At 61.6% G+C, this 115,343-nt stretch carries 81 protein-coding genes and 19 pseudogenes (1 of these 100 only partly in view); 57 read left to right on the forward strand and 43 right to left on the reverse strand.

Features of this window, described 5'->3' with window-relative positions; translation table 11 throughout:
• The 7 genes from ACZZZP_RS03875 to ACZZZP_RS03905 all read right to left on the reverse strand — a co-directional run.
• A protein-coding gene (locus ACZZZP_RS03875) for a multidrug efflux RND transporter permease subunit (RefSeq protein ID WP_463381862.1) crosses the window boundary here: on the reverse strand, positions 1 to 212 show its beginning. Its footprint begins 2,860 nt before the window's first position; 212 of the gene's 3,072 nt are visible here — the first part of the coding sequence; the start codon lies at positions 210 to 212; its stop codon lies beyond the left edge, outside the window.
• Positions 213 to 239: 27 nt separating this feature from the next.
• Positions 240 to 1,379: an efflux RND transporter periplasmic adaptor subunit gene (locus ACZZZP_RS03880; RefSeq protein WP_463381863.1), complete on the reverse strand. Its 1,140-nt coding sequence runs from the start codon at positions 1,377 to 1,379 to the stop codon at positions 240 to 242.
• A gap of 230 nt (positions 1,380 to 1,609) precedes the next feature.
• Complete coding sequence (locus ACZZZP_RS03885; RefSeq protein ID WP_463384645.1) at positions 1,610 to 2,698, reverse strand: methyl-accepting chemotaxis protein; 1,089 nt, start codon at positions 2,696 to 2,698, stop codon at positions 1,610 to 1,612.
• 852 nt (positions 2,699 to 3,550) lie between these two features.
• Positions 3,551 to 4,651 (reverse strand): DUF1513 domain-containing protein, encoded by a 1,101-nt coding sequence (locus tag ACZZZP_RS03890; RefSeq protein ID WP_463381864.1) that lies wholly within the window; start codon positions 4,649 to 4,651, stop codon positions 3,551 to 3,553.
• Position 4,652: 1 nt separating this feature from the next.
• Positions 4,653 to 5,732, reverse strand: a complete 1,080-nt coding sequence (locus tag ACZZZP_RS03895; RefSeq protein ID WP_463536285.1) for an imelysin family protein — start codon at positions 5,730 to 5,732, stop codon at positions 4,653 to 4,655.
• 15 nt (positions 5,733 to 5,747) lie between these two features.
• Positions 5,748 to 7,178: a di-heme oxidoreductase family protein gene (locus ACZZZP_RS03900; protein ID WP_463381865.1), complete on the reverse strand. Its 1,431-nt coding sequence runs from the start codon at positions 7,176 to 7,178 to the stop codon at positions 5,748 to 5,750.
• 281 nt (positions 7,179 to 7,459) lie between these two features.
• Positions 7,460 to 8,800: an imelysin family protein gene (locus tag ACZZZP_RS03905; RefSeq protein WP_463381866.1), complete on the reverse strand. Its 1,341-nt coding sequence runs from the start codon at positions 8,798 to 8,800 to the stop codon at positions 7,460 to 7,462.
• A gap of 206 nt (positions 8,801 to 9,006) precedes the next feature.
• Between ACZZZP_RS03905 and ACZZZP_RS03910 the strand changes: the two genes are divergently transcribed.
• Both ACZZZP_RS03910 and ACZZZP_RS03915 read left to right on the forward strand, forming a co-directional pair.
• On the forward strand, positions 9,007 to 9,579 hold the full coding sequence (locus tag ACZZZP_RS03910; RefSeq protein ID WP_122492794.1) for a LemA family protein: 573 nt from the start codon (positions 9,007 to 9,009) through the stop codon (positions 9,577 to 9,579).
• Positions 9,580 to 9,616: 37 nt separating this feature from the next.
• Positions 9,617 to 10,489: a GIDE domain-containing protein gene (locus tag ACZZZP_RS03915; protein WP_463384646.1), complete on the forward strand. Its 873-nt coding sequence runs from the start codon at positions 9,617 to 9,619 to the stop codon at positions 10,487 to 10,489.
• Between the two features lie 205 nt (positions 10,490 to 10,694).
• Here the strand turns inward: ACZZZP_RS03915 and ACZZZP_RS03920 are convergent, their stop codons facing one another.
• From ACZZZP_RS03920 to ACZZZP_RS03930, 3 genes are all read right to left on the reverse strand, one after another.
• A complete protein-coding gene (locus tag ACZZZP_RS03920; RefSeq protein WP_122492793.1) occupies positions 10,695 to 12,752 on the reverse strand; it encodes a GGDEF domain-containing phosphodiesterase in 2,058 nt (685 codons plus the stop codon).
• 335 nt (positions 12,753 to 13,087) lie between these two features.
• Positions 13,088 to 13,669: a Fe-Mn family superoxide dismutase gene (locus ACZZZP_RS03925; protein WP_122492792.1), complete on the reverse strand. Its 582-nt coding sequence runs from the start codon at positions 13,667 to 13,669 to the stop codon at positions 13,088 to 13,090.
• A gap of 221 nt (positions 13,670 to 13,890) precedes the next feature.
• The gene (locus tag ACZZZP_RS03930; RefSeq protein ID WP_463381867.1) at positions 13,891 to 14,493 is read right to left on the reverse strand and encodes a LysE/ArgO family amino acid transporter; all 603 of its coding nucleotides are present in this window, start codon (positions 14,491 to 14,493) and stop codon (positions 13,891 to 13,893) included.
• 97 nt (positions 14,494 to 14,590) lie between these two features.
• Here ACZZZP_RS03930 and ACZZZP_RS03935 point away from each other — a divergent pair, with 97 nt between their 5' ends.
• On the forward strand, positions 14,591 to 15,481 hold the full coding sequence (locus tag ACZZZP_RS03935) for a LysR family transcriptional regulator ArgP (RefSeq protein ID WP_463381868.1): 891 nt from the start codon (positions 14,591 to 14,593) through the stop codon (positions 15,479 to 15,481).
• Positions 15,482 to 15,569: 88 nt separating this feature from the next.
• Here ACZZZP_RS03935 and ACZZZP_RS03940 read toward each other — a convergent pair whose 3' ends face one another.
• Complete coding sequence (locus ACZZZP_RS03940; RefSeq protein ID WP_122492789.1) at positions 15,570 to 15,887, reverse strand: hypothetical protein; 318 nt, start codon at positions 15,885 to 15,887, stop codon at positions 15,570 to 15,572.
• A gap of 289 nt (positions 15,888 to 16,176) precedes the next feature.
• On the opposite strand from ACZZZP_RS03940, the gene ACZZZP_RS03945 reads away from it, so the two are divergent.
• Positions 16,177 to 17,175 carry an NAD-dependent epimerase/dehydratase family protein gene (locus tag ACZZZP_RS03945; protein WP_122492788.1) on the forward strand — a complete coding sequence of 333 codons (999 nt, stop codon included), beginning with the start codon at positions 16,177 to 16,179 and terminating at the stop codon, positions 17,173 to 17,175.
• Between the two features lie 10 nt (positions 17,176 to 17,185).
• On the opposite strand, the gene ACZZZP_RS03950 is transcribed toward ACZZZP_RS03945, so the two are convergent.
• The gene (locus ACZZZP_RS03950; RefSeq protein WP_122492787.1) at positions 17,186 to 17,449 is read right to left on the reverse strand and encodes a hypothetical protein; all 264 of its coding nucleotides are present in this window, start codon (positions 17,447 to 17,449) and stop codon (positions 17,186 to 17,188) included.
• 342 nt (positions 17,450 to 17,791) lie between these two features.
• On the opposite strand from ACZZZP_RS03950, the gene ACZZZP_RS03955 reads away from it, so the two are divergent.
• A complete protein-coding gene (locus ACZZZP_RS03955) occupies positions 17,792 to 18,628 on the forward strand; it encodes an ATPase (RefSeq protein ID WP_463381870.1) in 837 nt (278 codons plus the stop codon).
• A gap of 476 nt (positions 18,629 to 19,104) precedes the next feature.
• On the opposite strand, the gene leuA is transcribed toward ACZZZP_RS03955, so the two are convergent.
• From leuA to xseA, 4 genes are all read right to left on the reverse strand, one after another.
• Positions 19,105 to 20,781 carry a 2-isopropylmalate synthase gene (leuA, locus tag ACZZZP_RS03960; RefSeq protein ID WP_463381871.1) on the reverse strand — a complete coding sequence of 559 codons (1,677 nt, stop codon included), beginning with the start codon at positions 20,779 to 20,781 and terminating at the stop codon, positions 19,105 to 19,107.
• Positions 20,782 to 21,126: 345 nt separating this feature from the next.
• Positions 21,127 to 22,386, reverse strand: coding sequence for a mechanosensitive ion channel family protein (locus tag ACZZZP_RS03965; RefSeq protein WP_463381872.1), 1,260 nt, complete (start codon positions 22,384 to 22,386; stop codon positions 21,127 to 21,129).
• 32 nt (positions 22,387 to 22,418) lie between these two features.
• Positions 22,419 to 23,249 carry a peptidoglycan DD-metalloendopeptidase family protein gene (locus tag ACZZZP_RS03970; RefSeq protein ID WP_463381873.1) on the reverse strand — a complete coding sequence of 277 codons (831 nt, stop codon included), beginning with the start codon at positions 23,247 to 23,249 and terminating at the stop codon, positions 22,419 to 22,421.
• 27 nt (positions 23,250 to 23,276) lie between these two features.
• Positions 23,277 to 24,656 carry an exodeoxyribonuclease VII large subunit gene (xseA, locus tag ACZZZP_RS03975; RefSeq protein ID WP_122493128.1) on the reverse strand — a complete coding sequence of 460 codons (1,380 nt, stop codon included), beginning with the start codon at positions 24,654 to 24,656 and terminating at the stop codon, positions 23,277 to 23,279.
• An 81-nt stretch (positions 24,657 to 24,737) separates the two neighbouring features.
• Here xseA and ACZZZP_RS03980 point away from each other — a divergent pair, with 81 nt between their 5' ends.
• The 6 genes and pseudogenes from ACZZZP_RS03980 to tadA all read left to right on the forward strand — a co-directional run bounded on the left by ACZZZP_RS03980 (position 24,738) and on the right by tadA (position 33,185).
• The gene (locus ACZZZP_RS03980; protein WP_463381874.1) at positions 24,738 to 25,292 is read left to right on the forward strand and encodes a sugar ABC transporter ATPase; all 555 of its coding nucleotides are present in this window, start codon (positions 24,738 to 24,740) and stop codon (positions 25,290 to 25,292) included.
• A gap of 240 nt (positions 25,293 to 25,532) precedes the next feature.
• The gene (guaB, locus tag ACZZZP_RS03985) at positions 25,533 to 27,002 is read left to right on the forward strand and encodes an IMP dehydrogenase (protein WP_463381875.1); all 1,470 of its coding nucleotides are present in this window, start codon (positions 25,533 to 25,535) and stop codon (positions 27,000 to 27,002) included.
• A 98-nt stretch (positions 27,003 to 27,100) separates the two neighbouring features.
• Positions 27,101 to 28,679 (forward strand): annotated as a pseudogene (gene guaA, locus ACZZZP_RS03990) (glutamine-hydrolyzing GMP synthase).
• A 313-nt stretch (positions 28,680 to 28,992) separates the two neighbouring features.
• A pseudogene (locus ACZZZP_RS03995) lies at positions 28,993 to 31,075 on the forward strand (TonB-dependent siderophore receptor).
• A gap of 243 nt (positions 31,076 to 31,318) precedes the next feature.
• A pseudogene (locus ACZZZP_RS04000) lies at positions 31,319 to 32,685 on the forward strand (multicopper oxidase family protein).
• 16 nt (positions 32,686 to 32,701) lie between these two features.
• Positions 32,702 to 33,185 (forward strand): annotated as a pseudogene (tadA, locus tag ACZZZP_RS04005) (tRNA adenosine(34) deaminase TadA).
• Between the two features lie 108 nt (positions 33,186 to 33,293).
• On the opposite strand, the pseudogene mltF reads toward tadA, so the two are convergent.
• A pseudogene (gene mltF, locus ACZZZP_RS04010) lies at positions 33,294 to 34,726 on the reverse strand (membrane-bound lytic murein transglycosylase MltF); the annotation flags it as partial.
• A gap of 166 nt (positions 34,727 to 34,892) precedes the next feature.
• Here mltF and purL point away from each other — a divergent pair.
• From purL to ACZZZP_RS04025, 3 genes and pseudogenes are all read left to right on the forward strand, one after another.
• Positions 34,893 to 38,784, forward strand: a pseudogene (gene purL, locus ACZZZP_RS04015) (phosphoribosylformylglycinamidine synthase).
• A 234-nt stretch (positions 38,785 to 39,018) separates the two neighbouring features.
• Positions 39,019 to 39,129 (forward strand): CDGSH iron-sulfur domain-containing protein, encoded by a 111-nt coding sequence (locus ACZZZP_RS04020; protein ID WP_463536933.1) that lies wholly within the window; start codon positions 39,019 to 39,021, stop codon positions 39,127 to 39,129.
• Positions 39,130 to 39,298: 169 nt separating this feature from the next.
• Positions 39,299 to 39,617 (forward strand): annotated as a pseudogene (locus ACZZZP_RS04025) (NGG1p interacting factor NIF3).
• 137 nt (positions 39,618 to 39,754) lie between these two features.
• On the opposite strand, the pseudogene ACZZZP_RS04030 reads toward ACZZZP_RS04025, so the two are convergent.
• Together ACZZZP_RS04030 and ACZZZP_RS04035 are read right to left on the reverse strand one after the other, a co-directional pair.
• Positions 39,755 to 40,259: pseudogene (locus tag ACZZZP_RS04030) on the reverse strand (L,D-transpeptidase family protein).
• A gap of 52 nt (positions 40,260 to 40,311) precedes the next feature.
• A complete protein-coding gene (locus ACZZZP_RS04035) occupies positions 40,312 to 40,881 on the reverse strand; it encodes an NUDIX hydrolase (RefSeq protein ID WP_463381881.1) in 570 nt (189 codons plus the stop codon).
• A gap of 164 nt (positions 40,882 to 41,045) precedes the next feature.
• Between ACZZZP_RS04035 and ACZZZP_RS04040 the strand changes: the two are divergent.
• The 4 genes and pseudogenes from ACZZZP_RS04040 to purT all read left to right on the forward strand — a co-directional run bounded on the left by ACZZZP_RS04040 (position 41,046) and on the right by purT (position 43,636).
• Positions 41,046 to 41,647, forward strand: a pseudogene (locus ACZZZP_RS04040) (CoA pyrophosphatase).
• A 36-nt stretch (positions 41,648 to 41,683) separates the two neighbouring features.
• Positions 41,684 to 42,209 (forward strand): annotated as a pseudogene (locus tag ACZZZP_RS04045) (gamma carbonic anhydrase family protein).
• Between the two features lie 31 nt (positions 42,210 to 42,240).
• Positions 42,241 to 42,414, forward strand: coding sequence for a DUF1289 domain-containing protein (locus ACZZZP_RS04050; RefSeq protein WP_463536286.1), 174 nt, complete (start codon positions 42,241 to 42,243; stop codon positions 42,412 to 42,414).
• 40 nt (positions 42,415 to 42,454) lie between these two features.
• Positions 42,455 to 43,636: a formate-dependent phosphoribosylglycinamide formyltransferase gene (purT, locus tag ACZZZP_RS04055; protein ID WP_463381884.1), complete on the forward strand. Its 1,182-nt coding sequence runs from the start codon at positions 42,455 to 42,457 to the stop codon at positions 43,634 to 43,636.
• A gap of 155 nt (positions 43,637 to 43,791) precedes the next feature.
• Here purT and ACZZZP_RS04060 read toward each other — a convergent pair.
• The 3 genes and pseudogenes from ACZZZP_RS04060 to ACZZZP_RS04070 form a co-directional block, all read right to left on the reverse strand.
• A pseudogene (locus tag ACZZZP_RS04060) lies at positions 43,792 to 45,107 on the reverse strand (MFS transporter).
• Positions 45,108 to 45,338: 231 nt separating this feature from the next.
• Positions 45,339 to 46,622 carry an HlyC/CorC family transporter gene (locus tag ACZZZP_RS04065; protein ID WP_463536934.1) on the reverse strand — a complete coding sequence of 428 codons (1,284 nt, stop codon included), beginning with the start codon at positions 46,620 to 46,622 and terminating at the stop codon, positions 45,339 to 45,341.
• A gap of 12 nt (positions 46,623 to 46,634) precedes the next feature.
• A complete protein-coding gene (locus ACZZZP_RS04070; RefSeq protein ID WP_122492765.1) occupies positions 46,635 to 47,435 on the reverse strand; it encodes a cytochrome c biogenesis protein CcsA in 801 nt (266 codons plus the stop codon).
• Between the two features lie 157 nt (positions 47,436 to 47,592).
• Between ACZZZP_RS04070 and ffh the strand changes: the two are divergent.
• The 6 genes and pseudogenes from ffh to ACZZZP_RS04100 all read left to right on the forward strand — a co-directional run.
• Positions 47,593 to 48,952: pseudogene (gene ffh, locus ACZZZP_RS04075) on the forward strand (signal recognition particle protein); the annotation flags it as partial.
• 237 nt (positions 48,953 to 49,189) lie between these two features.
• Positions 49,190 to 49,444, forward strand: a pseudogene (gene rpsP, locus ACZZZP_RS04080) (30S ribosomal protein S16).
• Positions 49,445 to 49,449: 5 nt separating this feature from the next.
• Positions 49,450 to 49,988, forward strand: a pseudogene (gene rimM, locus ACZZZP_RS04085) (ribosome maturation factor RimM).
• An 18-nt stretch (positions 49,989 to 50,006) separates the two neighbouring features.
• A pseudogene (gene trmD / locus ACZZZP_RS04090) lies at positions 50,007 to 50,760 on the forward strand (tRNA (guanosine(37)-N1)-methyltransferase TrmD).
• 41 nt (positions 50,761 to 50,801) lie between these two features.
• Entirely contained in the window at positions 50,802 to 51,152 is a 351-nt protein-coding gene (gene rplS / locus ACZZZP_RS04095; protein ID WP_108095773.1) for a 50S ribosomal protein L19, read from the forward strand.
• Between the two features lie 88 nt (positions 51,153 to 51,240).
• Positions 51,241 to 51,648 (forward strand): acyl-CoA thioesterase, encoded by a 408-nt coding sequence (locus tag ACZZZP_RS04100; protein WP_122492761.1) that lies wholly within the window; start codon positions 51,241 to 51,243, stop codon positions 51,646 to 51,648.
• A gap of 81 nt (positions 51,649 to 51,729) precedes the next feature.
• Here the strand turns inward: ACZZZP_RS04100 and ACZZZP_RS04105 are convergent.
• Together ACZZZP_RS04105 and ACZZZP_RS04110 are read right to left on the reverse strand one after the other, a co-directional pair.
• Positions 51,730 to 52,391 (reverse strand): annotated as a pseudogene (locus ACZZZP_RS04105) (hypothetical protein).
• A 110-nt stretch (positions 52,392 to 52,501) separates the two neighbouring features.
• A complete protein-coding gene (locus tag ACZZZP_RS04110; RefSeq protein WP_463381887.1) occupies positions 52,502 to 54,301 on the reverse strand; it encodes a cation:proton antiporter in 1,800 nt (599 codons plus the stop codon).
• Between the two features lie 84 nt (positions 54,302 to 54,385).
• On the opposite strand from ACZZZP_RS04110, the gene xerD reads away from it, so the two are divergent.
• From xerD to thrC, 4 genes are all read left to right on the forward strand, one after another.
• Positions 54,386 to 55,282 carry a site-specific tyrosine recombinase XerD gene (xerD, locus tag ACZZZP_RS04115; protein ID WP_463381888.1) on the forward strand — a complete coding sequence of 299 codons (897 nt, stop codon included), beginning with the start codon at positions 54,386 to 54,388 and terminating at the stop codon, positions 55,280 to 55,282.
• 110 nt (positions 55,283 to 55,392) lie between these two features.
• The gene (gene dsbC, locus ACZZZP_RS04120; protein ID WP_122492757.1) at positions 55,393 to 56,121 is read left to right on the forward strand and encodes a bifunctional protein-disulfide isomerase/oxidoreductase DsbC; all 729 of its coding nucleotides are present in this window, start codon (positions 55,393 to 55,395) and stop codon (positions 56,119 to 56,121) included.
• Positions 56,122 to 56,260: 139 nt separating this feature from the next.
• Positions 56,261 to 57,565 (forward strand): homoserine dehydrogenase, encoded by a 1,305-nt coding sequence (locus ACZZZP_RS04125; protein WP_122492756.1) that lies wholly within the window; start codon positions 56,261 to 56,263, stop codon positions 57,563 to 57,565.
• Between the two features lie 10 nt (positions 57,566 to 57,575).
• Entirely contained in the window at positions 57,576 to 58,985 is a 1,410-nt protein-coding gene (thrC, locus tag ACZZZP_RS04130; RefSeq protein ID WP_463536287.1) for a threonine synthase, read from the forward strand.
• A 209-nt stretch (positions 58,986 to 59,194) separates the two neighbouring features.
• Here the strand turns inward: thrC and ACZZZP_RS04135 are convergent, their stop codons facing one another.
• The 3 genes from ACZZZP_RS04135 to ACZZZP_RS04145 all read right to left on the reverse strand — a co-directional run bounded on the left by ACZZZP_RS04135 (position 59,195) and on the right by ACZZZP_RS04145 (position 61,457).
• Positions 59,195 to 59,470: a hypothetical protein gene (locus ACZZZP_RS04135; protein ID WP_463536288.1), complete on the reverse strand. Its 276-nt coding sequence runs from the start codon at positions 59,468 to 59,470 to the stop codon at positions 59,195 to 59,197.
• Entirely contained in the window at positions 59,433 to 60,065 is a 633-nt protein-coding gene (locus ACZZZP_RS04140) for a hypothetical protein (protein WP_463536289.1), read from the reverse strand. Before ACZZZP_RS04140 ends, ACZZZP_RS04135 begins: the two co-directional genes overlap by 38 nt.
• A 192-nt stretch (positions 60,066 to 60,257) precedes the next feature.
• Positions 60,258 to 61,457 (reverse strand): CaiB/BaiF CoA transferase family protein, encoded by a 1,200-nt coding sequence (locus ACZZZP_RS04145; RefSeq protein WP_463381889.1) that lies wholly within the window; start codon positions 61,455 to 61,457, stop codon positions 60,258 to 60,260.
• Positions 61,458 to 61,552: 95 nt separating this feature from the next.
• On the opposite strand from ACZZZP_RS04145, the gene ACZZZP_RS04150 reads away from it, so the two are divergent.
• The 3 genes and pseudogenes from ACZZZP_RS04150 (at position 61,553) to recJ (ending at position 65,031) form a co-directional block, all read left to right on the forward strand.
• Entirely contained in the window at positions 61,553 to 62,098 is a 546-nt protein-coding gene (locus ACZZZP_RS04150; RefSeq protein ID WP_122452001.1) for a YaeQ family protein, read from the forward strand.
• Between the two features lie 33 nt (positions 62,099 to 62,131).
• Positions 62,132 to 63,232, forward strand: a complete 1,101-nt coding sequence (locus ACZZZP_RS04155) for an FUSC family protein (protein WP_463381890.1) — start codon at positions 62,132 to 62,134, stop codon at positions 63,230 to 63,232.
• Between the two features lie 82 nt (positions 63,233 to 63,314).
• A pseudogene (recJ, locus tag ACZZZP_RS04160) lies at positions 63,315 to 65,031 on the forward strand (single-stranded-DNA-specific exonuclease RecJ).
• 208 nt (positions 65,032 to 65,239) lie between these two features.
• Here recJ and ACZZZP_RS04165 read toward each other — a convergent pair.
• From ACZZZP_RS04165 to ACZZZP_RS04215, 11 genes are all read right to left on the reverse strand, one after another.
• On the reverse strand, positions 65,240 to 65,656 hold the full coding sequence (locus ACZZZP_RS04165) for a phosphotransferase system, HPr-related protein (RefSeq protein ID WP_463381892.1): 417 nt from the start codon (positions 65,654 to 65,656) through the stop codon (positions 65,240 to 65,242).
• Between the two features lie 83 nt (positions 65,657 to 65,739).
• On the reverse strand, positions 65,740 to 67,392 hold the full coding sequence (locus tag ACZZZP_RS04170; protein WP_463381893.1) for an ABC transporter substrate-binding protein: 1,653 nt from the start codon (positions 67,390 to 67,392) through the stop codon (positions 65,740 to 65,742).
• 162 nt (positions 67,393 to 67,554) lie between these two features.
• The gene (locus ACZZZP_RS04175; RefSeq protein WP_463381894.1) at positions 67,555 to 69,021 is read right to left on the reverse strand and encodes an APC family permease; all 1,467 of its coding nucleotides are present in this window, start codon (positions 69,019 to 69,021) and stop codon (positions 67,555 to 67,557) included.
• Between the two features lie 248 nt (positions 69,022 to 69,269).
• The gene (locus ACZZZP_RS04180) at positions 69,270 to 70,694 is read right to left on the reverse strand and encodes a gamma-aminobutyraldehyde dehydrogenase (RefSeq protein WP_122451995.1); all 1,425 of its coding nucleotides are present in this window, start codon (positions 70,692 to 70,694) and stop codon (positions 69,270 to 69,272) included.
• A 55-nt stretch (positions 70,695 to 70,749) separates the two neighbouring features.
• The gene (locus ACZZZP_RS04185; RefSeq protein WP_463536290.1) at positions 70,750 to 71,526 is read right to left on the reverse strand and encodes an ABC transporter permease; all 777 of its coding nucleotides are present in this window, start codon (positions 71,524 to 71,526) and stop codon (positions 70,750 to 70,752) included.
• 2 nt (positions 71,527 to 71,528) lie between these two features.
• Entirely contained in the window at positions 71,529 to 72,503 is a 975-nt protein-coding gene (locus ACZZZP_RS04190; protein WP_463536291.1) for an ABC transporter permease, read from the reverse strand.
• A 1-nt stretch (position 72,504) separates the two neighbouring features.
• A complete protein-coding gene (locus ACZZZP_RS04195) occupies positions 72,505 to 73,545 on the reverse strand; it encodes an ABC transporter ATP-binding protein (protein ID WP_122492744.1) in 1,041 nt (346 codons plus the stop codon).
• A 306-nt stretch (positions 73,546 to 73,851) separates the two neighbouring features.
• Positions 73,852 to 75,012, reverse strand: a complete 1,161-nt coding sequence (gene ydcS, locus ACZZZP_RS04200) for a putative ABC transporter substrate-binding protein YdcS (protein ID WP_122492743.1) — start codon at positions 75,010 to 75,012, stop codon at positions 73,852 to 73,854.
• Positions 75,013 to 75,122: 110 nt separating this feature from the next.
• Entirely contained in the window at positions 75,123 to 76,589 is a 1,467-nt protein-coding gene (locus ACZZZP_RS04205) for a gamma-aminobutyraldehyde dehydrogenase (protein WP_463381896.1), read from the reverse strand.
• 137 nt (positions 76,590 to 76,726) lie between these two features.
• Positions 76,727 to 77,638 (reverse strand): LysR family transcriptional regulator, encoded by a 912-nt coding sequence (locus ACZZZP_RS04210; protein ID WP_122492741.1) that lies wholly within the window; start codon positions 77,636 to 77,638, stop codon positions 76,727 to 76,729.
• Positions 77,639 to 77,728: 90 nt separating this feature from the next.
• Positions 77,729 to 79,666, reverse strand: a complete 1,938-nt coding sequence (locus ACZZZP_RS04215; protein ID WP_463536292.1) for an autotransporter domain-containing protein — start codon at positions 79,664 to 79,666, stop codon at positions 77,729 to 77,731.
• A 452-nt stretch (positions 79,667 to 80,118) separates the two neighbouring features.
• On the opposite strand from ACZZZP_RS04215, the gene ACZZZP_RS04220 reads away from it, so the two are divergent.
• The 15 genes and pseudogenes from ACZZZP_RS04220 to ACZZZP_RS04290 all read left to right on the forward strand — a co-directional run bounded on the left by ACZZZP_RS04220 (position 80,119) and on the right by ACZZZP_RS04290 (position 96,518).
• Positions 80,119 to 81,741, forward strand: a complete 1,623-nt coding sequence (locus ACZZZP_RS04220; RefSeq protein ID WP_122492739.1) for a HAMP domain-containing methyl-accepting chemotaxis protein — start codon at positions 80,119 to 80,121, stop codon at positions 81,739 to 81,741.
• A gap of 7 nt (positions 81,742 to 81,748) precedes the next feature.
• Positions 81,749 to 82,267 carry a chemotaxis protein CheW gene (locus tag ACZZZP_RS04225; protein ID WP_122492738.1) on the forward strand — a complete coding sequence of 173 codons (519 nt, stop codon included), beginning with the start codon at positions 81,749 to 81,751 and terminating at the stop codon, positions 82,265 to 82,267.
• Positions 82,264 to 83,499 (forward strand): CheR family methyltransferase, encoded by a 1,236-nt coding sequence (locus tag ACZZZP_RS04230; protein WP_463381899.1) that lies wholly within the window; start codon positions 82,264 to 82,266, stop codon positions 83,497 to 83,499. The genes ACZZZP_RS04225 and ACZZZP_RS04230 overlap by 4 nt, the downstream gene beginning before the upstream one ends.
• Positions 83,500 to 83,504: 5 nt before the next feature.
• Complete coding sequence (locus tag ACZZZP_RS04235) at positions 83,505 to 84,185, forward strand: chemotaxis protein CheW (RefSeq protein ID WP_122492736.1); 681 nt, start codon at positions 83,505 to 83,507, stop codon at positions 84,183 to 84,185.
• Positions 84,182 to 86,452: a response regulator gene (locus ACZZZP_RS04240; protein ID WP_463381900.1), complete on the forward strand. Its 2,271-nt coding sequence runs from the start codon at positions 84,182 to 84,184 to the stop codon at positions 86,450 to 86,452. Before ACZZZP_RS04235 ends, ACZZZP_RS04240 begins: the two co-directional genes overlap by 4 nt.
• Positions 86,453 to 87,459, forward strand: a pseudogene (cheB, locus tag ACZZZP_RS04245) (chemotaxis-specific protein-glutamate methyltransferase CheB).
• 79 nt (positions 87,460 to 87,538) lie between these two features.
• Positions 87,539 to 88,492 carry a diguanylate cyclase domain-containing protein gene (locus tag ACZZZP_RS04250; protein ID WP_463384649.1) on the forward strand — a complete coding sequence of 318 codons (954 nt, stop codon included), beginning with the start codon at positions 87,539 to 87,541 and terminating at the stop codon, positions 88,490 to 88,492.
• 191 nt (positions 88,493 to 88,683) lie between these two features.
• Entirely contained in the window at positions 88,684 to 89,391 is a 708-nt protein-coding gene (locus ACZZZP_RS04255) for a tellurite resistance TerB family protein (protein WP_122492733.1), read from the forward strand.
• Positions 89,392 to 89,621: 230 nt separating this feature from the next.
• Positions 89,622 to 90,717 (forward strand): peptide chain release factor 2 gene (prfB, locus tag ACZZZP_RS04260; protein ID WP_122451979.1). Its coding sequence is split into 2 segments (ribosomal slippage): positions 89,622 to 89,693 and positions 89,695 to 90,717, totalling 1,095 coding nucleotides; the frame shifts between segments, so codons are not numbered across the junction.
• Positions 90,718 to 90,841: 124 nt separating this feature from the next.
• Positions 90,842 to 92,356: a lysine--tRNA ligase gene (lysS, locus tag ACZZZP_RS04265; RefSeq protein ID WP_463536293.1), complete on the forward strand. Its 1,515-nt coding sequence runs from the start codon at positions 90,842 to 90,844 to the stop codon at positions 92,354 to 92,356.
• Between the two features lie 133 nt (positions 92,357 to 92,489).
• The gene (locus tag ACZZZP_RS04270) at positions 92,490 to 93,221 is read left to right on the forward strand and encodes a TetR/AcrR family transcriptional regulator (protein ID WP_463381903.1); all 732 of its coding nucleotides are present in this window, start codon (positions 92,490 to 92,492) and stop codon (positions 93,219 to 93,221) included.
• Positions 93,222 to 93,347: 126 nt separating this feature from the next.
• The gene (locus tag ACZZZP_RS04275; protein WP_463384650.1) at positions 93,348 to 93,899 is read left to right on the forward strand and encodes a hypothetical protein; all 552 of its coding nucleotides are present in this window, start codon (positions 93,348 to 93,350) and stop codon (positions 93,897 to 93,899) included.
• Between the two features lie 63 nt (positions 93,900 to 93,962).
• Positions 93,963 to 95,258: a flavohemoglobin expression-modulating QEGLA motif protein gene (locus tag ACZZZP_RS04280; RefSeq protein ID WP_122493123.1), complete on the forward strand. Its 1,296-nt coding sequence runs from the start codon at positions 93,963 to 93,965 to the stop codon at positions 95,256 to 95,258.
• A gap of 31 nt (positions 95,259 to 95,289) precedes the next feature.
• Positions 95,290 to 96,195, forward strand: coding sequence for an alpha/beta hydrolase (locus ACZZZP_RS04285; RefSeq protein ID WP_463381904.1), 906 nt, complete (start codon positions 95,290 to 95,292; stop codon positions 96,193 to 96,195).
• The gene (locus tag ACZZZP_RS04290; RefSeq protein WP_122492730.1) at positions 96,192 to 96,518 is read left to right on the forward strand and encodes a hypothetical protein; all 327 of its coding nucleotides are present in this window, start codon (positions 96,192 to 96,194) and stop codon (positions 96,516 to 96,518) included. The genes ACZZZP_RS04285 and ACZZZP_RS04290 overlap by 4 nt, the downstream gene beginning before the upstream one ends.
• Before the next feature lie 771 nt (positions 96,519 to 97,289).
• Here the strand turns inward: ACZZZP_RS04290 and ACZZZP_RS04295 are convergent.
• Positions 97,290 to 99,467 (reverse strand): heavy metal translocating P-type ATPase, encoded by a 2,178-nt coding sequence (locus tag ACZZZP_RS04295; protein WP_463381905.1) that lies wholly within the window; start codon positions 99,465 to 99,467, stop codon positions 97,290 to 97,292.
• Between the two features lie 92 nt (positions 99,468 to 99,559).
• Here ACZZZP_RS04295 and cadR point away from each other — a divergent pair, with 92 nt between their 5' ends.
• On the forward strand, positions 99,560 to 100,027 hold the full coding sequence (gene cadR, locus ACZZZP_RS04300; RefSeq protein ID WP_463381906.1) for a Cd(II)/Pb(II)-responsive transcriptional regulator: 468 nt from the start codon (positions 99,560 to 99,562) through the stop codon (positions 100,025 to 100,027).
• A gap of 152 nt (positions 100,028 to 100,179) precedes the next feature.
• On the opposite strand, the gene ACZZZP_RS04305 is transcribed toward cadR, so the two are convergent.
• The 3 genes from ACZZZP_RS04305 to ACZZZP_RS04315 all read right to left on the reverse strand — a co-directional run bounded on the left by ACZZZP_RS04305 (position 100,180) and on the right by ACZZZP_RS04315 (position 102,059).
• Positions 100,180 to 100,956 (reverse strand): OmpA family protein, encoded by a 777-nt coding sequence (locus ACZZZP_RS04305; RefSeq protein ID WP_463381907.1) that lies wholly within the window; start codon positions 100,954 to 100,956, stop codon positions 100,180 to 100,182.
• Positions 100,957 to 101,010: 54 nt separating this feature from the next.
• Positions 101,011 to 101,421, reverse strand: a complete 411-nt coding sequence (locus ACZZZP_RS04310) for a DUF4398 domain-containing protein (RefSeq protein ID WP_463381908.1) — start codon at positions 101,419 to 101,421, stop codon at positions 101,011 to 101,013.
• A gap of 293 nt (positions 101,422 to 101,714) precedes the next feature.
• Entirely contained in the window at positions 101,715 to 102,059 is a 345-nt protein-coding gene (locus tag ACZZZP_RS04315) for a pilin assembly protein (protein WP_463381909.1), read from the reverse strand.
• Between the two features lie 223 nt (positions 102,060 to 102,282).
• Here ACZZZP_RS04315 and ppc point away from each other — a divergent pair, with 223 nt between their 5' ends.
• The 8 genes from ppc to ACZZZP_RS04355 all read left to right on the forward strand — a co-directional run bounded on the left by ppc (position 102,283) and on the right by ACZZZP_RS04355 (position 110,335).
• Complete coding sequence (gene ppc, locus ACZZZP_RS04320; protein ID WP_463381910.1) at positions 102,283 to 104,919, forward strand: phosphoenolpyruvate carboxylase; 2,637 nt, start codon at positions 102,283 to 102,285, stop codon at positions 104,917 to 104,919.
• A gap of 201 nt (positions 104,920 to 105,120) precedes the next feature.
• A complete protein-coding gene (gene adk / locus ACZZZP_RS04325; RefSeq protein WP_463381911.1) occupies positions 105,121 to 105,768 on the forward strand; it encodes an adenylate kinase in 648 nt (215 codons plus the stop codon).
• A 95-nt stretch (positions 105,769 to 105,863) separates the two neighbouring features.
• Entirely contained in the window at positions 105,864 to 106,544 is a 681-nt protein-coding gene (gene tsaB / locus ACZZZP_RS04330) for a tRNA (adenosine(37)-N6)-threonylcarbamoyltransferase complex dimerization subunit type 1 TsaB (protein ID WP_463381912.1), read from the forward strand.
• Between the two features lie 175 nt (positions 106,545 to 106,719).
• Positions 106,720 to 107,064: a hypothetical protein gene (locus tag ACZZZP_RS04335; RefSeq protein WP_463381913.1), complete on the forward strand. Its 345-nt coding sequence runs from the start codon at positions 106,720 to 106,722 to the stop codon at positions 107,062 to 107,064.
• Between the two features lie 7 nt (positions 107,065 to 107,071).
• A complete protein-coding gene (locus ACZZZP_RS04340; RefSeq protein ID WP_463381914.1) occupies positions 107,072 to 107,929 on the forward strand; it encodes a DUF72 domain-containing protein in 858 nt (285 codons plus the stop codon).
• A 56-nt stretch (positions 107,930 to 107,985) separates the two neighbouring features.
• Positions 107,986 to 108,816, forward strand: a complete 831-nt coding sequence (locus ACZZZP_RS04345) for an isocitrate lyase/PEP mutase family protein (RefSeq protein WP_463381915.1) — start codon at positions 107,986 to 107,988, stop codon at positions 108,814 to 108,816.
• Positions 108,817 to 108,818: 2 nt separating this feature from the next.
• On the forward strand, positions 108,819 to 109,511 hold the full coding sequence (locus ACZZZP_RS04350; RefSeq protein ID WP_463381916.1) for an extensin-like domain-containing protein: 693 nt from the start codon (positions 108,819 to 108,821) through the stop codon (positions 109,509 to 109,511).
• Between the two features lie 44 nt (positions 109,512 to 109,555).
• The gene (locus tag ACZZZP_RS04355; RefSeq protein WP_463381917.1) at positions 109,556 to 110,335 is read left to right on the forward strand and encodes a class I SAM-dependent methyltransferase; all 780 of its coding nucleotides are present in this window, start codon (positions 109,556 to 109,558) and stop codon (positions 110,333 to 110,335) included.
• 62 nt (positions 110,336 to 110,397) lie between these two features.
• Here the strand turns inward: ACZZZP_RS04355 and ACZZZP_RS04360 are convergent.
• A pseudogene (locus ACZZZP_RS04360) lies at positions 110,398 to 111,037 on the reverse strand (TetR/AcrR family transcriptional regulator).
• Positions 111,038 to 111,131: 94 nt separating this feature from the next.
• On the opposite strand from ACZZZP_RS04360, the gene ACZZZP_RS04365 reads away from it, so the two are divergent.
• Both ACZZZP_RS04365 and ACZZZP_RS04370 read left to right on the forward strand, forming a co-directional pair.
• Positions 111,132 to 112,235, forward strand: a complete 1,104-nt coding sequence (locus ACZZZP_RS04365; RefSeq protein WP_122492714.1) for an efflux RND transporter periplasmic adaptor subunit — start codon at positions 111,132 to 111,134, stop codon at positions 112,233 to 112,235.
• A 6-nt stretch (positions 112,236 to 112,241) separates the two neighbouring features.
• A complete protein-coding gene (locus ACZZZP_RS04370; RefSeq protein WP_463381919.1) occupies positions 112,242 to 115,322 on the forward strand; it encodes an efflux RND transporter permease subunit in 3,081 nt (1,026 codons plus the stop codon).
• The last annotated feature ends 21 nt before the right edge of the window (positions 115,323 to 115,343 follow it).

A 115,343-nucleotide genomic window follows, 5' to 3' on the forward strand; every position in this document is an offset into this window, starting at 1 on the left:
AGGGCTTGCTGCAACGGCTGGGTGATATAGCCCTGAATCGTCTCGGCGTTGGCGCCGGGGTAGGCGGTGGTCACCTGGATCAGGGCGTTTTCCATCTTCGGGTATTGGCGGATGGTCAGTTTGCTGAATGCCTGGAAGCCAAGCAGGATGATCAGCAGACTCACCACGGTGGCCAGCACCGGGCGACGGATAAAGGGATCGGTAAAAGCCATGAAGTGCTTCCTTTAACCAGCGGCGCTTTAGCGGCTGGCTGAGCTGTTCAGGAGTGCCTGGTCGTCGACGATGGTCACGTGGGCGCCGTTATCCAGCTTGAGCTGGCCGGCGGTCACCACTTGTTCGTCCTTTTGCAGGCCCTTGAGAATCACCACCTGGCCATCGCGGCGCTCGCCGGTTTCCACGAAGCGGCGCTCGACTTGCAGGAACGGCTGGCCTTTGTCGTCTTTCACGTCCTGGCCTTGCTCATCCTTCTTCACATTCACCACGTACACCGAGTTGCCGTACAGCGTGTAGGTGATGGCCGTCTCCGGCACCACCACGCGCAAGGCCTGGTCGGGCAGCAGCACTTCAAGGTTGGCGAACATGCCGGGCAGCAGCTTGCTGTCCGGGTTGCTCAGTACCGCGCGGATTTGCACGTTACGGGTGCGATTATCCACCTTGGGGTTGATGGCGTTGATCTCGCCTTCGAAGCTTTCCTTCGGGTAAGCCGCCACCACGAAACGCACGCGCTGGCCGAGCTTGAGTTGCGGTATCGACTGTTCCGGCAGGAAGAAGTCGACGTACAGGCTGCTGACGTCTTGCAGGGTGGCGATGATGGTGCCGCTGGACACAAAGTCGCCCACGTCGACCTGGCGGATACCGATGGTGCCGGCGAACGGCGCGACGATGCGTTTCTTCGCCAGAATGGCTTTGAGCTGCGCGACGCGGGTGTTGGATTTTTGCAGTTCGGCCGCCAGGCGGTCGTACTCGCTTTTGGACAGCGCCTGCCGGCTGACGAGGCTGCGGGCCCGTTCGAATTCAACCTGAGCCAGACCGCGTTCGGCTTCGGATGTGGCCAGGGTGGCGGTTTCCACCTCACTGTCGAGTTGCACGATGGGCTGGTGCAGCTCGACCTTCTGCCCGGACTTGAACAGCACGTCGCGCACGGTGCCGCTGGACTCGACCGTCAGGTCGACGCCTTGCAGGGCAGTGAGGGTGCCGATGGCCGGCAGACGGCTTTGCCATTGCAGCTCACCGCTGCGAGCGGCGGAGATGCTGATGGCGGGTTTGGGCGCGGTGAATTGGGCGATTTGGGTTTGCAGGTGAGTCCACCAGCCATAGCCGAGCGCGGCAATAACCAGTGCCATCACCACGAAGGTGATGATAAAGCGGCGGAGCAACATATTCCGGTTCCTTGGCAGGGAAAATGGGCCTGTGGAATAGGCAAGGCGCGTACCTTAGACCCACTGTTGCTGGCAAGTCAAAACCCGGCATTTGCAAATGATTGCGGTGGATAGGGCGACATAGATTCTGTAGGAGCGGCTTTAGCCGCGATGCTCTTTACGGTTAAAAAGCATCGCGGCTAAAGCCGCTCCCACAACCATCAAAAGCGAGCGGCGTTAGCCTCGAACGATCAGGCGCTCAACCGCTGCGTCACATCGCTCAACTGCCCCGACAACCCTCTCAAGTTCACGCTCGCCGCTTCCGTGCGCACGACGTTTTCCTGGTTGGTGGTGGCAATCGCGGTGATTTCGGTGAGGTTGCGTGAAATGTCTTCGGCCACCGACGTCTGTTCTTCCGCCGCTGTGGCGATCTGGCGGTTCATGTCGCGAATGGCTTCGACGGCCTGGGTGATGCGGTCGAGCATTTGCCCGGCCTCGGTCACTTGCTGCACGCCGGCTTCACTGCGGCTCTGGCCGTTTTCGATGGCCTTCACCGCGTTCAGCGCGCCGGTTTGCACGGTGTCGATGATCTGGTGAATTTCGGCGGTGGACTGCGCGGTGCGTTGCGCCAGGGTGCGCACTTCGTCTGCTACCACGGCGAAACCACGGCCCGCCTCACCGGCGCGTGCCGCTTCGATAGCGGCGTTAAGCGCGAGCAGGTTGGTTTGATCAGCGATGCCGCGAATCACTTCCAGCACTTTGCCGATGCGGCCGCTGTCGGTTTCCAGGCGGCGAATAACCTCGGCGGTGTTGGCGATTTCGCCGCTCATGGCGGTGATGGTCTGAATGGTCGATTGCATCACCGTGCTGCCTTGCTGCGCCGAGTGGTCGGCATCATCGGCCGCACCTGCGGCTTCGGCGGCGTGACGCGCCACTTCCTGAGCGGTGGCCGACATCTCGTGCATGGCCGTGGCCACCTGGTCGGTACGCGAGAACTGTTCGGCGGTGCCTTGAGCCATCAGCGTGGCGATGGCGTTCAACTCGCCGCTGGCGCTGTCCAGTTCGCTGGTGCTGCGTTGCAGGCGGGTGAAGGTGTCGGCGAGAAAGTCGCGCAGGGTGTTGGCGGCCACGGCCAGGTTGCCCAGTTCATCGCGGCGGCTGGTGTCTACACGCTGGCCGAAGTTGCCTTGGCTGAGGCGGCCGATGTGTTCGATCAGGCTTTTGATCGGCGTGATCAGGTTGCGGTTGACCAGCCACAGGCTGAGCAGGGCGATCAGCACGCTGGCGCCCAGCAATACGGTTGTGCCAAGCCACACGGTGCGTTCCGCACTGGCGCTGATGGCAGCGGCCTGCTCTTCGCTGCGCTGATGCAACTGAGTGACCAGCGCGCCCATTTGATCGCTGGTGGCGCGGTCGATGCCCTGTACGGCTTTGTCGCCTGCAGTCGGGTCAGCGTCGGCTGCAACAAACGCGGCTTTGCCTTTGCGGTACGACGCGCCGAGCGCCTGATGCTCAGTGCGCAGGTTTTCTACCTGGGTTTTGAGCCCGACGTCATCGCCGGTTTCGGCAATCAGGTCGCCGAGAATCTTCTGAACCTTGCGCTCCTGCTCTTCGAACTGGCCCCAATACTTGTCTTGAGCTGCGGGGTCTTTGCCGCGCAGCAGCACGTTTTTCCACTCTTGAACCTGGGATTTGAATTCGAGGTTGGCCTGATCGACCAGCTGCGACTCTTGCAGCGGACCGTCGAGCAGCCCGCGGTAGTTCTGAATGCCGCCGGACAGAAAGCTGAAGCAGGCCAGGGCAATGATCACGGTGAGCAGCAGGCTGCCGCCCAACAGGGCAAGAATCTGCGCGCGCAGGGAGTTTTGTAAAAACATAGGGAAACGCCTCTCGGGAAAGTGGTGGCTAAACACCGGTTCGCTCAAGATGCGAGGCGTCTTACTTCCCTGTAGCTCATGACGACAGACACGCCAAAACTGTCCGCCGAGCTAAATGGCCCGGAGCGCACAGGTGTTGTTTGAATATAGTCGGCTGTAGAGTTTGGACTTAAGTCTGTAGGAAAATTCTGGCAGATGGCCATGACGGGCGGTCGCGGCTGCCAGTTAAAAGCTCGAGGCTAAAGCCTCTCCTACGGAGACCGCGTTTTAACTGTAGGAGAGGCTTTAGCCTCGATTCTTGGAAACGAAAGAGGATCAGGCCGTCTTCAGATGTAGATGGTTGTCCCAAAGCCCTGCCGGTAGATCCAGTGCTTGCGGGCTGATGCTGGCGCTGCGGCAGTCGTAGAAGCGGCAGCGGCCCTGGCCGGAGGTGACGACGAAGCCGTCTTGCACCGCGCCCACGCCGGCGCAGTCTGGCAGCGGTGCATCCAGGCGCACGGCGCCGCTGTCCAGGTCCCATATAAAGAAGCGATTGCCGCGCGGTGCGGTGAGCGCCACCAGGCGCAGGTCGCTGTGCACGGCCACGCTGGCGGTGTACTGGGCCATGGCGTCGCGTTGTTCGGCTTCGATGGGAAAGGCCTGGAACGGTTGGCCCGGGCGCTTGATGGCCAGAAGCTCGGCCGGCTCATGGGAATCGCCCATAAATTGCTGGCCGGCCAAGATGGTGCCGTCGCTGGCAATGGCCAGGTGACGCACGCTGTTCATTTGCTGGCTCAGGGTTTCCTTGGAGATCAGCGTGCCGTCGCGCTGGAGCAGCACCAGGCTGGGTTCCATGGCGTGCAGGTTCATTTCCTTGCGGCTTTCGGCTTCGGTGCGGATGCCACCGTTGGCAATCACGAAGGTTTCGCCGTCGGGCATCCACGACACTTGATGCGGACCCAGGCCGTGGGTGCTCAGCTCGCCGCTGTGGTGGAGCTGGCCGTTGTCGTAGCGGTAAACGGTGAGCAGGCCGCGACCCGGATCGGTGGTGTCGTTGTCGGTGGTGTACAGCCACTCGCCACTTTTATGGAACACGCCGTGGCCGTAGAAGTGGCGGTTCGGTTGCGAGCGCACGGTTTGCAGCAGGCGGCCATCGCGCAGGTCGATCAGGTAGCTTTCGGTGCCCGGCCGACGCGCCACGAACAGGGCGACCGGCTGGCTTGGGTGCTCGACCACATCGTGACAGCGCTGCGCCACTTCGGTGGCGAACACCTGGGTGCCGTCGAGGCGATAGCCGACGGCGTAGTGTTTGCCATGGCTGTCGTCGCGCGCCGACAGCACCAGCGGGTTTTGGCCTTTGCGGCTGACGGTCCAGCCGCCCAGTGTCAGTGCACCGAGCAGCAGGCTGCCGAGGCCCAGGACATGACGGCGGAGCATGTTAGTCACCATCGTTGGCGTTGAAGCCGAGTTGAACGTTGAGGGCTTTCGCCAGCTCGCTTTCGTGCAGGCGGTGAACCACGTTGAGGCTGTCGTAGAAGTCGTTGAGGGCTTTGCGCCCGGCTTCGTCGGCGAGCAGTTCGGTGAGCGGGCGGTCCATAGCGTCGAGTTGGCGACGGGATTCCACATAGGCGGCGTCAATTTTCTCCGCCAAGGCTTTTTGCTCATCCGGCAGCAGGCCACGAATGCCGTGGTTGTCGACGCCTTTCCAGAGGTTCTCGGCGCTGGCCAGGCTGGCAGCGATACTTTTCAGCGAGGTGTTGCTGCGCCAGCCTTCAGCCTGGAACGGTTGCGGCAAATTTTTGGTCTGCCGGCCCAGCGGCGCGCCGAGTTTTTTCTTCAGCATGTCGAGGCCGGTGACCTGCACCCGCAGCAATTCGGCGATGGCTTCGTGGGAGTCGGCGTAGCGCTGGTTGGGGAATTTGCTCAGCTGGTCGACCATGCCGTCCTTGCTGTCCCAGCGGCCGAGGATTTCTTCGGCGAGGGTTTGCTGACGTTGACCGATGGCTTCGAGCAGCGGGCAATAACGGGCTTTGGTTTCGGCGTCGGCGAGGTCCAGCTTGCTGTCGTAAAGAATGTATTCGTAGGCCGACAGGCCTTGCACCACGACGCTGGACTTGGCCAGGGCGGCGGCGTCGATATTCGGCGTCGCTTTGATCAACTGCTCGACCTGACGGCCGACCAGGTCTTTCTTGTCGGGCCAGAACTGCACCTGCCAGGCGCGGTTGCCTTCGGCCAGCGGGCCGATCATCAGCGGCTGCAATTCAGCCCAGGCTTTTTGCGCCGCGAGGAAGTCGGCACGGGCTTTTTCCACGTCGGCCTTACCGGAGCAGAACGCCAGGGCGCTGGCGGCCAACGCGCGGTCGGCTTCAACCCAGCGGCTGTAGGTGGGCAGAATCACTTGCTTGGCCAGCGCGGTGGAAATCTGCGCTTGCTGGTCGGTAGGCGAGCAGGCGCCCAGGGCGAGGGCGGCAATGCTGCTGAAGAGCAATTTGGTGCGGAACGTCTTCTTCCCAAACATGAGGCTAAAAGCTCCTTACAGAGAATTCAGGAACGCCAGCAGCGCAGCGCGCTGTTCGGCATCGTAAGCGAGAACTTGCTGTTGCGCGGCCTGCGCTTCGCCGCCGTGCCAGACAATGGCTTCCAGCAGGTTGCGCGCGCGACCGTCGTGCAGAAATTGGGTGTGGCCGTTGACCGTTTGCGTGAGGCCGATGCCCCACAGCGGCGGCGTGCGCCATTGGCTGCCGCTGGCGTTGAATTCCGGGCGATTGTCGGCGAGGCCGGGGCCCATGTCATGCAGCAACAGGTCGGTGTAGGGGCGAATCACCTGATTGGCCAGCTCCGGTTCGGCCGCGTCGCTGCGCGTGGTGAATTGCGGCGTGTGGCACTGCTGGCAACCGGCTTGGTGGAACAGGCTTTTGCCGGCCAGCACCTGCGGGTCGTTTACCTGGCGCCGCGCCGGCACGCCGAGGTTGCGCGTGTAGAACAGCACCTGACTGAGCAAATGATCGCTGACTTCCGGCATTCCGCCATCAGGCGCGGCTTTGCAGGCGGTTTGCGCCGGCGTGCATTCGTCGAAAGGGCGCAGCGTGGTGGTCAGGCCCATGTCGGCGGAGAACGCATGCACGTTCTGTTGGTTGAGCGAGGGCTGCCCGGCTTTCCAGCCGAAACGGCCGAGCACGGTTTTCTGCTGCACGTCGTCCCATACTTGGTTGGGCTGGCCGGCGATGCCGTTGTCGGCGGCTTTTTGCGCGGCGGCGCCGGCGAGAATGGCGTCGTCGGGAATCGCTTCAAGCAAGCCCAGACCAATCATCGGCGGGGCAATGCGCGCGGAAAACTGCGCGTTGGCGCTGATCGGGCCGTAGCCCCAGTTGCTGATTTGCAGCTGCGGTTGGCGCAGCTCGATTTGCGTGCCGTCTTTGAACGCGACCGGGTGGGTCTGGTAGTCGACGCGAATGCGCGCTTCCGGCTCCACGCCGGGAATCGACATGTCTTGCAGCTGCGTGCCGTAGACCGGCTCCGGCACCACGCCGACTTTTTCAATCAGCGCCGCTTGCTCGGCGCTCGCTGGCAGCGACACGCGCACCAGCATCGACACAGCGTTGACGTCGTCGCCCACCGGCGGATGGCCGCGCCCGTCTTTGATGTGGCAATTCTGGCAGGCGTTGGTGTTCATCAGCGGGCCGAGGCCATCGCGGGCGATGGTGGTGGACGGCGCGATGACCCACGGGTTGCGGAAGAAACTGTTGCCTACGGCGAAGTCCAGACGCCGAGTGGGCGTGAGGTTGCCGGAGGGTTGGGAGAAGGCGTCGCGGTTGTGCTTGCCCACCGTGGCCTGACCGCCAGACAGCGCTTCGCCAGGCTCGGCCTCGGTAAAGCGCGGCGACTTATCGCAGGCGCTCAGGCCAGCCACACAAAAGGTGACCACGCTCAGGGCAAGCAGCAGGGAAGGGCGCGCGCGAGGCATCAAGGGGTGTTCCAGACCACGAAAACAAGCGCGCAAGCTTAGCAGCTAGGGCGCTTTCAAATAAGAGGGATTTGCGTTTGCCGAGGAGGTTAATTGTCACAGCGTCAAAAAGATGTGAAGGGCGGGTGGTTTTGGTGGCAGGCGTTCAACCATGATTTCGCGGGGTCGGTTAAAAGCATCGCGGCTGAAGCCGCTCCTACAGGGGCAAGCGTGAGGTATAAAAAAACGGATGCGCTTTTTGGGCGCATCCGTTTGACGTTCAGGTGCCAGATCGGTGGCGGTTAGAACGTGTGATCAGCGGTGTCAGGCTTGAGGTCGTTGATGCCCAGCTTGGCAGCGGCTTGCTCGATGGCGCCGGTTTGTTTCACCAGGGCCGCGATCGCGTCACGCACGATCTGGTTGCCCGCCGCGTTGTCGGCAGCGATCAGTTGGTCGAAGTGCACGCCTTTGTTGGCGCTGTCGACCATCACTTGCAGCTTGGCTTCGGTGGCGGCCAGGTCGTCTTTGGCGGTGGTGTCGGTGGCCGGGTCGATTTTCGCCACGAGCGAGGACAGGCTTGGGCCGGTCAGCGTGGTGCCGTCGACTTTCTTGTACTCGCCCAGGTAGACGTTGCGAATGCCTTTGCCGTTGTAGAAGTGCGAGTTGTGGGTGTTGTCGCTGAAGCAGTCGTGTTCGTCTTCGGTGGAGTTGGCTTCCAGCGCCACTTTCATACGCTCGCCAGCCAGTTCGCCGAGCGACAGGCTGCCCATGCCGAAGAGCATTTTGCGCAGGCCATTTTCCGGGGCTTCAGCCACCAGCGTGGCGCGGTAGTTGTCGGCAACGCCGGCTTTCCACTGCTCAACCATGCTGTCGAGGTCTTTAACCAGCAGCGCGGTAGCGGCTTTCAGGTATTCGGCGCGACGGTCGCAGTTGCCGTGGGTGCAGTCTTTGCCAGTGGCGTAATCGGTAGCCGGACGCTCGCCAGCACCTGGGCCGGTGCCGTGCAGGTCTTGGCCCCACAGCAGGAATTCGATGGCGTGGTAGCCGGTAGCCACGTTGGCTTCAGAACCGCCCAGCTCGTTCAGGCTGGCCAGTTTTTCGCCGGTGATTTCGGTGACGTCGATCTTGTCGTCGCCAACCTGAATGCTTTTGTTGGCGATGATGTTGGCGGTGGCGGCCGGGTTGCCTTGAGCGGCCGGAGTGTCGGCGGCGACGTAGTCGATCAGACCTTCGTCCAGCGGCCAGGCGTTCAGTTGACCTTCCCAGTCATCGACCACGGCGTTGCCGAAACGGAACACTTCGCTCTGCATGTACGGAACGCGAGCGGCCAGCCAGGCGTCTTGAGCGGCTTTCTGAGTGGCGGCGGACGGCGCGGCGATAAACGCGTCTACGGCTTTTTGCAGGGCGTGGCCGGTGGTGGCCGCGTCGCTGAATACAGCGAACGCCAAGTCAGCGTAATGGTTGACGACGGCTTTGGCCGCAGCCTCATCGACTTTGCCAGTAGCGGCGGCAGCAGGAGCGGTGGCGGTGCTGGCAGCAGGAGCGGCTGCTTGAGTGGCTTGCTCTTTCTTGTCATCGCCGCAGCCGGCGAGAGAAATAGCGATGGCCAGCAGACTGGCGGTAGCCAGAGGCATACGAATCATGGCGAGGTCCTTTTGCATCGTGAGGTGGGTGACTGCGCAGCGCGTCTGGGCTGCAAAACGCGCACATAATGCGAAAGATTTTCATTTTGTGCAAAGCCTTGTGCCGCGATTTATTGTTTTTACGCGTGCGCCAGTTCTGCTTTGTTGGTGGCTTCGTGGCTGAGAATGCCAGCATCGTGAATGCTGCTTGGATGGGAGATCCTGCTATGAGCGTGACGGCCGTTGTGACCTTGGTGGTGCTGTTTTTTATCGCGGTGTACGCGGTGTCGATTTACAACGCGCTGGTGCGGGTCAAGCACGGGGTGACCAAGGCGTGGTCCAACATTGACGTGTTGCTCAAACAGCGCCACGACGAACTGCCCAAGCTGGTGGAAACCTGTAAGCAATACATGCAGCACGAACGCACCACGCTTGAGCAGGTGATTGCCGCGCGCAACGCCGTGGGCACGGCCCGTGAGCGTGGTGATGTGAGCGCCGTTGGCCAAGCCGAAAGTGGTCTGCGCGCCGGCCTCGGCCAGTTGTTCGCCCTGGCGGAAAACTACCCGCAGCTCAAAGCCAACGAGAGCTTCCAGTTCTTGCAGCAGCGCATCAGCGGCCTGGAAAACGGCATTGCCGATCGCCGTGAGCTGTACAACGAGGCGGCGAATATCAACAACGTGCGCATCGAGCAATTTCCCGATGTGATCGTCGCCCGCGCCTTCAACTTCAAGCCCGCCGACTTGCTGGTGTTCAGCGATGCGGAAAAGGCCGACGTCAACGTCAAAGCACTGTTCGGTTAAGCGCTGAATCGTGGACATTCAGCAGTTCAGCTTTCTGATGTGCTTCGCCGTGGCCATGTGCGGCGGTGGCGCCTGGTGGTGCATGAGCCGCTTCAGCGCCGCGCGGCACATGCTCGACACACCGACCTCGAAAATCCGCTCCGCCGCGCAAGGCTATGTCGAATTTTATGGCCTGTTGCAGGAGGTGCCGGGCATGGCGCAAACCATAGCGCCGCTTTCCGGCACGCCGTGTTTGTGGTGGCGCATCAAGGTGGAAGAGTCGCGCAGCAATGGCAAAACCCGCTCGTGGAGCGTGGTCGACAGCCGCACCAGTGAAGGCTGGCTGCAACTCTCCGACAGCACCGGCGAATGCCTGATCGACCCCAACGGCGCGCAGGTTCGGCCTTCAACCCGCAAGGTCTGGTATGGCAGCACTCGCCATCCGATGGGGCCGGCGAAGGCCGGTTTCTTCGCCTTCTTCAGCCATAGCGACCAGTACCGTTACACCGAAGAACGCCTGCATGTGGGCCAGCTGCTGTACGCCATCGGCGACTTCAAAACCACCGGCGGCGGACGCCAGGGCCTGGACCTTAACGCTGCGCAGGGCGAGGTGATTCGCGAGTGGAAGGGGGATTTCAGCGGCTTGTTGCAACGCTTTGACAGCAACGCCGACGGCCAGCTCGACGACCAGGAATGGAACCGCGTGCGCCTGGCTGCGCAGCTGGAAGCCGAAGACCGGCACCGGCAAACCAGCTCACGGCCCGCGACCAATTTCATGGGCCAGCCCGAGACGTCGCAGCCGTTCATTCTTTCCAATGCCGGGGAAGATGAACTGGCCCGCACGTTTTATTGGCAGGCCGGATTGGGCGTGGTGGTGTGTTTGGCGGGGGCGTTGGCGATTAACTGGTTGTTGCAGAATTATCAGGGCTGACGGCCAATCCCCGTCATCCCCGTCATCCCCGTCATCCGTATTCCCGTCATCCCCGCGAAGGCGGGGATCCAGAATTTGGCAGGTAACTGCGTCCGCCGGACATTCTGGATTCCGAATTGTCGGACCACCGCCTACGCGGGAATGACGGAGTGAAGACTGCGAGATTCATTCATCCGCCGATGAGCCCAACAAAAAACGCCACGCATCAAAGCGTAATGCTGGCGTCACTAATTCTGCGCGATTGCTTGAGGAACAGCGTCAGCTCACGCGCTGGCAGCGGTTTGCTGTAGAGGTAGCCCTGACCTTCGTGGCAGCCCTGGGCAATGATGTAGGCCTCTTGTTCCAGCGTCTCCACGCCCTCGGCGATCACCTGCATGCCGAGACTTTTCCCCAGCTGAATAATGGCCCGCACGATGGTGGCGTCGTCTTCGTCGTCGAGCAGGTCTTGCACGAAGCTCTTGTCGATTTTGATCTTGTCCAGCGGCAGACTTTTTAGGTAGCTCAGCGAGGAATAGCCGGTGCCGAAGTCGTCAATGGCGATCAGCGCGCCGGAGCGGCGCAGGCTGAGCAGGTGCTGGGCGGCGGTGGTGATGTCTTCCATCAGACCGGTTTCCGTCACTTCCAATTCCAGGCTGCGCGGTGGCAGGCGGTACATCTGCATCAGGTTGTTGACTACGCGTGGCAACTCGGCGTGGTGCAGCTGCACGGTCGACAGGTTGATGGCCATGCGCAAGTCGGTGAAGCCTTGGTCGTGCCATTCGCGCAGTTGGCGGCAGGTCTGGTCGAGAATCCATTCGCCAATTGGAATGATGCTGCCGTTCTGTTCGGCCAGCGGAATAAAGGTGTCTGGCGGCACCAAGCCATGCTGCGGGTGCTGCCAGCGCAGCAGCGCCTCGACTCCGACGATGCGGTGGTCGCGGTAGTCCACCTGCGGCTGATAAACCAGGTGCAGTTGGCCTTGGGTCAGCGCTTCGCGCAGGTCCTTTTCCAGTTCGCGGCGGCGGCGCATTTCGCTGTCGACGCTGGCGATATAGAACTGGTAGCGGTTGCGCGAGCGGCTCTTGGCCAGGGTCATGGTCTGTTCGGCTTTTTGCAGCAGCTTCTCGGTGCTGTCGCCGTCTTCCGGGAACAGGGTGATGCCAATGGTGGCCCGCAGCATCACTTCCTGTTGGTCGAGCAGGAACGGCGCTTCCAGATCATCCAGCACGCTTTGCGCCAGTTCGGCGGCTTCGTAGGGTTGTTCGATGTCTGCCTGAACCAGGGCGAACTGGTCGCCGCCTAAGCGGGCAAGGGCGCCGAGGCGGCCGCTGTGGCTGCGCAGGCGATCAGACAAAGCGAGCAGCAATTGGTCGCCGGTCTGGTAGCTGAATTGTTCGTTGATGCCTTTGAAATCATCCAGGCCCACGCACAACACCGCGACCCGACGCTGAAGGCGCCCGGCATCGCCAAGAATCTGGTCAAGCTGGGTTTGCAATTGCTGGCGGTTGGGCAGGCCGGTGAGGAAGTCGTACTGCGCCATGCGCAGCAAACTGTCTTCGGCTTCGCGGCGTAAATGGGTGTTGCGTTCGATGGAGGAGAGCAACTGATTGGCCGTGTTGATCCACAGCCCCAGCTCGTTTTTCTCATTGCCCTTGAGCATGGGCAACTTGTGCTCGCTGGGGCGGTCCGGGTTGATGTTGGTGAGGTGCTCGATAATTTTCGACAGCGGCTTGGTCAGCAGCCAGTGGTAGACCAGATATAAAACCAACCCCATGGCCAGTGCGCGCAGCACGCCGGAGACAAAAATGATCACCGAGCTGGTGATGAAGTCCTGGCCGTAGCGGGCGGTGTCGAGGGTGATGGCGAGGTCGCCGTAGTATTCGCTGTAAGGGCCGCGGCCAACCAACTGGGTGGTGAAGGTGGCTTCGTCGCCAAGAATAGGGTCGGTCAGCCAGCGGGTGGAGCGCACCATTGGCTCGCGCGATTTTTCCGCGAGCATCGGCTCGTTGGGATGGCCGATGGAGGCCACGCGTACGGATTCGTTTTGAAACAGGCCCTCGATGACCTGCATGCCCATCTCGCGGTCTAGGCTGTAGACAGCTTGCGTGGAAGGGTCGCGAAACATATCCAGGATGCGGTGCGCGTCATCGGCAATCGCCTGCCGCGTCTTGTAGACGTCGAACATGATTTGCGCGCAGCTCAACAGCACCCCGACCACTAGCGCCGATAACAGCACCACGCGGAGCAGTTTCAGCGACAGGCTGTGTTTGAGTTCCAGCTTCAAATGACCATTCCTTGTTCGAGACCACAGGCGTCATACCGATGGAGTATTAGCAATCGTGAGGAAGCAGTCAAAGGGCCATCACAGTGAAAAAATTATCAAGAAGGCGCGTCGCGCCGCCAGCGCTTTTTCAAACCAGGCGCTGAGCTGCCACGGTTGCGCTCGAACTGTGTCGGTCGGGGCTCTTCACAACTTTAGACCGCTGAGCATTTTTCTCGCCGTCAGGGGTGGAGATTGCGATAAATGGCCCGCGCTCGTAAACCGCTACCAAAGCAGGCTGTGAAGCACGAATAAAAAAACCCGGCGAATGCCGGGTTTTTTCAGAACGGGTGCTGGGCTTAAGAGGCGAAGTTTTTCGCAACGAAATCCCAGTTAACCAGGTTCCAGAACGCTTCTACGTATTTTGGACGCAGGTTGCGGTAGTCGATGTAGTAAGCGTGTTCCCACACATCGCAGGTCAGCAGCGGGGTGTCGCCGCTGGTGATCGGGCAGCCGGCGCCGATGGTGCTGGCCAGAGCCAGGGAACCGTCAGGTTTCTTCACCAGCCAGCCCCAGCCGGAACCGAAAGTGCCGATCGAGGTTTTGCTGAATTCTTCTTTGAATTTGTCGAACGAGCCGAAGGCTGCGTTGATGGCATCGGCCAGAGCGCCAGTCGGTTGGCCGCCAGCGTTAGGCGCCAGGCAGTTCCAGTAGAAGGTGTGGTTCCAGACCTGGGCTGCGTTGTTGAAGATGCCGCCCGACGAGGTCTTGACGATTTCTTCCAGGGTTTTGCCTTCGAACTCGGTGCCTGGCACCAAGTTGTTCAGGTTCACGACGTAGGTGTTGTGGTGTTTGTCGTGGTGGTATTCCAAGGTTTCCTTGGAGATGTGCGGCTGCAATGCGTCGTGGGCATACGGCAGCGGAGGCAATTCGAAAGCCATGGGTGATTCTCCTAATCAGGGTCAGTTGCGGTATAGGCGCAAGGCCGATCACGGGCGGCCAAACATGCGACGGGGAGTTTGTACTCTTTGCGCCGCAGGGGTCGGATCATAGCACCGGGCCTGTGGCATAACCACGCAGCAACTGTGTGGTTAAGCCCGGCCCAGAGCTGTGTTGCAGACGGCTGCGTCAGTCGCGCAAGCGGGTGTCGCTGTAGGTGGACTCACGCACCGGCTATTAGTTGCCCTGCAACGACGAACATCATGATTGCCACCAACACATCCAGCACCCGCCAGGTCGTCGGCCGCGCTAACCACGGCGCCATCCATGCCGCTCCCAACGCCAAGGTAAAGAACCACAACAACGACGCACTCGCCGCCCCGGCTGCGTAAGCGCCAGGCGCTGCCTGCTGGGCGCCGAGCGAGCCGATCAGCAAGACGGTGTCCAGGTACACATGCGGATTGAGCAGCGTCACCGCCAGCGCCGTCATCAACACCGCCTTGCGTGAACGCGGGCCGGCATTGGCCGCCTCATTCAAGGCTTGCGGTTGGCACGCGCGGCGCAGCGCTTTCACCCCGTACCACAACAGAAACGCCGCACCACCCCAGCGCGCCACGGCCAGTAGCACCGGGCTTTGGGCCAGCAGGGTGGCCAAGCCGAAAACGCCGGCCACCACCAGCACCGCATCACACAACACGCACAGCGCGGCGACCGGCAAGTGGTGTTCGCGGCGCAGGCTTTGGGCCAGAACGAAAGCGTTCTGCGCGCCTAGCGCCACGATCAAACCGGCGGCCACGAGAAGGCCGTTGAGATAGCTCTGCCACATAGTGAGAAGTCCTGATGCTGATTCGTGTGGCGAGTCTGCGCGGCAGCGTTGTATAAGGAAAACGAATCCTGCTGATCGCCTATTAGGAAATTCGATAATGTTCGATTACAAGCTTCTTGCCGCGTTGGCCGCCGTGGTTGAACAGGCCGGCTTTGAACGCGCCGCGCAGGTGCTGGGGCTGTCGCAGTCGGCGGTGTCGCAGCGCATCAAACTGCTGGAAGCGCGGGTCGGGCAGCCGGTGCTGGTGCGCGGCACGCCGCCAGCGCCGACCGACATCGGCCGCCGTTTGCTCAACCATGTGCAGCAGGTGCGCTTGCTGGAGCGCGACCTGTCCGGCCAGGTGCCGGCGCTTGACGAAGGCGCGGCGCCTGAACGGCTGCGTATTGCGCTCAATGCCGACAGTCTGGCGACCTGGTGGGCGCAGGCGGTGACTGCGTTCTGCGCCGAGCATCAGGTGTTGCTGGAACTGGTGGTGGAAGATCAGGAAGTTGGCCTGAAACGCATGCGCGGTGGCGACGTGGCGGCCTGCGTGTGCGCCACCGACAAACCGGTAGCCGGCGCCCGCAGCCTGGCGCTCGGGGCTATGCGTTATCGCGCCTTGGCCAGCCCTGCTTTTATCGCCCGGCATTTCGGCGGCGGTATTACCGCGCCAGGCTTGGCCAAGGCGCCGGCTATTGTCTTCGGCCCGGACGATTTTCTTCAGCATCGCTACCTCGCCAGCCAGGGCGTGGACGGCGCGTTTGCTTACCACCTATGCCCCTCGTCCGAAGGGTTTATACGCATGGCCGAAGCGGGGTTGGGCTGGGGCCTGGTGCCGGAACTGCAAGTGACCGAACTGCTGGAGCGCGGCGCCTTGCAGGTGCTGCAACCTGATCGGCTGATCGACGTGCCGCTGTACTGGCACCACTGGCGCAATGGCGGGGAGTTGCTGGGCGAGATGACCCGCCACTTGCAGAAGGCCACCTCCCAGATACTGGTCCAGATTTAGGGCGCGCCGTGCGTACGCCCGCGTGTGTGGACGTACGTAGCGGCGCGCCCATTTCCGCCTAAATAGGCGTGTTTGGCGATGGTTCTGATCAGCGACCGGAAACTACGGCAATCTTTTTGGCGTACGCGATGTCGGTGTCGGTCATCACGTGGTCGTGGTCACTAGGGTTGAACCAGGTGGTGTTAAAGCCCTGTTCTGGTTCCTTCATGTATCCGTAGTTGTCCCGGTCAATGTTGATGGCCATATATTCGTGCTCGGCCTGGCTGTTGTCGTACGGTTTGCCATCGAACGTAAGCACCGACGGGGCGCTGATAAATTGCATGAGTTCACCAAAAATGTGCTTTCCCAGGACCCCCCGGGTCAACACGGGTTGGTCGTCGTCAGCTGCAGTGGTTTTCTGATGCATGGTTACGTCCTTTCTCGATTGTGGGGTTTTGAAGCAGTGGAAACAGTGGGCGAGGAAGGCTTTGGTCTAAAGCGCCTGCTTCGGCTTTGAGCGTCTGAGCTTTCCGCCCGAGGACTCGGAGCACTGCAGCTTGAGCGCGGAAATCCGGAGCAGACGCTCAGCGCGATGCCTCAGTTGATCTGGTGCGCCAGGGTAGGTGGTAAGCCAGAATCTTGGCTCTACAGGTCACAGCGCCGGTACGCTGTGCTTGCTACAGTCACCGCCATTACAAAAACCATGGCGGTGGGCGATGAAGATTCTGGTGACCGGGGCGAGCGGCTTTATCGGCGGACGCTTCGCCCGCTTTGCGTTGGAGCAAGGGTTGGCGGTGCGTATCAACGGCCGCCGCCCGGAAGCGGTAGAGCACCTAATCAAGCGCGGCGCCGAATATGTGCAGGGCGACCTCAGCGACCCGAGCCTGGTGCGCAGCCTTTGCCACGACGTGGACATGGTCGTGCACTGTGCCGGCGCCGTCGGCACCTGGGGCCGGCGGGAGCATTTCTACAACGGCAACGTAGTGCTGACGCAAAACGTGATCGAAGCCTGCCTCGGCCAAAAGGTGCGGCGACTGGTGCACCTGTCTTCGCCCTCGGTGTATTTCGACGGCAAATCCCACATCGGCCTCACCGAAGAACAGGTGCCGAAGAAGTTCGTCGACTACTACGGCGAAACCAAATTCATCGCCGAACAGGAGGTGATGGCGGCGCAGGAATTCGGTTTGGAAGTGATCGCCCTGCGTCCACGCTTCGTCACCGGCGCAGGCGACACCAGCATCTTTCCGCGCTTGATCGAGATGCAGCGCAAGGGCCGCCTGGCGATCATCGGCAACGGCCTCAATCGTGTCGACTTCACCAGCATGCACAACCTCAACGAGGCGCTGTTCAGCAGCCTGCTGGCGGGCGGGCCGGCGTTGGGCAAGGTGTACAACATCAGCAATGGCGAACCGGTGCCGCTGTGGGATGTGGTCAATTACGTGTTACGCCAGCTCGACCTGCCGCCCGTGACCAAACACGTGCCCGTGGGCCTGGCCTATGCGGCCGCCACGGTGAACGAAACCGTATGCAAGTTACTGCCGGGGCGGCCGCAGCCCAACCTGTTTCGCCTGGGCGTGGCGGTCATGTCGAAAGACTTTTCCCTCGACATCAGCCGCGCCCGACGCGAACTCGACTACGCGCCCCAGACCCCGATCTGGACCGCGCTCGACGAGTTTTGCACCTGGTGGAAAGTGGTCGGCGAAGGCGCTCGCTAAGCGCGTTCCGTCAGCCTCTTAGCGGGCCGGCGTAGCGCGTGTACTTGGCGATCAGTTCGGCTTCGCTGAGTGCCGGCGGGGCGAGCCGGATGTCGGTCAGCTCACTGAGCGTGTGGCCCATTTCGCGGGTTTGTTCGTTATCGGACGCCGCGCAGGCCACCAACATGCACATGATGGCGTCGGGCTGGCTGAGGCGCACGTCCACCTGTTGTTCCTGACGCAGTCGGCGCCGCAGTGTTTGCATGCAATCGAGTACAGATTTAGTCAGTTCCATTCGATTTTCCCCCGTTAACCCAAGGCCGAAGCGGAGCCTGGGTGTGAAAACGTGTGCTGGTCGGGCAGTGTTTTCCGGACTGAATAACCCGCGCGTTTGCCGGCTTGGGCCGATCTGGCGCGGGGTTATCCGCCGCTCGTTGGCGAGCATCAGGGTCATAGCAAATGCTGTACCAGTTCACAAATCCAGGAACTGCGCGCTCCGCAGGCGGTCGATGGGTGTCTCGGCGGCTTTACATGCGCGGCGGCGGTGCGTTATGCCCCATTGGGCACCACCGCTGCGCTCGGTATACTGCGCGCCCTGTCGCTCCAATTATTCACTGCGTGCCCAAAAGGTTGACCCATGCGTAACGACGCTCTCGATGAACTGGACAACGTTCCCAGCCTGACCACTGACGCACGCGACCACGACTTTCCCGCCGACCACCACGACCACGCCCGCCATGCGCCGCTGGACCGTGGCTATGTAAGCCCGCCCGCCAAAATCAAAGGCCCTAGCACGGCGCCGCTGTGGACATTGGTCGCCGCCCTGATGATCGCGTTTGGCGGCTTGGGCTGGTGGAGTCATCAGCAAATCGAGCTGATGAGCCAGCAACTGGTTGCCACGCAAGAAAGCTTCGCCCGCATCAGCGAAGACGCCGCCGGGCGTATTCAGGATATTTCCGGCAAGGTGGTGGCCACGGAGTCCAACGTCACCAGCGGCAGCGAAGCCTTGCGCTTGCAGGTCAAAGGGCTGGAAAGCAAAGTCGCCGACTTGACCAAGCAACTGCAAACCTTGAACAGCAAGCAGGGCGACCAGAGCAAGCGCGTAGAGCAAGTCGCCGCCGACCTGAAAACCCAGCAAGACGCCACCGCGCAGTTCGACAGCAAACTGAAAACCGTGGCCAGCGACCAGGCCGCGCTGAAAGCGGCGCAGGGTGACACCAGCAAGATCGACGCCCAGCTCAAAAGCCTTGGCGCTGACATCGACGCGTTGAAAAAACAGGGCAACCCGAATGTCGCGATTGGCCGGCTTGAGCAGGATTTGCTGGTGCTAAAAAGCGAACAGGAAAACCGGCCGGCTGCGGCGAGTGCCAACACCAGCGAGTTCGACGCCTTCCGTGCGCAGATGACCCGCAACATCAGCACGCTGCAGGCGCAGGTGCAGAATCTTCAGCAGCAGTTGAATGCGCGGCAGTAAGCGTATTTGAGGTAACAAAAAAAGCCCCGCGGAATGCGGGGCTTTTTGTTGGTTTGCGGTAGACCTGGCCCAAACCACCGTCATCCTCGCGCACGCGGCGGTCCGACGATTCGGGATCCAGTGTCTCGGATGGATCGCCGGTTTCCTGACCGATACTGGACCCCGCGTGCGCGAGGGTGACGGTGGCGGGGGAGGGGGCCTCGTCAGTCTAGGGACGTACCTTTCAGCTCAATTCCCCGTCATCCTCGCGAAGGCGGGGATCCAGGCTTTCGGATGGATCGCCGCTCTCCTGAACGATACTGGACCCCGAATCGTCGGACCGCCGCCTTCGCGAGGGTGACGGTGGTGGGGGCGAGGACCTCGTTAAGTCCAGCGTCGCATCTCCCGGCTGCACCCACCGTCCTTCGTTTCGCAGTTTCCAAAGGCCATAAAAAGGGCGCCCACCAGGCGCCCCGTTCCCAACTACCGCAACCCACTCACGCCGCCTGCGAGCTTTCCTCGGCCTGTTTCAACGCTCGGTTCAGCGCGCTGAACAAGGCGCGGAAGCTGGCGGTGGTGATGTTTTCGTCAATGCCTACCCCAAATACCGGACGCCCGCCGTTCAGGCGCACTTCGATATACGCCGCCGCTTTGGCATTGGCGCCCGCGCCGATGGCGTGTTCGTGGTAGTCGATGATCTCCAGGTTCTGCGGCAAGGCGGCAACCAGTGCTTCCAGCGGCCCTTTGCCGGTGCCGTGTTTGCGGCGCAATTCACCGCTGACACTGACGTCGACATCGACGTTGCAGATGCCGTTCTCTTCCTGCAAACGATGGCTTTTCAGGGCGTACGGGCTGGCGGCTTGCAGGTATTCGTTCTGCAACAGGCTGTAAATCTGCTCGGCCGTCATTTCCAGGCCCAGGCGGTCGGTTTCTTTCTGCACAACCTGGCTGAATTCGATCTGCATACGGCGCGGCAAGCTGATGCCGTATTCCTGTTCGAGCAGGAAGGTAATGCCGCCTTTGCCCGACTGGCTGTTGACGCGAATCACCGCCTCGTAGCTGCGGCCGATGTCGGCCGGGTCGATTGGCAAGTACGGCACTTCCCACACGCCGTCTTCTTTCTGCTGGGCGAAACCTTTACGAATGGCGTCCTGGTGCGAGCCGGAGAACGCGGTGTGCACCAGGTCGCCCACGTACGGGTGACGCGGGTGCACGGGCAGTTGGTTGCAGTCTTCAACCACCTTGCGCACGGTGTCGATGTCGGAGAAGTCCAGCTGCGGGTCGATGCCCTGGGTGTACAGGTTCAGGGCGACAGTCACCAGGCACACGTTGCCAGTGCGCTCGCCGTTGCCGAACAGGCAGCCTTCCACGCGGTCGGCGCCGGCCATCAAGCCCAGCTCGGTGGCGGCCACGCCGGTGCCACGGTCGTTGTGGGTGTGCAGGCTGATCAACACGCTGTCACGGCGATCCACATGACGGCAGAACCATTCGATTTGGTCGGCGTAGTTGTTTGGCGTGGCGTTTTCGATGGTTGCCGGCAGGTTGAGAATCAGCGGCTTGGCCGGGGTTGGCTGGAACACGGCGATCACCGCGTTGCACACCTCAACCGAGAAATCGATTTCAGTGGAGCTGAACACTTCCGGCGAGTACTCAAAACCCCACTGGGTCTCAGGCGCTGCGTCGGCCAGGCGCTTGATGATCTGGCCGGCGTTCACGGCAATTTCTTTTACGCCGTTCTTGTCCTGGTTGAAGACGATGCGGCGAAAGCTCGGCGCGCAGGCGTTGTAGTAGTGAACGATGGCTTTTTTGGCGCCTTTGAGCGATTCGAAGGTGCGCTCGATCAGGTCTTCGCGGGCCTGGGTGAGCACCTGAATGGTCACGTCGTCCGGAATATGGCCGCCTTCGATCAGTTCACGCACGAAGTCGAAGTCGGTTTGCGAGGCGGACGGAAAGCCCACTTCAATCTCCTTCAAACCCACGGCCAGCAGGGTTTTGAAGAAGCGCATTTTTTTGTCGGCATCCATCGGCTCGATAAGCGACTGGTTGCCATCGCGCAGGTCGGTGCTCAGCCAGATCGGCGCCTTGTCGATCACTTTGCTCGGCCAGGTACGGTCGGGAATGTTGATCGGGGTGAAGGCGCGGTATTTATGCGACGGGTTTTTGAGCATGCTCATGGCGAATTCCTTTACGAAGCGTGGCCAGATGAGGGTGGCCGACCGGGATATTTGATTTCTATAACAGCGTAGCGCGGCGAGGTGAGCAGTCAGCTTTGCAGTCGCGGACTGACCAGGCACAGGCAGGCGTGTTGGCGCAGCAGAATGAGGGTATGGGGCGTTTTCATGCCGTTAACCCTATTCACTTGGGTTGAATATGGCAACCGGTGCGAAAAATTTGGTGATTTGTAGCGCGGCGGGCCAATTGGCGAAATAAAGTTGTGCGACACGAACCCTTGTTTGGCAAATATTGCGCGAGTACATCGCCGCGTTCGCCTGGGGCTTAATGGTCGCGGGCCAAGGTCGCTACAACGACGCCGGCCCCTCGCTAATGGCGGCCTGGTAGGCGCGCATATCCGCACCGCTCGGGTGCTGGAACACGCGCAAGCCAAACTCCGGAAGAATCGCCAGCATGTGGTCAAAGATGTCTGACTGAATCGCCTCGTACGCCACCCAGGCGGTGGTGTTGGTGAAGCAATACAGCTCCAGGGGCAGTCCGTCGGCGAGTGGCGCCATCTGACGCACCAGCAGGGTCATGTCCTGGCGGATGCCTTGGTGCTGGCGCAGGTAATTTTCGACGTAGGCGCGGAAGGTGCCGATGTTGGTCACGCGCCGGGTGTTCACCGCCACGCGCAGCGGTTCCTCCAACTGACTGTTCCAGCTCATCAGCTCGCTTTCTTTGCTTTTCAGGTACGGCGCCAGCAGTTTGAACTGACGCAGATGCTCGATTTCCTCGGGGTTGAGGAAGTGCACGCTGTTCTGGTCCAGATGCAGGCTGCGCTTGATCCGCCGCCCGCCGGCTTCCTGCATGCCGCGCCAGTTTTTGAACGAGTCAGTGATAAAGCGTTTGGTGGGAATCGTGGTGATGGTTTTATCCCAGTTCTGCACCTTGATGGTGTGCAGGGCGATGTCGATCACATCGCCGTCGGCGTTCAGTTGCGGCATTTCAATCCAGTCGCCGACGCGCACGATGTCGTTCGAGGAAATCTGCACGCTGGCCACCAGCGAGAGCAGGGTGTCCTGGAATATCAGAATCAGCACGGCGGCCATGGCGCCCAGGCCGGAGAGCAGAATCAGCGGCGAGCGGTCGACCAATGTGGCGATCATCAGCACCGTGGCGATCACGTAGATGGCGATTTTGACGATCTGGAAGTAACCCTTGATCGGCCGCAAATGCGCGTCCGGGCGGCGCTCATAAAACGAGTTGGCCAGGGTCAGTGCGCCGCTCACGGCCAGCGCGAGGGTCAGCACAATAAACGCGCCGCACACGTTGCGCGTGACGGTGATGACGCCTTTGGGTAAGTCGGGAATCAGCTCGATGCCGCTGGCCAGAATCAGCGCCGGCACCACGTTGGCCAGGCGCGAAATGATGTGCGAGCGCGCCAGGGCTTTGTCCTGCCCCAAATGGGTGGCGCGCAACATTCGATAAAAGCCGCGCACCAGCACGCGCTTGATCAACCAGTTCGCCAGCCACGCGGCAAACAGCAGCAGCACCAGGGCCAGCAGGTTGTACAGATAAGGAAAGCGTTCCAGCCACTGCACGGCGTTTTCGTAGTGCTGTTGCATGTGCATCGTCCTGTGCAGGCGTTGGGTTGGGCTTACGGCTCGAACTTGCCGATGAAAATGGCGGGGTCTACGCGTACATCATTCAAGCTGACATTCCAGTGCATGTGCGGCCCGGTTGCCCGGCCAGTGGCGCCGACCTTGCCTACCACGCCGCCGCGCGCCAGCACCTGGCCGAGCTTCGCGTCGATTTTCGACATATGGCAGAACATGCTGATAAAGCCCTGGCCGTGGTCGACAAATACCGTATTGCCGTTAAAGAAATAGTTGCCGATGAGAATGACCTTGCCCGCCGCCGGGGTTTTGATCGGCGTGCCGGCGCCTACCGCGAAGTCGAGGCCGGAGTGCGGGTTGCGTTCTTCGCCGTTGAAAAAGCGGCGCACGCCGAAGCGGCTGGAGAGTGGGCCGTTCACCGGTTTGTCGAGCAGCAGGTTGCTGGGCGTGCCGGGACTGAAAGTTTGGTAGGCGCGGGTTTGCTCGGCCAGTTCGCGCTCGATGCGCGTGAGGTCCGCCGGGTTCGGGTTGACCTGGCGCTGGTTTTTCAAGGTGATGCGTTGCTCGGCGTAACGCTTGGCTCCGACGGTAAAGGTCAGCGTGCGGCTGCCGCTGGCATCCTTGGCGAGCACATTCTGCGCGCCGGCTTTGCTGGTCAGCGGCACGCCGACAATCCCCAGCCAGCGCTGCCCTTGTTCATTCACTACCAGCACCGGCTTGCCTTGGTAGGTAGCGGATGGCGTGCCGTTGCCAGCGCCCAGGTCGACAACCGCCACGCCGCCGGGCACCGGCTTATTCAGCAGGCGCGTGATGTAGCTGTCGGCGTGGGCGGGGAGGGCAAGGCAAAACAAGCAGAACAGCACAGCGCGCATGGGCAAGCCTGAATAAAGAGTGGGAAGTCAGTCCAGCAGTGACAAGGTCACCGGGGTCAGGTGGTTATCTTCTACGCGCACGTCGAGCTCGCCTTCGCCCAGGCGCGCTTTAAGGCGTTGGCCGGGCTTGGTTTGCGCGGCGTTGCGAATGGCGTGGCCTTTGTCGTCGAGCAAAATGCTGTAGCCACGGCCGAGCGTTGCCAGCGGGCTGATGGCGTTGAGTGTTTGCGCTTGGCTGTGCAACTGCTGGCGCCGGTCTTTCAGAGCTTCGCGCATGGCGCGTGGCAACCGTTCGTTGAGGCCGTCGAGGCGTTGGCGCAATAAGGCCAGGGCGCGGCCGGGGTGTTGCGCGGCCAGGCGCATGTCGAGGCGGATCAGCCGGTCCTGGCAATTTTGCCGATGGGTGACGAAGGCGCGGCGCAGGCGCATGTCCAGGTCGTCGAGCCGTTGTGCTTGCTGGCGCAGGCGTTCGCCGGGGTGGCGCAGGCGGCGGCTGATGCCGTCCAGGCGCAGGCGTTCGCGCTCGATGCGGTTGTGCATGCGCATCACCAGGCGGCGGTGCAGGCTGGTCAGCCGTTGCACCAACTCGTTGGCGTCGGGCGCCAGCAATTCCGCAGCGGCCGATGGCGTGGGGGCGCGAACGTCGGCGACGAAGTCGCTGATCGATACATCGGTTTCATGGCCGACGGCGCTGATGATCGGGGTTTCGCAGGCGGCAATGGCGCGGGCTACCACTTCTTCATTGAAGCACCAGAGGTCTTCGAGCGAGCCGCCGCCTCGGGCCAGGATCAAGGCGTCAAAGCCGCGCCGGTCGGCGAGCTGCAAGGCACGAACAATTTGCCCGGTGGCTTCGCGGCCCTGCACGGCGGTGGGGATCAGCGTCAGTTGAATGTGCGGCGCGCGGCGGCTGAACACGCTGATGATGTCGCGGATAACCGCGCCGGTCGGCGAGCTGACGATGCCGATGCGTTGCGGGTGAGCGGGCAGGGGCACTTTGTTCTCGGCGGAGAACAGGCCTTCGCTGCTGAGCTTTTCTTTCAATGCCTCGAAGGCCAGACGCAGCGCGCCGTCGCCGGCCGGCTCTACGCTGTCGAGAATCAGCTGGTAATCACCGCGGCCTTCGAACAGTGAAACTTTGCCGCGTACCTTGACGGCCAAGCCATCGCGTAAGGCCTGGCGTACGCGGGCGGCGTTCTGGCGGAACAGCGCGCAACGCACCTGGGCATTGCTGTCTTTAAGGGTGAAATACACATGGCCGGAGGCAGGCTTGGCCAGGTTGGAAATCTCGCCCTCGACCCAGATATTGCTGAACACATCTTCCAGCAGCACGCGTGCGCGGCCGTTGAGTTGGCTGACGGTGAGCACTTCGCGGTCAAGGCCGAGGCGTTGGAACGGGTCTTTGATCATGGCGGGCATGATAGAGGCTTACGCGCCGTGAGCCAAAGGCGCGGGCTGTTAAACTGCACAGTTTTGTATTTGGGGCCGAGCATGGCTGAGCAACAACACATTCTGGTGCCACAGATTTCCACCTTTCCCAACCACGAGGCGCGGGCCCGGCTGATGCTGCGTTGGCTGGTGCAGCGCAACATTGTCGAGCCCGAACTGAGCACCTGCGGGCGCACCGGCAACCGCATGGCCTACGCCATTGCTCCTGGCGCCAGACGCGTTGTCTTGCATCCCGACCGCTTGCCGTTCGGCCAGCCGGTGAATGGCTTGGAGGTAGTGACCAAACGCTGCATCTATACGCCGACGAAGAACTTCCATGAAGAAGCCGGCTGCCCGCAGTGCCGCAAGGAAGTGGGCGAGGCGCTGTTCGACAGCCTGGACGAGTGGATGCCCAAGGTCAGCGACAACTTCACTTGCCCGCTGTGCGGATTTGAAGATGACATCAATGGGTTTCTGTTTTTGCAGCCGTGCGGGTTTTCCAACCTGGGGTTTATTTTCAATAACTGGGGCGAGGCGGCGTTCAAGCCTTCCTTTATAGAAGAGTTTGGCGAGCGGTTGCGGTTTGGGGTGCGGGAAGTGGTGGTTGATTGGGAGTGACACCGCAGTCGGTCCCCTCTCCCTTAGGGAGAGGGGCTAGGGTGAGGGGCCGTTGATTTTGATCTGCGTGACGGCTGGCCCTCACCCCCGGGCCCTCTCCCCGCACGCGGGAGGGGGGAGCAGAGCAGTTGAGTTTGTTTTGGAAAAGCCCACTTCATCTAATTCACCTTTTGCATTGAGCCAAGCTACCCGCGTGGGTATAATGGCGCGCTTCCATTTTCCCGTCCGGGAGCCCCCGCCATGCTGCGTATCAGTCAAGAAGCTCTAACCTTCGACGACGTCCTTCTTATTCCAGGTTATTCCGAAGTTCTGCCTAAAGACGTCAGCCTCAAAACTCGACTGACCCGTGGTATTGAACTGAACATTCCGCTGATTTCCGCAGCGATGGATACCGTTACCGAATCCCGTCTGGCCATTGCCATGGCGCAGGAAGGCGGCATCGGCATCATCCACAAGAACATGACCATCGAGCAGCAAGCTGCCGAAGTGCGCAAAGTGAAGCGCTTCGAAAGCGGCGTGGTGAAAGATCCAATCACCATCGAAGCCGACGCCACCGTGCGTGATCTGTTCGACCTTACCCGCCAGAACAACATCTCCGGTGTGCCCGTGCTGCACAACGGCGATCTGGTCGGCATCGTCACTTCCCGTGACGTGCGTTTCGAAAGCCGTCTGGACGCCAAGGTCCGCGACGTGATGACGCCCAAAGAGCGTCTGGTCACCGTGCGTGAAGGCGCCGACAAACAGGAAGCCCGCGAGCTGCTGCACAAGCACCGCATCGAGCGCGTTCTGATCGTCGACGAAGCCTTCAACCTTAAAGGCATGATGACCGTCAACGACATCGAAAAAGCCAAGGCTTACCCCTTCGCCAGCAAAGATGACCAAGGTCGTCTGCGCGTCGGCGCGGCGGTTGGCACTGGCGCCGACACCGCTGACCGCGTGACTGCGCTGGTCGCTGCCGGTGTTGACGTGGTGGTGGTCGACACCGCCCACGGTCACTCCAAAGGCGTGATCGACCGCGTGCGTTGGGTTAAACAGAACTTCCCGGACGTGCAGGTTATTGGCGGCAATATCGCCACCGGCGCCGCCGCCAAGGCATTGGCCGAAGCGGGCGCTGATGCGGTGAAAGTCGGTATCGGCCCAGGCTCGATCTGCACCACCCGCATCGTTGCTGGTGTTGGCGTTCCACAAATTTCCGCTGTCTCCAACGTTGCTGCTGCCCTTGAAGGCACCGGCGTGCCGTTGATTGCCGACGGCGGCATCCGCTTCTCCGGTGACCTGTCCAAAGCCATCGTTGCCGGTGCGTCCTGCGTGATGATGGGCTCGATGTTCGCCGGTACTGAAGAAGCGCCAGGCGAAGTCGAACTGTTCCAGGGCCGTTCCTACAAGGCCTACCGCGGCATGGGCTCGCTGGGCGCCATGGCGCAGACCCAGGGCTCCTCCGACCGCTACTTCCAGGACTCCGCTGCCGGGGCTGAAAAGCTGGTGCCCGAAGGCATCGAAGGCCGCGTGCCGTACAAAGGCCCGCTGGCCGCCATCATCCATCAATTGATGGGTGGCCTGCGTGCCTCCATGGGCTACACCGGCTGCGCCACCATCGAGCAGATGCGTACTGAGCCTGAGTTCGTGCGCATCACCGGCGCGGGCATGGCCGAGTCGCACGTGCACGATGTGCAGATCACGAAAGAGGCGCCGAACTACCGCGTAGGTTGAGCCTTCAAGCAAATCGTTAAGCAACCGGGGCTGTTCTATTCAGCCCCGAGTTGTTTCTGAACCACGACTGTTACCGATTGATTAGACGAGACTGAATCATGGCCCTCGATATTCACGCCCACCGCATCCTGATCCTCGATTTCGGCTCTCAGTACACCCAACTGATTGCTCGCCGCGTGCGCGAGATCGGCGTGTACTGCGAATTGCATCCGTTCGACATGGACGAAGATGCAATCCGCGAATTTGCGCCCAAGGGTGTGATTCTCGCTGGCGGCCCGGAGTCGGTGCACGTCGCCAACAGCCCGCGTTGCCCGCAAGCGGTGTTCGATCTTGGCGTGCCGGTTTTCGGTATTTGCTACGGCATGCAAACCATGGCCGAGCAGCTGGGCGGCAAGGTTGAAGGTTCAGAGCTGCGTGAATTCGGTTACGCCCGTGTCGACGTGGTCGGCAAAAGCCGCCTGCTCGACGGAATTGAAGACCACGTCGACGCCGACGGCGTGCTCGGCCTCGATGTGTGGATGAGCCACGGTGACAAAGTCACCAAGATGCCCGAAGACTTCCACATTCTGGCCAGCACCCCGAGCTGCCCGATTGCCGGCATGTTCAGCGACGAGCGTCGTTACTACGGCGTGCAGTTCCACCCGGAAGTGACCCACACCAAGCAAGGCGGCCGCATTCTGTCGCGCTTTATCCTCGACATCTGCGAGTGCGAAGCGCTGTGGACGCCGTCGAAAATCGCCGAAGACGCCATCGCCCAGGTTCGCGCTCAGGTCGGCACGGACAACGTGCTGCTCGGCTTGTCTGGCGGTGTGGATTCGTCCGTTGTAGCTGCCCTGCTGCACAAAGCCATTGGCGACCAGCTGACCTGCGTGTTTGTCGACAACGGTCTGCTGCGTCTGCATGAAGGCGAGCAAGTGATGGCCATGTTTGCTGAAAACATGGGCGTCAAAGTGATTCGCGCCAATGCCGAAGAGCAGTTCCTCAACAACTTGGCCGGCGAAGCGGACCCCGAGAAGAAACGCAAAATCATCGGCCGCACCTTTATCGACGTATTCGATGCCGAGTCCAACAAGCTGGATAACATCAAGTACCTCGCCCAGGGCACCATTTACCCGGACGTGATCGAATCGGCTGGCGCCAAAAGCGGCAAGGCCCACGTGATCAAGTCGCACCACAACGTGGGCGGCCTGCCAGAAGAAATGAACCTGAAGTTGGTCGAGCCGCTGCGCGAACTGTTCAAAGATGAAGTGCGCCGTCTCGGCCTGGAACTGGGCCTGCCGTACGACATGGTGTACCGCCACCCACTTCCCAGGCCCGGGCCTGGGCGTGCGCATTCTCGGCGAAGTGAAGAAGGAATACGCCGACCTGCTGCGCCGCGCCGACCATATCTTTATCGAAGAACTGCGCAAAGCCGACTGGTACCACAAAGTCAGCCAGGCCTTCGTTGTATTCCAGCCGGTGAAATCGGTCGGCGTGGTGGGTGATGGTCGCCGTTACGCCTGGGTTGTGGCGTTGCGCGCCGTGGAAACCATCGACTTCATGACCGCCCGCTGGGCGCATCTGCCTTACGAACTGCTCGAAACAGTGAGTGGCCGGATCATCAACGAGATCGAAGGCATTTCGCGCGTTACCTACGACGTGTCGAGCAAGCCGCCTGCGACGATTGAGTGGGAATAACGGTTCTTTCGGTTAGCTGCCGACCAAGGACGGTCGGCGAAAAGCCCGCGTAACTGCGGGCTTTTTTGTGGGCGTGCAACCCGCGTTTCGTTCAAGAAAATATTTTCTCGTTTGTGTTTGCGTATCTTTGTCATTTGCGAGTTATTTTCTAATACAATCTCTTCCGAAAATTTTGGGATGGCGCCGCTTTGCTCGCGGTGCACTGAGTTCCTTCGGCTGACGTTGTTGAAGATCAAGGATCGCAAGCATGCGCAAAAACAAAACGGGGTTTGTGAACGGCCGCTCGGCCAAGCAGCGCACGGCGGCTGCCGTGATGCTTTGTGTGCCATTGGCCGGAGCGCCGATCGGTGTGAAAGCCGAAGAGGCGGCGGCGACCGAAGACGATGCATATCGCCTTGCGCCGATCATCGTGAACGCCAATGCCGACGCTGGCGATGATTCGCAGACTGTCGTGGCACAAGAGTTGTGGGTAGGCGGCAAGGTCGCCACCAGCATCCTCAACACGCCGGCTTCTGTTTCTGTGGTTACGCAGAAGGAAATGGAACAACGCAGCGTTAACACCACCGAAGAAGCGCTGCAGTACACACCGGGTGTGATTACCGACTATTACGGTAGTGATGACCGTAACGACTACTTCCAGATTCGTGGTTTCCAGGCCACAACCTATCGCGACGGGCTGACCTTGAGTTCCATGCGCGGCGTGCGCGAAGACCCGTTTGCCTATGAGCGCATCGAAATTATCCGTGGCGCCAACTCCACGCTTTTTGGCCCGGCAGACGCGGGTGGCTCGGTAAACTTTGTGAGCAAACAACCGCGCTTCAATTCATTCGGTCAAGGCTACGTAACGTACGGTTCGTTCGACCACAAAGAAGTCGGCGTCGATGTGGGCGACGCTCTTAACGACAGCAAAACATTGGCTGGTCGCCTCACCGCCAAGAAGCAGGACGGCGAGCGCGAGTACGATCATTCCCAGGACGACGATGAATTGGTCATGGGTGGCCTGACTTGGGCCCCTACCCAATTCACCTCGGCCACCGTGATTCTGGATCATCTGAAAACCGAGAGTTCGCCCAACAGCGGTGGTTACCCGCTGAACAAAGAGTATGACCGAGACGAGTTTTTTGGCGAGCCTAGCTACAACTTTCATGATGTGGAACGCACCAGTCTGAGCAGCAACATTACTCACGACTTTGACAATGGTTTTGTACTGCGCAGCAATCTGCGTTACACCGAGCTCACCGACGATTTTGGCTATGTGTTCCTTTACGACGATCCCTCGGCAACCGTGGGCAACACTATCCAGCGCTATAAATTTGGGACCGACACGGACACCGACCAGCTGAACGGAAACGTGATGCTGCAATACGATGCGCGCTTTGAGAATATCGACAGCAGCACGCTTGCTGGGGTCGAGTACCTTGACTCGTCCACTGATGCTACGACCGTCTATGACCCTGCTAGCCCAATAGACGTTAGCAATCCGGTTTACACAGGTGTTGCGAGAAGCGCGCGGCCATATCTGGTCCAGAAAGACGAGGCCACGACCAAGTCGCTATTTCTCCAGCAAAATCTGTCGTTCTTCGAACGCTGGATCGTTACAGCAGGAGTGCGTCGTGACTTCATGGAGCTTTCCAGCAAGGGCGTAAATCTTTACACCGGTCCGTTCGACAAGAGCGACGATATTGCCAAGACCTCCTATCGTACGGCTTTGACTTATGTGGTTTCCGAGGAGCTTTCTACATACGTCAGCATGGTGGAATCGGTGTCGCCACCTGAGGCCGGGGTGGATCCAGAAACTGGCAAGCAGTACGAAGTGGGAATTAAATATGCGCCGATGGGCATGAATGCGCTTTTCTCTGCCGCTGTTTACGATTTGAATCAGGAAAACGTGTCCAGTGCCGTCCAGCTCGACAGTGGCTTGATTGAGCAGCAAACCGTTGGTGAATCTCATGCGCGGGGCCTCGACTTAGAGGCCAAAGTCGAACTGACCGAAAACGTTAGCCTTGTTGGTGGTTACTCATACCTTGATTCCGAAGTTGTTAAGGGCGAGGTAGACAAAGGTGGCAGAACGGTCTCGATTAAAGGTAATGAACTTGCTACTGCGCCGAAGCATTCTGCTTCGCTCTGGAGCTACTACGACATTCCTGCTACCGACATTAGTGTGGGGTTCGGTGCTCGTTATCTAGGGTCGTACAACTTCACTAACGAGAACCTCGGCAAAACGGACGGCGAAACCCTCTTCGACGCCGCCCTCAACTACAAAATCTACAAAGGCACCGATCTGGCCCTCAACGTCAGCAACCTGCTGGATGAGCAGCACGTAGTAGGTTCTGGTACTGCCAACTTCTACAACCCCGGCCGCGAGATCACCGCCAAGGTCCAGCTACAACTGGTAACCCGGCGCCAGGCTTTTCTAGCCTTCGTCCACTGACGAAAGCCCGCCTTGCCCAGGCGGGCTTTCGCGCTCGCAGCACAGAGGACGCGATCAGATGCATGCAGGCCAGGGCGGCCTTCGGTCATAATGCGCGGCGGCCTTACGTGCCAATCCGCTTCTCGAAGCCGGTCCACCAGAGACCGGCCACTACCCGAATTCCTGATGGGCCAGCGAAGTCCCTTATCGTCAAAAGGTGTCTGTACCCATGTCTTTTACACGTCGACAAATTCTCGGTGGCCTGCTCGGTTTGACCGCCGTTGGCCTTGGTGCCGGAGGAGTACGTTATTGGCTTGGACGGCCGCTGGGCAGCACGACCCATGATTACGAATTGATCGCCGCGCCCATGGATTTGGAGTTGGTGGCCGGTCACAAAACCCCGGCCTGGGCCTATAACGGTTCGGCGCCAGGCGTTGAGCTGCGCAGCCGTCAGGGCGATTGGTTGCGGGTGCGCTTTATCAACAAACTCAGCGAACCCACCACCATTCACTGGCATGGCATCCGCCTGCCGTTGGAAATGGACGGCGTGCCCTATGTGTCGCAACTGCCGGTATTGCCGGGCGAGTACTTCGACTACCAGTTCCGCACCCAGGACGCCGGCAATTTCTGGTACCACCCCCATGTGTTGAGCAGCCAACAATTGGGCCACGGCCTGGTCGGGCCGCTGGTGGTGGAAGAGCGCGAGCCGACCGGCTTCAAGCACGAGCGTTCGTTGAGTTTGAAAACCTGGCACATCGATGCCGAAGGCGCGTTCACGCCGTTTAGCATTCCCCGTGAAGCCGCGCGCGGCGGTACGGCGGGCAGCTACTCGACGATCAATGCCGAGCACTTGCCGACTATCGATTTGCCGGCTGGGCAGATTGTGCGGTTGCGCATCTTCAACCTCGACAACACCGTGACCTACCGCCTCAACTTGCCAGGCGCTGATGCACGTTTATATGCGTTGGACGGCAACCCGATCGAGCCGCGCCCGTTCGGCAAGGAATACTGGATCGGCCCTGGTATGCGCGTATGCCTGGCGTTGAAAGTGCCCGAGGCGGGCGTTGAACTGCCGCTGCGCAACGGCCCGGTGCGCCTGGCCACGTTCCGCTCGGCGCCGAGCGACGAAGTGGCTGGCGACTGGCCGCCGCAACTGCCGGCCAACCCGATTCCGGAACCGGATTTGCACAACGCCGAAGTGCTCGACTTCAAGTTCGAGTGGGTGGCGCTGTGTCGGTCACCACCAACGGCCGCGCGCCGGCGTTCTGGCAAATCAACGGCAAGGCCTGGGATATCAACGACAAAACCTGCGCCGACCGGCCCATCGCCAAAATGAAGCTGGGGCAGACCTACATCCTCGAATTTCGCAACATGGCCCAGTACCAACACCCGATTCACCTGCACGGCATGAGCTTCAAAGTGCTGAGTTCGGACCGCAAGAAAATCATCCCGTACTTCACCGACACCTATCTGCTCGGCAAGAACGAAAATGCGCGGGTGGCGTTGGTCGCCGATAATCCAGGCGTGTGGATGTTCCACTGTCACGTGATCGACCATATGGAAACCGGGCTGATGGCTTCCATCCTCGTCGAGTAAATGGATTAGGTACGGCATGAGAAAAGTGCAGATCATCGACCGCAGCCAGGACTCGCACCATGCGCAAGCCCTGGCGCTCGCTGCACAGGGCGCTAGCCTTGGCGAGGTGCCGGTGGGCGCGGTGCTGGTGCAGAACGGTGAAGTGATCGGACGCGGCTTCAACTGCCCGATCACTGCCCATGACCCCAGCGCCCATGCCGAGATGGTCGCCATCCGCGCGGCGTCTGCTGCCGTGGAAAACTACCGGCTGCCCGGCAGCACGCTGTACGTCGCGCCGGAACCGTGCAGCATGTGCGCCGGGTTGCTAGTGCATGCGCGCATCCACCGCGTGGTGTTCGGCGCCACCGAGCCGAAAGCCGGTGCCGTGCAGAGCCGAGGCAAATTCTTCGACCAGATCTTTCTTAACCATCGGGTGATGGTGGAGGGCGGGGTGTTGGCAGGAGGAGCGCAGCGCGGTGTTGAGTGAGTTTTTCAAACGGCGGCGGGCGAAGGCCGAATAACCCTTTAGAACAATCATCCGTCATCCCCGCGTTCCCGAGGATGATGGCATTCCAAAAGCACTCATGTTTATAGCGCCGCCGGCCCGTTACCGTCCTGCTTGGGCTTTTCATATTGGGAATATGCAGATTGCCTTCGGCCATCTGCCCGCCTTCCAGTTGCGGTTGCGTCACCCAGGTGAGGATGTCGTAGTAGCGGCGAATGTTCTGCACGAAGTGCACCGTTTCGCCGCCTCGGCGCATAGCCGTATTTGGTTTTGCTGTACCACTGCTTTTGCGACAAACGCGGCAGCATGGATTTCACGTTCAGCCACTTATTCGGGTCCAGTCCTTCGGCTTCGGCCAGCTTGCGCGCGTCGCCATAGGTGAGCGATGCCGATGTTGTAGGCAGCCAGGGCAAACCAGGTGCGGTCCGGCTCGGTCAGTTCGGGAGCGAGGTTTTCCAGAATCGAGGCGAAATATTTGCTGCCGCCGTTGATGCTCTGTTTTGGGTCCAGGCGGTTGGACACACCCATGGCCTCGGCGGTGTTTTGCGTCAGCATCATCAGGCCGCGCACGCCGGTTTTCGAGGTCGCGTTGGGTTGCCACAACGATTCCTGATAACCGATGGCCGCAAGCAAACGCCAGTCCAACTCATAGGTTTTGCCGTTCTGGCGAAAGTGCTGCTCGTAACGCGGCAACTTCAGTTGTTGCAGGTGCTTGGCGAAGGTATAAGCGCCGACGTAGCCCAGCATATCCACATGGCCGTAATAACGGTCTTTCAAACGCTGCAGCACGCCGTTGATTTTCACCCGCTCAAGAAAGGCATTCACTTCCTTGAGCAGGCTGTCGTCGGTGCCCGGCGGCAGCGCCCAGCCCAGGGTGTTGGCATCGCCGAAGTCGAAGGCCACGCGCACGTTGGGGAAATACACCTGGTTCATTGCCAGCTCGTTGGAATCCACCAGCGTCAGGTCGATTTGGCCTTCGTCGACCATGCGCAGCAGGTCGACGATTTCCACGGCGTCCGACTCTTCGTAGTTCAGTTCGGGGTATTGGCCTTTAAGGCGTGGCGAGCTGTTCAGCGTGGCTGCTGCCTTTAAGCACCATGATGCGTTTGTTGAGCAAATCTTCCGGTCGAGTCGGGCGGTTCTCGCCGTTGCGGTAGATGATCTGCGGGGTGACTTCGAGGTACGACTGAGAAAAGCGCGCCTGATTCATCCGCCCCTTGCTGCTGACCAAACCGGCCGCAGCCAACGCCGGACCGTTTTCCTGGTTGAGGCGGGTGAAGATTTCATCGAGGTTGTCGGCGGTCTCGATCTTCAGTTCCACGCCCAGGTCGTCGGCGAAACGCTTGACCAGCTCGTACTCGAAACCGGTCTCGCCGTTGCGGTCCTGAAAGTAAGTCGCGGGGCTGTTACGGGTGAGCACACGCAGCACGCCATCCTTTTGGATGCGCTCAAGGAGCTGTCGGCTGAGGCCTCGCCGCAGCCGCAGAGCAACAGCAGGAGAGTGGCTGCCGCCAACCATTTCTGGGGGCGTTTGTGCAGCGAGGTGTGTGCAGGCATCGGCGGAGTATACGCAAAGCGCTGAAGTCGCCATATCTCGACAGCCGGGCCGCTCTTCTGCTAGCGCAAAACTGTCGACTGGGTCCCCGTCGCGAGTGCCTTGGCGGGAGGTTTGCGTTAGAATGCACGGCCTCAAAGCACCCCCCTTCCCGAGGCTTTCCCCGAGATGTTGATCCTGCGCGGCGCTCCAGCCCTTTCTGCCTTCCGCCACGGCAAGTTACTCGACCAGCTGACTGCCAAAGTCCCCGCCGTTACTGCGGTGTACGCCGAGTTTGCCCACTTTGCCGAGGTGACCGGTCCGCTCACCGGCGACGAAGAGGAAGTGCTCGCCCGCTTGCTCAAGTACGGCCCCAGTGTGCCGGTGCAAGAGCCAAGCGGTCGTCTGTTCCTGGTGCTGCCGCGTTTCGGCACCATTTCCCCGTGGTCCAGTAAAGCCAGCGACATTGCACGCAACTGCGGCCTGGCGAAAATCCAGCGCCTGGAACGCGGCATCGCCTACTACGTAGCCGGCGAATTCAGCGACGCCGAGGCCGAGCTGATCGCCGCTTCCTTGCACGACCGCATGACCCAATTGGTACTCGGCGATCTGGAACAGGCCGCCGGTCTGTTCAACCACGCCGAGCCCAAGCCGCTCACCGCCGTCGACATCTTGAACGGTGGCCGCGCCGCGCTGGAAAAAGCCAACAGTGACCTCGGTTTGGCCCTGGCCGACGACGAAATCGACTATCTGGTCGACGCGTTTGTAAAGCTGGGTCGCAACCCGCACGACATCGAACTGATGATGTTTGCCCAGGCCAACTCCGAACATTGCCGTCGCCAAAATCTTCAACGCCAGTTGGGATATCGACGGCGAAAGCCGAAGAAAAGCCTGTTCGGCATGATCAAAAACACCTTCCAGATGCACGGCGAAGGCGTTCTTTCTGCTTATAAAGACAACGCCGCCGTTATCGAAGGCTCGGTAGCCTGGCGTTTCTTCCCGAATCCTGAAACCCGCCAATACGGCGCGGTGCAGGAGCCGGTGCATATTCTGATGAAGGTGGAAACCCACTAACCACCCGACCGCCATCGCGCCGTTCCCGGGTGCCTCTACCGGCTCGGGCGGTGAAATTCGCGACGAAGGCGCCACCGGCCGTGGCGCCAAACCGAAAGCGGGCCTCACCGGTTTCACCGTGTCCAACCTGCAAATTCAGGTTTCGGTAGCCGTGGAAACCCCATACGGCAAGCCTGAGCGCATCGTTACCGCTGGACATCATGATCGAAGGCCCGCTGGCGGCGCTGCATTCAACAACGAATTCGGTCGTCCGGCACTCACCGGTTATTTCCGTACCTTCGAACAAAGCATCACCACCCCACGCGGCGAAGAAGTGCGCGGCTACCACAAGCCGATCATGCTCGCCGGCGGCATGGGCAACATCCGTGCTGAACACGTGCAGAAAGCGGAAATTACCGTTGGCCCGAAACTGATCGTGCTCGGCGGCCCCGCCATGCTGATCGGTCTGGGCGGCGGCGCCGCTTCGTCGATGGCCACCGGCGCCAGCTCGGCTGACCTCGACTTCGCCTCCGTGCAACGGGAAAACCCGGAAATGAGCGCCGTTGCCAGGAAGTGATCGACCGCTGCTGGCAGTTGGGCGACAAGAACCCCATCAGCTTTATCCACGACGTGGGCGCGGGCGGTTTGTCCAACGCCTTCCCCGAATTGGTGAACGATGGCGGCCGTGGTGGTCGATTCGAATTGCGCGCCGTACCGAACGACGAGCCGGGCATGGCCCTCGCACGAGATCTGGTGCAACGAATCGCAAGAACGCTACGTGCTGGCCGTTGACGCCGCCGACTTTGAAACTTTCAAAGCCATCTGCGAGCGCGAGCGCTGCCCGTTTGCCGTAAGTCGGCGAGGCCCTGGCCGAACCGCAACTGACCGTTGCCGACAGCCACTTCGGCAACAACGCCGTCGACATGCCACTCGAAGTGCTGCTGGGCAAAGCCCCGCGTATGCACCGTTCGGCCACCCGTGAAGCCGAGCTGGGCGATGATTTCAACGCCGCCCGCCTCGAGCTCAGCGAAGCCGTGGAGCGCGTGCTGCATCACCCGGCCGTTGCCAGCAAAAGCTTCCTGGTCACCATCGGCGACCGCACCATGCACGGTCTGCTGCCCGCGACCAGATGGTCGGCCCGTGGCAAGTGCCGGTGGCCGACTGCGCCGTTACCGCCACCAGCTTCGACGTTTACAGCGGTGAAGCCATGGCCATGGGCGAGCGCACGCCGCTGGCCCTGCTCAACGCGCCGGCCTCGGCCGCATGGCCATTGGTGAAACCCTGACCAACCTGGCGGCCGCGCGCATCGGCAAGCTTTCCGACATCAAACTGTCGGCCAACTGGATGTCCGCTGCCGGCCACCCAGGCGAAGACGCCCGTCTGTACGACACCGTGAAAGCGGTCGGCATGGAGTTGTGCCCGGAGCTGGGCATCACCATTCCGGTGGGCAAAGACTCGATGTCGATGAAAACCCGTTGGAGCGAAGAGGGCGCGGACAAGAGCGTGACCTCGCCGCTGTCGCTGATCGTGTCGGGCTTCGCGCCGGTGCTGGATATTCGCAAAACCCTGACCCCGCAGCTGCGCATGGACAAGGGCGAAACCGACCTGATTCTGATCGACCTCGGTCGCGGCCAGAACCGCATGGGCGCCCTCGATTCTTGCCCAGGTCTACGGCCAGTTGGCGCCAGGCGCCGGACGTCGATGACGCCGAAGACCTCAAAGCCTTCTTCGCCGTGATCCAGGGCCTCAACGCCGACGGCAGCTTGCTTGCCTACCACGACCGTTCCGACGGTGGCCTGTTGGTCAGCGTGCTGGAAATGGCCTTTGCCGGCCACTGTGGCTTGAACATCGTGCTCGACACCGTGGCGCACGAACCGCGAAGAACTCGCCGCCGTGCTGTTCAACGAAGAACTGGGTGCGGTGATTCAGGTTCGCCAGGACGCCACCCCGGAAGTGCTGGCGCAATTCAGCGCTGCCGGTTTGGGCGACTGCGTGGCCGTGGTCGGTCAGCCGTTGAACAATGCCGAAGTGAACATCAGCTTTAACGGTGAGTCGGTGTTCACCGGCGAGCGCCGCATGTTGCAGCGTGAGTGGGCAGCGACCAGCTATCAGGTGCAGCGTCTGCGCGACAACGTCGAATGCGCCGAGCAGGAATACGACGTGCTGCTGGACGAAGCCAACCCGGGCCTGAGCGTGAAGCTGGGCTTCGACGTGAACCAGGACATCGCCGCGCCGTACATCAAGAAGAATGTGCGTCCGCAAGTGGCGGTGCTGCGCGAGCAGGGCGTTAACGGTCAGGTTGAAATGGCCGCTGCCTTCGACCGCGCCGGCTTCAACGCGATTGACGTGCACATGAGCGACATTCTTGCCGGTCGCGTTAGCCTGGAAGAGTTCAAAGGCCTGGTGGCCTGCGGCGGTTTCTCTTACGGCGACGTGCTGGGTGCCGGCGAAGGCTGGGCCAAATCGGTGCTGTTCAACAACCGCGCCCGTGACGCGTTTAGCGCTTTCTTCGAGCGCAAAAGACAGCTTCACCCTCGGCGTGTGCAACGGTTGCCAGATGATGTCCAACCTGCGCGAGCTGGTGCCCGGCAGCGAGTTCTGGCCGCACTTTGTGCGCAACCGCTCCGAGCAATTCGAAGCGCGCGTGGCAATGGTGCAGGTGCAGGATTCGGCCTCCATCTTCCTGCGTGACATGGCCGGTTCGCGTATGCCAATCGCCATCGCCCACGGTGAAGGCCATGCCGAATTCGAAAGCGAAGAGGCGTTGCTGGAAGCGGATCTGTCGGGCTGCGTGTCGCTGCGCTTTATCGACAACCACGGCAAGGTCACCGAAAACTACCCGGCCAACCCCAACGGTTCGCCGCGTGGCATCACCGGCCTTACCAGCCGCGACGGCCGCGTGACCATCATGATGCCGCACCCGGAACGCGTGTTCCGTGCGGTGCAGAACTCGTGGAAGCCCGAAGAGTGGGACGAAGACGGCGCCTGGATGCGCATGTTCCGCAATGCTCGCGTCTGGGTGAACTGATAGGTTCACCGCCGTGAGCGAACAACGGGAGCAGGGCAATCCTGCTCTTGGTGTTAACGAAGAATTCCCCGTCACTTCCCGAGGTGCGCTTGCTTCAGGCCGGCGCCACCTTGCGGTTGTGCACCTGTGGCCAATCAGCCCAGCTCCCTGACTGCTCCTCGACGTGCGAGCTCCTGACTGCTCCTCGACGTGCGAGCACGCGCTGGTCTTCGCTGCCAAGCGTGAGCAACGCTGCTGCTTTGCCGCTGCGGGCGTTCCCGGCAATTGCCCTTTTGCGATGGCAGCCATGCGCCACCGGCACCGTCGTGGCGAGCGAAATGGCGGCGCTTCTGGTCGGGTTCATAAACGAGTTGGCTCACGCCGCCTGAACACTTGGCGCTTCTGGGCACTCCAACAAGCATTGTGAAATTGCACCCTTACGCAGGAATAAGGCAATATGCCATCACTGCGCGTTGAGAAATTGGCGCCAGGTTCCTGCATTGGTAAAGCATGTAAATGCTCCGTGGAGACCTCGATGTACAAGCTGTGTTTTTACGTTCCGGAAACCCATCTGGACGTCGTCAAGAATGCTGTGTTTGGAGCGGGTGCAGGACGCATAGGGAATTACGACAGTTGCTGCTGGCAGGGCTTGGGCCAAGGACAGTTCCGCCCGCTGCCCGGCAGTAACGCATTCATCGGACAGACCGGCGTGGCTGGAGCACGTGGCCGAATGGAAGGTGGAATTGGTAGTGGCGGATGAGTTGATACATGACGCGGTGAAGGCACTGCGCCAGGCGCATCCGTACGAGACGCCGGCGTTTGAGGTCTGGCGCTTGTCGGACCTGGTTTTCTGAATACAAAAGAGCGCGCCTCCGGGCGCCTTTGTTGTTCTCGGTCTCTGTCACAACCCTGTGGGAGCGGCGAGCCGCGATGTTTCGATGTTTAAAAGCATCGAGGCTGAAGCCTCTCCTACAAAGAGCGGTACAGCGAATTAGGGCCGAATCTCGATCAACGTCCCGTCCTTTACCAAAATTCCATACCTCACGCATGTCATCGTTCTTCATGGCGATGCAGCCCTCGGTCCAGTCGAGGGTATGGAAGTACCACTCCGGAAATTCCTCATCAATGGGCGTGCCGTGAATCATGATCATGCCGCCTGGCGGTACGCCTGCCTGGCGCGCATTGGCCTGGTCTTTGATGTTGGGGTAGGAAATGTGCATGGAGAGGTTGTACTTGTCGCTGGGCTTGCGCCAGTCGATCCAGTAATAGCCTTCGGGGGTTTTGTGGTCGCCTTCGCGTTGCTTCGCACCTTTGGGCGCTTTACCCAGCGAGATGCGGTAGCTCTTCAGCGTTTCGCCGCGGTTCATCAGTACAAGTTTGTGTTCGGCTTTCATCACCAGCACCTTGTCCACGGTTTTGCCGTCCAGGGTTACGGTGGTGGAAGCGTGCGAAAGCATCGCAAACGACAGGCAGACGGCAGCTAACAACCAGCGCATTGGTGCAGTTTCCAGGTGTTGGGCCGCGCGAAGCGGCTCGAGTGTTGTGTGGTCAGACGCTGCTCTGTTTACCAGAGACGAAGTGTGGGCGCAGAGCTTCTAGCGGCTCATTGCGCACCGGGAAGTGTTGGGCGACCCGGTCGGCGAAAAAGCATTCTAAGGTACGGCCTACCGTCGGGAAAGCCAGCTCGGACCAAGGGATGTCGGCCTCATCGAACAGTTTCACTTCCAGGCTTTCCTCGCCCACGGCGAAATCCAGATCGGCCAGCTCGGCACGGAAAAACACGTACACCTGGCTGATGTGCGGCAGGTCGTACAGCGCATACAACTGCAGGTCGCGCACGCGGGCACAGGCTTCTTCTTCGGTTTCGCGCATGGCGGCTTCGGCCATGGTTTCGCTGTTTTCCATAAAGCCGGCCGGTAGCGTCCAGAAGCCTCGGCGTGGCTCGATGGCGCGGCGGCACAGCAACACCTGATTGCCCCACACCGGCACGCAGCCGGCGACGATGCGCGGGTTTTGGTAATGGATGGTGTGGCAGGTGTCGCACACGTAACGCATGCGGCCGTCACCTTCTGGAATTCGTTGCGACACGCTGCTGCCGCACTGGCTGCAAAATTTCATCCCGGCTCCTGGGCGTGGTTGCGGCTGTGTGGCGCATCTTCGCGTGCCCCGCAGTCAGGAGCAAGGCATGGCGGCCAAAGCCAAGCAGTCGGCGGTGCGGGGCTTGGGCAGCTTTGCGCTTTCATGCCATCATGCCCCGCAGAACAAAAGACCGAGAATTCCCCATGCTCGATGAGTTGCTCCAGCGCGTTCGCGACTACCAGCCAGTCGTTCTGGGCACCGACCGAAGCTTTCCTGAAGCCGCCGTTCTGGTGCCGATCACCCGCAGCGATGCCCCCGAATTGGTGCTCACCCTGCGCGCCAGTGGGCTGTCGACCCACGGCGGCGAAGTGGCCTTTCCGGGCGGCCGTCGTGATCCTGAAGACGCCGACCTGGTCGCCACCGCCCTGCGCGAAGCGCAAGAGGAAATCGGCCTGCCGCCGGGTCTGGTCGAAATTATCGGCCCCCTGAGTAGCCTGGTTTCGCGCCACGGCATTCAGGTCACCCCTTATGTGGGCGTGGTGCCGGACTTCGTCGAGTACCAGGCCAACGATGGCGAAATCGCCTCTGTGTTCAGCGTGCCGCTGGAGTTTTTCCGCAGCGATCCCCGTGAAGTCACCCACCGCATCGACTACCGCGGCCGGGACTGGTACGTGCCGAGCTACCGCTACGGCGAGTACAAAATCTGGGGGCTGACGGCGATCATGGTGGTCGAACTGGTCAACCTGCTGTACGACGCCGATATTTCCTGCACCAACCGCCAGAGCATTACATCAGCCTGAGCTGAGCCGTCCGCTATAAAAGCCGCCGTGAGGAACCGTTTATGAAATACCGCTTGGGACAGTCGAGTGTCGAAACCCACCCCGAGAGCTGGGTCGCGCCCAACGCGACGCTGGTCGGCAAGGTCAAGCTAGAGCCCGGCGCCAGCGTGTGGTTCAACGCCGTGCTACGCGGTGACAACGAGTTGATTCACATCGGCCAGAACAGCAACGTGCAAGACGGCACCGTGATGCACACCGACATGGGCTTTCCGCTGAACATCGGCACCGGCGTTACCATCGGCCATAACGCCATGCTGCACGGCTGCACCGTCGGCGATTACAGCCTGATCGGCATTAACGCGGTGATTCTCAACGGCGCCAAAATCGGCAAGTACTGCATCGATTGGCGCCAACTCGCTGATCGGCGAAGGCAAGGAAATTCCCGATGGCTCGCTGGTCATGGGCTCGCCCGGCAAAGTGGTGCGTGAACTCAACGACGCGCAAAAGAAAATGCTCGAAGCCAGCGCCGCCCACTACGTTCATAATTCGCAGCGCTACGCCCGCGACTTGGCGGAGCAGGACGATTGATGGATGCCGAACGCCCGGTGCGCTCCCCTGTGTGAGCGTGTGCGCGCTGGATGACGATGACGTCTGCACCGGCTGCCAACGCACCGCCGACGAAATTACCCGCTGGGGCCGAATGGACAATGCCGAGCGCCGCCTGGTGCTCGGTTATTGCCTGCAACGTGCGCGCGCCAGCGGCCTGCTGACTGAAACCAGCAAGCCTGTTTAATCACCCTCTATTTTCAAACTGCAACGTGAAGGAAAGCCTCATGCCTCGTATCGGAACCCCCTTGTCGCCCAGCGCGACGCGCGTCTTGCTGTGCGGCTCGGGTGAGTTGGGCAAAGAAGTGGTCATTGAGCTGCAGCGCCTGGGCGTTGAAGTGATTGCCGTGGACCGCTACCCGAACGCCCCGGCGATGCAAGTGGCGCACCGCAGCCACGTGGTCGACATGCTCGACGGCGCCGCCCTACGCGCCGTCATCGAACTGGAAAAGCCGCACTACATCGTGCCGGAAATTGAAGCCATCGCCACCGCCACCCTGGCCGAGCTGGAAAACGAAGGCTTCACCGTGATTCCGACTGCGCGTGCGGCGCAGCTGACCATGAACCGCGAAGGCATCCGCCGTCTGGCCGCCGAAGAGCTGGGCTTGCCGACTTCGCCGTACCGCTTCGCCGACACCTTCGAAGAAGCCAAGGCGGCTACTGAAGCGGTGGGCTTTCCGTGCTTGATCAAACCGATCATGAGTTCCTCGGGCAAGGGCCAGTCCGTGCTGAAAAGCGCCGCCGACCTGCAAGCCGCTTGGGACTACGCCCAAGCGGGCGGCCGTGCCGGCAAAGGCCGGGTGATCGTTGAAGGCTTTATCGACTTCGACTACGAAATCGCCCTGCTGACCGTGCGCCACGTCGGCGGCACCACCTTCTGCCAGCCGGTTGGCCATCGCCAGGTCAAAGGCGATTACCAGGAATCGTGGCAGCCCCAGGTCATGAGCGACAAAGCCCGCGCCGAAGCCGAGCGCATCGCCTTGGCCGTCACCGGTTCGCTGGGTGGCCGTGGTCTGTTTGGCGTGGAATTGTTCGTGAAGGGCGATCAGGTGTGGTTTTGCGAAATCTCGCCGCGCCCGCATGACACCGGTCTGGTCACCCTGATTTCCCAAGACCTGTCGGAATTCGCCCTGCATGCGCGCGCCATCCTCGGCCTGCCGATTCCGGCCATTCGCCAGCTCGGCCCATCGGCCTCGGCGGTGGTGCTGGTAGAAGGCAGCTCCACGCAAACCGCATTCAGCAACTTGGGCGCTGCCTTGAGCGAGCCGGACACCGCGCTGCGTCTGTTCGGCAAGCCGGAAGTCAACGGCCAGCGCCGCATGGGCGTTGCCCTGGCGCGTGACGAATCCACCGATGCCGCTCGCGCTAAAGCGACTCGTGCCGCTCAGGCGGTTGTGGTCGAGCTGTAGGTTGGGTTGAGCAAAGCGAAGCCCAACGATACGCAGGTTTCTGCCCGCACAACGTCATAAAACAGGACGTGCACCGATTCGCACGGTCCTGTTCAAGGGCGCCGTTAGAGCGACGTGATGTATATCGTCGGGCTTCGCCTATGGCTCAACCCAACCTACGCAATTTTCTGCAAATCCGTCTTACTGGTTTCCTTCAGGCACAGCACCGCAATCACGCTAAGCAACGCTGCCGCCGACACATACCCGCCGACCCAACTCAGTCCGCCCATCGCCACCAACTTCTGCGCAAAGAACGGAGCCGCCGAGGCGCCGACGATGCCGCCCAGGTTGTAGGCGGCCGACGCGCCGGTGTAGCGCACGCGTGTGGGGAACAGTTCCGGGAGCAGGGCGCCCATGCGGGGCGAAGGTCACGCCCATCAAGAACAGCTCGATGCTCAAGAACAGCGCCACCGCCCAGGTCGAACCGTGGGTGAGCAGCGGTTCCATCAAAAATCCCGACACAATGGCCAGCACGCCACCCACGATCAGCACCGGTTTGCGCCCAAAACGGTCGCTCGCCCAGGCCGACAGCGGCGTGGCCAATGCCATAAACACCACGGCAAAACACAGCAAACCGAGGAAGGTTTCCCGCGTGTAACCCAGGCTGGCGACGCCGTAGCTCAGGGAAAACACCGTGGAGATGTAGAACAGCGCGTAGCACACCACCATGGCGCCCGCGCCCAGGAGCATGGGCGCCCAGTATTGGCCGAAGAGCTCGAACAGCGGCACTTTCACCCGTTCATGCCGGGCGACGGCGTTGGCGAATACCGGGGTTTCTTCCAACTTCAGGCGAACGTACAAACCGACCATCACCAATGCGGCGCTGAGCAGGAACGGAATGCGCCAGCCCCAGTCGCGGAATTGCTCGTCGGTCAGGGTCATCGCCAGCGTCAGGAACAATCCGTTGGCGGCCAGGAAGCCGATCGATGGGCCAAGCTGCGGGAACATGCCAAACCAGCCGCGTTTGCCAGCTGGTGCGTTTTCGGTCGCCAGCAATGCCGCGCCGCCCCATTCGCCGCCAAGGCCCAGGCCCTGACCAAAGCGCAGCAGGCACAACAGAATGGAGCCCAAGCGCCGATGCTGCTGTAGCCGGGCAGCACGCCGATCAGCGTGGTGCACACGCCCATCAGCAACAAGGAGGCAACCAGCGTCGACTTGCGGCCGACGCGGTCGCCGAAATGGCCGAACAGCGCCGAGCCCAGCGGGCGGGCGAGGAAGGCGATGCCAAACTCAGAAACGCCGCCAGGGTTTGCGCCGTGGTCGATTCGGCGGGAAAAAACACCGGACCGATCACCAGTGCAGCGGCGGTCGCGTAAACGTAGAAATCGTAGAACTCGATAGCGGTGCCAATAAAACTGGCGGCGGCGACGCGCGTGGTGGAGTTCACCGGCTTGCTGTCGTCGCGGGCGGGAGTTGCGATAGCGCTGGTCATGCTGAGCCTTCACGGGGCAGGGCTCGGTTCCATGGGCGAGGCCATGGCCGAAGCGAATTATTGTGGTAGCGCATGGGGTTAAAACGCTGGCGGTGTGCTGCTTGGGAAGGGACTTTGTGGGGCCTTCGGTGCGGCACTGGCCGGTCTGCGGATGGCAGGCGGGCGAGAGGTACGACGACTATAAAAGCCCGGCGCAGGCGCTGACAATTACACTTTTCGCCAGTGGTGCGCCTATTGGCCGTTTTCGCTCGGCGCCACGCGCGGGGCAGGGCGCCAGACGCGCACGCTTTTCACCCGGTTATCGGTGGATTGCAGAATTTCCAAGCGATACGGACCGATCTTCAGGCACACGGCACTGTCGGGAATATTCTCCAGCGCTTCTGTGATGAGTCCGTTGAGGGTTTTCGGTCCGTCGCACGGCAGGCTCCAGCCCAGCGCCTTGTTCACTTCACGGATATACGCGGCGCCGTCGATGACCTGGGTGCCGTCTTCCTGGGGGTGAATGTCGGGGCTGCGCAAGGCGTCCTGATTACTGAAGTCGCCGACGATTTCCTCAAGGATGTCTTCCAGCGTGACGATGCCCTGCACGTCGCCGTACTCATCGACGACGATGCCGATGCGGCGTTTCTGCTTCTGGAAATTCAGCAGCTGAGTCGACAGCGGCGTGCTTTCCGGCACGAAATAAGGCTCGTGGGCTGCCGCGCTGAGCGCTTCGATGGTCAACTGGTCGTGGGTCAGCAGCCGCGCGATCTGGCGCATATGCACCACGCCTTCAACCTGATTGAGGTCACTGCGAAACACCGGCAGGCGCGTGTGCGAGGTGGTACGCAGCTGGGTAATGATGTCTTCCAGCGGGTCGTCGAGGTTGATGCCCGTGACCTCATTGCGCGGAATCATGATGTCGTTAACGGTCACGGTTTCCAGGTCGAGAATGCTCAGCAGCATGCTCTGGCGATTCTCTGGCAGCTCGTGCGTCGCTTCGCGCACCACGCTGCGCAGTTCTTCCGGGCTCAGGCCGTCTTTGCGTTTACGCGTGGGGTCGATGCCGCACAGGCGCAGCAGGCCATTGCTCACCGCGTTTAGCAGCCATACCAACGGTTCCAGCAGTTCCACCAACAAACGCAGCGGCGCGCTGAAGGGAAACGCGAAGGCTTCGGGGCGCAGCACGGCGAGGGTTCTTGGCGTGATGTCGGCGAACAATAGCAGCGCGAGGGTGAGGCCGAGGGTGGAAAGAATCAGGCCCAGATCGCCCCATAGCGACGTGGCCAGCAGGGCGGCGACGGTGGCGGCGAGCACCGTCACCAGCGTGTTGCAAAAATGCAGCACGCCGAGCAGCAATTGCGGGCGGTTGAGCAGGGTGCTGGCGCGCTTGGCGCCACGACGGCCTTGTTTGGCCAGGTAGCGCAGGCGGTAGCGATTGAGGCTTAGCAGGCTGGTTTCGGCGCTGGCGAAGAATGCTGATAAAACGATCAGCAACGCCAGCAGGCCCAGCAGGTACTGCGGATTCAACTCCAGACACGGCGCGGCCTAGATATGCAGGATGAATTCACGTACCAGCTTGCTACCGAAATACGCCAGCATCAGCAGGCAGAAGCCGGCCAGGGTCCAGCGAATGGCCTTGTGTCCGCGCCAGCCGCGCTGATGGCGACCCCACAACAGCACGGCAAAAATCAGCCAGGCCACGCAAGCAAGGAAGGTTTTGTGCACCAGGTGCTGGGCAAATAGGTTGTCGAGAAACAGCCAGCCGGAAATCAACGACAGGCTCAACAGCGCCCAGCCAGCCCAGAGAAAACCGAACAACAGGCTTTCCATGGTTTGCAGCGGCGGGAAATTCTTGATCAGACCGGACGGGTGCTTGTGCTTGAGCTGGTGGTCTTGCACCAACAGCAGCAGCGCCTGGAACGCGGCGATGGTGAGCATGCCGTAGGCCAGAATCGACAGCAGAATGTGCGCAAGAATGCCCGGTTTTTCGTTGATCACCGGCACCGTACCGGCCGGTACGAACTGCGCCAGCAGCACCGTCAGGCAGCCCAGCGGCAAGAACAGCAGCAGCAGATTGAGCACCGGAATGCGCGCGCTGGCGACGATGGTCAGCAGAATCGCTGCGTAGGAAATCAGGCTGGCGGCATTGAAAAAGTCCAGCGCCAGGCCGGCTTCGGCATTCAGCTGCGCGAACAGCGTGCCGCCGTGGAAGAACAACGCCAGCAACACCAGCGGGGCGAGCACGCGTTTGGAAGGCAGTGCGCGCTGGGAAAGGCGCAGGCCTTGGTAAGCAGTAGCGCCTATATAAAGAAAGGCAGCGGCGAGGCTTGGCAGCAGAGGGTGCATAAGTCCGTGTAAGGCGAGCCCGAAAGGGCGAGAGTGTGGCATAAAACGCGCGTTTCACGAAAGACCGGCAGCGGTGTCGGCATCCAGGCGTCTTGGTTATAATCGCGCCCCTTGCCGCAAGCTCAACCCGGCGCCAGACCGCCTGAAAGGAACGCGCATGTTCGAAAATCTAACCGACCGCCTCTCGCAGACCCTGCGCCACGTCACCGGCAAGGCCAAGCTGACCGAGGACAACATCAAGGACACCCTGCGCGAAGTGCGCATGGCCTTGCTGGAAGCCGACGTCGCGCTGCCGGTGGTGAAAGACTTCGTTAATAAAGTCAAAGAACGCGCCGTCGGCACCGAGGTTTCCAGAAGCCTGACGCCAGGCCAGGCGTTCGTGAAAATCGTCCGTCTTGAACTCGAAGAGTTGATGGGCGCTGCGAACGAAGATCTGGCATTGAATGCCACGCCGCCCGCTGTGGTGTTGATGGCAGGTTTGCAGGGTGCGGGTAAAACCACCACCGCCGGCAAGCTGGCGCGCTTTCTAAAAGAGCGCAAAAGAAAACCGTGATGGTGGTGTCGGCTGACGTTTATCGTCCGGCGGCCATCAAGCTGTTGAAAACGCTGGCCAACGACATCGGCGTGACGTTCTTCCCGTCGGATATCAGCCAAAAGCCGGTGGATATCGCCACCGCGGCCATCCGCGAAGCCAAGATCAAATTCATCGATGTAAGTCATCGTCGACACCGCCGGTCGTTTGCACATCGACGAAGAGATGATGGCCGAGATCAAGGCCGTTCACGCCGCGATCAACCCGGTTGAAACGCTGTTCGTGGTCGACGCCATGACCGGTCAGGATGCCGCCAACACCGCCAAAGCCTTTGGCGATGCACTGCCGCTGACTGGCGTTGTGCTGACCAAAGTTGACGGTGATGCCCGTGGCGGTGCGGCGCTGTCGGTGCGCGCCATTACTGGCAAGCCGATCAAATTCATCGGTATGGGCGAGAAGAGCGAAGCGCTCGAACCCGTTCCACCCGGACCGTATCGCCTCACGCATCCTCGGCATGGGCGACGTGCTCAGCCTGATCGAACAGGCCGAGCAAACCCTCGACCGCGACAAGGCCGACAAGCTCGCGAAAAAGCTGAAAAAGGGCAAAGGCTTCGACCTCGAAGACTTCCGCGATCAGCTGCAACAGATGAAGAACATGGGCGGCCTTGGCGGCCTGATGGACAAGCTGCCCAACATTGGCGGCATGAACCTGTCGCAGATGGGCAACGCCCAGGGCGCGGCCGAGAAGCAGTTCAAGCAAATGGAGGCGATCATCAACTCCATGACGCCTCAAGAGCGCCGCGACCCGGACGTAATCAGCGGCTCGCGCAAGCGTCGCATCGCCATGGGTTCCGGCACTCAGGTGCAAGACATCGGCCGGCTGATCAAACAGCACAAGCAAATGCAGAAGATGATGAAAAAGTTACTGCAAAAAGGCGGCATGGCGAAGATGATGCGCGGCATGGGTGGGATGTTCCCCGGCGGCGGTGGTATGCCGGAAGATGTGATCCGATCTCGCCTGGGCGTTGCTCTTAAAAGGCGTTGCTTGGGCGTTCTACACGCAAATGGATCGCCGGTTCGGGGCCTGTGAGCGTCTGTGATCGGGCAGGGCAAAAAGAGATTTGCAAAAATCCCGATAATCCTTAGAATATGCGGCCTTTCGGGCCTAGTGCCTGGCATGTAATTTTAGTTTTGCAGCACCGACTACAGGAACGATGTTCACATGGTAACCATCCAGCCTTTGCCCGTGGCGGCTCCAAGAAGCGCCCGTTTTACCACCTCACCGTGACCGACAGCCGCAATGCGCGCGACGGTCGTTTTGTTGAGCGTATTGGTTTCTTCAACCCAATCGCTTCCGGTGCAGGAGATCCGTCTGTCCGTAGACCAAGAGCGTGCTACTTACTGGCTCGGCCAGGGTGCACAGCCGTCTGAGCGCGTTGCTCAGCTGCTCAAGGATGCCGCTAAGGCAGCAGCCTAAGCCGCATGAACGCGACGCCCGCTCCTGCTGATGACTTGATCGTCATCGGTAAGATTGTTTCGGTGCATGGTGTTCGCGGCGAGGTGAAGGTCTTCTCCTTTACCGATCCGATTGACAACCTGCTGGACTACAAACACTGGACGCTCAAACGCGACGGTGATGTACGACAGGTTGAGTTAGCCCAGGGCCGCCTGCAAAACAAGGTCCTCGTAGCAAAGCTGAAGGGTCTCGACGACCGTGAAGAAGCTCGCCTTCTCGCGGGTTTCGACATTTGTGTTGCCCGCAGCCTGCTGCCAGATCTGACCGATGGCGAGTACTACTGGTACCAGCTCAAAGGTTTGAAAGTGATCGACCAACTCGGGCAGCTGCTCGGCGTTATCGACCACCTGCTGGAAACCGGCGCTAACGATGTGATGGTGGTCGAGTACCCTGCGCGGGCAGCCTGGATGATCGCGAACGCTTGCTGCCTTACACGGCGCATTGTGTTCTCTCGGTCGACTTGGCAGCCGGTGAAATGCGGGTTGACTGGGATGCGGACTTTTAAGCAACGGTTAGTAGAGATATGGCTAGCCTGCGTGTTGAAGTCATCAGTTTGTTCCCTGAAATGTTTGCTGCCATCAGCGAATACGGCATTACCAGCCGCGCGGTGAAGCAGGGGCTTTTACAGCTCACCTGTTGGAACCCACGAAGCTACACCGAAGATCGCCACCAAACCGTGGATGATCGGCCTTTCGGCGGTGGCCCCGGCATGGTGATGAAGATCAAGCCTCTGGAAGGCGCCTTGGCAGATGCCAAGCAGGCCGCTGGAGCGCAGGCGAAGGTTATTTACCTCTCGCCGCAAGGCCGCCAGCTTGACTCAGTCAGCTGTGCGAGAACTGGCAAAAGAGGAGACCTTGATCCTCATTGCCGGACGATATGAAGGCATCGATGAGCGGTTTATAGAAACGCATGTTGATGAAGAGTGGTCGATCGGGGATTACGTCCTTTCCGGCGGTGAGCTGCCGGCAATGGTTCTGATCGATGCGGTAACGCGTCTGCTGCCCGGTGCATTGGGTCATGCAGATTCGGCCGAGGAAGACTCCTTTACGGATGGCTTGCTCGACTGCCCGCACTACACCCGACCGGAGGTGTATGCGGATAAGCGTGTTCCCGACGTGTTGCTTAGCGGCAATCATGCACACATCCGGCGCTGGCGTTTGCAACAGTCCCTTGGTCGGACCAGCGAACGACGCGCTGATCTTCTGGAAAGCCGCTCGCTTTCTGGAGAAGAGAAAAAGCTGTTGGCGGAATACATCCGGCAACGGGACGATAGTTAACGTATCGATGGCAAACCGGTGGTTTGTCTTAGGAGCACAGCATGACTAACAAAATTATCTTGGCCCTCGAAGCCGAGCAGATGAGCAAAGAAATCCCGACTTTCGCTCCAGGCGACACCGTTGTCGTTCAGGTTAAAGTGAAAGAAGGCGACCGTTCGCGTCTGCAAGCCTTCGAAGGCGTTGTAATCGCCAAGCGCAACCGCGGCGTGAACAGTGCCTTCACCGTACGTAAAATCTCCAACGGTGTTGGCGTTGAGCGTACCTTCCAGACCTACAGCCCGCTGGTTGACAGCCTGGCCGTCAAGCGTCGTGGTGACGTGCGTAAAGCCAAGCTTTACTACCTCCGTGACCTGTCTGGTAAAGCAGCTCGCATCAAGGAAAAACTGGTTTAATCCCAGTCCTCCTTGTCAAAAAAGCAGCCTTCGGGCTGCTTTTTTATTGCCCGTGATTTGACCCACCGTTTGCGCAGGACCTGTTCGCATGACCCCCAGAGAGCAAGAAATCCAGCTACGCACCGAGCGCTCGGAAACCCGCGTGACCAAAGCCGTGTTCCCGCCGACCACCAACCACCACAACACCTTGTTCGGCGGCACCGCGTTGGCGTGGATGGATGAAGTGTCGTTTATTGCCGCTACCCGCTTTTGCCGGCTGCCGCTGGTGACGGTGTCGTCGGACCGCATCGATTTCAAACATCCGATTCCAGCCGGCTCAATCGTCGAGTTGGTGGGGCGCGTAGTGAAGGTCGGCAATACCAGCCTCAAGGTCGAGGTCGAGGTGTTTGTCGAAAGCATGTACAGCGACGGGCGCGAACGCGCGATTACCGGCGTGTTCAGCTTCGTGGCCATTGATGACAATAAGCAGCCGGTGCCGGTTTTGCCGGGGTTCTGAATGTGCCGACCAGCTGTAGGAGCGGTTTCAGTCGTGATGCTTTGTTGGCAGCATCGCGGCTGAAGCCGCTCCTACAGATATTTATGGTCTAAGGCTGATGCGCAGGGATGCTTGCGACAGATCGATATCCTGAAGCGTCACGCTGCCCATGCTCTGGCTCGTATTGGCCCCCGCCACCCGCACATTGTCGAAACGCAGCTCGCCAATCGAGCTCGGCAAACGCACGTTCACGCTGCCGTCGGCATTGCGCACAGACGTCAGTTTGCTGGTGTCATAACGCACGTCTTTCATCGACGTTTCCGCATCCAGGCTGTTGAGCACCGGCATCACCAGCTTCGCCAGTTTGGCGGCGGTGCCCACGCCGTCGCCGCTCTCGGCCTGCAGAAATAACCCCTGAAGTACATCGTCCAGGCCCTGAGCGCTGACGTTGCTCATCTCGGCATCATCGAGCGGTTGCAGCGTGCGGCTGAGACTACTCGGCGCCGGGCGGTGCAGGTCGGCGCTGGCCATCTGGAACGGACTAAGCAACGCCGCGACCAACGTGGCCGCAACGCGAAGGTTGCTTTGCTTTTTCAGCGCCTTGCTCAGTTGACGGTCGCTGACCAGGCCCTGCTCGATGAGGATTTCCCCAAGCGCTTGTGGCTGCTGGTTTGTAGTTGAATGGCTTGAGCAAGTTGGTCGGCGCTGATCAGTCCCTTGTTCAGCAATATCTGACCGAGGCGGGAGTTCTGTTGAGTGGCCATGGGACGTCCGGTGCAGTAGTGGCGTGATGAAATCATCGCCGCGCAAACCCTGACTGTCACCCACCCAAAGATAGGGTGACTCAGGCATTTACGCGCCAGCCGTCGGACGCCTATTCCGGCTGCGGGTCGATCATGGCCACCAGCACCCAACCCGGCTGCGGTTGCAGGCTTTGCGCCGGGGTGGCGACGTGTACGTGGCCCTGATTGTCGCGAGCAAACAGCAGCAACGCGCGATCGCCGTGCAGGGCTTGGTAGTCCGCCCAGGTGAAGCCGCTGGTGAGCGCGGTCTGGTACATCTGGGCGCCTTGGTTCAGGCGGCTGGCGAGCTTGCCGTAAGTCAGATCAACGCTGGCAAATACATTGCCACGGTGCTCATCGCTGGCGCGGTGCTTGTCGCTGCGTTTGTTCTCCAGGCCGCTGGCCAGCGCGTACAAGTTGCGCCGATGAAACTCATGGCGAAAGCGCATGCACGCCAGCGTGTTCAATTCGCCGGCCGGGGAAAGCGCCAATAAAAAGCCCAGCCCCACTTGGTCCAAATGCGCTTCGGCATGCTGTGATGCCGGGTTGCCAAAGTAGGTCGGCAGGTTGTCCATGCGCGCGGCGCTGACGTTTTCCCAACTGGAGTCCGCCAGCAGCACGCGGCTGCCCAGCTGTTGCAGCGCCTTGCCGATGGCGCGTGCCGGCGGATGGGCGCCCACGATCAAAAAGCCATTGGGCGCGGGCTCGGCTACTTTCAGCAAACGAGCCAATGGCCGCGAGGTGGCGCTCTGCAAAACCACCGTGCCGATGATCACCGCGAACGTCAGCGGCACCAGCAGTTCAGCGCCCTGATGCCCAGCCTCGCCCAGGCGAATGGCAAAAATCGCCGACACCGCCGCCGCCACAATCCCGCGTGGTGCGATCCAGGCCAGCAGCGCGCGTTCACGCCAGTCAAGGTTCGAGCGGAACGTGGAAATCGCCACGTTCAGCGGGCGGGCGATGAATTGAATCACCAGCAGCAACACAATCACCGCAGGGCCGAAGGCGATCAGCGCCCGCAAGTCCAGGCGCGCAGCCAGCAAAATAAACAGACCGGAAATCAGCAGCACGCTGAGGTTTTCTTTGAAGTGCAGGATCTCTTTAACGTCCACGCCCTTCATGTTTGCCAACAGCACGCCCATCACCGTGACCGCCAACAGCCCGGACTCATGCATCACTTGGTTAGCCGCAATAAACACACCGAGTACCGCCGCCAACGAGGCGAAGTTCTGCAGGTATTCCGGCAGCCAGTGCCGACGCAGTACCTGCCCGAACAGCCAGCCGCCGGCCAGCCCGAACACCAGCCCGCTGGCTATCACACCGGCGAACGTCCCCGAGCCGCTGAGAATGCCGTTGCCGTCGCTGCTGATGATGTAGCTGAACACCACCACCGCGAGTAGCGCGCCAATCGGGTCGATGACGATGCCTTCCCAGCGCAGGATGTTGGCAATAGAGGCTTTGGGTCGCACCACACGCAGCATCGGCACGATCACCGTGGGGCCGGTTACCAGCGTCAACGTGCCGAACAGCACCGCCAGGTTCCATTCCAGACCCAGCAGGTAATGGCTGGTGACGGCGATCACTGCCCAGGTCGACAGCGCGCCGACAGTCACCAGGCGGCGCACCACCGTGCCGATTTCTTTCCACTCGCTGAAACGCAGGGTCAGGCTGCCCTCGAACAGAATCAGCGACACCGACAGCGATACCAGCGGCATCAGCACCGGGCCGAACAACAGCTGTGGGTCAAGCCAACCCAACACCGGCCCGGCGCTGATGCCGGCCAGCAGCAAAAACAGAATGGCCGGCAACCGCAGGCGCCACGCCAGCCACTGGCAGAGCAGGGCGGCGGCGCCGATGCCACCGAGGGCCAGCAGAATATGTTGTTCAGTCATGGAGTTTCCTTGGCGTTGAGCCTGTGACGCGAGGCGCGGCTGTGAAAGACCAGCGCGCTCTCTCTGGGCACATACAGACTATTTATGCCGGCGTTCGATCACCCTCTTATCGACCAATTTCTCGATGCGCTGTGGATGGAAAAGGGCCTGTCCGAACATTCCCGTTCGGCCTATCGCAGCGACCTCGCCCATTTCAACGGCTGGTTGCAGGAACGCGGTTTGAACCTGCCGGACATCGGCCGCGACGTGCTGCTCGACCACTTGGCCTGGCGCCTGGAGCAGAAATATGTGGCACGTTCGACCGCGCGGTTTCTCTCCGCTGTGCGCGGGTTCTACCGGTACTTGCTGCGCGAAAATCTGATTGCCGTCGATCCCACCTTGCAAGTCGACATGCCGCAGCTGGGCCGCCCGCTTCCTAAAAGTTTGTCTGAGGCCGACGTCGACGCACTGCTGGCCGCCCCGGAAACCACCGACCCCATTGGCCTGCGCGACCGCGCGATGCTCGAAGTGCTGTACGCCTGCGGCCTGCGGGTGACCGAGTTGATCAGCCTGACGCTGGAGCAAGTGAACCTGCGCCAAGGCGTTTTGCGGGTATTCGGCAAAGGCAGCAAAGAGCGCCTGGTGCCGCTGGGTGAAGAGGCGATTGTGTGGATCGAGCGCTACGTGCGCGAAGCCCGGCCGCAACTGCTCGAAGGGCGGCCCAGCGACGTGCTGTTCCCCAGCAATCGCGGCGAGCAAATGACCCGCCAAACCTTCTGGTACCGCATCAAACACCACGCCAAGGTCGCCGGCATTGGTAAGGCGCTGTCGCCGCACACCTTGCGTCACGCCTTTGCCACCCACTTGCTCAACCATGGCGCCGATCTTCGTGTGGTGCAGATGCTGCTGGGCCATAGCGACCTGTCGACCACGCAGATTTACACCCACATCGCCCGTGCCCGCTTGCAGGAACTGCACGCTCGCCACCACCCGCGCGGCTGAGCAGTCATTCACAGGCGGTTGCACCTTCCGACCCGCTGCGGTCGGCCTTTGCCGGGCTTGTATGGTAGGCTTCGCCCTCGCTGTTTCGCCGCGTTTTCCAGGAGTATCCAATGCGCGTCACCCGAATTATTGCTGCTGCCCTTATCGCCGTGAGCAGCTGCGTTGCGTGGGCCGATGATGCCAACCAGGCCATCCGCAAAACCCTCGAAAACCTGCAAATGGATGTTCCCATCGAAAGCATCGCCGCCAGCCCGCTCAATGGGCTGTATGAAGTGCGCATGCAAGGCGGCCGCGTGTTGTACGCCAGCGCCGACGGCAAGTACGTGATGCAGGGCTACCTGTTCGAAGTCAACGACGGAAAGCCCGTCAACCTGACCGAGAAAGCCGAAAGCGAAGGCATCGCCAAAACCATCAATGCCATCCCCAAAGCCGAAATGGTCATCTACCCGGCCGTTGGCGAAGCCAAAACCCACATCACGGTTTTCACCGACACCACCTGCCCGTACTGCCACAAACTGCACGGCGAAATCGCCGAGCTGAACCGTCGCGGTGTGGAAGTGCGTTACCTGGCTTTCCCACGTCAGGGCCCGGGTTCGGAAGGTGATCAGCAGCTGCAGGCCGTGTGGTGTTCGACTGATCGCAAAAAGGCCATGGACCAGATGGTCGACGGCAAGGACATCAAAGCGACCAAGTGCGAAAACCCGGTGCACAAACAGTTCGCCCTCGGCCAGTCCATCGGCGTGAACGGCACGCCGGCCATCGTGCTGGCAGACGGCAAGCTGATTCCTGGTTACCAGCCGGCGCCGCAGGTTGCCGCTCTGGCTTTGAAGGCCAAGTGAAAACCGCTGCGCTCGTTGCCACGCGGCACTCGTAGCTCGATTGACTAAACCCGGGCCGCTTCGTAAGGTGCGGCTCTTTTATCTTTACGGCCCGCTAATACCGGGCCGTTTCACGCAGTAAGTTCTGGGGGAGTTCAGGGTGAAACCGGTCAAAGTAGGCATCTGTGGGCTGGGTACCGTCGGTGGCGGTACGTTCAATGTGCTCAAGCGCAACGCCGAGGAAATTGCCCGGCGCGCAGGGCGCGACATCGAAGTGGCGCAGATTGCGCTGCGCTCGCAGAACCCTCAGTGCGACATTACCGGTATTGCCACCACCAACGACGTGTTCGCGGTGGCCACCAACCCTGAAATTGACATCGTCATCGAGCTCATTGGCGGCTACACCGTTGCCCATGAATTGGTGCTCAAAGCCATCGAAAACGGCAAGCACGTGGTCACCGCCAACAAAGCGCTGATCGCCGTGCACGGCAACGAGATTTTCGCCAAAGCGCGCGAAAAAGGCGTGATTGTCGCGTTCGAAGCGGCCGTGGCCGGCGGTATTCCCGTGATCAAGGCCATCCGCGAAGGCCTGTCTGCCAACCGTATCAACTGGCTGGCCGGCATCATCAACGGCACCGGCAACTTCATCCTCAGCGAAATGCGTGAAAAGGGCCGCACCTTCCCCGACGTGCTGGCCGAAGCCCAGGCGCTGGGTTATGCCGAAGCCGACCCAACCTTCGACGTTGAAGGCATCGACGCTGCCCACAAGCTGACCATTTTGGCCTCCATCGCCTTTGGTATTCCGCTGCAATTCGACAAGGCCTACACCGAAGGCATCACCAAACTGACCACCGCTGACGTCAACTACGCCGAAGCGCTGGGCTATCGCATCAAGCACCTGGGCGTGGCCCGCAGCACGTCCGCTGGCATCGAGCTGCGCGTGCACCCGACGCTGATTCCTGCCGACCGCCTGATCGCCAACGTCAATGGCGTGATGAACGCGGTAATGGTTAACGGCGACGCCGCTGGCAGCACGCTGTTCTACGGCGCTGGCGCCGGCATGGAGCCCACCGCATCGTCGGTGATCGCCGATCTGGTCGACGTGGTTCGCGCCCTGACCACCGACCCGGAAAACCGCGTGCCGCACCTGGCCTTCCAGCCGGACGCGCTGTCCACCCACCCGATTCTGCCGATCGAGGCCTGCGAGAGCGCTTACTACCTGCGCATTCAGGCCAAAGATCACCCCGGCGTGCTTGCCCAGGTGGCGACCATCCTGTCGGAGCGCGGCATCAATATCGAATCGATCATGCAGCAGGAAGTCGAAGAACAAGACGGCCTGGTGCCCATGATTCTGGTCACTCACCGCGTAGTGGAACAACGCATGAACGACGCAATCGCCGCCCTCGAGGCCCTGAGCGATGTGGTTGGCAGCGTTGTGCGTATCCGCGTTGAGCAACTGAGCTGAGGATTTCTCCATGCGTTACATCAGTACCCGCGGCCAAGCGCCTGCGCTGAATTTCGAAGACGTGCTGCTCACTGGCCTGGCCAGCGACGGCGGTCTCTACGTGCCGGAAAACCTGCCGCGTTTCACCCAGGAAGAAATCGCCTCGTGGGCCGGCCTGCCGTACCACGAGCTGGCATTCCGCGTGATGCGCCCGTTCGTGACCGGCAGCATTCCGGATGCCGACTTCAAAAAAATTCTCGAAGAAACCTATGGCGTGTTCGCCCATAACGCCATCGCGCCGCTGCGTCAGCTGAATGGCAACGAGTGGGTCCTGGAGCTGTTCCACGGCCCGACCCTGGCGTTCAAAGACTTCGCCCTGCAACTGCTCGGCCGTCTGCTCGACTACGTGTTGGCCAAGCGCAACGAGCGCGTGGTGATCATCGGCGCCACCTCCGGCGATACCGGTTCGGCCGCCATCGAAGGCTGCAAGGCGTGCGAGAACGTCGACATCTTCATCCTGCACCCGCACAACCGCGTCTCGGAAGTGCAGCGCCGGCAGATGACCACCATCCTTGGCGACAACATTCACAACATCGCCGTGGAAGGTAACTTCGACGACTGCCAGGAAATGGTCAAAGACAGCTTCGCCGACCAGAGCTTCCTCAAAGGCACACGTCTGGTGGCGGTGAACTCGATCAACTGGGCGCGGATCATGGCCCAGATCGTTTACTACTTTCACGCCGCCTTGCAGTTGGGTGGCCCGGCGCGTTCGGTGGCCTTCTCGGTGCCGACCGGCAACTTTGGCGACATTTTCGCCGGCTACCTGGCGCGCAACATGGGCTTGCCGATCAGCCAGCTGATCGTCGCCACCAACCGCAACGACATCCTGCACCGCTTCATGAGCGGCAATCAGTATGTGAAAGATACGCTGCACCCCACGCTGTCGCCGTCGATGGACATCATGGTTTCGTCGAACTTCGAACGCCTGCTGTTCGACCTGCACGGCCGCAACGGCGCCGCGATCTTCGACCTGATGGCCACCTTCAAGAAAGGCGGCGGTTTCAGCGTTGACCAGGATCGCTGGACCGAAGCGCGCAAGCTGTTCGACTCGCTGGCCGTCAGCGACGAAGAAACCTGCGAAACCATCGCCCAGGTGTACGCCGAAAGCGGTGAGCTGCTCGACCCGCACACCGCCATTGGCGTGAAAGCCGCGCGCGAGTGCCGCCGTAGCCTGAGCACGCCGATGGTGGTGCTGGGCACCGCCCACCCGGTGAAATTCCCCGAAGCGGTGGAAAAAGCCGGCGTCGGCAAAGGCCCGATCTTGCCGCCGCATCTGCAAGATCTGTTTGATCGTGACGAGCGCTGCACCGTGCTGCCGAACGACATCAAAGCCATGCAGAGCTTTGTGAGCGAACACGGCAATCGCGGTAAGCCGTTGTAAGCGCGAGCGGTAACGAAAAAGGCCGGCCCACTTCTGTGGTGCCGGCCTTTTTTTCTGGCTGGGGTTTTTCGTTTGACCTTGCCCTCACCCCAACCCTCTCCCGCAAGCGGGAGAGGGGGCTGATCGCGTTTTGCGCGTCACGGGGTTTCGCTCCCCTCTGCTCGCTCGCGGGAGAGGGGCCGGGGGAGAGGGTTTTCAGCCCCAGACGCTCACTCCTTAAAGAATCCCTTCGCCGCCTTCAAATACGCCTCCCGCGTCGCCCCATTCAGCCACTGCGCGTACAGCTCAATCACCTCGCCCTCACGCAACCGGCGCACGGACGCATTGATGGCTTTAATCGCCTCCAGGCCTTCCGGCGTTTTCGAACAGGTGACATACGCCAGCTGATACACCGGCACACCCTTGACCGGGTAGAAGCTCAGCGCATCCAACGGCACGCCGGCGTTCTCACCCTGGTAGCGCATTTCTGGCCAGTAGCCGAGCACCGCCGTCAGGCGCCGGTGTTGCTGCATGCGCAGCAAGCTCAACGTCAGCATCAATGCCGTGGTGCACCACGATTCGCTCCGGCTTGGCCTGCTGCAGTTCGGCGTCGATTACCTTGCCGTAACTGCGCTCCACCAGCGTGCCGACGTTGTAGCGGCCGTCGGCCAGAAACGCTTCGAGGTCGAACGCACCGCCCTGGATAAAAGCGGCCAGTTCTGGCTCATCGCTTTTGCGCACCACAATGCCGTTGGTGAGGATGCCCAAGGTCGGAATCGAGAAATGCATCACCTGCTCGCGCTCTTTGCTCCAGAGCAAACCGGAATCGCAGGTCAGCACGCCGCTGTTGAGTATCTGCATCGCGCGGGCGCGGTTGGCCAGGCTGAATACGTGCTCGTACTGGGGCAAGTCGGCGATAAGCCGTTTCATCATGCGGTCGGCGATGCCCTGGCCTTTGAGCGGGCCTTCGAGAATGGTGAACGGCGGCATGTCGCGCATCGTCCAGATCAGACGCGGCTTGTCCTGCGCCCACGCGGGGAGCGCAGCGACGGCGCATAGCGCGAGCACCAGCAAGCGTTGGAAAAAGGGCAGTGAAGGCATCAAAACAACACTCCGGGGGTACCAGGAGTACAGCGTGGAAAGTATCGGCGTCTAACGCGCCCTTACTCAGTCGGCGAACGATAAAGGCCGCGCCTGGCGGAGTCCAGAGCGCTTATCCAGATGGCACCGACGTACGAGATTTTGTAGCAGCGAGCTTGCTCGCGAACCACGCGCCGGCTGGCACTGACGCGGTCAGATCGCGCCCGCGCTTTTCAACGCGGCAATCTGCTCGGCGCTGTACCCCAAGCCCGCCAGCACGCTGTGGTTATGCTCGCCCAATTGCGGCCCCACCCACTCGGCGCTGCCGGGTGTGTCGGACAGCTTGGGCACGATGCCCGGCATCTTGAAGGCTTTGCCGTCCGGCAGCTTGGCGCTGAGGAACATTTCCCGGGCCAGGTATTGCGGGTCGGCGAACATGTCTTCTGCGGAGAAAATGCGGCTGGCCGGCACCTCGGCGGCGTTAAGCGCGGCCAACACCGTTTCCAGCGGCAACGAGCCAACCCAACGGTCGATCACGCCGTACAACTCATCCCGGCGCAGGTCACGGCCATCGTTGCTGGCCAGCGAGGCATCGTCCGCCAGGTCGGCGCGGCCGATGGCGAGCATAAAGCGTTTGAAAATCGCATCACCGTTGGCGCCGATCTGAATGTGCTTACCGTCGGCGCTGGTGTGGATGGAAGAGGGCGTGATGCCCGGCATGATGTTGCCGGTGCGCTCGCGAATAAAGCCGAACACATCGAACTCCGGCACCATGCTTTCCATCATGGCGAAAATCGCCTCGTACAACGCCACGTCCACCACTTGGCCCTTGCCGCCGTTGACCTCGCGGTGCCGCAGCGCCATCAACGCGCCGATCACGCCCCACAGCGCGGCAATCGAGTCGCCAATGGAAATGCCGGTGCGTACCGGCGGGCGATCTTCGAAGCCGGTGATATAACGCAGCCCGCCCATGGACTCGCCCACCGCGCCAAACCCCGGTTGGTCTTTCATCGGGCCGGTCTGGCCGAAGCCGGACAGCCGCACCATCACCAGGTTTGGATTCAGCGCGTGCAAAACGTCCCAACCGAAACCGAGTTTTTCCAGCACGCCGGGTCGGAAGTTTTCGATCAGGATGTCCGCTTCACTCAACAACTTGCGAAGCACCTCACGGCCATCCGGGTGTTTGAGGTTAAGCGTCAGCGACTGTTTATTACGCGCCTGCACAAACCACCACAGCGAGGTGCCTTCATATAACTTGCGCCACTTGCGCAGCGGGTCGCCGCCATCGGGCGATTCCACCTTCACCACCTCGGCACCAAATTCGCCGCAGATGCGCGAGGCAAACGGCCCGGCGATCAGCGTGCCGAGTTCGACGACTTTCACCCCAGCGAGGGGTTTGTTGGCAAGGTTCATGGCGCAATCCGGCGGCAGACAATGGCCGCGACTCTAACCCGCAGCGGTCGCTTGCGGTAGACTTGCCGACCTTTCCCCTGCCCAGACACCCGACCATGGCCCAGCCTTCCACGACCTACAAAGTCGACCTCAACCTCACCGACCTCGACCGAGGCGTGTACGCCACATCGCGCCTGACCATCGCCCGCCATCCTTCGGAAACCGAAGAACGCATGACCGTGCGCCTGCTCGCTTACGCCCTGTGGTACAGCGAAGAATTGAGCTTTGGCCGTGGCTTGTCGGATGTCGATGAACCGGCGCTGTGGGAAAAGAGCCTGGACGGCCGCGTGCTGCACTGGATCGAAGTCGGCCTGCCCGACGCCGATCGCCTGACCTGGTGTTCGCGCCGCACCGAACGCACCAGCCTGTTGGCCTACGGCAGCTTGCGCGTGTGGCAGAGCAAGGTGGTGGACGCGGCGAAAATGCTGAAAAACGTCAACATCGCCGCCGTGCCGCAAGAGGCGCTGGAGAACCTGGCCAAAGACATGCCGCGCGCCATCAACTGGGCCGTGATGATCAGCGAAGGCACTATTTACGTCACCGACGAGCGTGGCCAGCACGAAGTGCAACTGGAATGGCTGATGGGCGATCGCGGCGAATAAACGCCGCCGAGGGTTAACCGAGGTCACGGCACCATGGGTTCTAAGACTTCACCGACCGCAGCGCAACGACGCGGCCGCCTGGCGCGACTGATTCAGGCGATCTCCTCGCCGTACGTTCGCTACCGACACGCCAACATCATCCACGCCGTGCGCGTGGGCCTGGCCATGGCGGCCACGGTTGTTCTAACCACTGGTATCAACCTGCCCCACGGCGTGTGGGCATCGGTGTCGCTGCTGGTGGTGGTCGGCGGGTTGCAGCACTACGGCAATGTGCGCAAGAAAGCCATGGAGCGCGCGCTGGGCACCATGCTCGGCGCCGCTATCGGGCTGGGGTTAATTGTGCTGATGAACCTGTCCGGTTCGCTGCTGCTGTTCTTCACGCTCATGTCGATCAGCGCGGGTGCCTGTGCCTACTACGCCATCGGCCGGCCCGGTTATGTCGCGTTGCTGACGGCCATCACCATGGTCATCGTCGCCGGTCACGGCGATCTGGATTTCAGTACCGGCTTATGGCGCACCGCCAACGTGCTGATCGGCATTTCCATCGCCGTAGCCTTCTCGTTCGTGCTGCCGCAATACGCGGTCTACGCGTGGCGTTATCGCCTGGCCGACAACCTGCGCGACTGCGCGCGTCTTTACGGCGCACTGTTGGACGGTAAGCCGCAGCCGGTTGAAGAAACGGGCCAGCGCTTTGTGGTCATGAGCCAACGGCTGGTACAGGCGCGGGCGCTGATGGAGTCTGTGGCCAAGGAAACCCGCGTGCCGCTCGCTCGGCTGGAAGAACTGCAACGTCTGCACCGCTCGATTCTTGAAACGTTGGAAATGTTGATCAACTCGCAGCCCGCGTCCGGCTTCGAGCTGGCCTGTACGCCGCGCGAAATCGCGGTGCGTCGCCAGTTATTGCGCACCGCGCGCGCCCTGCGTTTTGGCCGGGTGGGCCTGCTGCTTCAGCGTAACGAGGCCTCCAACAGCCTGGTTAGCGAAGAGCCCATGCCCCTTGGTCAGGACAGCACCCTGCAGGGCCTGCATTGGCTGGCGATGCGTTTCTCCGAACAGGTGGAACGGTTTAGACTGCGCCTCAGCGAAATCGAGCCGCACTGGAACATTGAAGGTGCTTGCCGACCGAACGCCTGATGCGCGCCCGCGCCGACCCACCTGTGTGGTGAAGTCGCCCCGTTGAATGCCTTTTTAATCTGTGTAGAACCTGCCAAAGCCCATGCGCATCGAAGCCCGCCCGTTACCTGCCACCTTGCCTAACCTGGGCGACTTGCCACCCTTGCTCACCCGCTTGTATGCCGCCCGTGGCGTGCAGTCGGCGCTGGAGTTGGATAAGGGCCTGGCCAAGCTCATTCCCTATCAGCAACTGATGGGCATCGATGCCGCCGTGGCGTTGCTGGTGCAGGCGCTGGAGCAGCGTCAACGCATTCTGATCGTCGGCGACTTCGACGCCGACGGCGCCACCGCCAGCACCGTCGGCGTGCTCGGCTTGCGGGCGCTGGGCGCGGCCCATGTCGATTACCTGGTGCCCAACCGCTTTGAATACGGCTACGGCCTGACCCCGGAAATTGTCGCCGTCGCCCTGGAGCGCGAGCCGCAATTGTTGCTGACGGTGGACAACGGCATTTCCAGCGTCGAAGGCGTGGCGGCGGCCAAGGCGGCCGGGCTGAACGTGCTGGTCACCGACCACCATTTGCCCGGCCCCGAATTGCCCGCGGCCGACGCCATCGTCAATCCCAACCAGCACGGCTGCACCTTCCCCAGCAAAGCGTTGGCCGGCGTTGGTGTGATTTTCTACGTGCTGCTGGCCCTGCGCGCCAAGCTGCGTGAGTTGGACTGGTTTACCCGCGCCGGCATCAAAGAGCCGAACCTGGCCGAGTTGCTTGACTTGGTCGCCCTGGGCAGCGTGGCCGACGTGGTGCCGCTGGACGCCAACAACCGCATTCTGGTGCACCAAGGCCTCGCCCGGATTCGCGCAGGCCGTGCGCGCCCAGGTTTGCGCGCCGTGCTCGAAGTGGCCGGGCGGCCGGCCGAGCGCATCACCTCCACCGACCTGGGGTTTACTTCTCGGCCCACGTCTGAACGCTGCCGGCCGCTTGGACGACATGAGCCTGGGTATCGAATGCCTGCTGTGCGAAGACGAAGCCCTGGCGCGCGATATGGCCGTGCAACTCGACCAACTCAACCAAGACCGCAAAGCCATCGAACAAGGCATGCAGCGCGAAGCGTTGGCCCAGCTCAAAGACCTGCCGCTGGACACCCTGCCGTTTGGCCTGTGCCTGTTCGAAGCAGACTGGCACCAAGGGGTGATCGGCATCCTCGCCTCGCGCCTGAAAGAGCGCTATCACCGGCCCACCATCGCCTTTGCCGATGCCGGCGATGGCGTGCTCAAAGGCTCGGCGCGTTCGGTGCCGGGTTTTCACATTCGCGATGCACTGGATGCCGTGGCCGCCAAAAAGCCTGGCCTGATCAGCAAGTTCGGCGGTCACGCCATGGCCGCCGGGCTGTCGCTACCGCAAGAAAATTTCCCCGCATTTGCCGCCGCCTTCGACACCGAAGTGCGCCGCCACCTGCAAGAAGATGACCTCACCGGCCGGCTGCTGTCAGACGGCGCGCTGGCCGTGGAAGAGTTCCACCTGGAACTGGCCCGCGCCCTGCGCAACGCCGGACCGTGGGGGCAACACTTCCCCGAGCCGCTGTTTCACGGCGTGTTTCAAGTGGTGCAGCAACGGGTGGTTGGCGAGCGGCATTTGAAAGTGGTGCTCAAAAGCGAGTGCGGCTCGGTGCAGCTGGACGGCATCGCGTTTGGCGTTGACCGTGAGGTGTGGCCGAACCCCACCGTGCGCTGGGTGGAGTTGGCTTACAAGCTGGACGTTAACGAGTATCGCGGGCAGGAGACGGTGCAGTTGATGATTGCGCATATTGCTGCGCGGTAGGGGGGTTGGCAGGCGACGGTCGGGGTTGGTTCGACGTGCAGCGTATTCCTGCAAGATACTGGATCCCCGCGTTCGCGAGGATGACGGTGGTTTGGGTAATAACACCGTCATTCCCCCGAAAGCGGCGGTTCGACGACTCGAAATCCAGAGTGGCCCGCCGTGCGCAGCCGCATGGCCCAAAGCGGATCGAGTGTCGGACAGAAACCTGTTACTCCGGCTTCCCATCCAACGGCTTCACATGCGCCAACTCTTCCTCATCCAGCCCATAGCCCTCGCCGATATCCGCCTCATCGACAATGCTCAAATCCCAATCTGCCGCCACGCTGCCGCCTGGCTCGTTGGGTGAGCGGGCGCCGGTTTCGTCGATCAGGGTTTCCGGGCTCAGGTCGTCCATGCTGACGCCGTCTTCGTTCTCACCAATGCCGAGGGTTTCGCCGCCGCTCTGGCCGGCTTCACGCACGCGCTTGGCCGGCTGCTCACGGGCGATTTCTTCCGGGGATTTAAGGTCGCCCACTTGGCCGCTGCGCTCATCATTGCGGGCGTCGAAGTCCAACTGCTCGATGGAACCCATGCGGTCTTCGATGTCGTCGATTTCCTGCGGGACGTAGCGTTTTTGCGTGCTCATAGCCGTTCCTTCAATCAGAGGTAACTGAAAGGGTGGACCGGCGTCGGCGGCAGATGGTTCAGGCTAGTTGACTGGCAGCGGCCCTAGCGCAGGGCCAGCATCGCGGCTTTTTTATAGAACATGGCCGAGTCGGCTTTGGACATCAGCTCGTCCAGCTGTTCGCCCGCTTGCGGATAAATCGCCACGCCCAGGCTGCACGAAACACTCAATTCGCGGCCCTGCCAGAGCATGGGCTGGGCGATGGCGTGGGAAATCTGTTCAGTGAGACGGTAGATGTCATCGGCGTCGTGCACGCCGTCAAGCAGCACCACAAACTCGTCGCCGCCCATGCGCGCGGCCATGTCGGCCTCGCGAATGTTGGCGCTGATGGCTTGCGCCGCGTGCACCAGAATCGCATCGCCGGCCTGGTGGCCGTAGGAGTCGTTAATTTCTTTGAATTTGTTCAGGTCCAGGTAACACAGGGCCAAACGCTCGTCGTTGCGCTTGGCGGTCAGCAGCTTCTGTGTGGCATACGGAATAAAGCTGTTGCGGTTCGGCAGCCCCGTGAGCGAGTCATGAAACGCCAGGGCGCGCACTTCTTCCTCGGCCACGATGCGCCGGGCAATCTCGCGCTGCAGTCGACGCTGGCTGCTGAGCAGAATCAGCACCACCACCAGAATCGCGGCGCAGCCAATGCTGATGAGCATGATGATGGTGCGCAGCCGTTCCACCAGTTGCGGCGGGTTGGGGTCGTAAAGAAAGCCGTCCAGGCGGCTCATGCTCGGCACCATGTTCTGTTCTTTGAACGCTTCGGCCATGCGCAGCCAGCGGCCGGGGTTCATGTGGCCGATGTCCACCAGGTCGGGAAGAATCAGGCCGCGCATCGCCTGCGCTTCGAACTTAAGGTGTTCGCGGGTTTTGTTCACCTGATACTTGGTCAGCAGCAGATCGATGATTTCGTCCGGGTGATCCATCGCGTACCGCCAGCCGCGCAAGGTGGCGCGGCGAAACGCGGCCACGCGGTTAGGGTTGTCGGTGGCTTCGGCCTCGGTGGTGAACAGAATGTCGCTGTAGAAATCGATGCCGTAGGTGGCCGGCGACAGCACCGTGTAAGCCACGTTGTGCTGTTGCAGGTAAAACGGCTCGTTGGTGAGGTACGAATTGAACGCCTGCACCTTGCCGCTCACCAGGTCGTTGACGTCGTAACTGCTTGGCTGCAAATCGAGGCTGGCGGGGTCGATGCCTTCGCGGCTGAACATGGTGAGAAAGTCGGCATCGGTTTGCGCGTTCATCAGCATCACGCGCTTGCCGACCAGGTCGTGCACCGTGTGAATGCCGGCATCCGAGCGGGCCAGCAGCACCGAAGGCGAATGCTGAAAAATAGCCGCCAGCGCCACCAGCGGTTTGCCGTTCAAACGCTCGAACAGCAATTCGCTGTTGGACTCGCCATACAGCGCCCGCCCGGCCAGCACTTCTTCGACCGGCGTTTTGCCCGGCGCACCCTCATGCAGGCGCACGTCGAAGCCTTCCTCACGGTAATAACCCTGGGCGATGGCGGCGTAATAACCGGCGAATTGGAATTGGTGTTTCCAGCGCAGCTGAAAATCGATGGTCTGCAAATGTGCCGGCGGCGGCACGGCAGCCTGGCTGCTTTGACTGGCAAACCACGGCAAAAACAGCACCAGCAGCCAGAACGGCCGTCGTGTTGAACGCTGAGAAGGGATTGGCCGACCTTGGCGCGAAATCGAGTGTGGCATGGCATCTTCCATGAGCAGCGGTCACTGCCGGCTGCTCCGAGCTGACGGTGGGTGCCTTCGCCGCATCATGCCTCTTGTATTACGAGGCGCGCAATCGCGCGCACCTCGTAAGCACAAACATCCTGCCACGCTGGGCCCGGCGTGAACCGGGCATTAGCGGTTTTACTTGTTGAGTTTCCAGGCATCGCCGGCCGGCGCAGTGCCATGTTCGTACGGCTTGCGCAGCACCATGTAAATCACGCCCAGGCCAATCACGATGGCGGTGGACAACGGCATGCCGTAGTTCACGTACCAGGCCGCATCCGGCGAGCGCGGCCAGGCCATGTTGATAATCGCCAGCACGCCGTACACCAGCGCGCCGATATTCACCAACATGCCCCAGCCGCCGAGGGTGAATGCACCGCTGGGTTTCCAGCCGCGCAGACGGGCAAACAGCGCGCCGCTGACGATCATCTGGAACGCCAGGTAAATGCCGATGGCGGCAAAGCTGACGATGGTGGCGATGGCGTCTTGCAGCACAAAACCCAGGCAGATAACGATGGCCGGCAACACGCCGCACACCAGCAAGGCCGTGGTCGGTACGTGGGTGGTAGGCGAGAGTTTTTTCAGCAAGCTGCTGCCGATGATCATTTCGTCACGGGCATACGAGTACAGCAGGCGACTGGCCGCCGCTTGCAGACTCAGCACGCAGGAGATGAACGACACCATCACCACCGCCATCACCACTTTCGAGCCCGTGGCGCCGAAGGCGTTGTTGAGGATGGTGTTGACCGGGTCGGCGTCGGTGCCGTTGATGACGGCGGCCATATCCGGCACCGCCAGAATCAGCGCCAGGCAGGCAAACATTGCCGCGATACCGCCGACATAAATGGTCATGCGCATGGCCTTGGGAATGCTCTTGCTCGGGTTCGGTGTTTCCTCGGCCACGTCGCCGCAGGCCTCGAAGCCGTAGTACAGGAACATGCCCGCCAGCGAGGCAGTGAGGAAGGCCGGCAGGTAAGAGCCGTCGATGCTGATTTCGAACGTGTTGAACAACACGCTGAACGGCTGATGACGTTCGAAAATCAGCAAGTAGATGCCCACCACCAACGCGCCCAGCAGTTCACAGATAAAGCCGAACATGGCGATGCGCGCCAGCACCTTGGTGCCGCTGAGGTTGACCACCGTGGCGATGACCGTCAGCACCAGGGCGATGCCGATGTTGGTGTTATTGCTCGGCTCGAAGCCGAGCATGGCCGCCATGTACGGCCCGGCGCCCACCGCCACGGCGGCGATGGTCACCACCAATGCCCAGGCGTACACCCAGCCGACCATCCACGCCCAGCGCTTGCCCACCAACCGGCGTGCCCATGGATAGACGCCGCCGGAAATCGGGAACTGCGACACCACTTCGCCAAACACCAGGCACACCAGCATTTGCCCCAGGCCGACCAGCAAATAGGCCCAGAACATCGGCGGGCCGCCGGCTGCCAGGCACAGGCCAAACAGGGTGTACACGCCCACCACGGGCGACAGGTAGGTAAAGCCCAGCGCGAAGTTTTCGGTCACGCTCATGCTGCGTTTGAAGTTGGACGTATAGCCCAGCGCGCGTAATTGCTCCGCGTCGCTGTCGGCGAATTGATCGCTCATTTTTAGTGCTCCTCGAAAGTGATGGCAGCTATTTATTTATGTGCCCGGTTGGGCTGTCGTTATTGGCATTGCGCACCCGCAAACGGCCACGGCTCACCACCGCTGCTGCGCACGTCAGCAACGGCCGGGACGGTGAAAAGTGGAGGTAAAACCTTGCAAAGACCTTTGTAGGAGAGGCTTTAGCCTCGATGCGCTTGGCCGCGTTATGTCGGGCCAATCGAGGCTGAAGCCTCTCCTGCAGGCTTTCCTTAATGTTTGAACATCACATGCCGCACGGTGGTGTAGTCCTCCAGGCCGTACATCGACATGTCTTTGCCGTAGCCCGACAGCTTCTGGCCGCCGTGGGGCATTTCGCTGACCAGCATGAAATGCGTGTTCACCCAGGTGCAGCCGTATTGCAGGCGGGCGGCAAAGCGGTGGGCGCGGCCGACGTCCTGGGTCCACACGGAGGAGGCCAGGCCGTAGTCCGAATCGTTGGCCCAGGCCAGGGCTTGGGCTTCGTCGCTGAACTCGGTGACCGACACAACGGGGCCGAATATTTCGCGGCGCACCACTTCGTCATCCTGCAACGCGCCGGCCAGCACGGTCGGTTCGAAGAAGAAGCCAGGCCCGTCGACCTTCTTGCCGCCGGTAAGCACTTTGATATGGGGAATGGCGCGGGCACGCTCAACGAAACCGGCTACGCGGTCCAGATGCTGCTGCGTGATCAGCGGGCCAAGCTCGGTACTGTCGTCATCCTGCACGCCGTATTTGATGGTGCTCACGGCTTCGGCCAGCTTGGTCACGAATTTTTCGTAGATGCCTTTTTGCGCGTAGATGCGGCAGGCGGCGGTGCAGTCTTGTCCGGCGTTGTAGAAGCCGAAGGTGCGGATGCCTTCCACGGCGGCGTCGATATCGGCGTCATCGAAAATCACCACCGGCGCCTTGCCGCCCAATTCCATGTGCATGCGCTTCACGGTGTCGGCGGTGCTGGCGATGATGTTGCTGCCCGTCGCCACCGAACCAGTCAGCGACACCATGCGCACTTTCGGGTGACCGGTCAGCGGCGCGCCCACGCTCGGGCCACGGCCGAACACCACGTTGAGCACGCCAGCGGGGAAGATGTCGGCCGCCAGTTCGGCCAGGCGCAAGGCGGTCAGCGGCGTTTGCTCGGACGGCTTGAGCACCACCGTGTTGCCTGCGGCCAGGGCCGGGCCGAGCTTCCAGGCGGCCATCATCAGCGGGTAGTTCCACGGCGCGATGGAGGCGACCACGCCGACCGGATCGCGGCGAATCATCGAGGTATGGCCTGGCAGGTATTCACCAGCGGCCGAGCCACCCATCACGCGGCTGGCGCCGGCGAAGAAGCGGAACACATCGGCAATTGCCGGCAGCTCGTCATTCAGCGCGGCGTTATAGGGCTTGCCGCAGTTTTGTGATTCGAGGCGCGCCAGTTCTTCGGCGTTGGCGTCGATCACATCGGCGAGCTTGAGCAGCAGCAGCGAACGGTCTTTCGGCGCGGTTTGCGACCAGCTGTCGAACGCTGCGTCGGCGGCGCGTACAGCGGCGTCCACCTGGGCTTCGCTGGCCTCGTTGATGCTCACCAGCTCGGTGCCCAGCGAGGGATTTAATACCGCTTGCGCGGCGCCTTCACCGGCGACCAGTTGGCCGTTGATCAGCAGTTTGGTTTGCATGGCTAATTCCCCTTTTTCAGGTCTGTGTAAGGACCTACAGCCCCCACGTTCGCTTTTATTTCCCGCCGCTACCGGCCACGCTTTCTCCACTTTTGGTGAGGTAATACGCGCCCAGAATCGGCAGCATGGTCACCAGCATCACGAGCATGGCGACCACGTTGGTCACCGGCACGTCGCGCGGGCGGCTGAGTTGGTTGAGCAGCCACAGCGGCAAGGTGCGTTCGTGGCCAGCGGTAAAGGTGGTGACGATGATTTCGTCGAACGACAGCGCAAACGCCAACATGCCGCCGGCCAGTAACGCCGAGCTGAGGTTCGGCAAAATGATGTAGCGGAACGTCTGCCAGCCGTCGGCGCCCAGGTCCATCGAGGCTTCGATCAGGCTGTGGGAGGTGCGGCGGAAACGGGCGATCACGTTGTTGTAAACAATCACCACGCAGAACGTCGCGTGGCCCACCACGATGGTGAAAATGCCGGGCTCGATGCCGAAGGCTTTGAACGCCGTCAGCAGCGCCAAGCCGGTCACGATGCCGGGCAGGGCGATGGGCAAAATCAGCATCAGCGACACGCCTTCCTTGCCGAAGAAATCGCGGCGGTACAGCGCGGCGGCGGCGAGGGTGCCGAGCACCATGGCGATCAGCGTGGCCAGGCAGGCGATCTGCGCGCTCAGCTTGATCGCCTCCAGCACATCCGGCCGCGCGAAGGCGACGCTGAACCAGTGCAGCGTGAAGCCCTGCGGCGGAAAGCTGAACGCCGACTGCTCGGTGTTGAAGGCGTACATAAAGATGATCAGGATCGGGAAGTGCAAAAACACCAACCCGCCCCAGGCCGCCATTTTCAGCGGCAGCGAAGCTGAAGAATCCAGAGCGCATCGAAAGCCCCCAATCGTTTAACGATGGACAGGTACACGGCGATCAACACGATCGGCACCAAAGTGAACGCGGCGGCCATCGGCATGTTGCCGATCGAACCTTGCTGGGTATAAACCATGTTGCCGATAAACAACCCGGGCGGGCCCACCAGCTGCGGCACGATGAAATCGCCCAGGGTGAGGCTGAAGGTGAAGATCGAACCGGCAGCAATGCCCGGCACCGACAGCGGCAGAATCACCTGCATAAAGGTTTGCGAAGGGCGCGCGCCAAGGTCGGCCGAGGCCTGCAACAGTGACGGCGGCAGCCGCTCCAGCGAGGCCTGAATCGGCAGAATCATGAACGGCAGCCAGATGTACACAAACACCAGAAAGCGGCCCAGCTGCGAGGTCGACAAGGTGCTGCCGCCAATGCCCGGAATGCCCAGAATGAATTGCAACACCGGCCCCAGATGCAATTGCTCCACGAACCATTGCGCCACGCCGCCCTTGGCCAGCAGCAGCGTCCAGGCGTAGGCCTTGACGATGTAACTGGCCCACATCGGCAGCATCACCGCGATGTAAAAGAACGCCTTGGTTTTGCCCGTGGTGTAGCGCGCCATGTAATAGGCGATGGGAAAGGCCAGCGCAGCGCTGGCCAGCGACACGGCAATGGCCATAGTCACGGTGCGCAGAATGATGTCGTAGTTGGCCGGCTCGAACAGCGCGGCCAGGTTGGCCCAGGTCAGGTCGGGCGTGGCGGCCATGGCCATTTCGTCGTAGGTGTACACGCCCTGCCAAAGAAAGGTCAGCAGCGGGGCGAAATAGATCACGCCGAACCACAGCAGCGGCGGTATCAGCAGCATCGCCAGATACAGATTGGGCTTGCGGTACAGCAGGTTCGACAACCCGTGCAGCAGCCCGCCGGAGCGGCGCGCAGTCAGGGGCGTAGCGAGGGCGCTCATGTCAGCGAGCCTCCCCGTCAACGAGCGCCACCATGGCCTCGCGGGCCCAGCGCACGCTCACTTGCTGCCCGGGCTGAAACGCCGGTGCGCTCTGTTGCCACTGATTATTGGCTTGGGTCACGCTGAGGTTCTGGCCGTTTTCCAGCCGTACTTCAAAGCGCGTGGCGGCGCCTTGGTACTGCACGTCGTGAAGCAAACCGGTGACGAGCACCTCGGTGGCGTTAGCATCAGAGCCAGCGGCCTCTTGCAGACGGATGTGTTCCGGGCGAATCGAGAAGGGCGCGGCGCTGCCCGTCAGCAGTTGCGCCAACTCGCCGCGCAGCACATTCGAGGTGCCGACGAACTCGGCCACAAATGGCGTGGCCGGTTTCATATAGAGATTGCGCGGGGTGTCGACCTGCTCGATGCGGCCCTTGTTGAACACCGCCACGCGGTCGGACATCGACAGCGCTTCAGTCTGGTCGTGGGTGACGAAAATAAAGGTGATGCCGAGCTGGCGCTGCAGCTTCTTCAGCTCGCTTTGCATCTGCTCGCGCAGCTTCAAATCCAGCGCGCCGAGGGGTTCGTCCAGCAGCAATACGCGCGGCCGATTAACCAGCGCGCGGGCCAAGGCCACACGCTGCCGTTGCCCGCCCGACAACTGCACCGGCTTGCGCTCGCCATAACCGGCCAGCGCCACCATGCCCAACGCTTCTTCGGCACGGTTCAAGCGCTCGCTTTTGCCGACGCCTTTAACCTTCAAACCGTAGGCCACGTTGTCGCGCACGTTCATATGGGGAAACAGGGCGTAATCCTGAAACACCGTATTTACATCGCGCTGGTACGGCGCCAGGCCCACGGCCTCGACGCCATGAATGCGAATGGAGCCCATGCTCGGCTGCTCGAAACCGGCAATCAGCCGCAAGCACGTGGTCTTGCCCGAGCCGGAGGGGCCGAGCATGGAAAAGAACTCACCGTCCTGAATGTCGATGGACACACGGTCCACAGCCTTGACGTCGCCGAACACGCGGGACACATCGGTGAATTGCACAGCAGGGGTCATAGCGGGGAACTCCAAGGTAAAAGCCACCTGCCGCGCAGGGCCGGTGCGGAACACAACGCAGATTGATCAGGTAAACGGCTGTTTGTAGGAGCGGCTTTAGCCGCGATGCTTTAAACGATCAACAGCATCGCGGCTAAAGCCGCTCCCACAGACGTTCGTGTGCTTTGGATTCTCAGTCAGAGGCGTAGCGAGCGGACCGCAGTCGTGTCCGGCCAGCGCGCAGGAACCGCAGCGTACTCAAGTACGTGAGGATTCCGAGCACTGCCCGGGCGCGACTGCGGTTCGCGCAGTAGCCGGCCAGGAGGATTACCTACCGCCCATGATCGAAATAAAATCCTGCGTCCATTTGGAATACGGAACACACGAATCCTGCGTCTTGCACTTGGCCTGCGGGGTCTTCCAGAAGGCGATCTTGTCGAACTGGTCGTAGCCGTTCACCGCACAGCCTTCAGCACCCAGCAACTCGCTGGATTTGCACGCCACCGGCACCGCTGGCACCGAGCCGAACCAGGCGGCCAGGTCGCCTTGTACTTTCGGTTCCAGCGACCAGTTCATCCACTTGTAAGCGCAGTTCGGGTGCTTGGCTTCGGCGTGCAACATGGTGGTGTCGGCCCAGCCGGTCACGCCTTCTTTCGGGAACACGGTGGCAATCGGCTGACCTTCGCCTTTCAGCGCGTTGGCTTGATACGGCCAGGCGCTGGAGGCCACAACGCCTTCGTTTTTGAAGTCGCTCATTTGCACGGTGGTGTCGTGCCAGTAGCGGTGGATCAGCTCGTGCTGTTTGCGCAGCACGTCGAGCACGGCCTTGTACTGGGTTTCGTTGAGTTCGTAAGGGTCGTTGATCTTCAGTTCAGGCTTGGCGTTTTTCAGGTACAGCGCAGCGTCAGCGATGTAGATCGGGCCGTCGTAGGCTTGCACGCGGCCTTTGTTCGGCTTGCCGTCGGGCAGGTCTTGGGCCTCGAACAACACGCTCCAGCTGTCCGGCGCTTTCTTGAACACGTTGGTGTTGTACATCAGCACGTTCGGGCCCCATTGGTAGGGCGCGCCGTAGGTTTTGCCGTCGACCACGTACCACGGCGCGTCTTTGAGGCGGCCGTCGATGGTTTTCCAATTGGGGATCAATTCCGGGTTGATCGGCTGTACGCGCTTGCCGTAGATCAGGCGCAGCGAAGCATCGCCCGAGGCGGTGACCAGGTCGTAGCCGCCCTTGGTCATGAGGCTGACCATTTCGTCCGAGGTGGCAGCGGTTTTCACGTTCACTTTGCAGCCGCTGTCTTTCTCGAACTGGGTCACCCAGTCGTAGTTCTTGTCGGTCTCGCCGCGTTCGATGTAACCAGGCCAGGCGATGATATCGAGCGCGCCTTCGCCAGCACCGACAGCCTTCAGCGTTTCAGCCGCTTGCAGGCTGGCGCTGGCCAGCAGGGCGGTGGTCAGCGCACTTAATAAAGCGGTTTTTTTCACGAACATTTAGGTATCCCTCTTCTCTGTTTTATTGGGGCAGTTGAACGTCGTGTAACGGGACTTCTTGTTATGTAACCGCACGGTCTAGGCCGGGCTGGAAGGGCTTGCGTAAATCGTCAATCGGTCAGTTGGCCGTGGCGCGCCATGATGTGACGCACCACGGTGTAATCCTCCAGCGAGTCGCTGGACAAATCCTTGCCGTAACCCGAGCGTTTCAGCCCGCCGTGGGGCATTTCGCTGACCAGCAAGAAGTGGCTGTTGATCCAGGTGCAGCCGTACTGCAAACGGGCGGCGACCTGCATGGCTTTGTCGAGGTTTTGCGTCCACACCGAAGAGGCCAGGCCGTATTCGGAGTCATTGGCCCAGTCCACCGCCTGGCTCAATTCGTCGAAGCGGGTCACGGTGACCACCGGGCCAAACACTTCGCGCTGAACAATTTCGTCGCTCTGTTTGCAGCCGGCCAGCAGCGTCGGCTGGTAGTAAAAGCCGGGGCCGGAATGCACGGCGGCGCCGGTCACGCGTTCGATGTGCGGCTGGCCCAGCGCACGCTCGACAAAACTGGCCACGCGGTCGCGCTGGCGCGCGCTGATCAGCGGGCCGATTTCGTTGTCGGCATCACGCTTGCGGGCAAAGCGCAGGCTGCTCACCGCGTCGCCCAGTTCGGCTACCAGGCGGTCGTGAATGCCGGCTTGCGCATAGATGCGGCAAGCGGCGGTGCAGTCCTGGCCAGCGTTGTAATAGCCATAGGTGCGAACGCCGTCGACCACGGCTTTCAGGTCGGCGTCGTTGCACACAATCACCGGCGCTTTGCCGCCCAACTCCAGATGCGTGCGCTTCACGCTTTTGGCGGCGGCCTGAAGAATTTTCTGGCCGGTGACGATATCGCCCGTGAGCGACACCATGCGCACCTTCGGGTGGCTGACCAAATGGCTGCCGACGCTCTCGCCGCCGCCACAAATAATGTTGATCACGCCCGGCGGCAGCAGCTCGGCGAGCACCGGTGCCAGGCTCAAAATCGACAACGGCGTGTGTTCGGACGGCTTGAACACCAGCGTGTTGCCAGCCGCCAGCGCCGGGGCGATTTTCCAGGCGGCCATCATCAGCGGGTAATTCCAGGGCGCAATTGAGGCAACCACGCCAATGGGATCGCGACGCACCATGCTGGTGTAGCCCGGCAGGTATTCGCCGGCCAGTTGCCCGGTCTGGCAACGCACGGCACCGGCGAAAAAGCGGAATACGTCGACGGCAGCGGTCAGGTCGTCCTGGCGCGCCAGATGCTGCGGCTTGCCGCAGTTCAACGCCTCCAACTGCGCCAATTGGTCAGCACGCTGCTCGATGGCATCGGCAATCTTCAGCAAGATGACGGAGCGCTGTTGCGGCGTGGTGCGGGCCCAGCCAGTGGAGGCGCGGTGGGCGGCATGGATGGCGGCTTCGACCTGGTCGGTTGAAGCTTCGGCAATACGAATGAGGGTTTCGCCGGAGGCGGGATTCAGAATCGGCTCGACAAAGCCTTCGCCAGTCACGAGCTGGCCGTCGATCAGCAGGGCGCTGCAAAAAGTCGCGGAGGGGGCGGCACCGGCCATCGAGTTCGCTCACTGTTGTTGTTTTCTAAAGCGCCAGCCGCTTTCGCGAGAGCTGAAACGCTTTGATACGAATGGCAACAGAGACTAGTGGGCCGTTAGGTAGGCGACAAATTCTAAATACCGAACGCCGCGTTCGATTAAATAGATGGCCTGCGGTTGTTGAGCTGCTCGCGGGCGACCGTAAGGAACGGGTCGACCAGCGCAGGCCGCGCCGTGCCTCGCCGCCAGGCCAGGCCGACGTCCAGCGTTTGGGTTAAATCCACCACCGCTCGGGCTTCGATGATGTCGCCCTCCAGTGACCATGGCCGGTACGTCATGTCCGGCTGAATAGAAAGCCCCAAGCCCGCCGCCACCAGACTTCGCACCGCTTCGGTAGAGCCGGTCCGAAGGGTCACGTTCGGCTGCAAGCCAGCGCGCGACCAGATGCGCTGTGCGTTCAGCCCCATTTCATCGACGTTCAGCTGAATCATCGGCTCCTTCGCCACGTCCGCCAGGCTGATGCTGTCGTGCTCCAGCAACGGGTGTTGCGGCGGCAACCAAAGGCGCAACGGCGAATGGGTGAGCACCTCGGTTTGCAAGGCGTGGCGGTCTTCCAGGTTCGACAGAATTAGCACGCCCACATCAATTTCGCCGCTGACTAGCAAATGCTCGATATACGGGCGCTCGTCCTCCATCACGCGGATTTCCACGTTCGGGTAGGCGCGTTGGAAGCGGGTGATCAAATCGGCCAGGTAGTAACCGGCCACCAAGCCGGTAACGCCGATGGTGAGCTGGCCGGCGACCTGGTCAGTGCTCTGCTGCAGGCTGCGTTTGGCGTTGTCCACCGTCGCCAGAATCAAATGCGCTTGGCGCAGAAACTGATGGCCTTGGTGCGTGAGGGTCATGCCCTTGGCGTGGCGATTGAACAGACTGACGCCGATTTCCTGCTCCAGTTGCTGAATGGCCAGCGTTAGGGTGGATTGGGAAATGAATACCGCTTGGGCGGCAGCGGAGATGGAGCCGGTCTCAGCCACTGCAATGAAATGGCGGATCTGGCGCAGGGTCATCATGGAAGGCGGCTCGCGGCAAGGTCGATGAGGCGACCTTGCCATGAGTTTCTTCGGTTGGAAAGAAGAGCTATCTATTTTTAAGATCGCTATTCAGAACGAATAGCGGTACTGCACGCCCAGGCCAAACAGGGGACGTTCCCCCGCGTAGCGCGACTGCGACAGCTGTACGCCGCCGCCCAGCGTTGAATGGGCGTCAAGCGCATGGCTGTAGCCGAGATTCGCCACCGGTATGACGCGGCGCTTGTCCAGGTTGCTGTCGAGCTTGAAGCCGCGCAGGCCCGGCACGGTCGAGTGACCGGTGATAGGCGGCGTGTTGTCTTTGACCAACGTGTCGGCCGCCACGCTCAGGTGCAGGGTGCCGTTGGCGCTTAGCTCGGTGGCGCTGCGCACAGCAAGGGTGACGTAAGTTTCGCGGCGTTGCGCGCTATCAATAGTCAGCGGGAAGGCCACGTGGCGCTCGGTGAAGCCGTTTTGCGTGGTCTTGCCATGGCTGAGCGCCACTTCGGGCGAAATCATCGAGTTGCCAACGGGTACGCCGTACTGAGCGGCAAGGCGCAGAACGCTGCTGTTGATGTCCACTTTGGCGCGAGCACGCTGCACATCGTCCAGCCCGGTGCCACGCTCGAACTGGTTGTCGCTTTCCCCGGCCGCCGCGCTGGCGCTGGCGTTCCAGCCCGTGGCATCGGCGTTTTGCTGGTAGGCGCCCCACACGCTTAAACCAAACGCCTTGCGCTGTTCTGCGCTTTGTTCGCGCAGGTCCGCGCGGCCAACGATCGCCGTCGCGCCCACCGCGACGTATTCGTTCCCACGCAGGCCGGCGGCCACGTTCAGGTGATCCTGTTTGCCGTTGGTATCGCCTTCGCCACGGTAGCGGTTGCCCCCCAAGCTCAGGCAAAACGTCTGCAGCGCGCCGGGCACGCATTGCTGCTGAGCGAGGTCGCGCAGGCGGCGGGTCTGGGCGGAAACGAGGTGATCGACGGTGATGGCGCTGCGCAAGAGCGAGGCTTGCAGGTAGGACAGGTCTTGTATTGCCGGGCTGGCGGTACTCCAAATAAAGGCGCGGTCGCCGCTATCCCCGACCACAATGTTGCCGTCATCGCTTACGCCCGAGGCCATGCTTTCGCGTTGCCCCGTCAGCACGCCCAGGTCGACCAAGCCGGCGCCGAGGGTCCAGCGAAACGCGCGGTCGCTACCGTCTGCCAGCTCGCTGGTGCCCACTACGACTGAACCGTCGGCGTTCACATCGATTGCCGAGCTCCAGGCCCCGCCCAGCGTTCCGAGGTCCTGCATGCCAGCGGCGGTGTGTCGAAAAGCGTGCTGCGCCGGGCCGCCTAAGTCGCTGATGCCAACGATGACCGAGCCGTCCCGGTTCGTGGCGTTCGCAGTGGAAAACACGCCGTTGGGTAAGGCGCCCAACGAGACAATTCCAGAAGCCTCATCCCAACGAAAGGCTAAGTCGGCCGACCTGCCTACCACCACGTTGCCATCGCCGCTTACGGCCTGTGCGCGAGCATTACTTACATACTTAACCGTACCGGCCTCCCAGCGGAAAAACTGATCGTAGCCAGCCGAGTCCAGGTCGGTAGCCACTACGACACGGCCGTCGTCGCTGATTCCAGAGATTTGGCTCCACGGACCATTCAACGCGCCGAGGTCAACGAAGCCGTTAACCGCGTCCCAGCGGAATGCATGGTTGAGGGGGTCGCCGGGGATGATGGCGGCGCTGCCGGCGATGTAGGTGCCGTCGCGATTGACCACGCTGTTAAAGGTCAGGTCGGTAAGCGAGCCTAGCGAAACGACGCCCGTGCCGGCGCGCCAGTAAAACAATTCGGAGGTACCGATAATTCCCACCACTGTGGTTCCGTCTCCGCTGATGGCTTCGGCACTCAACGTGCCCAGATCAAGCATTACCGCTGACGCCGATTGGCTGCTGAACACCGTCAGCGCAACCAAGGCGGTCGCTGAAATGTAGTGCCAGGGCGTGAGCGTTTTGCTGAGCGAAGACGGTAGGAACGAACTGAGTTTCATAGCAATAGGCCCGCGCGGAAGGTGAGCCGCAAGCTTGGTGAAACGAGGTGGCTTAGGCTGCCATCTGCCTCTTAGCGGTAGGTAGGGGCGCGGTGCCAAGCGAGGTAGGACGATTCTGCTGGAGCAGAAGGCTGACGCGAAAGAAACTGCTGCGGTCAAAGTGAGCCCGGGCCGCCTCAACGTTCTGGGCAAGGCCTTTCCCGAAGGCTGGTGCAGCGAAGCGCTTCGCCCCTTCGGCTCGGCGTAAACCAAAAAGCAGGTGTGCCCAGCGTTTCCTGCACACGCTAAACCCGACCGTAACTACCTCCCATAAGTCGTTGATCTGCCTACGCGCTGCTACGCTTTCAGCTTGCGCCGGTGTAGGACGCGTCTTACAGTCGCTGGCATTGGCGCGCCACCTGCCGCCGTCAGCTTGAGCCGTGCGCGGGCACCGTTCATTAGGGGAGTTACGAGTGAAGAACTGGACCCTGCGTCAGCGCATTCTGGCGAGTTTCGCGGTGATCATCGCGATCATTATTCTGATGGTCGTGGTGGCCTATTCGCGGCTGGTTACCATCGAAACCAGCGCCAAAAGCGTGGCCGAAGATTCCATGCCCGGCGTGTATTTCAGCTCCTACATTCGCAGCTCCTGGGTCGACAGTTTCCTGTTGGCGCAACAAGTGGTGGGTTTGTCCGATGAGCAGGTAATCAGCCCGGCCGTGCTGGCCGAGTTCACCAGCAACGACGAAAAACTCATGGCCCGCGTAGCCGAATACCGCCGGTCCATTGTTGAGGTTGAAGACAAAGCACACCTCGATTCCTTCCTGAAGAACCGCGACGAATTCAATAAGGCGCTCGCCGAGGTGCTCGGCACTTTCCAGCAAGGCCAGCCGCTGCAAGCACGCAAAATTCTCAATGAGCGCCTGCACCCGGTCTGGGCTGAAGGCCGCGAGCAATTGCTGCAAATGGTGCAGTTCAATAAAGACCGCGCCGACGTGGCCACCACCTCCATTACCGCCCAGGCGGCCGGCGCGAAGATCAGCCTGGTGTTGTCGCTGTTGCTGGTGATTGCCGTGGCGTTGATCAGCGGTTTCGTTTTGATGCGCGCCATCATGGGCCCGCTGAATAACTTGGCGCAGATTCTCACGGTGATGCGCACCGGCAACCTCACTACGCGTTTCAACAATGTGCGCGCCGACGAATTCGGCGCGGTGCAGGGCGGCTTCAACGCCATGGTCGATGACATCACCACGCTGGTGTCCCAGGCGCAGCGTTCGGCGGTGCAGGTCACCACGTCGGTCACGGAAATTGCCGCCACCTCCAAACAGCAACAGGCCACGGCTACCGAAACCGCCGCCACCACTACGCAAATTGGCGCCACCTCGCGGGAGATTGCCGCTACCTCGCGCGATCTGGTGCGCACCATGGGCGAGGTTTCCTATTCCGCCGAGCAAGCATCGGCGCTGGCCGGGGCCGGGCAAGTGGGTCTGCAGCGTATGGAAGACACCATGCGCCAGGTAATGGGCGCCGCCGAGCTGGTAAACGCCAAGCTGGGCATTCTCAATGAGAAGGCCAGCAACATTAATCAGGTGGTGACCACCATCGTCAAAGTGGCCGATCAGACCAATCTGCTTTCGCTCAACGCCGCCATCGAGGCGGAAAAGGCTGGCGAGTACGGGCGTGGGTTCTCGGTGGTGGCGACCGAAGTCCGGCGCTTGGCCGACCAAACGGCCGTGGCCACGTACGACATCGAGCAGATGGTGCGCGAGATTCAATCGGCGGTCTCGGCCGGCGTAATGGGCATGGATAAATTCTCCGAGCAGGTGCGCCGTGGCATGAGCGAGGTGCAGGAGGTGGGCGAGCAGTTGTCGCAAACCATCGACCAGGTTCAGGCGCTGGCGCCGCGCGTGGTGGTGCTCAACGAGGGCATGCAAGCCCAGGCCACCGGCGCCGAGCAGATTACCCAGGCGCTCACGCAACTGGGCGAGGCCACGGGGCAAACCGTGGAGTCGCTGCGCCAGGCCAGCTTCGCCATCGAAGAGCTGAATCAGGTGGCCGGCAGCCTGCGTAGCGGCGTGTCGAGCTTCAAGGTTTAAGGCCGCCATGAGCAGCCACTCGCAGCCGGCGCCGCTTCAAAAGGCGCCGCTGTATTTATTGTTTTCGCTAGGCGGCGAACGCTATGCGCTGGCTGCCCGCGAGGTGGTGGCGGTGCTGCCCCGCGTGCCGGTTAAAAGCATTCCGGGCGCTCCGGCTTGGGTGGCCGGCGTGTTCGCCTTTCGCGGCGCGCTGGTGCCGGTGCTCGACCTTTGCCACCTGAGCCTCGGCACGCCTGCGCCAGCACGCACCAGCACGCGCACGGTGCTGGTCGACTACCGCACCAGCGACGGCCGCCAAACCCCGCTCGGTCTGGTGCTGGAACAAGCCAGCGACACCTTGCGCTGCGACGCCGAGGCATTCCGCGATTACGGTTTGCTCAGCCCCGACTCCCCATATTTAGGCCCGGTACTGGAAACCCGCGACGGCCTAGTGCAGCGCATTCAGATCGAGCAGTTGCTGCCTGAAAGTGCGCAGGCGCTGTTGTTTCCGCCCGCCGGCTTGAGCCTGGAAACCGGCACGCCATGAGCATTGACCCGCGTTTCGAGCAACTGCTGAAAGAACGCATCGGCCTGGACGCCATCACGGTGGGCGAGTCGGTGGTCGAGCGCGCGGTGCAGCGCTGCATGGCCGCTGTGCCAGGGCGCGATGTTGAAAACTACTGGCGCGCGTTGAATCAGTCGGATGCCGAATTGCAGGCGCTGATTGAAGCGGTGATCGTGCCCGAGACGTGGTTTTTTCGTTATCCCGAGTCGTTCGCCACCCTGGCCCGTCTGGCCACCCGGCGCATCGGCGAATTGGCCGGCGCGCGGCCGTTGCGGCTGCTGAGCCTGCCGTGCTCAACCGGCGAGGAGCCGTATTCCATCGCCATGTGCCTGCTCGACGCCAACCTGCCCGCCGCCTCGTTCACGGTCGACGCGCTGGACATCAGCCCCTTGTCCATCGAGCGCGCAGTGGCCGGCCGGTACGGGCGCAATTCGTTTCGCGGCGACACCCTGGGCTTTCGCAATCGCTACTTCAGCGCCGAGGGCAATGGTTATGTGATCAGTCCGCAGGTGCGCAAACAGGTGCGTTTTCAGGCCGGCAATCTGCTTGAGCCCGGTCTGCTGGCCGCAGAGCTGCCGTATGACATGGTGTTCTGCCGCAATCTGCTGATTTATTTCGATGTGCCGACCCAGGAGCAGGTGCTGGAGGTGCTCAAGCGCCTGACCCGCGACGACGGCGTGCTGTTTATCGGCCCGGCCGAAGCCGGCCTGTTTACCCGCGTGGGCATGCAGTCGCTGGGCATTGCGCTGTCGTTCGCGTTTCGCCGCCAGCCGCTGGCGGCCGATGTGCCGCGCATGCCTGCGCCGCCACCCCGTCGCGCGTTGCCGCCGGTGCCTGCGCCGCGTCCGGTGGCGCGCTTGCCTGCCAAACCGGTGGTGGCCAACGCGCCGGCGGTGGATTCGTCTGCGGAGCAACTGGGGCAAATCGCTGCGCTGGCCAATCAGGGGCGCAGCCAGGAGGCGCGGCGCCTGGCCGATGGGTTTCTGGCCAGCCACGGCCCCTCGGCCGAAGTGTTTTATTGGCTGGGGCTGCTTTGCGAAGTGGAGCGCGACATGCCCGGCGCCCAGGGTTTCTACCGCAAGGCCTTGTACCTGCAACCGCACCACCCGGCCGCCCTGGCGCAACTGGCGGCGCTGCTCGCGGCGCAGGGCGACAAGGCCGGTGCCGAGCGCTTGCAGGGGCGGGCGCAACGGGGAGCCGGCCGACATGAGTAATTGCCATGACTGACGTGAGCCTGCACCGCAGCGAATACGCGGTGGACGACTGCTGGAACCGCATCGGCGTGCGCGGCGACAAGAGCTGCCCAAAACTGATCGAACATGTGCACTGCCGCAACTGTGAAGTCTACGGCGCGGCTGCCACGCGCCTGCTTGATCGCTACAGCCTGAGCCAGGAACACGTGGCGCTGTACGAACACACCGACGACCTCAGCGAGCAAATAACGCGCTCCATGATTGTGTTTCGTCTCGGCGAAGAATGGCTGGCCCTGGCCACCCGCACGTTGGTGGAAGTGTCGCCGCTGGCGCCGATTCATTCGTTGCCCCATCAGCGCTCGCGTGCGCTGTTAGGCGTGGCCAATGTGCGCGGCGCGCTGGTGCCGTGTGTGTCGCTCAGCGAGTTGCTGGGCCTGGATGCGGCCCCGGCCAAAGCCGCCGGCCGCGTGGTGCCGCGCTTGCTGATTCTGGCGGCGCAGGGCGGCAACGTGGTGGCGCCGGTGGATGAAGTGCTGGGCATTCACGCCTTCCCGGAGCAGCAGTTGGATCAGGCAAGCGCCGGCCAGGCGGGCGCTGGTGTGGCGGCGGCGAAGTTCACCCGTGGCGTGTTGCAGTGGCAGCAACGCAGCGTGCGCCTGCTCGATGAAGACCTTCTACTGAACGCCGTGATGCGGAGCCTGACATGACCCCGGATCAGATGCGCGACGCCTCGATGCTGGAGCTGTTTCAGCTGGAAGCCGAGGCCCAGGCCCAAGTGCTCAACGCCGGTCTGCTGGCGCTGGAACGCAACCCTACGCACGCCGAGCAACTGGAAGCCTGCATGCGCGCAGCGCATTCGCTCAAAGGCGCGGCGCGCATTGTCGGCGTCGATGCCGGCGTGGGCATTGCCCATGTGATGGAAGACTGCCTGGTAAGCGCGCAGAACGGCCAGTTGCGCCTGACGCCCGATCATATCGATGCGCTGCTAAAAGGCACCGATCTGTTGCTGCGCGTGGCCAAGCCCGACTCCGGCGTAACCCCGGCGGAGGTCGCGCAGTTCGTCGAGCAGATGGACATCATGAGCCGTGGCGGTTTTATCGCCATGCAGGAAAGCCGTGTGGCGGCGCCGGAGCCGGCGTTTGTCGAAACCGCCGTGCCCCCGGCCGAACCGCTTGCCGCGCCAGCGTCGCCGGAGCCCGTTGTCGATGAAGCGCCAGTGGCCGATGCAGGCGGCGAGCGGGTATTGCGGGTAACGGCCGAGCGCCTGAACCGGCTGCTGGATTTGTCCAGCAAGTCGCTGGTGGAGTCGCAGCGGCTCAAGCCGTTTCTCACCTCGATGCAACGCATGAAGCGCCTGCAAACCAACGCCAGTCGCACGCTCAATGGCGTGCACGATGCATTGAATGAGGTCGATACCGACCCGCAAACCTTGGCGCTGCTGGCCGATGCCCGCCGCCTGGTTGACGAATGCCAGCAACTGCTGACCCAACAAGCCAGCGACCTCGATGAATTCAGCTGGCAGTCCGAACAGCGCGCGCAACTGCTTTACGACACAGCACTGGCCTGCCGCCTGCGGCCGTTCAACGACGTGCTGCGTGGCCAGGAACGGATGATCCGCGACCTCGGCCGCTCGCTCGGCAAACAGGTGCGGCTGGAGGTGGTCGGCAAGAAAACCCAGGTTGACCGCGAAGTGCTGGAAAAGCTCGAAGCGCCCTTGGTGCACCTGCTGCGCAACGCCGTCGACCATGGCATCGAAAGCCCCGAGGCGCGGGCGCTTGCCGGCAAGCCAGCCGAAGGGGTCATCAGCATTACCGCCAGCCACCAAGCGGGCTTGCTGGTGCTGGAACTGAGCGACGACGGCGGCGGTATTGACCTGGATCGCCTGCGCCGCGCCATTGCCCAGCGGCAGCTATCGACCGCCGACACCATCGCGCAGATGAGCGAAGACGAGCTGCTGAGCTTTCTGTTTCTGCCCGGTTTCAGCATGCGCGACACGGTGACCGAAGTGTCGGGCCGTGGCGTGGGGCTGGATGTGGTGCAACACATGGTGCGCCAGCTGCGCGGGGCCATCGAGCTGCGCCAAGTGCCGGGGCAGGGCGCCACGTTCCACTTGGAGGTGCCGCTGACGCTGTCGGTGGTGCGCAGTCTGGTGGTGATGATTGGCGGCGAGGCCTATGCATTTCCGCTGGCGCAGATCGACCGCATGCTGGAGCTGGCGCCGGCCGACATCGTGCAGCTCGAAGGCCGTCAGCATTTTTGGCACGAAGGCCGGCATGTCGGCCTCGTAGCCGCACATCAACTGTTGCAACGCCCGGAAGGTGAGGCCTCGGCCGGCGACATCCGCGTGGTGGTGATTCGTGAGCGCGATGCGGTGTACGGCGTGGCGGTGGAGCGTTTTGTCGGCGAGCGCACGCTGGTGGTGCTGCCCATTGATGCGCGGTTGGGTAAGGTGCAAGACATCTCAGCCGGCGCCTTGCTCGACGACGGCACGCCGGTGCTGATTCTCGACGTTGAAGACATGCTGCGCTCGGTGGAAAAACTGCTCAGCACCGGGCGTTTGGAGCGTATCGACCGGGGCGCGCGGCAAGCCGGCGCGGTGGCGCGCAAACGCATTCTGGTGGTCGATGACTCGCTCACGGTGCGCGAACTGGAGCGCAAATTGCTGCTGCAACGCGGCTATGACGTGGCCGTGGCGGTAGACGGCATGGACGGTTGGAACGCCCTGCGCTCCGAGCATTTCGATTTATTGGTAAGCGACATCGACATGCCGCGCATGGACGGCATCGAGCTGGTCACCCTGATTCGCCGCGACAACCGTTTGCAATCGTTGCCGGTGATGGTGGTGTCGTACAAAGACCGAGAGGAAGACCGTCGCCGTGGCCTGGATGCCGGCGCCGATTACTACCTGGCCAAAGCCAGTTTCCATGACGAAGCGCTGCTGGAAGCCGTCGTCGATTTGATTGGGGAGCCGTAGGTGAAGATAGGGATTGTCAACGACATGCCACTGGCCGTGGAGGCGCTGCGCCGGGCGCTGGCGCTGGAGCCGGCGCATCAGGTGATTTGGGTGGCGGGCGACGGCGCCGAAGCCGTGGCCAAATGCGCCGAGCAGCGCCCCGACGTGGTGCTGATGGATTTGATCATGCCGGTGATGGACGGCGTGGAAGCCACGCGGCAGATCATGGCCAATACGCCGTGCGCCGTAGTGGTGGTGACGGTGAATTCGCAGCAGAGCATGAACCGCGTATTCGAAGCCATGGGCCACGGCGCGGTGGATGTGGTGGACACGCCGGCGCTGGGCGTTGGCGATTTACGCGAAGCCGCCGCGCCGCTGCTGCGCAAGATTCAGAACATCGGCTGGCTGTTGGGCGAGCGCGAAAAGAAGCCTGCGGACAAAGCCCCGGCCGTGGCGCCGAACCGACAGCGCAAAGCGCTGCTGGCCATCGGCGCCTCGGCAGGCGGGCCGGCTGCGCTGGAAATTCTGCTGAAAGCGCTGCCGGCGGATTTTCCCGCCGCCGTGGTGCTGGTGCAGCACGTGGATGAAGTGTTTGCCGCGGGCATGGCCGATTGGCTGTGCAGCGCGGCGAATATGCCGGTGCGTCTGGCCGTGGCAGGCGAGCAGCCGCAGGTGGGCACGGTGTTGCTGGCGGGCACCAATAATCACCTGCGGCTGCTCAAGGACGGCACATTGAGCTACACGGTGGAGCCGAGCGAGCACATTTACCGGCCGTCCATAGATGTGTTTTTCGAAAGCGTCGCGCAGTATTGGCAAGGCGAGGCAATTGGTGTGCTGCTCACCGGCATGGGGCGCGACGGCGCCAACGGCCTGAAACCCTGCGGGAGCGCGGGTTCCATACCATTGCGCAAGACCAACAAAGCTCGGCGGTGTACGGCATGCCCAAGGCGGCCGCCGCCATTGATGCGGCGGTGGAAATTTGTTCACTCGACGCCATCGCGCCGACGTTATGTCGGCTGTGGACATAGGCGTTACCCGGTTCTCGTGTAACAACAACAATGATTGATCGAGGGTAGTACCGAAGTGATTAACGACGAAAACGCCGTGATGGTGTTGCTGGTAGATGACCAAGCCATGATCGGTGAAGCCATCCGCCGGGCGCTGGCGAACGAGCCGAACATCGGCTTTCACTTCTGCTCGGACCCTCACCAGGCCGTGGCGCAGGCCATTCAGATAAAACCCACGGTGATCATTCAGGACCTGGTGATGCCAGGCGTGGATGGTTTGTCGCTGGTGCGCGCCTACCGCGCCAATCCGGTGACGGCGGACATCCCGATTATCGTGCTGTCGACCAAAGACGACGGGCTGGTGAAAAGCTCGGCTTTCGGCGCGGGCGCCAACGATTACCTGGTGAAGCTGCCCGACTCCATCGAACTGATCGCCCGCATTCGCTACCACTCACGTTCCTACCAGATGCAAGTGCAACGCGACGACGCCCACCGCGCCCTGCGCGAAAGCCAGCAGCAGTTGATGGAAACCAACCTGGTGCTGCAACGGCTGATGAACTCCGACGGCCTGACCGGCCTGTCGAACCGTCGCCACTTCGACGAATACCTGGAAATGGAATGGCGCCGCGCCATGCGCGAGCAAAGCCAGCTGTCGCTGCTGATGATCGACGTCGACTACTTCAAAGCCTTTAACGACGGCTTCGGTCACCTCAAAGGCGACGAAGCTTTGCACCAGGTCGCCGACGCCATTCGCGGCGGCTGCAGTCGGCCCTCGGACCTGCCCGCCCGTTACGGCGGAGAAGAGTTCGCCATGGTGCTGCCGAGCACCTCGTCAGGCGGCGCGCGGCTGGTGGCCGAGAAAATTCGACGCGCCGTGGAAGGGCTGAACATCGCCCATACCTCGCCCAAAGACGGCTCGGTGCTGACCGTCAGCATCGGCCTGGCGACCATGCTGCCACAGCAGGGCGAAGAGCACCGGCTGCTGATACAAAGCGCGGATAGGGCGCTGTATCAGGCCAAGAATGCGGGGCGTAATCAGGTGGGGATGTTGTGATCGTCTTGAGGGCCAATCGAGGCTGAAGCCTCTCCCACAGTGGAACGAGGACTCTTGTAGGAGAGGCTTCAGCCTCGATTCCTGGAAACCTCGGCTCCAGCAAAAGCAACATCCGCAAACACTCTCGCGTAAGGCTTTTCCCACATTTGGTTCTAGTCTGCCGGTCGGTTTATTCAATGACTGGAGGCGTTATGAACACCCGTGGCTTACTCGATCAACTGCTCAAGTCCGGCCAGGATCTGCTGCAAAGCAAAACCGGCGGCGCCAAGCCCGGCAACAGTGGCGGTAAGGCTGGCGGGCTGCTGGACAGCGCCAATCTCGGCAGTTTGCTCGGCGGTGCCGGTGGCGGCGCGTTGGCAGCCGGGGCCATGGGCCTGCTGCTGGGCAACAAGAGCGCGCGCAAGCTGGGCGGTAAAGCCCTGACCTACGGCGGCCTCGCCGCGCTGGGCGTGATCGCCTACAAAGCCTACGGCAACTGGCAGGCCAATCAGGCCAACGGCGCCGTCACCGAACCGCAAACCCTCGACCGCCTGCCGGAGTCGCAGGCCGAGCTGCACAGCCAGGGCATTCTCAAAGCGCTGGTGGCAGCGGCCAAAGCCGATGGCCACGTCGATGCCCGTGAGCGGCAGTTGATTGAAGGCGAGTTCGTCAAGCTGACCAACGATCCCGAGCTGAAAACCTGGCTCGACCTCGAACTGAACAAACCCCTCGACCCAGCCGATGTCGCCCGTGTGGCCACTACGCCGGAAATGGCGGCGGAAATGTATGTGGCGAGCGTGTTGATGGTGGATGAAGAGCACTTTATGGAGCGTGCATATCTGGACGAACTGGCCAAGCAGTTGAAGCTTGAGCCGTCGTTGAAGCTGGAGTTGGAGAATCAGGTGCGTCAGGCGGTTTAACGGCAAGAGCCCCTCACTCCTAGCCCCTCTCCCGCAAGCGGGCGAGGGGAATCCAATCGCCGGCATCCTTTCAGGAACGCTCGGTCGGCTCCCCTCTCCCGCTTGCGGGAGAGGGTTGGGGTGAGGGCCGAAGCAAACGCCAATCCCCCCGATTTCCCGCTGCAACCCGCATATCTACTCGGGTATACTCGCCGGCTTTTCGAAAGTAACGCCTGCGAGTGCTGCCCACCATGGAAATCAACCCGATCCTTAACAGCATCAAGGACCTCTCCGAACGTTCCGAAACGATTCGGGGGTATCTTTGACTACGATCACAAGAGTGATCGTCTGACGGAAGTCAACCGCGAGCTGGAAGACCCGGCCGTGTGGAACAACCCCGAATATGCGCAGAATCTGGGCCGCGAACGTGCTCAGTTGGCGCAGATCGTCGAAACCCTCGACGAAATGAGCAGCGGCCTCAGCGATGCCCGCGATCTGCTGCAAATGGCAGCTGAGGAAGAAGACCAAGGCGCCGTCGACGACGTGGCCGCCGAGGTCGAGCGCCTGCGCGAAGCGCTGGAGAAGCTCGAATTCCGCCGCATGTTCAGCGGTGAAATGGACGCCAATAACGCTTACCTCGATATCCAGGCCGGTTCCGGCGGCACTGAAGCCCAGGACTGGGCCAACATTTTGCTGCGCATGTACCTGCGCTGGGCCGACAAGCGCGGCTTCGACGCCACCATCATGGAATTGTCGGCCGGCGAAGTGGCGGGTATCAAAGGTGCCACCGTGCATATCAAAGGCGAATACGCGTTTGGTTGGCTGCGCACCGAGATCGGCGTTCACCGTCTTGTACGAAAAAGCCCATTCGACTCGGGTAACCGTCGCCATACCTCGTTCTCGGCGGTGTTTGTGTCGCCGGAAATCGACGACAACATCGAAATCGAGATCAACCCGGCAGACCTGCGAATTGACACCTATCGTTCATCCGGTGCCGGTGGTCAGCACGTAAACACCACCGACTCGGCCGTGCGTATTACCCACGTGCCGACCAACACCGTGGTCAGCTGCCAGAACGAGCGCTCGCAACACGCCAACAAAGACACCGCGATGAAGATGCTCCGTGCTCGTTTGTATGAGCAGGAAGTGCAGAAACGCAACGCGGCGTCCCAGGCGCTGGAAGACACCAAGTCGGATATCGGCTGGGGTCACCAGATTCGCTCGTATGTACTCGACGCCTCGCGCATCAAAGACCTGCGCACCAGCATCGAACGCAGCGACTGTGACAAAGTGCTGGACGGCGATCTGGACGAATACCTGATCGCGAGCCTCAAACAAGGGCTTTAAAACCGCCGAGTAACTGAATCGGACGCAGTGTGGGAGCGGCTTCAGCCGCGATGGCCGTGATGCAATAAGCCGCCGAATTCCCACACCTGCGCGTACCGCACCCTGTAATGGATACCGAAAAAACATGAGCGACCACAAAGCCGAACCGCAACCCGACCTGCAAGCGCTGCAACAGGAAGAAAATTCCCTGATTGCCCTGCGCAAAGAAAAGCTCGCCGCTGCGCGCAGCAAAGGTCAGGCCTTCCCCAATGACTTCCGTCGCGACAATTACTGCAACGACCTGCAAAAGCAGTACGCCGACAAGACCAAGGAAGAATTGGAAGCAGCGGCTATCCCGGTGAAAGTTGCCGGTCGCATCATGCTCAACCGTGGCGCGTTCATGGTTATCCAGGACATGTCCGGCCGCATTCAGGTGTACGTGAATCGCAAAACCCTGTCGGAAGAAACACTGGCAGAGGTAAAAACCTGGGACCTGGGCGACATCATCGCCGCCGAAGGCACCCTGGCCCGTTCCGGCAAAGGCGACTTGTACGTTGAGATGACCAGCGTGCGCCTGCTGACCAAGTCGCTGCGTCCGCTGCCGGACAAGCACCACGGCCTGACCGACACCGAAACCCGTTATCGCCAGCGCTACGTTGACCTGATCGTTAACGAAGAAACCCGCCAGACCTTCCGCGTTCGTTCGCAAGTCATCGCCCACATCCGCAGCTTTTTGATGAAGCGCGACTTCCTCGAAGTGGAAACGCCGATGCTGCAAACCATTCCGGGCGGCGCCGCGGCCAAGCTGTTTGAAACCCACCACAACGCATTGGATATGGGCATGTACCTGCGCATCGCGCCGGAGCTGTACCTCAAGCGTCTGGTAGTGGGCGGCTTTGAGCGCGTGTTCGAGATCAACCGCAACTTCCGTAACGAAGGCGTTTCGACCCGGCACAACCCTGAGTTCACGATGCTCGAGTTCTACCAGGCCTACGCCGACTACGAAGACAACATGGACCTCACCGAGGAACTGTTCCGCGAGTTGGCGCAGCTGGTGCTGGGCAGCACCGACGTGCCGTACCAGGGCAAGGTCTTCCACTTCGGCGAGCCGTTTGTGCGCCTGTCGGTGTTCGACTCGATCCTCAAGTACAACCCGGAACTGACCGCTGCCGATCTCACCGATATCGACAAAGCGCGTGAAATCGCCAAGAAGGCCGGCGCCAAGGTGCTGGGCTTCGAAGGTCTGGGCAAATTGCAGGTGATGATTTTTGAAGAGCTGGTCGAGCACAAACTCGAACAACCGCACTTCATTACCCAGTACCCGTTCGAAGTCTCGCCGCTGGCCCGTCGCAATGATCAGGACCCTAGCGTGACCGACCGTTTCGAGCTGTTTATTGGTGGCCGCGAAATCGCCAATGCCTATTCGGAGTTGAACGACGCCGAAGACCAGGCCGAACGCTTTCAGGCGCAGGTGGCCGACAAGGACGCCGGCGACGACGAAGCCATGCACTACGACGCCGATTTCGTCCGCGCGCTGGAATACGGTATGCCGCCAACCGCGGGCGAGGGCATTGGTATCGACCGTTTGGTGATGTTGTTGACGGATGCGCCGTCTATTCGCGACGTGATCCTGTTCCCCCACATGCGCCCTCAAGCGTAAGCGATGCAGGCCGAGCGCATGCCCATGCGTTCGGCCTGCTGCGGTAGCGGCTAGAAAGGTTTAGTGGGGAAGGGATTTATTCTGCCTAGGCGTGCTCCAAGGCGAGAGTTTCACCATTGCGAGCATTTCACCAATGCGAGAGGTAAGCCCAGTCGTGACCCAACCTTCCCGAGACAGAGCCGCAGACGTCGCCAGCGCCGTTGCCGAAAGCGTGCAGTACCAAGGCCGCAAGGCCAGCCGCCAGGGCAGTGAACAACGCCGTCAAGCCATTCTCGATGCCGCCATGCGCATCATCATTCGCGAAGGCGTACGGGCAGTCCGGCACCGCGCCGTGGCCGCCGAGGCCGACGTACCGTTGTCTGCCACCACCTACTACTTCAAAGACATCAACGACCTCATCACCGATACCTTCGCGTTGTTCGTAGAACGCAGCGCTGCCGACATGGCCGCGTTTTGGGAAGGGGCTGAAGGGCTGTTGCGCACGCGTGTGGAAAAACTGCACGGCAGCGCCGAGTCGCGCCGTGAGCTGGCCGACTATATCGCCGCCATGGCGGTCGATTACGTGTACCGCCAAGTGATGGAGCGCCCGGCGCATCTGCTCGCCGAGCGCGCGTTTCAGCAGGAAGCCTTGCTCAATCCGCGCTTGCATGAACTGGTGCGCTCGCACCGGCAAATTCTGCAGCAGGGCGTGACGCATTTCTTTGAAGTATTGGGTTCGCAGCACCCAACCGAAGACGCCAAGGTGCTTACCGGTATCGTTGAACGCATGGAATATCAGGGCTTGATCGACGGCGCATCGAACATGAACAGCGCCGAGCAACTGGCGCTGCTCAAACGCTACATTTATCTGGTGCTTGGCCTGTAGAGCTGCTCGAATCCCGGTTCGCATCACTTGTCACATTTCAGGAGTAGGGTGCGCCGTTTTGTAGTCAGAGGAGTGGCAGTGGTAATGGCAAACGTAAGAAGGAGTGGGCTGCGGATGGAAAAATCGATAAACGTCTGGCGCGTGCTGATGGCTTTGTCGTTCCTGTTGCTCAGCGGCTGCCTGGTGACGTTTAAAGACCCCATCCCCGCCAACGAACCGGCGCCCATGCCGCTGTTGGGTGAGTGGACGCGCAAGAATGAATTCGGCGACACCCTCTACCTGGACATCAGCCGTTCCGGCTCCAACGTCTACAAAGCCCGCACCTATATCAACAGCCCCGATAACGCCAAGAGCATCGAGGAATACAGCTTCACCGTGTCGCACCACGGCAGTCGCTGGTACTTGTCGGCGGGCCTGCCGAAAACCCTGGGCGCGAACTTCGCCATTGGCGGCTTTGAACTGACCAAAGACAACGAGCTGCTGCTCTATAACCTCGACATCGACCGGGTCAGTCAAGAGCTGCAAGTCGGTGGATTGCAGGGCGATGTGATAGAAACCCCGGAAGGCGACGGCGTGCTCATCACCAGCCCGCTGGAAAAGGTGTTTGCCTACCTCGACGACCAAGCCAACTCGGACGTGTTTGTCGAAGTGGCGCGCTACCAACGCACCGGCGAGTAATACGCTGCTTTTGTAGGAGCGGCTTCAGCCGCGATGCTCTTGATGTTGAAAAGCGAGGGACCGATGAACAGCCAAACCCCACTCGACAACTACCAATTGGTCATTCGCGCGCTGTCCGACCGGCTGGTGGAAGCGCAAACGCCGATCCGCGTGCTGGACGCCGTCAAGTGGGACGACAATGTGCGCCAGGCCTTCCTCAAGGGCAAAGGCAAGGAAATGCCGCAGGTAGGCCGCGACTACTACGCCGGCCGCCCGCTGGGTTTTGATTCCGGTGCCAAGAAACTGGAATTTCAGAACATCGAGCGCGACATCACCCGCCAGCTCGGCCAGTTCAACCCGGTCGGCCAGATCATGCGGCGCATGTGCAAGGAATACCGCATGGTGATCCGCATGCTCGAAGCGCGCGGCACCCCGGATTTCGGCCTGATCTCGCAAGAACTCTACGGCTCCGCCTCCGACGCCTTTCACGCCGGCGACCCGACCCTGGCCGACCTCGGCCTGATGTTTTCCGATTACCTGAACAAGATCGACGACCGCGGCGACCTCAAAGACGAGCCGAAAACCCTCACCGCCAAAGACGCCGTGCAGTTGCTGCAAGGCCGGTTGAACACCGTGTTTGGTGAAGAGCAGAGCACCATTCGGGTGTTCGAGTCGGACGGCATTCTGGCGGATGCTGCTGCCGGCGCCGATTACATCAAGATTCGAGCTGACGCCATGTTCAACGAACGCGATGTGCGCGCCCTGGAAGTACACGAAGGGCTGGTGCATGTGGGCACCACGCTGAACGGCTTGAACCAGCCGATCTGCACCTTCCTCGCCAAAGGCCCGCCTTCCTCGACGGTGACCCAGGAAGGCCTGGCCATTCTCATGGAAGTGATCGCCTTCGCCTCGTACCCGAGCCGCTTGCGCAAGCTGACCAACCGCACGCGCGCCATCCACATGGCCGAGGAGGGCGCAGACTTCCTTCAGGTGTTCGACTTCTTTCGCGCCCAGGGCTTCGACATGGAGCAGAGCTACGCCAACGCCAGCCGCAGCTTCCGGGGCTCAACGCCAGACGGGTTGCCGTTCACCAAGGATTTGTCGTACCTCAAGGGTTTTATCCTGATCTACAACTACATCCAGTTGGCTGTGCGCAAAGGCAAGCTCGAAGCCATTCCGCTGCTGTTTTGCGGCAAGGCCACGCTCGAAGACATGCGCACCTTGCGCCAGTTGGTCGACGAAGGCCTGGTGGTGCCGCCCAAATACCTGCCTCCGCAATTTCGCGACCTCAACGCGTTGTCGGCCTGGATGTGTTTCTCCAACTTCCTCAACCACCTGAGCCTGGACCGCATCGAAGCCGACTACGCCAACATTCTTTAGGCCGTTCAGTGCAACTACGGGGAGGCGATTGATGCGGCGAATACTGGTGCTCGGCCTGTTGCTGGCCAGCCTGTGCGGATGCAGCAACCTGCTGTTCTTTCCGCAAAAAGGTGTGCCGTTTACCCCCGCGGTGGCCAAACTCGACTACCGCGACGTCACCCTCACCGCCGCAGACGGCACGCGCCTGCATGCCTGGTGGCTGCCCGTAAAACCCGGCGTGGCGCTCAACGGCACGGTGCTGCACCTGCACGGCAATGGCGGCAACGTGGCCACCCATTTGGGCGGCAGCTACTGGTTGCCGGAACAGGGCTACAACGTGCTGCTGCTTGATTACCGGGGCTACGGCAACTCCGAAGGCAAGCCGGATCTTCCCAGCGTTTACCAAGACATTGACGCCGCCTTCGCTTGGTTGAACACCGCCCCCGAAACCCAACGCCAGCCGCTGTACGTACTCGGGCAAAGCCTCGGCGGCGCCCTGGCGGTGCACTACCTCAGCAAGCACCCGGAGCAGGCCAAACGCCTGAGCGCCCTGGTGCTGGATGGCGTGCCGGCCAGCTACCGCGACATTGCTCAACTGACCCTGAGCAACTCGTGGCTGACCTGGCCGCTGCAGGTGCCGCTGTCGTGGCTGGTGCCCGACGGCGACAGCGCGCTCGCCGCCATTGGCAATTTGCCGCAGCTGCCGTTGTTGATCTACCAGAGCATCGACGATACGGTCGTGCCCCTTTCCAACGGCGTGAGCTTGTATCAAGCTGCGCGCCCGCCGCGAGTGTTCCAGCCCACGCGTGGCGGCCATGTGCAAACCTTCGCAGACCCCGTATGGCGGCAAGTAATGCTCATGTTCCTCAGCGACCCCACCGGCTTTACCGGCCTGCGGCGCCTGGCTGAAGTGCCCAACACCCCGACTTCCGATTCAAAAGCAGAGACAGCGCAATGAGCGAACAACGCGATGCAATTCCCCTGATCATCACCGGCGTGTGCAGCATCATCGGCACCGTGGCCGCGCTCTGGTACTACGGCTACCTGCACATCGCCAAACCCGAAGACGCGTTGCTGCTCTCCGAATTCACCATGCTCAAGACTGTGCCGGGCGAGGACTACAAGGTCTCCCTGGAACCGGCCGCGCAGGTGGCGCAGTGCGTGGATGGGGTGGTGGTGTTGTTTGATACCGAGCAGAAGGGTTTGACCGGTGTGCTGGTGGATAACCGTAAGAAGGCCGTGCGGTGTATTGGGCAGGAAACGCCGCAGAAGACGGAGTGATTGGGTGGTTGGGTTATGAAAAGCCGCTTTTCGGAGCGGTTTTTTTATGGCTGCGAGACCGACGTTTTCGTTTGGGGCCGGTGTTTTTTAAACTAATCACCGTCATTCCCGCGCAGGCGGGAATCCAGAGTTTTGGATGCAACCGCAGTTTCCGGTCCCATCAGAAACCGCTTTTTGCTTCCGATCTTCGTCCCGTCCACCATTCTGGATTCCCGCGTGCGCGGGAATGACAGAGGTTTTTGTTAAGTCATTCGTCATCACCGTGAGAATGGCGGATGAATCGGCAAAAACCTCCGTCGTCCTCGCGAAAGCGGGGACCCAGAATGTCGGAGCGGACGATGAACTCCGTCATGACGCTGGATTCCGAATCGTCGGACCGCCGCCTGTGCGGGAATGGCGGATGGCTCGGCAAAAACCTCCGTCATTCCCGCGAAAGCGGGAATCCAGAGTTTCGGATCGACCGCTGTTTTCGGACCCATCAGAAACCGCTTTTGCTTCCGATCTTCGTCCCGTCCAACATTCTGGATTCCCGCGTGCGCGGGAATGACGGGGGTTTTTATTAAGTCATCCGTCATTCTCGTGAGAGTCGCGGATGAATCGGCAAAAACCTCCGTCGTCCTCGCGAAAGCGGGGACCCAGAATGCCGGAGCGGATGATGAACTCCGGCATGACTCTGGATTCCAGATCGTCGGACCGCCGCGTGCGCGGGAATGACGGGGGTTTTTGTTAAGGCACGCGTCAGAGCCCCGGCATCGGTGTATTTCCCAACCCTCACACCGTCCCCGCCCGCAACAACCGCAACCCGTTAAACACCACCAGCAAACTCGCCCCCATATCCGCAAATACCGCCATCCACAGACTGCCCATTCCCGCCAACGTCAGGCCGAGAAACACCACCTTTATCCCCAGCGCCAGCGCAATGTTCTGCATCAGCACCGCATGGGTGCGGCGTGACAGGCGGATAAACACGGGCAGCTTGCGCAAGTCGTCGTCCATCAACGCCACGCTCGCTGTTTCAATGGCGGTGTCGGTGCCCGCTGCGCCCATGGCGAAACCAATGTCGGCGCGGGCCAGGGCCGGGGCGTCGTTGATGCCGTCGCCGACCATGCCGACCCGCTGCCCGCCTTCCTGCCGTTGGCGGATAAACGCCAGCTTCTCTTCCGGCAGCAGATTGCCTTGCGCCTCATCGATACCCACTTGCGCGGCAATGGCAGCAGCCGTATGGGGGTTATCGCCGGTGAGCATCAGGGTTTTAACGCCCAGCTTGTGCAACTCGCTAACGGCTTCGCGACTGGTTTCGCGCACCGCATCGGCCACCGCAAACAATGCCAGCGGACCGTTGCCGTCGAGCAGCACAATGGCGGTTTTGCCTTGGCGCTCCAGGGTGTCGAGCTGGGCTTCCAGTTCGCTTGAGCACAGGCCCAGCTCTTCCACCAGGCGGTGATTGCCCAAGTGATACAGCGCGCCGTCGACCGTTGCTTTCACGCCCCGGCCGGGCAGGGCGACTACGTCCTCAACCGCCACCTGCTCAACTTGCTCAGCCTGCGCCGCACGGGCCAGCGCCTGCGACACCGGGTGGTCCGAGCGCGCGGCCAGGCTAGCGGCGATTGCTCGCGCATGAGGCTGGTCACCGAGCAGCACCACATCGGTTTGCTGCGGACGACCGTGGGTCAGCGTGCCGGTTTTATCCAGCGCCACCCAGGCCAATTGCCGGCCCATTTCCAGAAACACGCCGCCCTTGACCAAAATGCCCGAGCGCGCCGCCGCTGCCAGACCGCTCACCAGCGTCACCGGCGTCGAAATCACCAGCGCACAAGGGCAAGCGATCACCAGCAGCACCAGGGCTTTGTAGATCCAGTCCAGCCAGGCGCCGCCCAGTACCAGCGGCGGCACCACGGCGGTGAGCAAGGCAATGGCGAACACGGTGGGCGTGTAGATGCGTGAGAAACGATCGACGAAGCGCTGCGTCGGCGCCTTCGAACTTTGCGCTTCTTCCACGGCATGAATGATGCGCGCCAGGGTGCTGTCGTCGGCCGCGCGAGTGGTGCGGTATTCCAGCTCGCCTTCGCCGTTAATGCTGCCGGCGAATAGCACGTCGTCCGGGGCTTTTTCCACGGGCATGCTTTCTCCGGTGATCGGCGCTTGGTTCACGCTGGAACGTCCGGCTAGCACCTCACCGTCCAGGGCAATACGCTCACCAGGGCGCACGCGCACGTGGCTGCCCAGCTCGACTTCAGCGACTTGCACCTCGCGCCATTGGCCGTCGACCTTCACGGTCGCCTGTGCCGGGGTTAAATCCAGCAGGCCACGGATCGCCCGACGCGCACGGTCGAGCGACTTCGCCTCGATCAGCTCGGCAATCGCAAACAGCACGCTGACCATCGCCGCTTCCGGCCACTGGCCAATCAGCAGCGCGCCAGTGACGGCGATGCTCATCAGGGCGTTGATATTGAGGTTGCGGTTTTTCAGGGCGATCAGGCCCTTGCGGTAGGTGGGCAGACCGGCGCCGGCAATGGCGGCCAACGCGAAAGCGGCGATCAGCCAGGTCGGGCCGGCGCCGGTCCACTCCAGCACTTCCGACACCAATGCCGCCACACCGGCTGCCGCCAGGGGCCACCAGGGTTTCTGTGCGGCAGCGGGTGCAGGCGTGGCGCTGTCCACCGGTTCGCCGGTCATGCCGAGGCTGGCGATAATTTGCTGCAGCGGTTGCAACTCGGCAAAGCGGTGCTGCACGCGCAGCACGCGCTGGATGAGGTTGAATTCCAGCGCCTCTACTTCTTTCACCTTGCCCAGCGCATCGCGAAGCAGGCGTTCTTCGGTGGGGCAATCCATCGCGTCGATGCGCAGGCTGCTCCAGCGCAATTCACCGGTCGCGCCGCTGACCGCCACGGCCGACGCCGGCGCCGTCTCGTGATGATGGTCGCAACAGTGGTGGTGATCGTGGCTCATGGTCCGCTCCGTTAGCGCGTCTCGAGTTGACGCTATGAAAGCGATTGCACACCCTGTAGCTACTACAGAGTCAACAGGCGAAAAGGCACACGATGAAAATTGGCGAACTGGCACGACTGACCGACTGCCCCGTGGAGACCATCCGCTACTACGAACGCGAAGGCCTGCTGCCTGAACCGGCGCGCTCGGAAGGCAATTACCGGCAATACACGCAAGTGCATGTCGAGCGCCTGGCGTTTATCCGTCACTGCCGCTCGCTGGACATGACCCAGCAGGAAATCCGCGAATTGCTGGCGTTGCGCGACGCGCCCGAAGCGGATTGCGCCGCCGCCAATCGCTTGATCGACGAACACATCCATCACGTGGAAGTGCGAATTAACGAATTACGCGCTTTGCAGGATCAGTTACGGGATTTGCGCGCGCATTGCCAGGTGGTGGGCAATAGCGAGGCGTGCGGCATCCTGCGTGAGTTGGAACAGCCGGCGCCGCCTGCGGTGGCGAGCGAGGCGTGTATTGAGGCAGGGCATCTACACGTGCCGGGGGTGCACAAGCGGCATTGAGCTGTTTGCCCAAGAGCTTCGCGGCTTATCGAAATGCTGCCCAGCCGCTCCCACAGGACGGTGAAATCTGTGGGAGCGGCTTCAGCCGCGATGCTCTTTGATCTGCAAAAAAAACGCCCGCATCTGCGGGCGTTTTCATATCGCGAGCTACCTTACAAAACCCGCGGCGCCACCGGAGCATTGCCATCGGCAATGGTCACTTCAACGCGACGGTTCAGCGTGCGCGAATCCGCTGTGGCGTTGCTGGCCACTGGATAGTCTTTGCCGAAACCGTGGGTAGTGATGCGCGTCGGCGAAACGCCCATGGCCACCAGTGCGCTACGCACCGAGTCGGCACGTGCTTGCGACAGGCGCAGGTTGTGGTCGGTGGTGCCGGTGTTGTCAGTGAAGCCTTCCACTACAACCTGGCTGTTCGGGTTCTGCTGCAAATAAGTGCCCAACTGCTGCACGTTGCGCAGACCGTTCGGGGTCAGCTCGGCGCGATCGATCTGGAACAGCACGTCGCCCAGAGTGACCACGGTGCCGCGCGGGGTCTGCTTGGATTGCAGCTGCTGCAGCAGGGTGTCGACCTGTTTGTTACGCGCATCCAGTTGCGCCTGGGTGCGCAAGGCCGGGGCGTTGGCCAGTTGTTGCTCAGCTTGTTTTTGCAGCAGGGTTTGGCGCGCGACTTCTACGCGCTGGTTGCTGATGTAGGCGAGCTGGTCGACCTGGGCTTGCGGCTTGCCATCGGCGTAGGCGATGTCGGCGCGGGCCAGCATGTCGGCGGCTTCCTTGGTTTCCAGCGCGGCCAGGGTTTGCGCTTGCGGCTGGGCGGTGAGGGCCGAGTAGTTGCTGTGCGCTTGGTCCAGGTTCGGGTTCGGCTTGGAGGCGCAGGCCACCAATGCCAGGCTCAGAACCGACAGGGCAGAAACTGAAATCAACTTGTTCATAGGGGATTGTCCTTATCTAAGCGAGGGCGCGATCGATGCGAGGGGCGGGGCCCGTTACTGCACGATGATCGGCGTACGAGCGCCTTCTTCACGGATTTGCTGAACGCCTTGTTGCGAGTCCTTCAGCATTTTCTGCGCCTTGGTTGCCAGGGCAGTGCGTTCGGCTACGCGGGCGTCCCACTCGGCTTGTTCAGCCAACAGGCGCGCTTGCTCATATTCGTCTTCGCGCAGCAGTTGCTCAGCTTGGGTGAGCTTGTCTTGTGCGGCTTTCATTTGTACCGGTGCGTACTCGGCGCCGCCGGCTGCGGCCGCACTTTTCACCACGGTATTGGTGACGGCGAACTGCTCGGTCGGTGGGTTGCCGGCACAGCCGGTCAACAGCAGGCTGCCGCCCAGAGCGAGGGCCGCCAGCAAAGTAGATTTCGAGGTGACAGCAGGATTTGTCTTCATGATATTCCGCTCCATTGGTATTTCTCCACAGATGTCTTCACTCAAGACAACTTGCCTTCCAGATGCATGCTTAGTAGCGCTATTTAGCCGACGATGGCGACTAGTTTGCGGCTAGTGGCTGATGCGCTGGCTTACTCGTTACGACTGGAGGGCTGCGAAAAATGTTCAACATAATTGACGATAAGCGGTGCTTATTTGTCGGAGCGAAACGCGCAAACGCCCGCCGCAGCGGGCTTGCAGCGATGCAATTAATTTAATGGCATGGCGCTGAAAATCGCTGCGGCGGGCTTTGGTAAAGGCGAATGTAGTTAGTGATTGGTGCTGTCGAGTTGCTCGCTCAGCAGGTGCAGGTGTTTTTTCGACAGTTCTAAAAAGCGCGGTGTGGGGCCGACGTCTTCGTAGAGCGGGTCGCCCTGCTCGTCGGTGGCAACTACATGGGTACCTTTTACGTACGGCAGGCCAGCTTCGAGTTCTTCAAGCGCGGCGCCGATCAGTTCGCCGAGCAGTTCGTGCGGCTGGCGTTTGGGATACATCTCGGCCAGCGCGGCCAGGCGCGCGGCGGCTTCCAGGTCGAGGTGTACTTCGTAAGGGCTGCGGGTCAGGCGGCCGGTGGCATCGTTTTCCCATTGGCGAACCAGTTCGCGAATCTTCATAGCGTCCTCAGGTGTCTGACGAGAATGAGCACCCAGCAGCCGAGCAGCGGGCGCCGGGCTTACAGGGTTGAGACTAGACCGCTGCGCATTCGAGCGGCACCGTTCGTCGCACCCTTGCAAGACCATGGCGCATTCACGACGCTGCTCGCGAAGTGGCCAACGCGGGTTAAGCTCAAGCGCATGCGTGCATCAACAACAATGAATCGGCAGCGGAGAAGTGCGAATGGCTGAAATCGACGCGCGGTTGCGTGAGGACGTCCACCTGCTCGGTGAACTGCTCGGCGAAACCATTGGCGCCCAGCGGGGCGAGGGGTTTGTCGACAAGATCGAGCGCATTCGTAAAGGCGCGAAAGCAGCCCGTCAGGGCTCGGCGAAAGGCGCGGCGCAACTGACAAGCACCCTCGACAGTTTGCAAGAAGACGAACTGCTGCCCGTGGCGCGGGCGTTTAACCAGTTCCTCAACCTGGCCAACATTGCCGAGCAATATCACCAGGTCCGCCGCTTGGGGCCGCAAGAACCGCCGCGCTTCGAAGCCGAGGTGCTGCCGCAATTGCTGGAGCGTTTGAAGCAGGACGGTAACAGCGCCGAGGTATTGGCCCGCCACCTGAGCCGTCTGGAAATCGAGCTGGTGCTGACGGCGCACCCGACCGAAGTGTCGCGCCGCACCCTGATCCAGAAGTACGACGCCATCGCCGCGCAGCTGGCCGCGCAGGATCACAGTGACCTCTCGCCCGCCGAGCGCAACCAGATCAAACAGCGGTTGCACCGCCTGATCGCCGAGGCGTGGCACACCGAAGAAATTCGCCGTACACGGCCGAGTCCGGTAGACGAAGCCAAGTGGGGCTTCGCGGTAATCGAGCATTCGCTGTGGAAAGCGGTGCCCAAATACCTGCGTGGCGCCGATGACGCGCTGTATGCCGCCACCGGCCTCCGCTTGCCACTGACGGCGGCGCCGATTCGCTTCGCTTCCTGGATGGGCGGCGACCGTGATGGCAACCCTAATGTCACCGCGCCTATTACCCGCGAAGTGTTATTGCTGGCGCGCTGGATGGCGGCGGATTTGTACCTGCGCGATGTCGATAACCTGGCCGGTGAGCTGTCGATGCAGCAGTGCAACGCCGCCGTGCGCGAGCTGGTGGGCGACAGCCCGGAACCGTATCGCGCGCTGCTTAAACAACTGCGCGAACGCCTCAAAGCCACCCGCGCCTGGGCCGAAGCGGCGCTGCATGGCGACCTCGCGCCGTCGGCAGCGGTGCTGCACAGCAACAACGAATTGCTGGAGCCGCTGGAGCGCTGCTACCACTCGCTGCATGAGTGCGGCATGGGCGTGATCGCTAACGGCCCGCTGCTCGATTGCCTGCGCAACGCCGCCACGTTTGGCTTGTTTCTGGTGCGTTTGGACGTTCGCCAGGACTCGACCCGCCACGCCTCGGCCATGAGCGAAATCACCGACTTCCTCGGCCTGGGCCGCTATCAGGACTGGGACGAGGAAACCCGCGTGGCCTTTTTGCTGCGCGAGCTCAGCAACCGTCGGCCTTTGTTACCGGCTCATTACCAAGCCTCGGCCGACACCGCCGAGGTGCTCGCCACCTGCAAAGTGGTGGCGCAGGCGCCGCAGGCTTCGCTCGGTTCGTATGTCATTTCCATGGCCGGTGCGCCTTCGGATGTGCTGGCGGTGCAACTGCTATTAAAAGAAGCCGGGTTGCAACGCCCGATCCGGGTGGTGCCACTGTTTGAAACCCTGGCGGATCTAGAGAACGCCGGCCCGGCCATTGACCGCTTGCTGGGCTTGCCGGGCTATCGCTCCCGTTTGCATGGCCCGCAGGAAGTGATGATTGGCTATTCCGACTCGGCCAAAGACGCTGGCACCACCGCAGCCGCCTGGGCGCAGTACCGCGCGCAGGAAGCGCTGGTGAACGTTTGCCGCGAGCACCAAGTGGAACTGCTGCTGTTCCACGGCCGTGGTGGCACGGTTGGGCGCGGTGGCGGTCCCGCCCACGCGGCGATTCTGTCGCAGCCGCCGGGTTCGGTGGCGGGTCGGTTCCGCACCACGGAGCAGGGCGAGATGATTCGCTTCAAGTTCGGTCTGCCCGACATCGCCGAGCAAAACCTCAACCTGTACCTGGCCGCCGTGCTGGAAGCCACGGTGCAACCGCCACCCGTGCCAGAACCGGCTTGGCGCGAGCTGATGAGCAAGCTGGCTGAAGACGGCGTGGCTGGCTACCGCGCCGTAGTGCGCGAGCATCCGCAATTCGTTGAGTACTTCCGCCAAGCCACGCCAGAGCAGGAGCTGGGCCGGTTGCCGTTGGGCAGCCGGCCTGCCAAACGTCGCGAAGGCGGGGTGGAAAGTTTGCGGGCGATTCCGTGGATATTCGCCTGGACGCAAACGCGCCTGATGCTGCCGGCCTGGCTGGGCTGGGAAGCGGCGCTGGGCAACGCGCTGGAGCGGAGCGAGGGCGAGCTGCTGGCCGAGATGCGCGAGCGTTGGCCGTTCTTCCGCACGCGCATCGACATGCTGGAGATGGTGCTGGCCAAAGCAGACGCCGCCATTGCCGGTTTGTACGACGAACGTCTGGTGTCAGACGAGCTGCGACCGCTGGGTGCGCATTTACGCGACCTATTGTCGCAGGCGGGGTCCTGTGTACTGACCCTGACTGGTCAGTCGCAGCTGTTGGCGCACAGTCCTCAGACGTTGTCGGCCTTCACTGTAAGGAACACTTACCTCGACCCGTTGCATCTTCTGCAGGCCGAGCTGCTGGCCCGTTCTAGACAGTCCGAGCGCCAGGCAGACAGCCCGTTGGAGCAAGCGCTGCTGGTCAGCGTGGCAGGTATTGCAGCGGGGTTGCGCAACACCGGTTAAGGCATTGGCGACGGGCCTGGAAAGGGCATTCCAGATGCCTTGAAAGGCCCGGTTTGCTCATACTTTCGGTGGCTTGTGCGGTGCCGGTGCGCTGTGTATCTTGATCAACCTTTTGGCCGCTCCGTGCTGCCGGGACCTATACCGAGATTGGCCCAACGAGGCGAATCCGACGAGTTCTATTCAATCTTGAGGAGCACAGAGATGCGCGTGATTCTGTTGGGAGCGCCCGGTGCCGGCAAAGGTACCCAGGCTCGCTTCATCACCGAGAAATTCAACATTCCACAGATCTCGACCGGCGACATGCTGCGCGCAGCCGTCAAAGCGGGTACCGAGCTGGGTCTGCAGGTGAAGGGCGTGATGGACAGCGGCGGTCTGGTTTCCGATGACCTGATTATCGGCCTGATCAAAGAGCGCATCGCTCAAGCAGATTGCGCCAATGGCTTCTTGTTCGACGGCTTCCCGCGCACCATTCCTCAGGCCGAAGCCTTGAAAGACGCCGGCGTGAAGTTGGACCACGTGGTGGAAATCTCGGTAGACGACGAAGAAATCGTTCAGCGCATCTCCGGTCGCCGCGTTCACGCTGACTCCGGCCGCGTTTACCACCTGATTTACAGCCCGCCCAAAGTGGAAGGCAAAGACGACGTCACCGGCGAAGACTTGGTGCAGCGCGTGGATGACACCGAAGCCACCGTGCGCAACCGCCTGCGGGTTTACCACGATCAAACCAAGCCGCTGGTGAACTTCTACCAGCAGCTGTCCGCCGCTGAAGGCACGCCCAAGTACAGCTACATCGAAGGCGTTGGCTCGGTGGAAGACATCACCGCCAAGGTTCTCGCGGCCCTGAGCTAAGCGAACCGACCCGCTTCAAACCAACGGCCCGCTTGCGGGCCGTTGGCGTTTATACTGCGCAGCGTTTTTTTCGACCAAAACCCTGGATACCCCGAATGAGCACTCTGCTGGCCCTGGATACCGCAACCGAAGCTTGCTCCGTTGCCTTGCTGCATGACGGCAAAGTGCTGAGCCACTACGAAGTGATTCCGCGCCTGCATGCTCAGCGCTTGCTGCCGATGATCAAAGACCTGCTGGCCGAGGGCGGCATCAGCCTGTCGGCAGTCGATGCGATTGCCTTCGGCCGTGGCCCTGGGGCGTTTACCGGGGTGCGTATCGCCATCGGCGTGGTTCAAGGCTTGGCATTTGCGCTGGATCGACCGGTGCTGCCGGTGTCGAACCTGGCCGTTCTGGCACAGCGCGCACTGCGCGAGCACGGCGCGCAGCAAGTGGCGAGCGCCATCGACGCGCGCATGGACGAAGTGTATTGGGGTTGTTACCGCGCCGAGCAGGGCGAAATGCGTTTAGCCGGCGTGGAAGCGGTGTTGCCGCCCGAACAGGCGAACCTGCCGCGCGACGCCAGCGGCGACTGGTTCGGCGCCGGCACCGGCTGGGGCACCTTCGCGGCGCGCATTCCGGTAGCGGTGGTCGGCCAGGAACCGGCCATGCTGCCCCACGCGCTGGACTTGCTCACCCTGGCACAAGGCGCCTGGGCCCGTGGCGAAGCGCTGCCGGCGGATCAGGCGCAGCCGGTTTACCTGCGTGACAACGTGGCCACGCCCAAAGCGGCGCCTTGACCGTCCGGCGCTAAAACGTCCCGCTTGTAAGTAATTTCCGACTAGCTGTGTAAGCCCGGATTGCGCTTATAAATCGACTCTGGTTACATACCCGACACATAGATTGGCCGTAGTTGCGATTGGCCAATGTCTGTCAGCCATTTCCGATACTTTTGCTAGAGAAGTACGAGCAGTAATGCGCATCGACGGTTTTACCTCCTCTTACACGCTGGATCGCACCCCTCGTCCGGGAAGCGCGGTCACGCCTTTTCGCGAGATTCAGCGCGAGCAAGAGGCGCGTCGTGAGGTACCCGCGTCCCCGTCGACCACGCAAGGTATCGAAAGCACCCCTCAGCAACGCCGTGTGCAAGCCAGCAACGCCAGCAGCGACAGCCTGCCGGCCCGCTCGCAAGACGTGTACACCCAGCGCAGCGGCGTAAGCGCCCGCGCTCAGCAGGCACTGGCCAGCTACGCCAGCACCGCCAGCTACTCGAACGAAACCGACGCCACGGAAATTCTCGGCCTCGATACGTACGCCTGAAGCCTGGATGCTTCCCTATTTCCTCGGATGTCCTTCCTGGAGTGAACCTGCCTGGCGCGGTGATCTGTATCCCGATTCCGCCCGCAGCGCCGACTTTCTCGGCCTCTACGCCCACGTCTTCAACACCGTTGAGGGCAACACCACTTTCTACGCCCAGCCCTCGGAAGCTACCGTGCAACGCTGGGCCGAGCAGATGCCGGAACACTTTCGCTTCTGCGCCAAATTGCCCCGCGACATCAGTCACAGCAGCGACCTTTATGCCCAGCTCGACGCCGCGCACGCCTTCGTCCGCCTGCTAAAACCGTTGGGTCAACGTGTGGCACCGTATTGGTTGCAGTTGCCCGCCAAGTTCGGCCCGCAGCGCCTGGCCGAGCTGCAAGCGTTTATCGCTGAGCTGGCTGTGCCGTTGGCGGTGGAGGTTCGCCATCCCGCGTTCTTTGCCAAAGGTGAAGATGAGCGAGCGCTGAATCGGATGCTGCTCGGTCAGGGCGTCGAGCGCGTGTGCCTGGATTCGCGGGCATTGTTCAGTTGCGTGTCCAACGACCCCGCGGTGCTCCACGCGCAGGCGAAAAAGCCGCGGTTGCCGACTCGGCCGGCGGCATTCACGCAGTTCCCACAGCTTCGTTTTATTGGCCGTCCCGAGTTGGAGGCCAATGACGCGTTTATGCAGCCTTGGCTGAGCAAGGTGGCCGGTTGGATTGAAGAGGGGCGTACGCCTTATGTGTTTCTGCACACGCCCGACAACGTATTGGCTGCGCAACTGGCGCGACGGTTTCACCAGCAGTTGCGCGAGTTGCTGCCCGGTTTGCCGACGTTGCCGGAATTAGAGGTCGAACCGGCGGCAGAGCAGTTGGGTCTGCTTTAAGGTTGACGCCGACGCCAGCCCCACCCATCAGACCCAACAGAACGCAGGACGCCCCCATGCCCTCGCAACTCGAACGCGCCCACGCCTTCCAACAACTCCACGTCGGCGACGGCGCGTTTGTAATCCCCAATCCGTGGGATGCCGGCTCGGCGAAAATGCTCGCCAGCCTCGGCTACAACGCCTTGGCCACCACCAGTGCCGGCTTGGCATTTTCCCTCGGGCGACCCGATGCCGAAGGCGCGCTGTCGCTGGAGGAAAACCTCGCCAACGCGCAGTCCATCGTCGCTGCCACCGCTTTGCCCGTGGCGGGCGATCTGGAAAACGGTTTTGCCGATGACCCCGAAGGCTGCGCCGTCTGCATTCAACGTGCGGCTGCCGTCGGCCTGGTCGGCGGTTCCATCGAAGACGCCAGCGGCCGCAGCGAGGCGCCGATCTACGATTTCCAACTGGCGGTAGAGCGCGTTCAGGCCGCCGTCGCCGCCGCGCGCAACCTGGCGTTTCCCTTCACCCTCACGGCGCGGGCCGAAAATCTGTTGAATGGCCGCGACGATCTGGCCGACACCATCCGCCGGCTGCAAGCGTTCGCCGAAGCGGGTGCCGACGTGTTGTTCGCGCCGGGCCTGCGTTCGGTGCAGGAGATTGAAACGGTGGTGCGCGCCCTGGCGCCCAAGCCGGTGAACGTATTGATGGGCTTGTCTGGCGTGGCGCTCACCGTGGCGCAATTGCAGGCTTTGGGCGTGAAGCGCATCAGCGTCGGCTCGTCCTTGGCCCGCGCGGCCTACGGTGAATTCTTCCGCGCCGCCCAGGCCATTCAGCAAGAAGGCCGCTTCACGTTCGCCGAGCAGGCGATGCCGTTCCAACAGCTGAACAACCTGTTCAAGGGCTGACGGTGCGCGGGTTGCTCAAATTGTTAATCGTCCTCGTGGTTCTGGGCGCCGCGCCGTTCGCGGTGTGGCGCGGCTGGTGGCAGGTGCCGCCACAGTGGAACCCATGGGCGCCGCTGGACGTGCGCCTGGCGCCGAACTGGCTGACACCGTGGAAAATGATGCGTCTGGGCCAGGACCGTGAGCTCTGCGCCCAAGCCTTGGCCACCTCGCCGGTGCGTTTTTTGCCGCTGGCCGACAACGCCGCCACGGCTAACTGTCCGCTGAGTAACGTGGTGCGGGTGCAAGGCGCACAGGTGGCCTTCAGCAGCAGCTTTATCGCCACGTGCCCGCTGGCGGTGGCCTTTGCCCTGTACGAGCGCCATGGCCTGCAACCGGCTGCGCAAGCGGTGTACGGCCAGGCGGTGACGCGCATCGACCATCTCGGCAGCTTCGCCTGCCGCAACATCGGCAACAGCTCACGGCGCAGCCAGCACGCCAGCGCTAATGCCCTGGACATCGCCGGTTTTCGTCTGGCCGATGGCCGCCGCATTACCGTAGCGCGGGACTGGAACGGCGACGATGACGAGGCGCGCTTTCTGCGCCTGGCCCGCGATGCCGGCTGCAAAGCGTTCAACGTCACCCTGAGCCCGGAATACAACGCCGCGCACCACGACCATTTCCACCTCGACATGGGCATGTTTCGCCTCTGTCGCTAGGCTCTGGCAGAATGCCGCGCCCCTTTATCACGAGCCGCCAGCCCATGAGCGATCACATTCCCAGCGTTGTAGTGCGTGCCGAAGCGTTGGCGCCGGCCTTTACCGAGGCCGCTGCGCAGTGGGCCGCGCGCCTGGGCCTGCCGCTGGAAGGCGAGGCCGATTTTGCGCTGCAACTGGGCGACGGCGGTTTGCAGTTGGCCGACCTGGGCCCGCAGGCGCCGGGGCCGGTGCGGGTCGATTTCGTCGAAGGGGCGGTGGCGCATCGGCGCTTGTTTGGCGGCGGCACGGGGCAAATGATCGCCAAAGCGGTCGGCGTGCAACCGGGCGTGCGGCCTTCGGTACTGGATGCCACGGCGGGCCTGGGGCGTGATGCGTTTGTGCTGGCGAGCCTGGGATGCCAGACGGCGATGATCGAGCGTCAGCCACTGATTGCCGCGTTGCTTGAAGACGGCCTGGCGCGCGCCAAAGGTGATGAAGAGGTGGGCGCGACTGTGGCGCAGATGCGCTTGCTGGTCGGCAACGCCATCGAATTGATGCGCGGCTGGGAAGGGGAGGCGCCGCAGGTGATTTACCTCGACCCGATGTTTCCCCATCGCGACAAAAGCGCGCTGGTGAAAAAGGAAATGCGCCTGTTCCGCCCGCTGGTGGGCGACGACCTCGATGCCCCGGCGCTACTCGAAGCGGCGCTGGCATTGGCCAGCCACCGCGTGGTGGTCAAGCGCCCGCGCAAGGCGCCGATCATTGCCGGCCCCAAGCCCAGCTATGCGCTGGACGGCAAGTCGAGCCGCTACGATATCTACCCGAAAAAAGCGCTGAAACCTTAAAGCGCCCCCAACACCGCAATCCTGTAGGAGCGGCTTCAGCCGCGAGCTTTTAATTCTTCAATTCAACGCGGCAAATAAGCCCGCACAAACATCGCCACCGCGTCGGCAATCTGCTCCTCGGTGGAGCACAGCTCGTCTTCGGCATTGCAGCCAATCAGCAGCCGGAAGTTGATGCCGCCTTTGAGCAGGCACAGGAAATGCTCGGCGGCCAGCTCCGCATTTTCGATGTGTAATTTTCCTATCTGGTCGGCTCTGCGCAGCAAACCGGCCATTTCGTCGTGCACGACCTTCGGGCCGGACTCGTAAAACATCTTCGCCAGCTTTGGGTCCTGGCTGCCTAGGGAAATCATCACGCGGTGCAGTTCGATGGACTCGCGGCTGCTGACCAGGCAGTGAAACGCCTGGGCAATATTGAGCAGCACGGTTTCGATGGGCGCGGTTTCCAGCAGCTCGAAAATCACCAACGGCATCTGTTCTTCGCACTTGGCGCGCACCGCCATGGAGAACAGTGTCTCCTTGTCGGTGAAGTGGCTGTACACCGTGAGCTTGGAAACGCCGGCTTCGGCGGCAATCGCATCCATGCTGCAACCGTCGTAACCCAGGCGCAGAAACAGGTTCTTGGCGGCATCAAGAATGGCGGCGCGCTTTGTAAGGTCTTTCGGACGACCGGGTCCGCTGTGGCGGTAATAGATTGTCTGACATTTCGCGTTTTATTACTGGACTGGCGAGTTTGCTATTTTTACTATACCGCCCAGTACAATTATTCAAAGCCTTAATTCGCGAAAGGTCTTACATCATGTTCCGCCATGTCCTGCCACTCGCCTTGCCCGTCTCGCTTGTTGTTTTGCTCGCTGCTTGTGGCTCCGCCGAGGAAGTGAAAACGCCCCCTCGTCCGGCCTTGGTGGTTCAGCCCCAGCCTGCCGGCGAAACCGCCGACACCTTCCCTGGCGAAGTGCGGGCGCGACTGGAGCAGGATTTGGCATTCCGCATCGGCGGCAAGGTGACCAAACGCCTGGTTGATGTAGGCGCGCGGGTGAAGAAGGACCAGCCGCTGGCCGAGCTGGATCCGCAAGATGTGCAACTGCAACTGGAAGCTCAGCGCGCACAGGTGGCCGCCGCGACCGCCAACCTGCAGTTGGTGCGCAGCGAACGTGATCGGTACAAAACCTTGTTTGATCGGCAGATGGCCAGCCGCTCGCAGTACGACAACGCCGAAAACCTGTACCGCGCCGGCGAAGCGCGGGTGAAACAGGCCAAGGCTGAATTCGATGTCTCCAACAACCAGGCCGGCTACTCGGTGCTGCGCGCGACGCAATCGGGCGTGGTGGCGCGGCGGCTGGTAGAGGTCGGCAACGTGGTTGCCGCCGGGCAAACGGTTTACACCCTGGCCGCCGACGGCGAGCGCGAGGTGCTGATCAGCCTGCCGGAGCACAGCATCGAGCGCTTCAGCATTGGCCAAGAGGTGTTTGTCGAACTCTGGTCGCGTCCCGATATTCGTTATCCCGCACGCATCCGTGAACTGTCGCCAGCGGCCGATCCGCAGTCGCGCACCTACGCCGCCCGCGTTTCTTTCACTGCCGATAAAGTGCCAGCCGACCTCGGCCAGAGCGCGCGCGTGTTCGTGCCGGTAGCCGGTGAAGTGCCGCTGGCCATTCCGCTGTCGGCGCTGAGCGCCGAAGGCGGCAAACCCTTTGTGTGGGTGGTGGAACCGAAAACCGCCAAGCTGATGCGCCGCAGCGTCAAGGTCGGCCCGTATGGCGAAGACCAGGTGCCGGTGCTCGAAGGATTGCAAGCCACCGACTGGGTCGTCGCCGCCGGTGTTCAAGTACTGCGTGAAGGCCAGGAAGTTCGGCCGGTGGACCACGCCAATCGCTCGGTCAAACTGGCAGCGCAGGAGTAAGCACGGATGAGCTTCAACCTATCCGAATGGGCGCTGCGCAATCGGCAGATCGTGCTGTTCTTGATGTTGCTGTTGGCCCTTGTCGGCGGCCTGTCGTACACCAAACTGGGGCAGAGCGAAGACCCGCCCTTCACCTTCAAGGCCATGGTGGTGCGCACCCTGTGGCCGGGCGCCAGCGCCGAGGAAGTGTCGCGGCAGGTGACCGAGCGCATCGAGAAAAAACTGATGGAGACGGGCGAGTTCGAGAAGATCGTTTCGTTCTCGCGTCCGGGTGAGTCGCAGGTCACTTTTATGGCCCGTGATTCCATGAATTCCCGCGACATTCCCGAGCTCTGGTATCAGATTCGCAAGAAGGTCAGCGACATCCGCTACACCTTGCCGCAAGGCATTCAAGGCCCGTTCTTCAACGACGAATTCGGCACCACCTACGGCAACATCTATGCACTGACCGGCGAGGGTTTCGACTACGCCGTGCTCAAGGACTACGCCGACCGCATTCAGCTGCAACTTCAGCGCGTTAAGGACGTGGGCAAGGTCGACCTGCTCGGGCTGCAAGACGAGAAAATCTGGATCGAGCTTTCCAACGTCAAAGCCGCGACCCTCGGTTTGCCCATGGCGGCCGTGCAAAAGGCGCTGGAAGAACAGAACACCGTGGCCTCGTCGGGCTTTTTCGAAACGCCGTCAGACCGTATTCAGTTGCGCGTGACGGGGCGCTTCGAGTCGGTGGATGAAATCAAAGCCTTCCCGATCCGGATCGGCGACCGCACATTCCGTATTTCCGATGTCGCCGAAGTGCACCGTGGCTTCAGCGATCCGCCCGCGCCGCGCATGCGTTTCATGGCTCAGGACGCCATTGGGTTGACCGTGTCGATGAAGCCCGGCGGCGACATTCTGGTGCTGGGCAGCGCCCTGGAAAAAGAATTCGCCCGTATGCAGCAAACGCTGCCGGCCGGTATGCAGCTGAGCAAGGTGTCCGACCAACCCGCGGCGGTGAAAACCGGCGTCGGCGAGTTCGTTCAGGTGCTGGTCGAAGCCCTGGCCATTGTGATGTTGGTGTGCTTCTTCTCCCTGGGGTTGCGCATCGGTCTGGTGGTGGCGCTGGTGATTCCGCTGGTGCTGGCCATGACGTTCACGGCCATGTACTACCTGGGCATCGGCCTGCACAAAATTTCCCTTGGCGCGCTGGTGCTGGCGCTGGGGTTGTTGGTGGACGATGCGATCATCGCCGTTGAGATGATGGCGATAAAAATGGAGCAGGGGTACTCGCGCTTTAAAGCCGCGAGTTTCGCCTGGACCAGCACCGCCTTCCCGATGCTGACCGGCACGTTGATTACGGCGGCCGGTTTCCTGCCAATCGCCACCGCGCAATCGGGCACCGGCGAATACACCCGCTCGATCTTCCAGGTGGTGGCCATCGCGCTGCTGGTGTCGTGGATTGCCGCGGTGATTTTCGTGCCCTATATCGGCGAAAAACTGCTGCCCGACCTGGCCAAGCTGCACGCCGCCAAACACGGCGGCAGCGACGCCGGCCACGACCCGTACTCGACGCCGTTCTACCGCCGTGTGCGCGGGGTTGTCGAATGGTGCGTGGGCCATCGCAAAACCGTAATCGTGCTGACCCTGGCGTTATTTGCCGGCTCGATCTTTATGTTCAAGTTCGTGCCCCAGCAGTTCTTCCCGTCTTCGGGGCGACTTGAGCTGATGGTCGATTTGAAACTCAGCGAAGGCGCGTCGTTGAAGGCCACCGAAGAACAGGTTCGCCATCTGGAAAGCCTGCTTAAAGATCACCCCGGCATCGACAACTATGTGGCCTACGTCGGCACCGGTTCGCCGCGTTTCTACCTGCCGCTGGACCAGCAACTGCCGGCCGCCAGCTTCGCGCAATTTGTAGTGCTGAATAAGACCATCGAAGACCGCGAAGCCGTGCGCAAATGGCTGATCGAAACCCTGGCCAATGAATTCCCGACCCTGCGCACCCGCATCACGCGCCTGGAAAACGGCCCGCCTGTGGGCTATCCGGTGCAGTTCCGGGTCTCGGGTGAGCACATTGATGAAGTGCGCACCCTGGCGCGTGAAGTGGCGGACCGTGTGCGCGAAAACTCACACGTCACCAACGTGCATCTGGACTGGGAAGAACCGAGCAAAGTGGTGTACCTGAGCATTGATCAGGAGCGCGCCCGCGCCTTGGGCGTGAGCAGTGCCAGCCTGTCGACCTTCCTGCAAAGCGCCTTGTCGGGCAACAGCGTCAGCCAATACCGCGAAGACAACGAGTTGATTGAAATTCTGCTGCGCGGCACCGTGCGTGAGCGCCAACAGTTGGCGTTGCTGCCAAGCCTGTCGGTGCCGACCGACACGGGCCAGAGCGTGGCGCTGTCGCAAATTGCCACGCTCAAATACGGCTTTGAAGAAGGCATTATCTGGCACCGCGATCGTCTGCCGACGGTGACGGTGCGCGCCGATGTGTACGGCAAGGAACAGCCGGCCAGCATCGTCAAACAGATCCTGCCGACCCTCAGCGACGTGCGCGCCAAGCTGCCCGATGGTTACCTGCTCGACGTGGGCGGCACGGTGGAAGATTCCGCCCGAGGCCAGAACTCGGTGAACGCCGGTATTCCGCTGTTTATCGTGGTGGTGTTGGGGTTGCTGATGTTGCAGCTGAAAAGCTTCTCGCGCTCGGCCATGGTGTTTCTCACCGCGCCGTTGGGCCTGATCGGTGTGACCTTGTTCCTGCTGGTGTTCAACCAGCCGTTCGGGTTTGTGGCCATGCTCGGCACCATCGCTTTGTCCGGCATGATCATGCGTAACTCGGTGATTCTGGTGGACCAGATCGAGCAAGACATTAACGCCGGCCATGACCGTTGGCACGCCGTCATCGACGCCACGGTGCGGCGCTTCCGTCCCATCGTGCTCACCGCACTGGCGGCGGTGCTGGCCATGATTCCGCTGTCGCGCAGTACCTTCTTCGGGCCGATGGCCGTGGCGATCATGGGGGGGCTGATTGTGGCGACGGCGCTGACCTTATTGTTCCTTCCGGCCTTGTATGCCGCGTGGTTCAAGGTGCGACCGGAAGAGAAGGTCGCCGAGTAGAAACAAAAAAGCCCGGCCAAT

Source organism: Pseudomonas sp. AC211 (assembly GCF_979258055.1).

Bases quoted from the DNA above. Each gene is read 5' to 3' on its own strand.
- ACZZZP_RS04170 (WP_463381893.1), bottom strand. From the start codon at position 67,392: ATGCCACACTCGATTTCGCGCCAAGGTCGGCCAATCCCTTCTCAGCGT.
- ACZZZP_RS03980 (WP_463381874.1), top strand. From the start codon at position 24,738: ATGGCTGAGCAACAACACATTCTGGTGCCACAGATTTCCACCTTTCCC.
- ACZZZP_RS03930 (WP_463381867.1), bottom strand. From the start codon at position 14,493: ATGTGGCAGAGCTATCTCAACGGCCTTCTCGTGGCCGCCGGTTTGATC.
- ACZZZP_RS03890 (WP_463381864.1), bottom strand. From the start codon at position 4,651: ATGCTCCGCCGTCATGTCCTGGGCCTCGGCAGCCTGCTGCTCGGTGCA.
- ppc (WP_463381910.1), top strand. From the start codon at position 102,283: ATGGCTGAAATCGACGCGCGGTTGCGTGAGGACGTCCACCTGCTCGGT.
- ACZZZP_RS04290 (WP_122492730.1), top strand. From the start codon at position 96,192: ATGAGCGAACAACGCGATGCAATTCCCCTGATCATCACCGGCGTGTGC.
- ACZZZP_RS04345 (WP_463381915.1), top strand. From the start codon at position 107,986: ATGCCCTCGCAACTCGAACGCGCCCACGCCTTCCAACAACTCCACGTC.
- ACZZZP_RS04295 (WP_463381905.1), bottom strand. From the start codon at position 99,467: ATGAGCCACGATCACCACCACTGTTGCGACCATCATCACGAGACGGCG.
- ACZZZP_RS04215 (WP_463536292.1), bottom strand. From the start codon at position 79,666: ATGAAACTCAGTTCGTTCCTACCGTCTTCGCTCAGCAAAACGCTCACG.
- ACZZZP_RS03955 (WP_463381870.1), top strand. From the start codon at position 17,792: ATGCGTAACGACGCTCTCGATGAACTGGACAACGTTCCCAGCCTGACC.
- ACZZZP_RS04155 (WP_463381890.1), top strand. From the start codon at position 62,132: ATGGGTTCTAAGACTTCACCGACCGCAGCGCAACGACGCGGCCGCCTG.
- ACZZZP_RS04110 (WP_463381887.1), bottom strand. From the start codon at position 54,301: ATGACTGAACAACATATTCTGCTGGCCCTCGGTGGCATCGGCGCCGCC.
- ACZZZP_RS04230 (WP_463381899.1), top strand. From the start codon at position 82,264: ATGAGCATTGACCCGCGTTTCGAGCAACTGCTGAAAGAACGCATCGGC.
- ACZZZP_RS04240 (WP_463381900.1), top strand. From the start codon at position 84,182: ATGACCCCGGATCAGATGCGCGACGCCTCGATGCTGGAGCTGTTTCAG.
- ACZZZP_RS04165 (WP_463381892.1), bottom strand. From the start codon at position 65,656: ATGAGCACGCAAAAACGCTACGTCCCGCAGGAAATCGACGACATCGAA.
- ACZZZP_RS03925 (WP_122492792.1), bottom strand. From the start codon at position 13,669: ATGGCTTTCGAATTGCCTCCGCTGCCGTATGCCCACGACGCATTGCAG.
- ACZZZP_RS04305 (WP_463381907.1), bottom strand. From the start codon at position 100,956: ATGAACAAGTTGATTTCAGTTTCTGCCCTGTCGGTTCTGAGCCTGGCA.
- ACZZZP_RS04210 (WP_122492741.1), bottom strand. From the start codon at position 77,638: ATGATGACCCTGCGCCAGATCCGCCATTTCATTGCAGTGGCTGAGACC.
- lysS (WP_463536293.1), top strand. From the start codon at position 90,842: ATGAGCGACCACAAAGCCGAACCGCAACCCGACCTGCAAGCGCTGCAA.
- ACZZZP_RS04100 (WP_122492761.1), top strand. From the start codon at position 51,241: ATGACCCCCAGAGAGCAAGAAATCCAGCTACGCACCGAGCGCTCGGAA.
- ACZZZP_RS04335 (WP_463381913.1), top strand. From the start codon at position 106,720: ATGCGCATCGACGGTTTTACCTCCTCTTACACGCTGGATCGCACCCCT.
- ACZZZP_RS04370 (WP_463381919.1), top strand. From the start codon at position 112,242: ATGAGCTTCAACCTATCCGAATGGGCGCTGCGCAATCGGCAGATCGTG.
- ACZZZP_RS04205 (WP_463381896.1), bottom strand. From the start codon at position 76,589: ATGGCCGGTGCCGCCCCCTCCGCGACTTTTTGCAGCGCCCTGCTGATC.
- ACZZZP_RS04235 (WP_122492736.1), top strand. From the start codon at position 83,505: ATGACTGACGTGAGCCTGCACCGCAGCGAATACGCGGTGGACGACTGC.
- ACZZZP_RS04035 (WP_463381881.1), bottom strand. From the start codon at position 40,881: ATGAAATTTTGCAGCCAGTGCGGCAGCAGCGTGTCGCAACGAATTCCA.
- ACZZZP_RS04140 (WP_463536289.1), bottom strand. From the start codon at position 60,065: ATGCCTTCACTGCCCTTTTTCCAACGCTTGCTGGTGCTCGCGCTATGC.
- ACZZZP_RS03940 (WP_122492789.1), bottom strand. From the start codon at position 15,887: ATGCATCAGAAAACCACTGCAGCTGACGACGACCAACCCGTGTTGACC.
- ACZZZP_RS04365 (WP_122492714.1), top strand. From the start codon at position 111,132: ATGTTCCGCCATGTCCTGCCACTCGCCTTGCCCGTCTCGCTTGTTGTT.
- ACZZZP_RS03965 (WP_463381872.1), bottom strand. From the start codon at position 22,386: ATGCAACAGCACTACGAAAACGCCGTGCAGTGGCTGGAACGCTTTCCT.
- ACZZZP_RS03950 (WP_122492787.1), bottom strand. From the start codon at position 17,449: ATGGAACTGACTAAATCTGTACTCGATTGCATGCAAACACTGCGGCGC.
- adk (WP_463381911.1), top strand. From the start codon at position 105,121: ATGCGCGTGATTCTGTTGGGAGCGCCCGGTGCCGGCAAAGGTACCCAG.
- tsaB (WP_463381912.1), top strand. From the start codon at position 105,864: ATGAGCACTCTGCTGGCCCTGGATACCGCAACCGAAGCTTGCTCCGTT.
- ACZZZP_RS04185 (WP_463536290.1), bottom strand. From the start codon at position 71,526: ATGGCGGCCTGGGGCGGGTTGGTGTTTTTGCACTTCCCGATCCTGATC.
- ACZZZP_RS04195 (WP_122492744.1), bottom strand. From the start codon at position 73,545: ATGACCCCTGCTGTGCAATTCACCGATGTGTCCCGCGTGTTCGGCGAC.
- ACZZZP_RS04190 (WP_463536291.1), bottom strand. From the start codon at position 72,503: ATGAGCGCCCTCGCTACGCCCCTGACTGCGCGCCGCTCCGGCGGGCTG.
- ACZZZP_RS03935 (WP_463381868.1), top strand. From the start codon at position 14,591: ATGTTCGATTACAAGCTTCTTGCCGCGTTGGCCGCCGTGGTTGAACAG.
- ACZZZP_RS04310 (WP_463381908.1), bottom strand. From the start codon at position 101,421: ATGGAGCGGAATATCATGAAGACAAATCCTGCTGTCACCTCGAAATCT.
- cadR (WP_463381906.1), top strand. From the start codon at position 99,560: ATGAAAATTGGCGAACTGGCACGACTGACCGACTGCCCCGTGGAGACC.
- ACZZZP_RS04175 (WP_463381894.1), bottom strand. From the start codon at position 69,021: ATGAGCGATCAATTCGCCGACAGCGACGCGGAGCAATTACGCGCGCTG.
- ACZZZP_RS04070 (WP_122492765.1), bottom strand. From the start codon at position 47,435: ATGCACCCTCTGCTGCCAAGCCTCGCCGCTGCCTTTCTTTATATAGGC.
- leuA (WP_463381871.1), bottom strand. From the start codon at position 20,781: ATGAGCATGCTCAAAAACCCGTCGCATAAATACCGCGCCTTCACCCCG.
- ACZZZP_RS03905 (WP_463381866.1), bottom strand. From the start codon at position 8,800: ATGATTCGTATGCCTCTGGCTACCGCCAGTCTGCTGGCCATCGCTATT.
- ACZZZP_RS03915 (WP_463384646.1), top strand. From the start codon at position 9,617: ATGTGCTTCGCCGTGGCCATGTGCGGCGGTGGCGCCTGGTGGTGCATG.
- ACZZZP_RS04180 (WP_122451995.1), bottom strand. From the start codon at position 70,694: ATGCAAACCAAACTGCTGATCAACGGCCAACTGGTCGCCGGTGAAGGC.
- ACZZZP_RS03880 (WP_463381863.1), bottom strand. From the start codon at position 1,379: ATGTTGCTCCGCCGCTTTATCATCACCTTCGTGGTGATGGCACTGGTT.
- ACZZZP_RS04270 (WP_463381903.1), top strand. From the start codon at position 92,490: ATGCGAGAGGTAAGCCCAGTCGTGACCCAACCTTCCCGAGACAGAGCC.
- ACZZZP_RS04280 (WP_122493123.1), top strand. From the start codon at position 93,963: ATGAACAGCCAAACCCCACTCGACAACTACCAATTGGTCATTCGCGCG.
- ACZZZP_RS04225 (WP_122492738.1), top strand. From the start codon at position 81,749: ATGAGCAGCCACTCGCAGCCGGCGCCGCTTCAAAAGGCGCCGCTGTAT.
- thrC (WP_463536287.1), top strand. From the start codon at position 57,576: ATGCGTTACATCAGTACCCGCGGCCAAGCGCCTGCGCTGAATTTCGAA.
- ydcS (WP_122492743.1), bottom strand. From the start codon at position 75,012: ATGTTCGTGAAAAAAACCGCTTTATTAAGTGCGCTGACCACCGCCCTG.
- ACZZZP_RS04145 (WP_463381889.1), bottom strand. From the start codon at position 61,457: ATGAACCTTGCCAACAAACCCCTCGCTGGGGTGAAAGTCGTCGAACTC.
- guaB (WP_463381875.1), top strand. From the start codon at position 25,533: ATGCTGCGTATCAGTCAAGAAGCTCTAACCTTCGACGACGTCCTTCTT.
- purT (WP_463381884.1), top strand. From the start codon at position 42,455: ATGCCTCGTATCGGAACCCCCTTGTCGCCCAGCGCGACGCGCGTCTTG.
- ACZZZP_RS04315 (WP_463381909.1), bottom strand. From the start codon at position 102,059: ATGAAGATTCGCGAACTGGTTCGCCAATGGGAAAACGATGCCACCGGC.
- ACZZZP_RS03970 (WP_463381873.1), bottom strand. From the start codon at position 23,249: ATGCGCGCTGTGCTGTTCTGCTTGTTTTGCCTTGCCCTCCCCGCCCAC.
- rplS (WP_108095773.1), top strand. From the start codon at position 50,802: ATGACTAACAAAATTATCTTGGCCCTCGAAGCCGAGCAGATGAGCAAA.
- ACZZZP_RS04285 (WP_463381904.1), top strand. From the start codon at position 95,290: ATGCGGCGAATACTGGTGCTCGGCCTGTTGCTGGCCAGCCTGTGCGGA.
- ACZZZP_RS03910 (WP_122492794.1), top strand. From the start codon at position 9,007: ATGAGCGTGACGGCCGTTGTGACCTTGGTGGTGCTGTTTTTTATCGCG.
- ACZZZP_RS03895 (WP_463536285.1), bottom strand. From the start codon at position 5,732: ATGTTTGGGAAGAAGACGTTCCGCACCAAATTGCTCTTCAGCAGCATT.
- ACZZZP_RS03900 (WP_463381865.1), bottom strand. From the start codon at position 7,178: ATGCCTCGCGCGCGCCCTTCCCTGCTGCTTGCCCTGAGCGTGGTCACC.
- xseA (WP_122493128.1), bottom strand. From the start codon at position 24,656: ATGATCAAAGACCCGTTCCAACGCCTCGGCCTTGACCGCGAAGTGCTC.
- ACZZZP_RS04250 (WP_463384649.1), top strand. From the start codon at position 87,539: ATGGTGTTGCTGGTAGATGACCAAGCCATGATCGGTGAAGCCATCCGC.
- xerD (WP_463381888.1), top strand. From the start codon at position 54,386: ATGCCGGCGTTCGATCACCCTCTTATCGACCAATTTCTCGATGCGCTG.
- ACZZZP_RS04355 (WP_463381917.1), top strand. From the start codon at position 109,556: ATGAGCGATCACATTCCCAGCGTTGTAGTGCGTGCCGAAGCGTTGGCG.
- ACZZZP_RS03945 (WP_122492788.1), top strand. From the start codon at position 16,177: ATGAAGATTCTGGTGACCGGGGCGAGCGGCTTTATCGGCGGACGCTTC.
- ACZZZP_RS04340 (WP_463381914.1), top strand. From the start codon at position 107,072: ATGCTTCCCTATTTCCTCGGATGTCCTTCCTGGAGTGAACCTGCCTGG.
- ACZZZP_RS04255 (WP_122492733.1), top strand. From the start codon at position 88,684: ATGAACACCCGTGGCTTACTCGATCAACTGCTCAAGTCCGGCCAGGAT.
- ACZZZP_RS04150 (WP_122452001.1), top strand. From the start codon at position 61,553: ATGGCCCAGCCTTCCACGACCTACAAAGTCGACCTCAACCTCACCGAC.
- dsbC (WP_122492757.1), top strand. From the start codon at position 55,393: ATGCGCGTCACCCGAATTATTGCTGCTGCCCTTATCGCCGTGAGCAGC.